We start from the raw sequence: 115,343 nt of genomic DNA, 5'->3' as shown, positions 1-115,343 counted from the left end.
GGTACCAATGTGGAAATGAACGGAAAGTTGGTCACACAGCATTGCATCAACTCCACATCGAAGACCTTCCGCAATGAAACATGGGTACGCGCAGAAATACTGGTGCTGGGCGATTCGGTGATCAAACATATTGCTAACGGCGATACGGTGCTGGTATATCAGAAACCCCAGGTTGGGGGCGGCAGCGTAACACATTTTGACCCGGCTGCAAAAAAAGATGGCCAGCTGTTGAATTCCGGTTATATATCCCTTCAAAGCGAAGGACACCCGGTAGAATTCAGGAAAGTAGAGATCATCGATCTGAGCCCCTACTATAAAAAAAGATCCGGAGCGGCTAAGAAATAGGTCAGGTTAAATACGCATACGCCGGCAGGCAAATATCCGCATGATGCGCCACCTCTTTATACTTTTATTGTTCCTCATGACGTTGGCCTCCTGCAGCAGGAAGGTTACAGAAACCGGGAAAGCCTCTTATTATGCCGATGTTTTTAAAGGCCGGAAAACCGCGAGTGGTGCAGTTTTCCGTCAAAATAAAAAGACCGCAGCGCACCGGAGCCTGCCCTTTGGTACAAAAGTGAGGGTGCGCAATCTGAAAAACGGCCGGAAAGTGACCGTAAGGATCAATGACCGCGGACCATTTGTGCAGGGACGTATCATTGATCTCAGCAAAAAGCCGGCAAGAAAGATCGGGATGCTCAACGATGGAGTTGTACCGGTAAAAATAACCTACAAAAAAAAGTAGCCGCCGGGCTTATAACTCCGGCGGCATGGGTTTAGAGGATCCGGACAGGCGCATTACCCGGAGCCCGGACGCACAAATACGTACATCTATTTGATAATCAATTATTTGTTTTCAAGAGAGGGATTCGAATGCAGCTTTCGCATATAAAAATAATGCTTATCCCGGGACCTGCTGCATAAAAGTTTTGCGCGGCCATCGGGAAAAAACCACCTTATAAACTTTTCCCGTAGCTATATTTATTTCAGCAATACCATCTCCCATCCAGATAAAAAAACATTTACTCTTTCTTTTTTGCCTAAATTTTGTTTGATTTTTTTTTCTTGACTAAATTTTTAAAATAAGTTTATCTATTTTCGGGAGGATAACGAAAACAGACTGATCATGAAATCAAAAACGATTGCAGAGCGTGAACAACCTCTGCTGCTTTCGGAAAGCAGGAAGAAATATCTTTTTAAGGTACGGCTGCTTCAGTATTTATACGAGGTGAATGCCGCTTCGGTGGGAGAGATCTGTAAAGCGCTTGCCATCAGCACACCTACCACGCTTAAATTACTGGGGGAACTGAACAGGGAGAACTGGATCGAAAAAAGAGGATTTGGAAAGTCGATGGGCGGCAGAAAGCCCGACCTTTTTGGTCTCAGACCCGGGTCGCTGTACACACTCTGCATTGACATTGAACTGTTCAGCATAAAGATGGTGATCATGGACAATGCCCATATTGAAAGCACGCCCATTGTTACCACGGCACATACCTTGTCCAAAGACCGCCAGGAAATAGACCAGGTACACCAGATGGCGGTTGCGCTGCTGGAGCAATCGGGTATTGACAAAAGCCGCCTCATCGGCGTAAGCATCGGAATGCCGGGGCTGGTAGACTCCTTTAAAGGCGAGAACTACAGCTACCTTACCAGCGATGCGCCGGGAAAAACCCTGCAGCGCTCTTTTGAAGAAAAATTCAACCTCCCTGTGGTACTGCAGAACGATGTAAAAGGAACGGCATTGGCCGAGCTGCGGCACGGACAGGCCTTGGGAAAGAAGAATGCGCTCGTATTGCTGATGGACTGGGGCGTAGGACTGGGCATTATTATGGACGGAAGGGTGCGGCAGGGCGCTTCGGGCTTCTCCGGGGAGATGGGTCATATCCCTTTTATTGATAACGGCGATCTCTGTTACTGCGGCAAGCATGGCTGCCTGGAAACGGTTGCATCGGGCCTTGCCCTGGCCAAAATGGCCAAAGAAGGCATCCTCTCCGGCAAGAACTCCATACTGGCGGAACTATCGGAAAAAGAGATCGATAATATAGAGGCGGAAGTGGTCATAAAGGCCGCCAACCGGGGCGACCAGTATGCGATCAAATTGCTGTCCAATATCGGCACGAATATGGGCAAGGGTATTTCCACCCTCATCCAGCTGTTTAACCCGGAGCTGATCGTGCTTGGTGGCAAGATCGCAGAAGCCAGGCAGTACATCACTTTACCCATGCAACAAGCCATCAACACTTATTGCATGACACAGATCCGTGAAAAGGCCTCGATCGTGTCTTCGGAACTGGGAAAGAACGGGCGCCTGCTGGGATATGCTACCGCCTCTTTTGATCACTACTTTGATTCTTTGCTGAAGGAGCTGGAAGGATAATCTCAAGAGCCTGTTTTATAGTTAAAATGATCTGTACCGATCCCACAGCCGGGGCAGGCTGATGCCCATATAAAATTCCGGAATCCATGCCCGGGAAGTGGTGCGCCGTTATTCCAGTACCGGCCGTAACCAGCGCCGCAGGTCATCCTCCGGCATTTCTTTCCGCTGTACATAATCCAGGAATTGGTCTTCCTGAATTTTGCCCACGCCGAAATATTTACTTTCCGGGTGGCTGAAATACCAGCCGCAAACGGAAGAAGCCGGATACATCGCCAGCGCTTCCGTCAGGTGAATGCCTGTTTGCGCTTCCCCGCCCAGCAGCTGGAACAACTTATACTTTTCAGTATGATCCGGGCAGGCCGGGTAACCGGGCGCCGGGCGAATACCCTGGTATTTTTCCTGGATCAGTTCTTCGTTGGAAAGGGTTTCCTCTTTTACGTACCCCCACAATTCCTTCCGCACCTTTTCATGCAGCAACTCTGCAAAGGCTTCCGCAAACCGGTCCGACAGCGCCTGCAGGTTGATCTTATTGTAGTCGTCATTCTGGGCGATGAACCGTTCCAGGTGTGGCTCAATGCCATGAATGGTTACGGAAAAAGCACCCATAAAATCGCCCCCCTGTCCCCCGGAGGGGGTACTTAGATTGTTATCTGCCGCTATTTCGCTGCTGCGCGGGGATGGGCATATAAAATCCGCCAGGCTCAGATTGGGCTGGCCGGCGGCTTTTTTTATCTGCTGCCGCAGGAACTGCAGGGGTATGGTTTCCGTTTCACTCTTATGCACCAGCACCGTATCACCGGCGGTCTTATGCACCGGCCAGAACCCGGCGGTTCCCTGTGCGGTCAGCCACTTTTCTGCAATGATCTGGTCCAGCATTTTATTGGCATCATGATACAGTTTTGTGGCCTCCTTTCCAATTACAGGATCTTCCAGGATCTGCGGGAATTTACCGTGCAGCTCCCAGGAGATAAAGAACGGCTGCCAATCGATATACTTACGGATTTCGGACAGATCATAGTTCTCAAATGTGCGCACACCTGTAAAAGAAGGCTGCACCGGTTCAAACCCCGTCCAGTCAATGGCGGCCTTATTTTGCTGCGCGTTTTCAAATGACAGGAACTCCTTCACCTTTTTCTTGCTGGCAAAATCCGCTGCCAGCTTGGTATATTCCGCCTTAATGTTTTCCAGGAACTGCGGCTTCTGCTCCGGGTTTAACAGGGAGCCCGCCACGGTCACACTGCGGGAGGCGTCCAGCACATGCACGACCCCTTTATCAAACTGTGGTGCGATCTTTACAGCGGTATGCATGCGCGATGTAGTAGCACCGCCGATCAGCAGCGGCTGTGGCATATTCCGGCGCTGCATTTCATGCGCCACGTTCACCATTTCATCGAGGGAAGGCGTTATCAGGCCGCTGAGGCCAATGATATCTGCCTTTTCTTTCTCCGCGGTGTCCAGTATTTTATCCGTGGGCACCATTACGCCCAGATCAATGATCTTATACCCGTTGCAGGCCAGCACCACCCCTACGATATTCTTGCCGATATCATGCACGTCTCCTTTTACGGTGGCCAGCAAAATGGTGGGGGCTGCCTCCTCGTCAATGTCCGGGTTCGCCAGCTTTTCTTCTTCAATGAACGGCGTCAGCCAGGCCACGCTTTTCTTCATCACCCGGGCACTTTTTACCACCTGGGGCAGGAACATTTTGCCCGCCCCAAACAGGTCTCCCACCACATCCATGCCGGCCATCAGCGGACCTTCGATCACCTCCAGCGGGCGTGGGTATTTTAAACGCGCTTCCTCTGTATCGCCATCGATATAATCCGTGATACCATTTACCAGTGCGTGTTTCAGCCGTTCTTCCACTGAAGTGCTCCGCCAGGCCAGGTCTTTTTTCTCTGTTTTTCCGGATGCTTTTACGGTTTCTGCAAAAGCCAGCAGCTTTTCGGTAGCTTCATTATTTTCATTGTTCCGGTTGAGGATCACATCTTCACACAACTGGCGCAATTGTGGCTCGATCTCGTCGTACACCGCCAGCTGTCCGGCATTCACAATGCCCATATTCATCCCCGCCTTTATGGCATAGTACAGGAATACCGCGTGCATGGCTTCGCGTACCGGCTCATTTCCCCTGAAGGAGAAGGAAAGGTTGCTTACGCCACCGCTGATGCTTACGGCCGGCATCCGCTGCTTGATCTCTTTTACCGCCTCAATAAAATCCACACCATAGTTATTGTGCTCCTCCAGCCCCGTAGCGATCGCAAAAATATTGGGATCGAAGATAATGTCCTGGGGAAGGATCCCCACTTTTTCCGTAAGGATCTTATAGGCGCGGTGACAGATCTCTACCTTCCGCTCTTGGGTATCGGCCTGTCCCTGCTCATCAAAGGCCATTACCACCACAGCAGCACCAAAACTCTTACAAATGACCGCCTGTTCTATAAACTTCTCTTCTCCTTCCTTCATGGAAATCGAGTTCACGATACACTTCCCCTGCACACATTTAAGCCCGGCCCGGATGATCTCAAATTTCGAAGAATCGATCATTACCGGCACTTTTGCAATATCCGGTTCGCTTTGCACCAGGTTGATAAAAGTGGTCATTGCCTGCACACCGTCCAGCAGGGCATCATCCATATTGATGTCGATGACCTGTGCCCCGTTCTCTACCTGTTGCCGCGCCACACTCAGCGCTTCCTCATATTTATTGTCCCGTATCAGGCGTGCAAACTTCTTGGAGCCGGTAACATTGGTGCGCTCTCCAACATTTATAAAGTTAGATTCCGGCCGTACCACCAACGGTTCCAGTCCTGAAAGACTTAAATAAGCATGGATCTTTGTAATTTCTGACATGAACATTCATTTGGACCACAAAGGCTCAAGGCTCAAAGTGGTGCTAAGATTTTATAATATCATTTGTCCGTTCTGCACGAGCCTTTAGCTGTATTCCACTACCGGCAGCGCTCTTGGAGTCACTCCGTTCACCGCTTTGGCTATTGCCGCTATATGCTCCGGTGTGGTACCGCAGCATCCGCCTACAATGTTTACATAGCCCTCCTTTGCCCAATCTTCAAGGAACCCCGCTGTTTGTTCGGGCAGCTCATCATACTCACCCATTGCGTTGGGCAGGCCGGCATTGGGGTAGGCAGACACATAGCAACCGGCTAAATGCGCCAGTTCACTCACATGAGGCCGCATCTCCTTTGCGCCCAGGGCACAGTTCAGTCCAACACTCAGCGGGCTGGCATGCGCTACCGAAATGTAAAAGGCTTCCAGGGTTTGCCCGCTCAGGGTCCTGCCCGAGGCGTCGGTGATGGTACCGCTGATCATAACGGGTGCACCGTCGCTCCCGTTCCCGAACCGTTCTCCCTTTTCGGGGTAATCGCGGAAGAATTGCTTTGCAGCAAAGATGGCGGCCTTGGCATTGAGCGTATCAAAAATGGTCTCGATCAGTAACACATCCACCCCACCATCTACCAGTCCGCGGATCTGCTCAATATAGGCATTTACCACGTCATCGAAGGTTACCGCACGGTAACCGGGATTATTGACATCCGGGGACAGGGAAAGCGTTTTATTCAGCGGGCCGATGGCGCCGGCAATGAATTTTGGACCCGTTCCGGGGTTTTCCGCAACGAAGGCTTCAATAGCCTCGCGGGCGCATTTTACCGACGCCACGTTCAGCTCATAGGCCAGGGATTGCATGTCATAATCGGCCTGCGCGATGGAAGTAGAGCTGAAGGTATTGGTTTCGATGATATCCGATCCGGCAGCCAGGTATTCTTTATGGATCCCTTTGATGATGTCCGGGCGTGTAATGCTCAGCAGGTCGTTATTGCCCTTTACATCGGTATGCCAGTCTTTAAACCGTTCCCCGCGATAATCCGCTTCCGTTAATTTGTGTCGCTGGATCATGGTGCCCATAGCGCCGTCCAATACCAGTATCCGCTGTTGTAACAGTTTCTTTATTTTGCTCATGGTACAAAATTTTAACGCGTGTAATTAAAAATTACCGGGATCTGTAACTAAAAATAAACGTGGGAAATCTTTGGTGGGAATTCTAACGTTTATTAGTTCAGATTTTTAAACAGGCTGAACAATAAACAAATCCGCCTGCGGGTGCAAAGGTAGGTATTTTCGGGATATGAGATCTGAGAATCGAGAATTGAGATACTGAGCGGGACTTTAGGTCTTCAGCTGTCATCCCCGGTTCCGGAGCGAACCTTAAACCTGAAACTTCAAACCCTCCCGGCTACCGGCTCATGTATTTTTCTACCGGTAACCGGTTCTGTAAGCTGCGGCCAAGCGTTAATTCATCCGCGTACTCCAGCTCGCCGCCAAATGCAATTCCCCGCGCAATGGTGGTGATCCGTACCGGTTTGCCCTGCAGCTTCTTTTGGATATAGTAAATCGTGGTATCGCCCTGGATGGTAGGGTTGAGCGCAAAAATGAGCTCTTCGGTCCTTTCGTGCTCCACCCGGTGCAGCAGGGAGCCGATGTTCAGCTGATCGGGGCCCACCCCATCCAACGGGGAAATAACCCCGCCCAATACATGATAGGTACCATTATACTGCTGGGTGGTTTCAATCGCAATCACATCCCGGATCGTTTCTACAACACAAATGGTATGCTGCTGCCGGTGTGAGTTGGAGCAAACGGCACAAAAATCGCCATCAGCCACGTTGAAGCACCGTTTGCAAAAACAGATCTCTTTTCGCATGCGGTCGATGGTTTCACTGAACCGGCTGACCACCCCCGGCTCCTGGCGTAACAAATGCAATACCAGCCGCAGTGCCGTTTTTTTGCCAATGCCCGGGAGCTTTGCAAACTCATTTACCGCTGATTCCAATAAACCGGAAGAAAACTGCATCCTGCAAAGATAAAAAAAGAGCGGCTGTATCAAAAGTTTTACAGCATGCGATCACTTTGCGGCTGTAGATAAGGCATCTGTTTTTTGATGCCGGCCGCTCCGTGGCAAACGGAAGGGCAATAAGGGCCGGGATACCGCCGCTGTTCACCGGACCCCGGGAGCAGAAACACGAACAACCGTTAGCAAGAGTTGGTTAGCGGGATAAAAATTTACAGATATTAACAATCACAAAGCACCAGGGAAAGTTTCATTTTCCGCAAAAGCAATTATGTTTGCAATTCATATGCAAGTAAAGAGTCTCGCTGGTTTGTTTTTTGCTGCTGCAGCCGTCATCCTGCTTATTTATTCCGGTGGCGGGTGTGCCAATGTTATTGCCCCCAGTGGTGGTCCCAGGGATTCCCTGCCGCCCCAGATCGTGCGGGCAGATCCCCCGAATGAAACCAAACACTTTGACCGGCAAAAGATCACCTTTTATTTTAATGAGTACGTGGATCTGAACGATGTGTATCAAAACCTGGTCGTATCCCCGCTTCCAAAAAATATACCGCAGGTGGACCGCAAATTAAAAACGGTTACGGTACGGTTAAAGGACAGTCTTAAAGAAAACACCACCTACGTGCTCAATTTTACCAACGTGATCAAAGACATCACCGAGGGCAATAAAGCCAAGGATATGCTTTACGTGGTAAGCACCGGGGACTATTTTGATTCGCTTCAGCTAAGCGGCAATGTAAAAATGGCCCAGACCGTAAAGCCGGACTCTACATTAACCGTAATGTTGCACTCCAACCTGGAAGACAGTGCCGTTTTTAAGCAGAACCCGGATTATATTGCCAAACTGGATAGTTCCGGCAACTTTTTGTTTCGTTACCTGAGGCCCGGTACCTACCGGCTTTATGCATTAAAAAGCGAGGGTGGCATGTATATGTACACCAGTAAGCAGCAGGTCTTTGCATTTGCAGATTCCGCTATTGTTGTAGGCACCGTTCCGCCGCCGCCCGTCCGGCTATATGCATATGCCGAGGAAGAAGCCGAGAAGCAGGCCGGCGCCGGCACTGAGACAGAGCCGGATAAAAAAGAGAAGCGCCTGAAGTTTCAGACCAATCTGCAGGCACAGCAACAGGACCTGCTGGCACCGCTGCAGTTTGTTTTTCCTTCCGCTTTAAAGGATTTTGCTCCTGAAAAAATGGTACTGACCACTGACAGCACTTATACCCCCGTTACAGGGTATAAATTTACGCTTGACAGCACCCGGAGAATCCTTACGATGAATATCCAGTGGAAGGAAGGCACTCCTTATAACCTGATCCTGTCAAAGGATTTCGCTTCAGACAGCCTGGACCGCGGGTTACTGAAGCCCGACACGCTGAAGTTCATTACCAGATCGCGTAAAGATTACGGGCAGGCGCGGATCACGTTCAATAACCTTGACACATCCGTTCACCCGGTATTGCTCGTTTCCCAGGGCAGCACACTGAAAAACGCATTTCCACTGTACACGCTGAATGGCAATATCCTGGAAATTGATCTTTATACACCCGGGGATTATGATTTGCAGGTGCTGTTTGACAAGAACCGGAATGGAAAATGGGATCCCGGTTCGTTTGATAAACATATTCAGCCGGAGATCATCGTACCGCTCGACCGGAAGCTTAATTTTAAGGCAAACTGGCTGCTGGAACCCGAGATCAACCTGAAGCCGCCGCCGAAATAGTTTCTTGTTCCATGTCTGAAGTTTGAGGTTCCCGGTCAGGTCCGGCTGATACCAGATACCGGTCCCCGGCATTTTCCATGGATCAGCTATTCCCTGTCAACGGAAAAGATCTTCATTCTCAAATTTCCACATTCTCAAATTCCCAAATCTTCAAATTATTAACTATCCCGGCATCCGGGAGATGTATTTTTCGATCTCTTTGATCTGGCTTACGATCTGCGGTGTGGTGGGTTTGCAGGCCTTTGCTTTCCGGAAAAAGTCTTTTGCCGCCCGGAACTCTCTTTTATTCATCATGATGCTGCACATCTGAAGATAAGCCGCCGCCTCGTTTTCCTTATCGGGCAATCCTTTGCGAAGGGCCTGGCGGATATAGCTTTCGCCCTGCCTGGTATTGCCTTTCTGCATGGCCAGCATGCCCATTTGCAACAGGCTGGCCCCTTCGGCTTCTTTCATAGGCATTCCCAGATCCAGGCCTTTCTTCATCATGGTTTCGGCACTGTCAAAGTCCTGTTTGCTCATCGCAATATTCCCTTTCAGCGTGTAATAAACGGAGCGGATGGGCTTATAAAGCAGGTTGGGGAACCGGATCGAGTTCAATACTTTTTCAGCACCGTCCAGGTCGCCGTTCTCCATGTAGTCCTGGATCAGACGGAGCGGGCCAAAGAAAAAATGGCTGAACAATAAAACGACACCAACCAGGTACAGCGGAAAGGCAGGCCAGAAGCTGCCGGCATAATTTACATATACGCCTGCAAGAATTAAGAGGATACTGATCGGTAACCGGTACTTTATCAAAAAATTATACGCTTTCATGCTGATTTGATTTTGTTTCTCCGCCGGGAGGTGCTGCCCGTTCCGGTACAGCTCCCCATTGGGGCTGCAAAGATAAGGTTTGCGCTCCACCGCAAAAAGGCCGTGCACAGGTATTTAATAACGCCGTATTTTTGCAGCATGATAATGAGTGACGACCTGCAGGCGCGTTGGTGGAACCTGGAAGCAAAGCTGGTGGAACGGTTCGGGAAAAAACCCGATATGGAAACCCTGTTGTTCTTAATTGGCATCCAGGAATTTGGACAGATCAAACCAAAGTTTTCAAAAGAACAGAAACAGGAGCTGATGCACGTTGCGGTTTGCAGCCTGCTGACCCCCAGCGGCTATTATTCCTTTGAAGGAAAGGATAAGGACGGCTGGCCTCATTTTAAGCAGCTAAAGCAAATGCCGGTCATGAACCCGATTGAGCAGGAAAACTTCTTAAAAGATCACGTATTGCTTTATTTTGAAGAAAACGGCTTCTGATCAGTAAAAGTTCCGTACCCTTTTTGGGGTCACCGTTTTCTGATCGTATAAACATACCGGCCGGAGCTTCTTAGCCTCTTTTCAGTCAATGCGACCCGGTAGATTTCGGAACCCCATACATTTGACAATCGCGCGTCATCCAGCTTTACCGTATCGATCGCAGCGGTGAGCAAATCACTATCGTACAGCAATTGCGAGCGGCTGTTGCCCTGGCTGATGGTTATTTTTCCGGGTGCCGTTTCTGTTACGGCTCCGTAGCACAGGAAATAAATACGGTTCCTGGTTTGCGCGTGTTCTGTCTGGAAATGGTCCCGGATCTCCAATGCGTCTTTTTTCAACCGGTATGAGCGCTCCCATATTTTGACACCGGCTGCTGCGGGGTATGCCTTACTGATGTCCAGCGAAAATGTTTTTGCTGCTGGATCAAACCGTGCATCCCGGGCTTTATACTTTGCGCCAAAGGCCTGCTGAACGCCGTTGATCTCCGGAACATTGTGATAAGCGCTTTGCATGGTCCAGATGGAATAACGATCGGGACCAAATGTTTTCCGGGTATAAGTACCCACTCCTGCATCGATCAGCACCGGGGTATTCTCAAAATAAAGGCTGAACGTACCTACGTCATTATGGTTGTGGCTTTCATTGTTATGCCCGCCCTTTGCGGCAAAGAACATCCCGCCATCCCGCATATAACAAACTTCTGTTTGCGGGTACCAGGTAAATGCCGGGGCGTTGTGTGCCGGGGTGTTTTTTGCCAGATCGCCGTCGAAACGCAGCGTCTGGAACAACCGGTACGCATCCCTTCCTTCAGAGGGTGCCTGGTTTTCTTTCCGGTCCTGCCGGAGCAAGGCCGCCAGCTGCATCATTTCTATACTTTTCACCGCCCTGCCATAACGGTAGATCAGGGGTGCATCCGGATGCAGCTTCGCCGATGCATCGGCAAAATTCACCACCCATCCGTTGCCCACATAAGCACGGGAAATATACTCCCCCATATTTTTGATGATCGGCTCTCCGAACAGGGAGATCTTTCCCCCGGTAATATCATACAGCAATTGCAGATAGTCATACAATTTTCCTGCGGCATGCCCCCAGTACGAAGGTCCCTCTTCGCAGGCACCATCCTCATTGGTATAGTTAATGAACTGGTCTACGGACATCATGGTACGGTAAACGGCACGGGCCAGTTTTTCGGGATCGTCTTCTATCAGGGCAAATGTCTGCAGCACATTGGAATTGCACCAGGGATTCCAGTTATTCACCAGGTCGCCGGGTTTATACCGGAAGGCCATCCACCAGAGGTGATCTGTATTCATATAGGGATCCAGGATGCGGTCTTCGAGCTCCTTCTTTAGCCGGAGCTCAAGCAACGGGTTGATCTTTTTCAGCTCGCTGTGAAAATAATAATAGATCCAGGCAAACAGCGAGCCGATATCCCCGGCCATCAGATCAATGATCTGCTCCCGGTGATCCGGAAAAAGTATCTTGCTCGATTGCAGGCTCAGGTGGGCCGACAAGGCCCAGGAGGTCATTTCACAGGAGGCGAAAACCCCGTTGGCCAGCTGATCAAGATACCGGCCCTTTCCCTCGGCCAGCTCGGCTACAAACAGGTTCACGATGGCTGTGATGTTCTCATTGAAGGGTTTTTCCATTACCACCCGCGAGCCGCTCCTCGAATACTCCAGGTAGTCGGTAGCCTTAACGACCTTCCATTGATAGGTAAGGGCGGCATTCCCCCGCTCTATAAAAGCATGCTTATAAGAGCCCGTCATCCGGTTCCACCCGGCCCGGTCTTTATACGCCGGGTAAGGGATCCACTGTTCCCGGGGCAGCAACGCTGTCCTTATCTGCTGAACATTGGCCTGCTTTTGCAGCAGATCTCTTTTTACATAAGCAAAGCAGAGGGATGGCATCAGCATCGCAAGGAACAGGAAGCCTGATATCTTCCTGGGCAATGCCTGTATCAACTTTTTCATATTCCTGTTTTAAAGAATGCAGCAATCATCATTCTGACGAAAGGTAATAAAAAAGCGGACCCATCGGGATCCGCTCATAAAAAAATTAAAACAGGCTACAGACCGCCAAAGCTCAGGCCCACGGTGTACGGTTTTATTTCTGGTCCCACACCATCTTTCAGCAATTTGGTGAACTGGTAGGAGCCAAACAGTGTAAAATGCCCCACACCTATCCGGGCGGTACCTGATATCCTGGTTGTATTAAAATAGCGTTTGCTGGATTCTTTCAGTATATAGTCTCCGCCGGACTGGGTCACCCGTGTTCTTGTAGAGGCTTTGATCATGGTGCCGAACTTAAAACCCAGGGCCACTTTAAAGCTTTTATCGCTGTGTTCGGGATCCGAAACAAAACGCAATTCTACGGGAGCTTCCAGGTAAGCCGTTGACAGCTTTGTTTTCTTAGCATTAAAGCGGGTGGTGTCATTAAACGGGAGCCGTGCGGATGTGGCCTTTACATTTACAAAATTAAGGTCCTTATCCAGCGACATATGATCCGAGCCAATACCCAGCCCAATAGCAGCACTCAACTTTTGATTGCTTTTAAACGGGAAGTCAAGCATAAAATAAGCATTGATGCTCCGGGGCAAGTTCCCGGTTTTAATGCTATCCGGCAGGCTTGTCCAGTTGGTATAACCCAACTGAAGCAAAAAATGGTCATTTGCCCGCTTGCTAAGATCATACTTTTTCTTCTGGGGTTTAGGAGGATTCGCAGCCAGTGCCGCTGCAGCCGCTGTTGTATCAACCTGTGCGTACAGCGCCCCGCCCAATAAAAAGCTGGCAGCCAGGAATAGAACTATTTTCTTCATAAATATTTTAAGTTGCGCAAATATAGCTTGTCTTTGGGTTAAAATTAGGTTAATAACCCTATGATCTTTGAAAACTTTTCTCTTTGAAAAGGAGATTTTCTGCTTGTGGAATGATTATTTTGTTTAATTTCGCCCTCCCTTTAGCGGGAACCGGTCCGTCCGGCTTGATCTTATTGCGTTCCGTTCTTTTGAAATATTATTGCTGTTAACAGCATTGGTCCTATAGCTCAGCCGGTTAGAGCATCTGACTCATAATCAGAGGGTCCCTGGTTCGAGCCCAGGTGGGACCACCTAAAAATCAAGCAGTTACAAACATGTAGCTGCTTTTTTGTTTTTCTTTTGCCCTACATTTCCGCTGCTGGTATAATGTGCTGATTACGATATAAAAACAGGACACCAGGGGGTAAGAACCAAAAGCAACGTAATAAGTCGCAACGCTTTTAAAAAAATTGATGTCCCGTTAATGCGATACACCCGAAAAATTCTTTTTTGAAGATCTTATATTCGGGATCTGTTTGCCGGCTATTATAAATACAATAACCCGGAGCTGTGCTTCAACCAGAAGATTTCAATAATCACGACTTGCCCTGTCCCGGCCGCATGTATTGAGCGAACGGTTTAACAGGCGCTAATAAAATGAAAAAGAATTTCCCTTTACGGCTCTGTCTACACGTGTTTATGGCAACCAAACGGAGCTTTCAAGACAGGTATCTTAACCGGCAATAAAACAAGCACAGGCCCCCCCCATTTCGCAGGTTATTATCCTGTTCTTATACAACCTTATCATGCGTGGAGAAACGCACCGGAGATCTGCTGCACCAGGTTCCTGTAGCGGGCATCCAGGCCATCGATCGCCTCTTTGGTACTATAATCTACCTCGCTGTTCCCGGAGATCCGGGTATATACCGATATATTCATACCTTTTTTCCACAGGTAATATTTGGCAGCCTTCGGATAATCCTTATGCATCACCTCCATTTCATCAATAAAGAATTGCTGCACCAGCCGCACTTCATCATTTAAGCGGCTGTTGTTATAATTCCTACACAACCATACCACCAGTTCCGGAAAGTAATTTCCCTGGATGCAGGAAAGGCCGGCCGATCCGGAGCTCAGCGATGCAACCGCGTGCACCATGTATGCATCATACAATCCAAATGCAGGGAACCCGGCGCATCTCCGGTTCTTTTCTTTTACCTGCACTATATCCAAACTGGTATCTTTATGATAAATGACCCTGCCGGTGCTTACCAGCTTTCCCAGTAAGACGGGCGATAAGACCCTCTTGTAGGGCACCGGGCATTCATAAAAACCAAGCGGAATATTCCCTGTTAATGAAAGCAGCCGGTCTATATTGTCTTCCAGTACCTGCCCGGGCATCGTTTGCTCCGCCAGCAGGTTGGCCAATACGATCACGGCCCGTACACCGGTGTCATATACTCTTTTTATAAAATCTGCCTGCGCTTCTATGGTACGCCCAAAGTTACCGGCAGCAACCACGGGCACCCGTCCTCCGGCCGTATTCAATACCTGCTCAATCACCTTTAGCTTTTCAGCATCCGACAGGTCAAACATCTCGCTCGAAAGACAATTGGCAAACAACCCGCCTGCACCCGCTCTCAGATAATGCTCCGTAAGATAAGCCAGTCTGTCAAAATCAACGGCACCGTTTTCCTTAAACGGTGTCAGCATAACCGGCACAAATTCTTTCTTTTTTGTTGTCATCAGACATTTATTTTATTATGATTATCTATCGCGCAAATACATATCCCCGTACATTGAATGGCGCACAGAAAAACCAGCACTCGCTCCGTATGACCAGGTGCTCTTTGTTTTCACCGCCATGACTACAGGGGAAAAGATCTTCCGGTGCTCTAAAGCCATCCGGCAAGATCTTTAGATCAATCCTTCATAAATGCGCTATAAAATCATACTACAAACCTATTACATATGGCTCCTGTCAGGTTGTAGGATATTTCCAAATTAGTATAGAATTTTGCCTATCCACGCAGCGAAGCATTCGCGTGCAGATATCCTGCAAAGGGCTATTGCATAGTGACCGGCGAACCGGTGGGTGTTTTCCAATGGCTACAGGGTATTTAAAAGAGGCGTGGCCCCGGGAGGCCTGCCCGGACGCTTTATTTCTGGTTGATCACTGTTTCAATCAGCAGGTACTCACTCTCATCCGTGCACCGGATGGTCACTGTACCGGTATCCCATACTCCGAGTGCATCCCGCTGCGGAACTTCCACCCCGTTTACCTCAACCGATCCTGAGATCACAAATACAAAAAGACATTTATTCTCCGGGTTAAAAGAATAAGTGGTTGTGTGCGCCTTTTCAAAATATCCCAGGCTCAGCCGGGCATTCTGGTTGATCCAGCAATGGGCCTGCCCTTCTTCGTGCGATACGATGGTCACCAGCCTGTTCTTCCGTGCATCTTTCGGAAAACTGCGATATTGATACCGGGGCGTAATGTTCTGTTGCTTGGGATAGATCCAGATCTGTAAAAAATTCACCTCCTCCTCCCCGATATTGTATTCCTCATGCCGCAAACCGCTACCGGCGCTCATGATCTGTACCCCGCCTTCTTCAAATTCGGTATCATAGCCCAGGGTGTCTTTATGATTCATCCTTCCTTTCAGCAATATGGAAATGATCTCCATATTTACATGCGGGTGAATGCCAAAGCCCTTGCCCGGCGCCAGGTAATCATCATTAAATGTGAACAAAGTGCCAAACGCGCTTTTGACCGGATTGTAATAGTTACTGAAGCTGAAAACAAAATTACTTTTCAGCCAGCCGGCATCCTTGACGCCCCTTTCAGCCGCTTTAAAATGTTGTACCTCCATATTTTTTATTTTTAGATTTCACTTCGACACTACAGATGGGCCGGTTAAATAACGTCATAAAAAACCTGCGAATCAGCGGCCATTATCTTTGTTGTTCAGGGTTCCGGCGTGTAAACGGCGACCCGCCACAGTACTGCAAAATAACAACACCGGCTTGTATTACCACTTAACCTACTTCAAGTGGCTCCCTGTTTCTATGGGGTACCTTTGTGTATCAATAAAAAAAATCACGATCATGGAAAATAAAGTTTTAGGATTGCATCACATCACTGCCATAGCGGACAATGCCAAACGCAACCATGCGTTTTATACAAACCTCCTTGGATTAAGGCTGGTAAAGAAGACCGTAAATTTCGATGACCCCGGCACCTATCATTTTTATTATGGAAATGAAAGCGGTACACCGGGCACCATCCTCACCTTCTTTCCCTGGGAAGGAATCGGCAGGGGCACCGCAGGCGCCGGGATGGCCACCCATATCGGGTATACCGTACCGGAGGGAAGTTTTGATTTCTGGAAGCATCGCTTTGATGAAAACAAGATCGCGTATGAAGAAGCCGCAATATTCGGAGAACAGCAACTGGCATTCAACGACCCGGACGGGCTGCAGCTTTCCCTGATCATTCCCGCCGCAGCGGACCACCGTGTGCCCTGGACCACCGAATCTGTTTCTGCAGACGTGGCCGCCAGGGGGTTTCATAACACTACCCTTACCCTGCACCAGGCGGCCCCCACTGCAAAAGTGCTGACCGGCCTGCTGGGCTACCGGCAAACAGTGCAGGAGGGTAACCGGTACCGGTTTGTAAATGAGAACATCGACACCGCCAATTATATCGATATCATTGAAGATCCCAAAGCGGGCCACGGGCGCAATGCCGCCGGCACCAATCATCATATTGCTTTTAGAGTGAAGGATGATACAGTACAGATGGAACTAAGGGAAAAAATTGCAACAGCCGGCTTGAACATTACTCCAAAGATCGACCGGGATTATTTCTATTCGCTTTATTTCCGGGAACCGGGGGGCGTATTGTTCGAGATCGCTACCGACAACCCGGGCTTTACCCGCGACGAGCCCCTGGATCAGCTGGGCACGACCTTAAAACTTCCCAAACAATATGAACCGGCCCGGAATAAAATTGAAGCCGTGCTCCCTGAATTATAAAACGGTCCGGAACCCCGCGGATAAGGCGGATGTCGGCTTAACATTTAGTTTTCATGCGTTCAACCCGTGCATCCGTGGCTTATTCAGCACCGCATCTATTGCCATTTATTCTTATCATCAACAAAAAAAAGACAAACACATGCATACACTCCATATTACAACCGGCGGAACGGAATTAGGCAAAGCCTCCCGGGCGCTGGTGATGCTACACGGCAGGGGCGGCAGTGCCGGCGATATCCTGTCGCTGGCCGGCCACCTCAATGTACCAGATGCCGCATTACTGGCCCCCCAGGCCACCAATCATACCTGGTATCCTTATTCCTTTATGGCCCCCGTAAAGGAGAATGAGCCCTGGCTCTCCTCTGCCATCGACATCGTGAAACAAACGGCAACTGTGGCACAGAACGCGGGTATTGCTGCTGAAAACATTTACTTCCTCGGCTTTTCGCAGGGCGCCTGCCTCACGCTCGAGTACATTGCCAGGTACGCCCAACGTTATGGCGGTGCTGTAGCCTTTACCGGCGGATTGATCGGCGATCAGCTGGATGCCGGTAACTATAAAGGTGATTTTAAACAGACCCCGGTCTTCATCGGTACCAGTGACCCGGATCTTCATGTACCCGTGGAACGGGTGCACGCTACCGCTCAGCTATTAAATCAGATGAACGCCGCTGTTACCGAAAAAGTATATCCCAATATGGGACATACCATCAGTGCGGACGAAATCACCCTGGCCAACCGGCTTGTTTTTGACCGTCCGCCGGCAACAGGCCGCTAATGGCAACGCAGCAGATCATTTTTCCAGGTCGAGGCAAACCGGGTAATGATCGGAATAATGATCCGTGAATCCGTCCGTGATCACCCGGGCATTCCCTACTTTTTTCAGGAGCGCATTGCTTACAAAAATAAAATCGATCCGGGAGGGTATATCCGGCCCTGTTTTCGGCTCAAAGGCTTTTGGATGTACGGTTTTATGAAAAGCAGCATTCTTCAGTTTCAACACATCCGAAAAACCATTGTCCAGTACCCGTTGAATGACTGAATAATCCAATCGATCCTTGTTCAGTTTTAGGATGGGTGCATATTTTTGTTCATAGCGCCGGTAGGCCTCCGCCAGCCTCCCATCCTGGTACGCCAGCGAATCCTGCGGCGAAACTGTATTAAAATCGCCCATCAGCACCCATTTGCCCGGCATTTTTAAATGGTTCACCTCGGCCAGTAACAGGGCTATCTCCTGCTGCCGCTTTCGATAATCAAAGGGCGTTAAGTGTACTACCACGGTCTGATAGCCTGCAACTTCAGAAACAATAAAGCCCCGGTCCATATTATCATAAACGCGCCGCACATTGATAATGGGATACTTCGAGGTAATCGCAACGGGGTATTTCTCTCCCTCGATCAACAGCACCGCATAAGGATGCCCGTATGCGGCGGCCATCGATTCCAGCCCCGCCTGTGTAAAGCCGGTCACTTCCTGGAGTGCCAGCACATCCGGTTTCATTTTCCGCACCCAGTCTGTGAAAACCGGTTTCCCGTTCGCACTGTCCCGCTTCATTCCCTGAAGCAGGTTATAGGTAATGAACCGCATGGTATTTTGCGCCCCGCAAATGGCAGACGATACCAATGCACATAACAACAGGCATATCCGGATCCGCTTCATACGCTTAAATTTTCAATCTTTATAAAAGGGTCATCCGGAGCCCGGTCCAGGACCCCGGAAATGACCGCTCCATAACCGGCTGTCAGCAATACCCTACTGCGGAAGGGCCGCACCCATCACCGTTGTGCTTGTCCGCGATTTATGGTTCTGATCCTTCAGATAATAATTTTCATCCAGCGAGAGGTTGGCTCCTGCCACCTGTAACTGGAGGGTCGTCATGCCAAAGGTGGTTGCAGGGCTACCTGCTTTTACCGGCAGGGTTTTGCCATACCCCGTACCATATTTTGCAAAAGGCAGGAACATGGTAGCCGGATCGAAGGACTGGCCCGGCTCTACCGCTTTTTCATAATTATAGACGCTTGCCCCCACAATACTGGACTGCAAACTGATATTGGCTCCCCCAATCTCGTTGGCATGCCCGGTATTGCCCGAAATAACCGAATTATAGATATTTACGGTATTCGCTGTAGGACTGTTATTATTAAAGATGCCGGATCCACCGTTGGTGGCCGTATTGTCCACACCACCTTCATTGTTGCTAATGGTGGTATTAATAATATCTACTGTGGAGCCTCCGTAAACAGCAATTCCCGCTCCAAACCCGGTACCCACGTTCTTATTGCCATAGATCGTGCTGTTCACGATTTTATACTGAGAGCGTTCGCGGGAGTAAATGCCCGCACCCACACGTGCAAAACCCGGAGCGCCAACCTGGTTACCGGCGATCGTTACATTATACAGGTAATTATACGATACAACTCCCACATTAAGACTATACAAACCGCCGCCCACGCCATTTGCAATGTTCCCGGTGATCTCGGAATCGAAAAGATACAGTTTGGAACCGTCGTTCCAGATGCCGCCGCCGTTTGAATTGGCTTTATTATCGGAAATACTGGAATTCCGGATCGTTACCTCCGATTGGGAAAGCATGTAAATGCCGGCAATATGCTGATCGGAAGTATTGTCTGCAATGCGACAGTTCTCAAGCAGCAATTTTGATTTAATCACCACCAGGCCACCGCCATAGTTCCGGGCCAGGTTGGCTCCGTTTACCGGAACTGCACCCGACGAGCCGGCATGTCCTTTCGTAATGGTGATCCCTTTCATGGATACCTGATGCTCGCCTTCCGGGATGGCGCTTACTACCACCACATGGTATTTTTGATCAGCGCCGCTTAGAAGTACAGGGTTCGCAGCGGGATCCGCAACGCTTCCCTCCGTTGCATTGGCAGGATAGCCCCCGACCAAATGAATGTTCTGCGCTATTTCAAACGTATTGTCTGAAGCATTGCCGGTATTTCCGCCGGCAATTGTTCTGGACGGGATATAGGATCCTTCGGCAATATGAATAAAATCGCCATTGGCAGCATTTGTCAACGCCGCATCCAGGGTAGTGGCATTTGCCCACGAAAGCCCGTCTTTATTTTCGTCACCCGAGGTCTTTACATAAAAATGCCGGGTATGATCCGGAGCAGGTTCGCCTCCCTGTTGTATGATCGTCATCTTCACCGTTTCATCAGCCGTAATATAACCGGTGATCTCAGCGGTACGGGCCGCTGTGGTACGATTGCGCGCGATGGCTACTTTAAAAGTACCCGTTTCACTCCCGTTCGCTTTTACAAAACTGATCCAGTCGGCATCTGTTTTCACACGCCAGGGCAAATTGGCGGTCACCGGCACTTCGATCGTATCCATATCGCTGGGCACGGTGATGGATGCCTGTGGAAACGAGATCTCAGGGGTGCCCGGCGCAAAGCTTTCCGGATCGGCCTTGTAACATGCGGTTGTAAAAAGCTGAAGAAAGAGCAGCAAAAAGGCGATCTTTCCTAGCTGAATGCTATTGATATTCATTGCAAATATTTTATTATTGAGTTTTTGAGATGATCAGTAAACCATTGGCAACAGCGCGTTCCTGTCCTCCGTTATCCGTTGGCCAGTTACGGAGTACAAAACGTCCTTCGGTAAAAGCAGGCGTGTTCCGCACAAAAAAAGTGCTGGAGCCGCCTCCATCATTATTCACCGCGTTGTAAGCCCCCAGGGCTTTCATAAACTTTCCCTGCGTTTCATAATTCATGCCGTTCGAATAATAAAAATTCCGGCCGTCCGCCACCATCAGGTAAACCGTATTGCCATCTTCGGAAACACCAATACAGGTACGCGGCTCAATGGTCACATCTGTTTGGGGAACCAATATGCCGTCCTTAACCAAAGGTGCCCGGGCGCCGATCGCTTCTTCCAGGTCATCTTTAACAGATTCGTACACCGCCTTATCACCGGCCACAGCCTTCCCGTTCTTCAGAACGCCAAAGAACGTGGTATAGATATCAGGGAAAAGGGTCCGGATGGGCACTCCTTCCTTGTATAAAATACCCCGCGGTGTTCCGCTTACACCATCAAAAAAATCACCGTTGACCCCTCCCCAAACCTTATGACCTTCCTGGTCTTCATAAGTGGCCTGAATGGTCATTGGCTGCCTCCCAAATGCGGGGGCATTGTTGGGAGTAGAAGCTTCTATCGATATGCCTGGTCCGGTCAGATCGATCTCGAAAACGAACAGCTTCATCGACAGCCCTGCTGTGGTTAAATAACGGACCTCGGTTGCCTGCAACCCATCCACCACTTTATAGGCCGTATCTGAAAATACTTTCGCGATCATGCCCGTTCCTTCTATCAGCCGTTTTGTTGTTTCGGTTTTTGCAACAGCAGTAAATGTTTCGTAAGGCTTCAGTACCTCCTGCTCCTTACTGCATGCCATAAAACAAAGCAATGCGCTCAACGGAAACAACAGGTACCGGTATCTAAAATATGTTTTTTTCATCTTTAAACGATTTTCTTGTTTGGAGGCTGTTTCATCGCAAACCGGAAAGGGTTCCACACTGCAGCAGGACCGCCTGGCAGGCTATTTCTTTATCCGGAATAAACATTAAACACAGCCATAATATGAGAATAAAGCGTTCCGCCCCATGCTATCAATAGCCGGGATTCGGCTCCAGGTTCGTATTGTATTGCAGTTCCCGCCCGGGTATCGGCAATAACGCCTGATGTTGCCGGATCCCTAATTTTTGAATGGCCTTATTGGTCCGTACCAGGTCATAGAACCGGAAGTTCTCCCCCATCAGTTCAAGGCGCCGTTCTTCCAGGATCAGCTCTGTATATTGATCATCAGTTGCCGCGCTCACCGGCAATAGCCCGCGGTAACTGCGCAGTTGGTTCAGTCGGGCCAACCCATTAACCCTTCCCTGGGCTTCAGCGCTGATGAGGTACATTTCTGCGATCCGCGAAATGATCACCGGATCCTTACCCGTTTGCCCGCTGGGATACTTGTTCACACAATCGGTACCGGCAATATTGATGAGGGAAATAGCCTTCCGCTTGTCGGTACCGGTATAGGCATTCACCAGTTGCTGTGAAACGCGGTAACTTCCCTGGCCTTTGTTGGGATGGGCATAGGTATAGAACAGGTCGGAAATATTGTTGCTCGATTCCTCAGAAAGGTTTTCAAAAGCAAAAATGACCTCGGTATTGGCCTGCTTCCTGAAGATCTTTTCAAAAGCATCCAACTGGTACCTGCCGGAAGTGATCAGGTCTTCTGCCAACGCTGCGGCCCCGGTCATTTTTCCCTGGCTTAAAAACACCCGCGCTTTCAGCGCTGTGGCTGCATCGGCGGAAACATAGTAGTAACTGACGGATGTGCTTAATAACGCGGATGCGGCATTCAGCTCTTCCTCGATAAACTTCCACACGTCGGCTACCGGATCCCGGAATGGCTTTTCCAGTGTGTTCTCTTTCAAAACAGGTACGCGCCCCCACCGGGTCACCAGGTTATAATAGATCAGGGCTCTGAAATAATGGGCCTCGCCCAATGTTCTGTTACGGGTTTCCGAAGCTTCCATTCCCTCGCAAATACTGATCACATTGTTCACCTGGAACAAGGCACCGTAGTAACCATTCCAGCCGCCTGCGATCATAGAGTTCAGCGGCGAAAGAATATTATTGATCAGGTCAATGGGCGCATTCGATGCCGTATGGATATCTCCACCCAGCAGGTCGAACAAAATAAACGAATACACGCCCGGGTCGTTCTGCATATCATTATACATTCCTACCCGCAGTGCCGGCAGGTCCTTTGAAGTAACGGCCTGGGGCGCCATGGCCGAGGACGGATACAAATCAAGTCTCTTGCCACAGGAGGCTGCCATCAGCAGGAAGCCGGATAAGGCGATCAAATATCTTAATTTCATGTTTATCGGATTTAAAGATTAATGTTTACACCCAGGCTGTAGGTCCTCGGCTGGGGATTGTTGAACCAATCGGTACCAAAAAAGCGCGGATCAAGATCTTTGCTTACTTCGGGATCCCACCCGGAATACCGGGTCCACAGGAACAGGTTATCTACCTGCGCATAAACCCGGATCCCCTTTACATTAAAGCGTTTTATTTTAAACGATGGCACCTGGTAGCCCAGGGTAGCTGCCCGGATACGGATAAAAGAGCCATCTTCTAAAAACCGTGTGGAATTCCGTGTATTGAAGATCTCGCCGGCAATGGCCCGCGGATAGACGTTGGTACTGCCGGGCCCGGTCCATTGGTTTACAATATACTCTTCAAGCTGAGCCGTACGGTAGCCGATGCGGGCCAGCGCCGATGGCTTCGACTGATTGTACACATTATTACCATACATGAACGTGGTCAGCACATCCAGCTGGAGCCCTTTGTAGCTGAACGTATTGTTCCATCCTCCTGAAAATTTAGGGTTGGATGATCCCACTACCACCCGGTCGTTATCATTGATGATATGGTTTCCGTCTACATCCTTCCATTTGACATCCCCGGCCCGCGCACCCAGGTCAAATTGCTCCTGGGGCACTTCGCCGTCGTACTGGTAGATGCCTTCCATCTGGAACAGGTAGAACGATCCGATATCCCAGCCCACCTGTAACGCCCGGTTGTCGCCGATGGAAATGGGTAAATTGCCATTATCGATCAGTGATAAAATTTTATTGCGGTTACGGGCAATATTAAAGTTGGTGTTCCACTTTACCCGGCCCAGGTTAAAGTCGGAGGAAACAGAAAGTTCCAGTCCCCGGTTGTCCATAGAGCCGATATTGGTGATGATGCTTGTCATGCCGGTGGTAGCGTGGATGGGCATGCTGTACAACAGATCCGTGGTCTTTTTGTAATAGGCATCAAACGATACATCCAGTTTATGATTGAACAAGCTCAGGTCAAAACCCACATCATACTGATCTGCTTTCTCCCAGGTCAGGTCTTCGTTCCCAAAGGAGGATACGGAAATACCGCTTTCGTTACCATAGTTCTGACCGCCGGACATCAATGCCTGGTAAGCATAGCTGCCGATCCCTTCCTGATTTCCTGTTTTCCCGTAACTCGCCCGCAGTTTAAGATCCAGTCCCGCATCCTTTAAGAAAGGTTCTTTTGCAACATTCCAGCCGAAGGAAACAGAAGGAAACAGCCCCCAGCGGTTCCTGGGATGAAACTTGGAGGAACCGTCCATACGTACGGTTGCCGTCATCATGTATTTATCATCCAGGGCCACCGTTCCCCGGCCGAAATAAGATTCCAGCGCATATTCACTTACAGCACCGCCCGCCCCAAAGATCTCCGAGGCAACCGACACCGTTACCAGCGAGGGGGTCGGAAATCCGCGGGCATCCACGCTCGTATTGCGCAGGTGTTGACTTTGAAACGAATGGCCGGCCATCCCATTTATCTCCAGCCGGTTAAATGTTTGCTGGTAATTCAGCGTATTCTCCACCAGGGAATTTTGTATTAACCGGTTATAATCTATTAAGCGTCCCACACCGGTCCCATAAGGATGGTTGGCATTAAAATAGGTGTAATCGTAGGTGTAATTGATATCGGCGCTAAAGGATGATTTAAAGGACAGGTACTCATTAAAAAAGATATTGCCATAAAACGTACCCAGGTATCGGAGATTATCCACGTAGGCCACCTGCTCATTCAGGATCTGAACCGGATTGTGGTACACCAACTCATCCGTACCGCCAATATAATAATCCCCGTTCGGCTTAAAAGGCCGGTCGAACGGCCGCTGGCCGATGGTACGGCCGATAACCGTGGTTCCTGCATTGGCGCCGGGGATCTGGTTATTGCGGATATAGGTACCCATATTATTGGCGCCCAGCTCCAGCCAGTTGTTGAATTTATGCGTCAGCTTGGTGTTGATATTGTACTTCCGGATGGAATTATTTTTAAACACGCCCTCCTGGTCGGTGGCGCCAAATCCAACATAGTATTTGGTCTGCTCTGTTCCGCCGGAAAAAGACGTATTCAGGTTCTTAAAATAGCCCTTTTGTAATACCAGTCCCAGCCAGTCGGTATCCGGCATATCCCCAAACGGGTTACTGATCGGCATTTTATAGTTGGCATCACCTACAGAAAGACCATACTGCTTATTATAATTTTCCTGTCCCTGGTTGAACTGAAGCACATACAGGTCAGAACCGGCGATCTTCACTTTTTTCCGGTTCGCAAATTCGGAAAAGCCCGTGGATAGATCCATGCGTATATTGTTCACTCCTTTTTTGCCCGATTTCGTGGTGATCAGGATCACGCCATTGCTGGCCCTGGATCCATAGATGGCAGCGGAAGCCGCATCTTTCAATACTTCGATCGACTCTATATCCGCATGGTTCAATGCAGCAAGCGGGCTGTAGGTTTCCCCGAAGTCATATAACGACATATTAGCGGTATTGATCGGTACGCCATCCACCACATACAGGGGGTTGTTGCCCGCACTGATGGATGAAAAACCGCGCACGGATATCTTTTCACCTGAGGCCAGGTTCCCGGATCCCACAGAAACGTTTACCCCCGCCACACGGCCTTCCAGCAACCGGGTAGGGCTGGCTACCTGGCGCACATCTTCATCTTTTACCTTAAATCTTCCGATAGCGCTGGTGACCAGTTCCCTCCGCTGTGTCCCGTACCCCACGACCACGATCTCGTTCATGGAAGACTGGACCGTCTTCAGCGTAATGGCCAGGTCAGCGCCGGCAGCGGCCGTAATTTCTCTCGTTTCGTAGCCGGTATAGCTGATAATTAAGGTAACCCGCTGCGTTTCCGGTGTAACGGAAAAGCGCCCGCCGGCATCTGTTGCGGTTCCGGCTCCGGAGTTTTTTATGCTTACCGAGGCACCGGCCAGCGGCTGCCCTCCCTCATCGCGTACAACACCTTTTACGGGGTCGATCATCACCTGGACATCTTCAGTAGCAGGCGGGGGCTCCATGGTTTCCTTTTTCCTGTTGATGATGATGGTCTGCTCCCGCAGCATATATTCAAACGGCTGTCCCTTAAAGAGCTCCGCAAGGGCCTTCTGAAGCGAAACGCCCTTCAGCTCCACATCCACCGGCCTTGCTTCCCGAAGCTCATTGTAACGGTAAAAGAGGTTGTACCCCGTTTGCTGTGCGATGGATTTCAGCACTTTTTCTATACGGACATGCTTTCCGGTATAGTGCACCTGCTGGGAATACCCGCTGGCGCTCAGCTGAAGCATACCGAGCAACATAAAAAAGACCGTGAATCTCATTAGAAAAAAAATTTTTGACAGGTATTCAATACGGGCAGGCGCATTCCCGCAAAGGATTAATTTCATATTTTTGAAATGTTTAAATAAAAGATTATTGATTCACCGATTGATAATTCTTATAATTTGAACGGCCCTGTTTCAGGGTTTTGGCGGGAGTGTTGGTAGCACTCCCGTTTTTCCGTTCCGGGGTTTGATACGTTTAAGCGCGCATATACTTTTAGTTTTAATGGTTTTAAAAATGAGCGTCAATTATTCAACAATAAGCGTTCTGCCTTCCAGGCGGAACTTTACTTTTCCGTAGCGGAGGATGTCCAGCACTTTATGAATGTCCTCACTCCTTTTTATCTTTCCTACAAACTCGTCTTTGGGCACGGCGCCGGTATATTTTATATCGATATCATACCAGCGTGCCAGCTGGCGCATCAGTGTTGGAATATCTGCACGGTCAAACTGGAAAAAGCCTTCTTTCCAGGCCATTACCGATTCCAGGTCCGCCGGGCGGATGACAATGGATCCCGGCCCTTTCAGCACAGACTGGAAACCGGGCTTTAACAAACCCGTGCTTTGTCCGGCACGGACCTGTACGCTTCCTTCCAGCAAGGTGGTTCTTACAGCCGCTTCATCCCGGTAAGCATTTACATTAAACTTTGTGCCCAGCACTTCTACCTCCTGGCCGTTGCTCAGCACCCGGAAGGGTCTGGTCTTATCGTGTTTTACTTCAAAATAAGCCTCTCCGGTAATGGTCACCCTGCGCTCATTTTTCGCAAACCGGGTCGGAAAAGCAATACTGGAAGCGTTGTTCAGCCAAACCAGCGACCCATCCGGCAATATTACCTGGTAAATTCCTCCCTTGGGCGTTTCAATCTTGTTGATGTCCTGTGGTATTTCGGCGGCAGCCGTTCCGTTTACATCAAAGACCACCAACCCGTCCTTTTCCTTACGGACGGAAAAAGAAGTACCCTGTTCTAAAGTACCGTCGGGAACACGATTCAGGATGATCCTTTTACCATCCCCCAGGGTAAGTACCGCATTGTTTCCCCCCGGGACCACGGGTGCCGTTTTCACTATAGCCGGAGATGCTTCCTGCGCCGGACGCGCATAGTACCGGAACAGCCCAATACCCAGCGCCAGGATCACAACGGCCGCCGCAACCCGGTATAAATAATGATACGGACGCCGCTTCAACGATACCACCGATGGTTTCTCCTCTTTCTTCCGGATAACTGTTTCCATCGATTCAAAGAGGTATGCATCCAGCTTTCCTTCATCCAGCAGGTGAAAAAATACTTCCAGCTCTTCTTCCCCCAACTTTTTTTCCAGGTACCGGTCAACCAGCTCTTTATAGAATTCTGACTTCATTTATAACACTTCCTTCTTATAAGACAACAAACCGGAGGCCGGGGGTAGCTGATCTCCGGATTTTTTTTTCTGCGATATCTGACCGCTGTACTCCCCGCAGATCTTCGCTGATATTTTGGGTGGGCTTCCGGCGGACATTCACGCCTCGTTCCATCCGCGTAAATCAGCGGGCTGTGCTTCCCGCAGATTCTCGCTGAGCTTTTAGATAGGACTCCGGCGGGCATGCAATCCTCATTGTATCCGCGTAAATCAGCGGACTGTACTCCCCGCAGCTCTTCGCTGATATTTTGGACGAGTCCTTGCCCACCATGCGCATGCCATAGATCATCTAATGGAAAAAAACCGCCATAAGCAAGCTGAGCGATATGCCCAGCTCGGCCTCAACCGTCCGCTTCAGCTGTTTCATTGAAAATACCATATGGTTCTTTACGGCATTTTTTGATATGCCCATCAGGGAGGCCACTTCTTCATAGGTCCTTTTCTGTTCCCGGCACAGGCGGAAGATCTCCCGGCTACGTACCGGCAGGTTCTCTATGGCCCTGTGCAGTTGTTCCTGATATTCACGGCTCTGTATGTTTTCTTCGGTTGTATTGCAGCCCTGGTAATACGCCGTTACGATCGCTCCCATGATCGCAGCCGACCGGGCGGCTTTTTTCAACGCGTTCAGCGTATGATTTTTTGCCGCGGTATAAAGATAGGATCTGAAAGACCGTATCTCCCTGAGCTGCTCCCGGTGCTCCCAGATCCGGATAAACACTTCCTGGGCCAGGTCCTCAGCCATGGCCTCCGAATGCACATACCGTTTTACGAAAAAGCACAGCTCTTTAAAATATGTTTCAAAAACTGCTAAAAAAGCTTTTTCGTCTCCACCCGCGATCCGCTCCACCAGCTCCAGCTCATGAATCACCTCTTTTTTCATATTTCAAGGCAAATTTAGACGCGTAATATTACTAAAATATTAAAACGCGGGAACAGTGCAAAATACATTCTGTGCCGGCCGGCGGAGGGGCACATAAATTTTCCGGTAAAACAGTCGCCGTCGCGCGATTTGTTTTACGATGCATGGATATTCCTGTTTAAAGTCCGCCCGGCGGGCTGCCTGCTCTAACATGCAGGTTGCCTTTACGCATTGGTCCATCCGCCCCCGGCAGGAGCCGGTTCGTAAGTCCGTTTTTAATGCTATATTTATAGGAGAACTATTTTAGTATAAACTATTTTTTCATACGATGAAAAGTATGCTAAACCTTCTCCTGCTTCTGTCCGTTCTCTGTACACCGGGGTGGGCGCAGCCAGCACCGGATTTCAGAGAACTTTTAGACAGCGCGCTGGTACGGGATGCCGATCTGAAAATGCAGCTGACCAAAAACAAGCTTACCGAACTGGATCAGCTTCAACTCAAAGATGCATTGCTGCCCACCCTGGAAGCAAGCGGTATGGCGGGATATATGAATGCGACGGCACACCTTGTTTCTCCTGAGATCAACCTGCAGCCCTTTTTAAACATCCCGGAGGGCAAGTACAATAATAACCTGAACATTTCCGGCTTTTCGGGTCTTGCTAAGGCCGACGCCAAAATGCTCCTGTACTCCGGCGGAAAAATAAATTATTTGGGCAAGGCCCTGGAGGAAAAAAAACGGTCGGAGGCTGCTTTGCTTGAAAAATCGCAGGATGAGGTCATCGCCGTCCTTGCCCGGGCGTACGACCAGCTGGCCCTGGTGCACCAGTCAAAAAAAGTGCTGGATGAAAGTAAAAAAAGACTGGAAGCTAATAAAAAGACAGCAGACAAGGCCCTGGGATATGGCCTGATCACGCCCTATGATCATAAAAAGATCGAACTGGCCGAGGCCACACTGGATGCAAAAGTAGCCGAGTACCAGGGCAGGAAGGAATTACTGCTGACACAGCTTGAAGTATTGACCGGCATTGCAAAAGAACGGCTGCGGCTGATAGAACCGGTACTGGCACCCATCGTTCCTGCTCCGCCACAGAAAACGATTGCTGACCGTGCAGAGATCCGCGCGCTGGATCATGGCATTCAGGCCAGCGATTTTAAGATCAGGGCAGAAAAAACCTGGTGGATCCCCAAAGTACAGCTAATGGCCTCCGCCTACTATCTGGGGCTCTATGGCAGCAGGCTCAAATCCTCCGACAACATCATTCCAGCAGTCCCTGGCATTGACTATCCGGGAAAAAAGCTGGACTGGCGCAGGACCAATCTGAATATTTTTCCATTGCTGCGGGCAGGGGTAGGATTTAAATGGGAAGTATTTGACGGCCGGGAGGGAAAACATGCCGCACAGCGGGCGGTTGTAGACCGCGAGATCCTCCAGAATCAAAAATACGATGCGCTGCGGAAGCTTACGTTGAACAAGGCCAACAACCAGTCTGGTTATGACATTGCCAATGCCCAGATCGCCTTGAAGGAAAAGCAGAAAGAGCTGGCTCAACAGGCATTGGTTCAGGCAGAAAAAGAGTTCCGGTATGGAATGGCAAAATCCACACAGCTCATTGAAGCCGAAAACGACCTGGAAATGGCCGAGCTGGAGTACCAGAATGCACTTTTTAATCAACGCAGGGCAGCGATAGAGCTTATGCGGTCGACCCAGGAGCTGGAGGTAACAAAACTGTATTAAAAACGATTAGCAGTCAGCTCTCGGCTAACGGCTGACAACTGATAGCTGAAGGCCGAGAGCTGGCAATAATAAAGGAGCAATAAACCTAAGATAAAAAATGAGCGTCAATCATTACCTGATCTGGATCGGCCTGTTGATACTGGCCGGCTGCGGCAATAAAAAGAACAGGCCCGCCGGTTTTGAAGGAAAGACCAAAAAGGATGCGATCTCTTTTGCCCCCAAGGTTACCGGCAGGATCCTGAAAATCTATGTAACCGAAGGGCAAACCGTAAAAAAAGGAGATACCCTGGCATTGCTGGATGTGCCGGAAGTTTCTGCAAAAATTGCGCAGGCCCGGGGTGCAGTAAACGCCGCCGCAGCGCAGGAGCAAATGGCCCGGAAAGGAGCCACCGCCGATCAGTTGAAGCAACTGCAGGCCAAATACAGGGGGCTGAAAGAGCAATATGCATTTGCTCAAAAATCATTTGACAGGGCCACCCATATGTACAACGACAGCTTGATGTCGCCCCAGGCCTATGACGAAGCCTATGCCAAATTACAGGGTGCCCGGGCGCAATATGATGCGGTTGTTGCAGAAATGGATGACGTAAAAAAAGGCACGCGCCTGGAGAAGGTGGAAATGGCGGCGGGACAGGCATCGCAGGCAAAAGGCGTCCTGCAGGAAGCCAACGTGGCCTATTCCGAACGCTATGTGATCGCCACCAATGATATGGAAATAGAAACCATCAGCCTCAATACCGGCGAGCTGGCTACCGCAGGCTTCGCGCTGTTTAACGGGTACATACCGGGCAGTACCTGGTTCCGGTTCACGGTTCCGGAAAGCAAAATAGCCGGATACAAAAAAGGCCAGCAGGTAAATATACAGGTGGCATACAACAAGGAAGCGCTGAACGGATCCATCCTGTACATCAAACAGCTTACCCGCTATGCCGATATTACCACGGCCTACCCCGATTACCAGCTGCAGGATGCCGTTTATGAAATAAAAGTAACCCCTGCGGAACCGGAGAAGGCCGGAAATATACTGGTCAACGCAAATGTGCTCCTGAAATAACTTTTTATGAAAGAATTCCTGCGCCTGCTGAAACGCGAGTTTACATTGTTTGTCGGCAATTCCACATTGCGAACGGTATTTTTCCTGGCGCCTGTTTTCTATGCTACCCTGCTGGGGCTCGTTTATAAAAGCGGGAAAGTGGAAAACACACCTGTTATCGTCATCGACAGGGACAATACGCCGCTATCCAACCAGCTGGTGGAAATGCTGGGCGACAATAAGAGCATCAAAGTGCTCCGTTTTTTGCAGGAGCCCGGCAATATAAAGGATGCGGTGATCCGGCACGATGCGGCGGCGGTGGTGATGATCCCCGCAAGGTTTGAGGCCGCCATGCTTCAGAAAAAATACCCGGAACTCAACGTGTACATCAACACCGGGAACATGATGACCGCCAATTTTGCCTCCAAAGCACTGCAATTGACCATCGGTACTTTTTCCGCCGGGGCCGCCATTAAAGGGCTGCAGAAGATGGGCATGAACCCTTCCCGGGCCGCTACGCAATACGAGCCCTTTAAGACCAACTACATCACGCTCTTTAATACCACAAGCAATTACCTGATCTTTATGTGGCCAGCCATGCTGGCCGTGGTACTACAGCAGGTCATTTTACTGGCCATGGCCGTAAGCTTTGCCGCCGAATTTCAGCGCGGATCCTTTATAAGGGAATATACCGCCATGCGACGCTGGGCCTTTCCTGTAATGCTGATCAAGGTCATTCCCATCTGGTGCTTTTCCATTCTCATCGTATGCGTTTATTACCTGATGCACATGCTCTTCCACGTACCACTGCCGGAAGGCATTTTAAACTTCATATTGCTCTCTGCGGTCTTTGTAGGCTCCGCTTCCTTTTTGGGTGTATTCATCAGCATCCTCATCCCCGATGCGTTAAAAGCCACGCAGATACTGATGGTGCTGGCATCCCCGGCATTCATCATCAGCGGGTTTACCTGGCCGATGAGCGCCATGCCCGGCTTTGTTCAGTTTATGGCCAACATCATTCCGCTGACCCCATTCCTGCAGGCGTTCAAGATCCTGCTGATCCAGAAAGGCTCCGCGCCGCTCATTGCACCTTATATGAACCACCTGGCGCTTTTACTGCTGGTATATGCCTTTTTAGGATGGGTAGCGCTAAAGATCAAGCTCTGGCTATTGTTTAAAGAGCCAAAGAAAAGAGCCAGGGTCACGGATACTGCCTGATGGATGTACCATCCGCCGTTCCGGCCGGAAAAAGAGGCATGCCGAGCCGATTGCCCGAGAGACATGGGTGGGTTTGGCAGGAACTGGTCGCATATATCCGATTACTATCCCGAAGGGATCATCAATTTCGGAATACAGGACGCCTGGAAAAAAGTGTCTGTGAGCCTGGAAGTTTGCCGGGTAACAGGCTTGCCATTGAAGGAAGAATACCGGATGGCTGGTATCCAATAGGCAGGGTCCATGTTCGGTAGATCCGCCGGATCGGAAATCCCCCTTCGCTACGCCGTTATTGTTAAAAACGTTGTACTTGAATGGTCGGATTACAATTTGTGAAAATTTTTTTTGTAAAAAGCATTTTCATTTACAACTTTTTCATTCACAAAAGAGCGAAATGCCGTCCACCCGGGATAAATACAGATAGAATGCAAAACGACAGCGTCTATTTCACCTGAATCGACTGAAGGAAATCCTTCGACATCGAAAGTCCCATTGAAGGCATGATCAGTGCACTCATGATCATACCGATCACTACATAAACCGCGATCATGACCAACAGGGACACAATGAAATAAGAGAGGTGTTTATCTTCCGGTGTCTTTTTCATTTTAGGCAACCCCAGGTAGAGCAGGTACAGGCCGTAGAGACTGAAAAGCGCGCCAACAAAGGCAAGCGAAGGTAATACATTCAGCAAACCGCCTACCCAGGCAGGCGTATAAGCATAGGCCACTAATTGCACGGACCGGCCCATATTTTTTTCGGAACCAAAACTCGGTGCCAGCACATCAATTACAAAAGCACTGATAAATACACCTGCTATACCCATGATCAATGTATTTGCAGCCTGGTAAATCCCCCAGTTAATGCCTCTCATTCTGAAGAAGCCGGCATCCATCCCGATAAATGCATAACCGATAAACGCCGCTATGGCAGCAAACCCTGCCAGGGGTAATACATAGCCGGTGACCACCTTTGCATTATCGGGTTGCTCTCCGTCAATAATATCCCACTCCGTTTTGGGAGAAAGGATCATGTTTTTTGCGCGGTTGATGACATTCATAATCAGACTGTTTTTTAGTTTTTGAAATGGAAGGCTAAAGATAGGCCTCCGTCATCAACAGGTTCATCGCCAAATCTGGCGATAAGGACCCGCCTCCCGGAACGATCCCCACGCCACTTAACATAGGTTAAGTATAAATTTTTTATACGGTTGTAACTTTATGGTATAAGGAGTAAAGAATATGAAAACAGAAATTTTAAGCATCCGCATCAATGAGCCTGCAAGGCGCATACTGGCAGCACAAAAAAACAGCAACCTGGTTGAGGTATCTACTGCTGAAGCGGCCGTTGAAAAGTTCCAGCTCATTGATTTTGATGTGGTTGTTGCACCGGAAAATTACCTGGCCCCGCATGAGGAAGCAATGCTGAAAAAATTGCTTTCACTGAATGATCACGACAGCATGTGGATCACGTATCAAAACGGCCGTGAAGCAGGGCTGGAAAAAGAAATCACCGGTTTTTTGACGGAGCTGGAAACAGCGCCCAGGCATTCTTTTTCGATAGCCGACGATGGCTTAAAGCCCCGGGGCCTTCAGATTGAAATCTTATAAAAACAGGAAAGGAGTATAAAAGATGAAAAAAACAATAGAAAAAATAACCCCCCGGCCCGCACAGCCCCATATGGTGGGCGATGGGTTCCGGGTCTATGGCTTCATCCCTGCTGCCGTTGACCGGCGCAGTATGAGCCCGTTCCTGGTGCTGGACTTTAACCCGGAATATGATTTTGGTCCCTCGGAAATTCCGCTGGGCGTAGGCGCTCACCCGCACAAAGGTTTTGAAACCGTAACCATCGCCTACAAAGGCCGTGTACAGCATGCAGACAGCAGCGGCGGAGGTGGCATTATCGGCGAGGGGGATGTGCAATGGATGACGGCCGGTTCCGGCATCCTGCATAAAGAGTTCCATGAAGAAAACTTTTCAAAGACCGGCGGATCTTTTGAAATGGTGCAGCTTTGGGTAAACCTGCCTGCAAAGGATAAAAACGTAGCACCACACTACCAGGCCATCACCAAAGACAGCATGGGCCTGTATGAGATACCGGGCAGCGGAGGTGTTGTAAACGTCATTGCCGGAAACTTTAACGGTGTAAACGGCCCGGCAGCCACCTATAGCCCCGTGCATTTATCCAACATCCGGCTGAAAGCAGGCGCGGAAGTAACTACCAGTCTCCCGGCTGGCTACAATACGGCCTTGCTGGTCATAAAGGGCGCTGTGGAGGTGAACGGGGAAAATGCCGGCGAACACAGTTTTGTGCATTTTAAGAACGAAGGTTCGGATATCCTTATTAAAGCAGCAAGTGATGCCGTGGTATTGCTTTTGAGCGGGGAGCCCATCAATGAGCCCATCGCCGCTTACGGCCCCTTTGTAATGAACACACAGGCAGAAATTTACGAGGCTATGGAGGCGTTCCAGGCCGGTAAGTTCGGAACCCTGGATTAATTTTAAAACCGGTGTGGTTTCGCAGAACATCGACGCGAAACTGCACCGGTTTTCATTTATATTTATAAAAACATTCAACATGTCAAATATTGGAATGATTATCGAAGAGCGGGCAGCCGATATCGGTAATTTTCTTGTAGGACGTCTGTTGCCTTTCCGGCAGAAGCGGATGGTAGGCCCTTTTATCTTTATTGATCATATGGGACCGGCCAACCTGAAGGATTACCAGAACCTCGATGTGCCGCCCCATCCCCATATCGGGCTTTCCACGCTCACCTATCTTTTTGAAGGTGCCATCATGCACCGCGACAGTATCGGGTCGGAGGTCGAGATCACGCCCGGTGCGGTGAACTGGATGACCGCAGGCAGAGGGGTAGTGCATTCGGAGCGAACACCGGAGCATCTGCGCACCACGGATAAAAAATTACACGGACTGCAGATCTGGGTAGCGCTGCCCCGGGAGCTGGAGCAGACGGATCCTTCTTTTACGCATGTGGAAGCAGACGCCATACCGCAATGGCAGCAGGAAGGCGCCGAAATAAAACTGATCTCCGGCACTGCCTTTGGAAAGATCTCTCCCGTGCCCGTGCACAGCCCGCAATATTTTATAAAGATTGTAACACCCAAAGGACAGAAGCTGAACATTGGTAAAGACCTCTATGGAGAAAGCGGTCTTTATATTCTTGAAGGCAGTGTGATCAGCGAAGGGAATACGTATGGCCCCAAACAAATACTTATCGCAAAAGACAGTACCCTTTGTTCCTTTGAAACCACGGACCATACCACGGTCTTTATTTTCGGGGGTGAGCCCTTTCCGGAGGAGCGGTTTATTTACTGGAATTTTGTAAGCTCGGATAAAGCCGTGATCGAAGCGGCAAAACAGGATTGGCAGGAACAGCGCTTTCCTCCCGTACCCGGCGAAACGGAATTTGTACCGCTGCCGGAGCAAACCCATAATATCAAACTTAAATAACCACCATGAAACCAGAATATACAGCGATCCCGCTTGTAAAAAATGATGCGGAAAAACAATATCAGCTCACCATTGACTGCCATACCTCTTTCATCCGATTTAATGAAACCCCACGCCATATTACCCTGGTGCATACCGAGGTACCATCAGAGCTGGAAGGCAAAGGAGCCGGTACCGCTATAGTTGAAAAAACACTGGAGGCGATTGAACAAAGTGGTAAAACCCTAATACCCCTCTGTCCTTTTGTATTTGCCTATATCAAACGGCATCCAGACTGGAAGCGTATTGTGGATCCGGGGTTCAGGGGGTTCGGGGAGTAAGCCATTAACCAGTAGCTTTCAGAACCAAATCTCAAAAAACAAGATCCAAAAAACCGGATTCCAGAGTGTGATATCAAGTCAACTGACAGCTCCCGGCTGAAAACCTGGTCCGGTTTATACCCGCATCAACGGTTCAAATGAATAAAGGGCTGATTTGCGCCCCGGCCCCCTGCTGCAAATAAGGCAAGCCCTCTTCGAGTAGTTTTTTAATACCCTTTGACGACGACTTTTCGGGTATTCCTGCTGTCCGGTACAGGTTGGGCAATCTGAATTTGGGGTAGGTAAAAATATAGTCCAATACCTGCATACTCCATTTTACCATCCCGCAATTTTTCAGGGCCAATCGGAATATAGGAGATCTGTCTTTCCGAGGGTCTGTAAGAAAATACTGAAAACGCTCATGTACACTCAGCGCTGAACCGACAGTTTCTACGATGGCATCTTAAACTTTCCCATCCCGGGCATCATCCGTCCGAATGCGCCCATTTTATTCATGTTCTTCATCATATCGCGCATCTGCTCAAACTGCTTCATAAAAGCGTTCACTTCGGCAATATCTTTACCGCTGCCGAGGGCAATGCGTTTGCGGCGGCTGCCATTGATCAGGTCGGGGTTGCTGCGCTCATCCAGGGTCATGGAGTCGATCATGGCTTCGATTCCTTTAAAACTTTCATCGCTGATGTCCAGGTCCTTGATCTTTGCGCCCACACCGGGGATCATCCCCAGCAGGTCTTTCATATTCCCCATTTTCTTGATCTGCTCCAGCTGCATCTTAAAATCGGCGAAGTCAAATTTATTTTTCCGGATCTTGCTTTCCAGCTTTTTGGCCTGTTCTTCATCAAACTGCTGCTGGGCGCGCTCCACCAGGGTGGTAATATCGCCCATCCCCAGGATCCGCTGCGCCATCCGTTCGGGATAAAATACATCCAGCGCATCCATTTTTTCACCGTTGCTCACAAACTTGATCGGCTTGTTTACGGTGTACTTGATCGACAGGGCCGCACCACCGCGGGTATCGCCATCCAGCTTGGTCAATACCACGCCACTGAAGTCCAGCCGCTCGTTAAAGGCCTTTGCCGTATTCACCGCATCCTGTCCCGTCATGCTGTCTACCACAAAAAGGATCTCCTGCGGGGCAACGGCATTTTTTATATTGGATACCTCGGTCATCATGGCCTCATCAATGGCCAGGCGACCGGCAGTATCAATAATGAGGACATTTTTGTTTTTCGATTTTGAGGCGGCAACAGCATTTTTTGCAATATCCACTGCATCCTTATTCTCCGGCTCAATATATACTTCCACGCCGATCTGCTCTCCCAGCACCCGCAGCTGTTCCATAGCCGCCGGCCGGTAAATATCGGCAGCAACCAGCATGGGCGACAATCCCTTTTTTGACTTAAGATAATTTGCCAGCTTGCCGCTAAAGGTGGTTTTACCGCTCCCCTGCAATCCGGCGATCAGGATCACGGCCGGGTTGCTCCTGGCATTGAACCCCGCTTCCTCCCCTCCCATAAGCTCGGTAAGCTCATCCTTCACGATCTTTATCATCAGTTGTCCGGGGCTGATGGCGTTCAGTACTTTCTCACCGGTTGCCTTATCCCGGATCTTATCGGTAAATTCCTTTGCGATCTTATAGTTCACATCCGCATCCACCAGTGCACGCCGGATCTCTTTTACCGTAGCCGCAACGTTCAATTCCGTAATACGCGCCTGGCCTTTGAGGTTCTTAAAGGCCGATTCTAATTTATCCTGTAGACTATTAAACATATTTTACTAAAACTGAGTAACTGAAAAAATGCCCGCAAATATACTATTTTAAAAAGCAGCAGCCGTTAAAAACCGGCAAAATGAAGGTACGGCCGCTTTTTGACCCAAAAACCAGGGTTTCTCCCGGCAAAAGGCGGATCCGGCGGCGCCAATCCAAAAAAAATTTTGAAAGTATGATAATTTTTATATTATTGTAGCTAATTGAGTCAATAAACACAGCCGAGAGATGAGTAAACAGCTATATACCCTGGAGTATCCCGTACGTTGTTCTCCAACAATTTTATATGAATTTTTAGCCACATCCAACGGTCTGGGAGAATGGTTTGCGGAAAATGTGGATGAGCGGAACGGGCGCTTCTATTTTGGCTGGAACGGATCTTATGAGGAGGCAGAGGTCGTTGATCAGGAGGAAGAACGGTTTATCCGGTTTCACTGGGCCGGCGCCCCCAAGAACGAGTACTTTGAATTCCGCATTGATAAATCAGAGATCACCAATCAAACCATTTTAGTCATCACCGATTTTGCAGAAAAAAGGGAGCTTAAAGATCAGAGCCAGCTTTGGGATTACCAGGTAAAAGAATTGTTTCACCGGTTGGGAAACTGACCCTCCCTTTTCAAACACCCGCCAGTACCATCATCAGATCGCGGAAGGACCTTCTCCAGAATTGCGGAGCATTTTCCAGTTCTTCCATTGGGGCAACGCGGGCCAGTTTTATAAATGCGCTGTTGTGCAGCCGCTCCAGCCATTCCCCTTTCTCCAGTGTATGCAAAGGAACATAATTGCTGCTGCCTGCATCATGCTCCCATTCGCTTCCGCTATAACTCAGGAAATAACCTCCTGTTTTCAACGCTTCAAATCGTTCCCCCAGTTTTACGGAAAACCGGTCTTTTCCCCCGCCGGACAAATGCAGTGTAGTGCTCACCTGCCTCCCCCACCAGAACAGGCTCCGGACCGCAGCAGTTTGTTCCCTGGCAAAGTTGCGCGGATAATCCAGGATCAGGTACGGCAACCCGTTGTAGTATTCTCCTTTGGAGATCTTTCCATTGTTCTCCAGCAAGCCGGCCGGCAACAGGGAGGCGTTCTCTTTAACAAAATCAAGCTGCCACCGGTAAAGCAATTCCAATGCAGTTTTTACTTTATCCAAAACCGCATTCTTTGTTAAAATGATTTCAGGAGCAGCAACAATGGCCCGCTCCTCTGGAGAAAGGCTTAATTTTGTTTCTTCCATTATGTATTACGTTATTTGCAAATTAAATGAATTGTGGTTGAAAAGGCAATAGACGGTGCACCCTACCGATGCTGAACTATTGACTGCAGGCTATAAACCATGAACCAGAAACCGGAAACAGTTGAAAAAGTTAGATAAACTGATCATTAAAGCTTTCGTTGGCCCATTTGTGGCCACTTTTTTCATTACGCTTTTTGTGCTGGTAATGCAGTTTTTCTGGCTTTGGATCGACGATTTTGTGGGCAAAGGACTGGATGCCTTCACCATCCTGCGGTTCATATGGTACCAGAGCGCGGTGTTGATCCCACTTGCATTGCCCCTGGCGGTGCTCCTGTCTTCCCTGATGACTTTCGGGAACCTGGGTGAAAGCTTCGAGCTGGTAGCGATCAAATCTTCGGGAATCTCCCTGCTGCGGTTCATGCGCCCGTTGGTAGGCGTAACCCTTTTCATCAGCCTTTGTGCCTTTCTCTTTGCCAATTATGTCATTCCCGTTGCACAGCTGAAATCGCGTACCATGCTGGCGGACATTGTACTGGCCAAACCGGCATTTGACATTAAAGAAGGTATTTTCTATGACAAACTGGACCGCTTTGCCATTAAAATAGGAAAAAAGGAAAAGGACGACAGCACGATCCGGGACCTTATTGTTTTTGAGAACAACTACAGCGCCCTGCAGGACAATTTTATTATTGCAAAAAACGGCGTCATGAAACCCTCGCCGGACAAACGGTTCCTGGACATTGTCTTCCGGGACGGGTGGCGCTACCAGGAGCGGGGCAGCCGCACGGATTCGGCTACAGAATATATCCGCCTCGGATTTAAGGAATATAAAATGCAGCTGGACATCAGTGCATTTAACTTTAAAGCCTCCAGCGACAGCAATAACCGGAATAACGAACGGGTATTGAGCATGCGGCAACTGGACAAAGCGCTGGACTCCATGACCAAATACACCAACATGGAGGTGGAACGCTATCAGACCAGCCTGGTGAACAATTTCAGCCTCCTTCTTTACCGCGATAGTGTGACCAAGGGCATTTCTATCCCCGATTCAGTGTTGAACTTTAAGAAAAACAGAGATGCTTTTTTAGGGCTGGATTCGGTTACCGGAAAAGCAAAAGCCACCCTCCTGCCCCCAAAAGCCGATTCGGTATCCGGGAAAAAAGAAAAAACAAAAGCCCCGGCCTCGAAGCGCCGGAAAACAAAAAGCCGGAAAACAAAGAAATACCAGCGGCTGCATTTTGCCATCGACACCCTCAAAGCAAAGACGGACACTTCTAAAAAAGCGGCAATTGTAAAACCAGACTCGTTGAAAAAAATGGCCGGTGACAGCGGAACAATTAAAAAGGATTCCACAAAAAAAGATACAGCAAAAAAACACATCGTAAAACCGCAGAAAAAGGACGCCAATGTCTTCACGGCCTTTTTGCCGGACAGTGCGCTGAGCAGTGTAACCGATCGTGCGCTCAGCTCCATCACGGTTGTGAAAGACAATGCAGGCATGAACCTGAACAGCATCCAGGAGCAACAGAAAAATATCCGCCGCTATAAGATCGAATGGCACAAAAAGATTGTGCTGGCCCTGGCCTGCTTCCTGATGTTCATGATCGGCGCCCCGCTGGGTTCCATCATCCGGAAAGGTGGTTTGGGTACGCCCATGATCTTCGCCATAGCCTTCTTCCTGGTCTTTTATTTTTCATCCAATACCGGGGAAAAAATGGCCAAAGAAGGAAGTCTGACCCCTCTTACAGGAATGTGGCTGTCCACGCTGATACTGGCTCCTATCGGCGCCTTCCTGACCTACAAGGCCATGCACGATTCGAATCTATTCAATAAGGAATTCTATCACCGTTTAAAACGCAGGGTACAGTTATATATTCAGGCAAGAAGAAAACGCAACAACGCAGACCGGAAAACCGTATAATCCAAACAATATGGCTACGAAGGACTCCCGACAGAACCTGAGGATCCAGAAATGGGTGGCAGTGGTATCCCTGCTGCTGCTGATCGTGAAATTTATTGCGTACTTCTCCACACGTTCGGTAGCCGTACTCACGGATGCACTCGAAAGCATTGCAAACGTGGCTGCGGGGTTCATCGGGCTGTATAGCCTTTACCTGGCCGCGCAGCCCCGGGATGAAAATCATCCTTATGGCCACGGCAAGGCCGAATTTTTATCCGCCGCCGTAGAAGGCACGCTCATTGGGATCGCAGGTCTGGTGGTGCTCTACAAGGCCATTGATCAGCTGATCCATCCCCTGGAACTGGATCAGCTGGACCTCGGCATCATCCTGGTTGCAGTTACGGCCATCGTCAATTATGCGCTGGGCAGCATCTGCATCTCCATAGGGAAAAAAAATCATTCCATCGCCCTGGAAGTAAGCGGGCGGCATCTTCAAACCGACACGTATTCAACCATTGCGGTGATCATCGGCCTGGGCCTCGTTTTTTTTACAAAGATCCACTGGCTCGACTCTGTTGTGGCCATCCTGCTGACCTGTTTGCTCCTGCGCACATCCTACAGCATCCTGCGCCGCTCCATTGCCGGCATCATGGACGAGGCAGACCGGCAACTGCTGCAGGAAATGATCAGCTATATCAACGAAAACCGGCCGGAGAACTGGGTCGACCTGCACAATTTCCGGGTGATCAAATACGGAAGTGTACTGCATATCGACTGCCATCTGACAGTGCCCTGGTACCTGAATGTTGCCGAAGCCCACAAGGAGGTGGATCAGCTGGCAGCCCTGATCCGGGATCAATACGGGCCCTCCGTCGAATTTTTTGTGCACTCGGACGGATGCAGGCCCTTCCAATGCCCGCTCTGCTCCAAAACGGACTGCCCGGTACGCAAACATCCATTTGAAAAAACAATACCCTGGACCCTGGAGAACGTACTTCAAAACCAGCGCCACCGGCTGAAGGCCGAAGGACAGATGCCCCGCTGAAATGCTCCCCGAAAAAGCCCTGTCAACTTTTTCAACCTGGTAGCTTTTCACCCAATTGTTCCTTAACTTTATGACCGAACATTTGTTATTGAATATATGCTCACAAAAAAATCACAATATGCCTTTAAAGCGCTTGGTTACCTGGTTGGTAAGCAACAGGAAGGGCCGGTGCTTATTTCCGAGATCTCAAAAAAGAAACGGATTCCTTTAAAATTCCTGGAAAACATCCTGCTGGAGCTCCGGAAAGCCGGCATCCTGGAAAGCAAAAAAGGAAAAGGAGGTGGTTACTTTTTCAAAAAGAATCCGGCCGATGTGCAAATGGCTACCGTCATACGGCTCATCGACGGTCCCATTTCCATGTTGCCCTGCGTGAGCCTGTATTTCTATGAACGCTGCAAAAACTGCGATGAAAAACATTGTGGTCTGCATGATGTAATGAAAAGAGTACGGGATGCGACTCTGGAGGTACTGGAAAGCCGGACTCTGGCAGATCTAAAAGATTAAGCCTGTTTTCCGTGATGCAGAATACAAGGCGGGAATATTATGATCTGCCCCGTGCTCAAATCTCTCTCTTCAGCCTTTTCAGTTGGATGACCTGCTGTATATTGCGGCCGGCGCCTCCCTATAACAGCGGTCAGGGCATCGGCGGAATGATCCCTGCTCCGGCTTCGCCCGGCGCTGCGCTTTGAAGGTCAACAATGCCACAGCTGCCACCTGGTTGATTGTATTTAAATATGAACCGATCGGCGCTGATACCCTCTTGCTGCACCAGGTAGCTGATCACCGCGTTAACCCTTCTCCAGCTTAAAAGCCGGCTTTCCTGTGTATCGCCGCAATAGCCACCGGTTACGCGTACTTTGCATGCCGGGGAATTTCTTAAGGTATTTCCGACAGCGGCCAGGATCGCTTCATTGTCACTTGAGATCTGCGTAGAAGAACCCTTGAAACTGACGCTGGGGAGGACCAGGTTGCAAACAGGGTTGGGAGCGGCTATGTTGATCGGATCGCCCCAGCCTGCCGTTGTCCTGGGCCCGTATAATTCCAATGTGGTGGTGTTCAGGTAAAAATCGCCGACAGTTCCCTGTGAGTTAACAGGAGCCTGCGGCCCGTTCAGGATGGTATTGCCGTTGGCGCCGTTGTTGCCCGCCGGTCCTTTCAGGCCTACCGGATCACCCCAGTTGCCGTTTGTTTTGGGGCCGTACAAAAGCGCCTGCACCTGATCAAGGTAATAATCGCCTTCCCTGCCGGTGGCAGCGTCCGGCATACCGGATCCGTGGATGATCCTACTGCCAGGCTCACCTTGCGGACCGGTAGCACCTACCAGGCTTACGGGGTTTCCCCAGTCCCTTCCCCTCTTGGGACCGTACATATCTTTTGCTTCGGTGTCAAAATAAAAATCGCCGGCCTTGCCCAGCGTCACCTCCGGAACGCCCGTACCGCTATAGATCCGGGCTCCCGGCTCTCCTACAGGACCGGCCGCACCGGTATCGCCTTTTTTGCAGGCAGTAATCAACACAGCAAGTGCTGCAATGGCTAAAGCAACTTTTAAGACAGGGTTCATCGTATTTGAATTTTATAGTTTTCATTTAAAAAACACCGGTAAATTGGGCAGCGCCACTAATTTAACCTGCTTGCTTACTACTTCTTTATTACCATTATACGCTTTGATGCTGATAACAATTTCACTCATGGTAAGCGTGGTACCCGCATCGCCGCTTTTGGGTTGATAAGGGTCGATGGAAGGGACAGACCAGCGGCCATCATCGCCTATATTCATATCCCAGCTACCCAGTTGCTTATTTTTAATGTTGACGGTTTCTTTTTCTTCGTACACTTTTATGCCCACTGCCCGGGCCGATTTTTTATACACTTCTTTTTTGCCGGAGTAGTAGGCTTCTACTTTTATGCGCGATTTTGGCGCAGCGCTGCCCCTTATAGTAAAAGCTTCGTATCCGGTGCTGCCACCAAGCGGGCTGGCCGTGCTTTGGGTCATGTCGCCGGTAATGGTTTGTACTTTAAAATCGCTGCGCACTCTATCATCAGTTAATAATGTAGCGGTAGCCACCGCGATCACTTTCAGCTTTTTATCTTTCAGCTTTATTTCACAGTTCACGGGCTTTTTGCTCACCAGTCCGTCCTTGCTTTGACCCGCAAAAACGTGTACCCGTCTTTGTATGGCACCCTCCCTGAATTTTACGGTAACACTTTCCGCTAAACACCAGGATCCATTATTGCCCACAGTGGCGGTATAGTTTTGCACATCGTAAGGGCTTTGCCTGCCGGCCACTACCAGCACGGGCTTGCTGCTGCCACCTTTGGAGATGGGGGTAATATGAATTTCGACTTTCGCGCCGGGTACACCGTAGCCAGCGATGCGCAAAGGTTTGGAAAGATCATTGTTTTTGGTGGGGCTGCTCATTTTAAAATTCTCATTGAGCGCTTTTTGCAGCTCGCCGGTAGTAAGTAGGACTCCCGCTTTTGCTTTAAATCTTACGGTCTCTGTTTGCGCAAGAGCTGTATGTACCCCTGTAAAAAGCAGCACTAGGGGTATAAAATATTTGGTTTTCATGTTTACGATTTTTGTTTTTTAATCAGTGCAACCTTTTACTGTAGCCTTCAACACAAAGAGCGTGGGGTCCATACCACCCGTTTTGCCCAATGGTTTTAATATCAGTTCAGCGATTGATAATTCTTTTACCAGAAATACTGATTCCTGTTGTGACTCAATAAGAGTGAGGGTTTTAGCCCGCACATCGCATTTCCATTTGCCTTTTTCTTTTGTAAAAAAATTCACTTCGGCCTCGCCATTGGATTTTAGCCAGATGTAGGGGCCGGCCTCGCCGGGTTTCAACTTTACATCCTGTAGTTTATCATTTTCATTTTTGAGTGTTCTATTTTAAATGCCGGCACAAACATATACCCCCGAAAAGGCCACGACAAGCAGCAATAGACGAACAACGGTTTCAATAGATGAACGCGCCTGATTTCGATGACGTGTGCAGTCCGGAAGATTGTTCCCCTTGCCGGTTTAACGGGCTTTTTGTCGCCAACGTTTTTTATACAAGCGGCAATGTTGGCAATGACAACTGTGTTTTTATTCGGACAGGTAGCTATCTTACTGAAAACGCCGTAGGTCCGGGTAAATGATGATACCGTTATATTCAATAATACTAAAGCTGTTACAAGCAATTCCATCTTCATTTTTAGAGAATTCATATTACAATTCTCCTTCGCCTACAGGCTCCTGCTGCGTAGAAATTGAAATATAATTGAGCACATTACTATCATCAATGGTAATATGAATGTATACAGGGTTTTCGTTGCGCAGCAAATCTAAGATATGGGACATGCTGTTCCATTTAAGATTCAGTGTAAGCCGGTTGTCTGTATATTGATTCGGTATGGGTATGGCATTGTCCGCCCTAAAATGGATAGTTCCGAGGTTTTCATTATCATCTGCATAAACGGTAATATCAGCCATTTGATCATGCAATATGTAAAGAGAGCAGTAATAACTTGCAATTTTTTTTGAAATATGTGTCATCGTATTTTATTTTTATCAGAATTAATTAGCTTTTCATTTTTCAATGCGGTTATTCCGCCGGCACCAGTTGCCACCGGTATCCATCTGCATCCTCATTGGGACCAAACCAGGGTTCATCATCGCCGGTGCTTACCCCTTTGGAGTACAGGGCATCACCGCCCATTTTTATGCTTTTGATGACAAAATTTTCTTCATCGGCATCAATGCTAAAGCTGCTGCTGGCGTCTTTATCACTCAGAATGGCTTCGTGATTATCCGGTACAAAATAAGGGCGCAGGTAAAAGCCGGAGGTGGCGTTCTGGATGGTATAGCTCACAATCATGCTTCCGTTCTTTCCTTTGGCGGTATATTTTTTTATCTTCCATTTTTGCATGCCGCCTCTATTAAATTTTTTGAGGCGGATGTTGCTATTGATGCCACCGTCAACGGGTGCAAGCGCTTTTCCAGTGGCTACGTTCACAACAAAGTAAGTGCCTTCTTCCGGACCTGATTGGGCCCGGGAATAAACCGATAATAGCAGCAGCACAAATAGGCCTGCCATGTGTTTTAATTGCTTCATTTTGTTTATTTTTTAGTTGTATCTATAAGTGGCCGCCCCTACAATATTCTTGTCTTCCAGCAGCATTTTAATGGTTGTATCTCCTTTCCACGCAGGTACAAAAACGCCCGTCAGATTGTCATTTTCGTTATGGAATCCCACATCAGCGGTTTTGGGTTAGCAGTTTGTACCGTTTTCACCAACCACATTGTAATACTTCCGTCTGTCCTGCGAAAAATAGTACTGCGCCAAATAGTTGTAAGACTCACCCATTTTCCTGAATGCTTTGCTACCCCATACCGGTATGTCACTGATCTTAAATATTTCGACATGCTGTGTCTGTACGGTATTAACGCCTTTATAAGTAGTCCTTTTCAAAGAAAGGTTGCCCAGGTCGTCTTTTGAAAAACTAAAGTCAAACACATCTGCCCCATTGCCATTTACATCAAATGAGAAGCTGTTGCCGGCGATTGTTACAACAGCTAACCTGCCAAAGCCAGGTCCGTTCCAGGTAGCCATTATATTATCGTAGTCCGGCGGAAAATAGACCAGCCAGAGTTTCACCCGGTCGTCCTCCCTGATCTCTAAAACCATATAGTAGGCCGGTGGCGATTACTTCTTTTTCTTTTGCTGCGCTTTTCTCCTTCCCGCAACTGCTGATCACAGGAAGAGCAATGATACCAAAGCAATACATGGATAATTTGAACCGTCGCATTTTATCAGATTTCAACGTTTAAATAATAACATCCATTAAATACTTTAATTTATATACACATCTATTTTTGGGGATCCACCGTTACCTGCCCGCTTTTCCACCAGCAGCGTTTTTTTCCCATTTCCTTTCCAGGACGGAACGGTAACTCCCAGGTAAGATCCATAACCGGTATCGCTCTTCCAGCCCACGCCGCCGCCCACAGTGTAGTAGGGGTACCCTTCTTCCGGAACGATGCCCGCAATACCATCAATAAATTTTGTGCTGTTAAAACCAATATGATAAAGCACACCACTCACTTGTTCCCATTTGCGCGAAAATGTTCTGCCGGCTACGGGAAAAGCTTCGCTGTTTTTGTACATCTCGGCATGGCTTGCGCTGCCCGAAAAAGATTTGAGCGCAATGTTTCCTTCATTTGTTTTTTCAAATAAAAGATCAAAAACTTGCCCATCGCTGCCTATTTTTAAATGATTATCTTCAATAATCACTTCGTACCCGCGCCTGAGGCCCGCACCATCCTGTGTTATCATCAGCTTGCCATCCGTTTTTCCAAAATAGAACAGGGACATCCGGGGGTTCCAACCACTGTTTTCGGTAACCAGATAATAGCCTGCCAGGTCAGTGGCAGTCAGGTTTTTTTCCTCCTCCCCTGCGGGAATGTTATCGTTGCTTTTCCTGCAGGAAAAGAGACTTAAGGCCAGTATACCGCCGAAGACCGCTGGTAGTAAACGGCTCCTGTTAACTATGGAATAAAAAATTTTCATATAATTGATCTTTTTAATTTTTACAAGGTTTTTTTGCTGTTTTTTGTATGGAGTGGGCATCGGTAATGGCCATTGCCTTCCCGTCTGTGTGTAGGCCGGTATACAAGCCATCCGGCGCCATACTAAGGGTGTTGTTACTGCCGGGATTGTTATAAAAACCCCACCACCACACGAGGTAGCCAAAACCGTGCTGCTGGCAGAGGTCCATTAGCAGCCGGTAGTTTATGGTATAATCTACGCCATTCTGTACATCGGCCCGGGCCAGCTCGCCGATGGTGACGGGCAGGTTGGCATTCTTAAGGGCGTTCATATAGCCGGTTATCTGTGCATCGCTATAGTTGCTCCACCGGCCGTTTGTTGGCCAGTAGGTGTGCACACTGAAAACCAGGTTGTGCCGGGGATCGTGATCCATCAGCGCCCTGCCTTTGTTTACGATAAACTGGGGGTCTTTGCCCCAGTTGTAACTGTCTATCATGAGCGGGCAGGTATAGCCGGCATTACGCAACGTGATAACCGCTTTTGTATATGCGTTGTAAAGGGCATCGTGGCCGCCGGTGCCATTGTCGGGCTCATTGGCTATGTTTACAATAATCGATCGCTGGTATTGCATCAGTACATTTTTAATATCAGCGCTGATCCACCAGCCAGCTGCTTTATCTATGTCGGCTAAGGGATTGGCGCTGCCCGTATAGTCGTGCAGCTCCAGCACGGGAATCATATTATTGCTGATACATATTTTTATCAGCGATTCGATTTCAGCTCCCGTTAATGCAATATTGTTAGATGTTCCGTTGTTCCACCTGGTGTACCGGCTGGTAAACACCAGTCGCACGGCATTGGCACCGGTTTGAGCTATTTCTGTAAGCTCTTTTTTTCCAAGATCCAAAGCGTACACAGAGCCCATATTTACTCCGCGCAGCACCAGCCTGTTACCACAGCCATCAGCTAAGTAATTGCCGTTTATAACCTGCAGGCCACCATCATTGGAGATGTCATTATTCCTTTTGCAGGCGGCAAAGAACAACGTCATTATTGCCAATGACCAGATACTGCATATTGGAAATAAGTGTTTCATTTTCTTATTTTTTATTGTGCGCTCTCAACCGGGCCATTGTAGCTGCCCTGCACCAGGCCCATTCCGCTTGTGAATTCAAAATTTATCTTATAATTGTTACCGTCTTTTGCAATGGTTATTTTTCTTCCAATGCTATTTACCGTGTAGCTTTCATCACCATCATTATAGTAAAGAATGGCGCTGCGAAAGGCAATACTGTTAGGAGCGTTTGTAAAGGACCCTTCGGGTATCGCGGAAAAATTGGATCCGGCAGTTTCCAGGTATAATTCTACTCCGTCATTTGCGTTGCTGCTGTTATAAAGGAGCAATCGCATTTCTTTGCCCGCAGCTATCCAGGCTGCTCTTGCTATTTTCTCTGTTTTCGGATTGCCCCCGCTTTGATAGGTATAATTATTGCCGGAGCCATTTTGGCCTGTATTTTCTTTTTTGCAGCACACCAGTAAAAAAAGCGCTGCAATTGCCATCAAAAAATGGTGTTTACAATTTGTTTTCATGATATTTTGTTTTTTAATTATGTATTCGTGTTTTAAATGGACGGGGCTATTAATTTCCATCCTGCGTCCTGTCCGGCAAAACTGCTCTTCATGCCGCCCAATATTTTACAGGCAATGTCGAGCCGGGACACGTACAGATCAGGGTCTCTTTTGCATACACTTTATAGGTGATGCCACTACCTTTCTGCATATTGTGCTCTATATTTCCCGGAAGCAGGGCGTTATCCTCCCTTTGTTTTTTCCCGCAGGAGAAAACAGCAATAATCAGCATCAGCAAAGCCAGTATAATGCAAAGGATGGGTAAAAATTGTTTCTTCATTGTTCATCGTTTACACTTCAAAGCTAAACGCGGCATTCCCCCTTTACAAGCGGGATTAGACAAACAGCAGTTTGAATCGACGAACAACAACCGGTTGGAAAAGCCACAGACGCACAGGCCTGGAAACATGCCGATCTCTGACGACTCACCCACCTTTCATCACGAAGGGGCACCAGAGCGTAATCATATTTCCTCGTGCGCCTTTGCGCCTGGCCTGTCCCAACAGTATAAGGAACCATACAAGGGACTGCAGATTGTTTTTGTGCTCCGATGAAGATGGCCGGCCGTTTGCCCTATCACTAAAATATGCGATAAGAAATACATCTTTTTGGCTGCATCTTTGAGTCGTGTTATATAGCCGGACCCGATGGAAAACCCGGTAGATTTATTTAAATTTGAGAAAATATGAGCGAGGCCCACACATACCACTGTATCATCGTGGATGATGATGAAATAGACCGGCTCACCACCCTGTCTTTTGTAAAGAAGTATCCCTTTCTTTCTGTGACGGGTGTTTATGACAATGCTACGGCTGCGCTTGCCGAAATTGAACAGACCCGGCCCCGGATCTTGTTGCTGGATATTGATATGGAAGGCACCAATGGCCTGGAGCTGCGCGGGCAGCTGTTGCAAATAGAAGCCTGTATATTTATAACCTCCTACCCCGATTATGCCCTGGAAAGTTTTGAACTGGCGGCCCTTGATTTTTTAGTAAAACCATTAAAAGCCGACCGTTTTGCGGCCTCCATGAAACGGCTGGAGGACTACTTGCTGCTACGGAAAAAATCAGCATTGCTGGACCACAGCCTCAACGGCGATACCATTTTTATAAAGGACGGGCACGAACAGATAAAGATCAAAGCAGCCGATATCTTATACCTGGAAGCCCTGAAAGATTATACCGGCATCATCACCCGGCAAAAAAAGTATTGTGTACTGGCGTCGCTCGGCAATCTTTTAAAAGATCCATCATTTGGCAGTTTCATAAGAGTGCACCGGAGTTATGCCGTGCAAAAGCATTTTATTGATAGGATAAACGCGCAGGAGGTTTTAATAGGCACTATCAAAATTCCCATAGGAAGAAGTTATAAAGAAGCGTTACAACAATTAACCTGATCATCGAATTATGGAATACCGTGCGCTATCCGTTCCGCCACATCTGCAACCATACGTTTACAGCGCTGTATGGATCCATCGCAATGCGAATGCTCCTTTCCGGTTTAATATGCTTCCCCGGTTTAACCCCGCTTTTATTTTTTCATTAAAGCATACAGAAGATATATCCAATCACTATGCCGGTAATGAGATCGTATTTAAACCCTGCAATATCTATTTTGGTGGTGGCGGCATTGTTCCCAGCCGGTTTACCATTCCTGCTAAAATGGATATTATACTTATACTGCTGTATCCGCAGGCCACAGGCGCTTTCTGGCAGGAAGATGCGTTACATTTCTTTGACCGGCCGGACAGGATTACCAATGCCGGACAGCAATTACGCATTCTGAATGATAAAGTAAGTGATGCCCGTTCAATCGATCAAAAGTGGCACCATATACAGCAATTCCTTTCAATAAGATTACAGAAAAGAAAACCTCATAATTTTTCGTATGTGCAACGGGCCATGCAGATGATTCAACAAACTTCCGGGCTGATCGACATTAAAACACTCGCGCTCCAGGCTTATACCAGCCAGCGGAACCTGTTGGATCGCTTCCGGCAGTATACTGGTACCACCCCTAAACAAATAGCATCCATCACCCGTTTTAATAAAGTAGCCAAGTCCTATATTATAAACCCGGACATAAATGCGCTTTATAAAAACGCCGTAAAACACCGGTATCACGATCCATCACACTTATATAAAGATTTTAACCGGTACCTCCTGCAATCGCCGCTGCATTTTCTTGCGCAGGACAATGAAATTAATATCGTGGTGTAACGCCATTCATTAACCGGTTGTAAAAAACGGAGAATTTTTCAACCCCGATGCGTTCATCTGAAGAGCGGTTTAATTTTGAGTCGGATACGCAGAAGTTGTTTAAATTTTTTCAATATGTTGCTCTGATGAGGCTCAAAATTGTATGGCTCGTTTTTTACCAGCAAATTGCCCCTTGGGCCAGCCCTGTAAGGGCGTTACGCCGGTAACATGGATCAACGAAACAGCATACAGCCCCTTCGGGGCGGCTTGTGGGCTATAATGCCGAATAGCTGAAACAACGCCGCGTTTCATTCCACAAAAAATCCAATAAAATAAAAACGATCAATAAAACCGGTATGCTTATTTCAAATGTCATCCCCGCCCGCCATGGGCCGGGTCAGCGCTTCATCCTCAATTTGGCAAAAATCATCCGGTGCAGAGCTTCTTTGCATCCGGCTCCCGGTAGAAGTACCTGTTTCACCATTGGGTTTGAATGGGGCCTCAAATCCGGATTATCTGCAAAAAATCGAATATTTTCTCATTTGCATATCCGAAACCTGGCTCCTGAACATAAATTTGGATATCAAAACCGCGCTGATTTAACTATAAGCAACCCATGCGAATTCTGAAAATTTTATTACTGGTTTGTACGTTTCTGAATGGGAACGCACAAAGAAGCAGCCTGGAGGCGATCGACTCGATGCTGTTAAAATTGCCCGGAGCCCCATACGACACCAACAAGGTGCGGCTGTTATATAGAATCAGCAAAGCGTACCAGGACCAGGACATTGAAAAATCAACACAATTTGCAAAACAAAGTATGGCGGCAGCCAAAGCCCTGGGCTGGAAAAAAGGAATGGCTGCCAACGATATTTTATCCGGCGAACTGCTGTTAGGCGCCAACAAATACGATTCAGCCATATTGCACTTTAAAGCAGCTTACGCAACAAATACAGAGATTAACAATATCAACGGCATCCTTAGCGCTTTACAAAGTATCGGGAACGTTTATTATGGTCAAAACAATCCCAACCAGGCATTACCCTACTATTTGAACGCCCTGGAAATGGCAGAAAAACATAAAAACAACGACCAGATTTGCAGGATAAATCAAAATATTGCCGCGGTTTACCTAGACCAGGAGAATAGCGCAAAAATGCTGCAATATTCGCAAAGATCTTATGCAGCGGCAATCAAAAGCGGCATACCAGAAAATACAATTACATCGCTTGAGTCCATAGGATTGGCCTATTTGCTGGGGAAAGACAGCACTTTGGCCGGAGACTATTTTACAAGAGCCCTGGCGCTAAATGAGCGCACTGACGATGTTTACCGGAAGGCCAACTTATATCATTACCTAGCGCTAGCAAAAAAATCGGTTTCAGAAAGAATCCGGTACCTGTTACAGGCAAAAGAATTATTTGACACATATAACCCGGAACATGCGATGGCCCTCAGCAATTTAAAGCATATGGGAACCGCCTACCGGGATTCCTCCATGAAAATAACAGACCCGGCCAGGAAAAGAAAGCTATTACTGCAGGCAGAAGCCTATTACGAAAAAGTGATCGCTGAAAGTAAAGCTATGGGCCATATCGACACTTATAATGACGCAGAGTCCGGCTTAGCCACGGTTAGGGCGGCCAAAGGGGAATATCGATCCGCCTATGAATTGTTATACAATTACGTTCAGACTTATGACTCCCTCTACTCACAGGAAACCAAAAACAAGATTGCAACGCTGGAAAACGCCCGGGAAATAGATGCGCGGGAAAAGCAACTGCAGATCAACAAGCTGGCGCTCAGCAATGCACGGCGCACCCGGGGTGCCTTAATCGCCGGATCCGCATTGCTGTTCATTATCGGGGGACTATTGTTTTACCAGAACCAGACCCGGCGCAAAACCAACACTACCCTGCTCACGTTGAACAATGAGCTGGACGAGGCCAATAAGATAAAAACAAAGTTCTTCGGCATCCTCAGTCATGACCTGAGAAGCCCGATTGCAAATCTTATTAATTATTTACACCTGCAAAAAGAGAATCCCGGGCTGCTGGACGAGCAAAAAAAACAATACTATCAAAAAAACCTGGCCACCTCCGCGGAAAACCTGCTGGACACCATGGAAACCATGCTGCTTTGGAGCAAAAGCCAGATGGAGCGCTTTGCACCCGAAAAGAAGATCATTCCTGTGGACCAGCTGTTTGAATACCTCCAAAAACAAATACCGGCCGGCAGCCAGGTTTCGCTGAGCTTTCAAAATACCGGACAACTGTTCGTAAGCACCGATGAAGACTATTTAAAGACCATCATGTACAATCTTACTGCTAACGCCTTCAAAGCGCTGCGCTCCACCCCCGACGGTCAGATCCGCTGGGAAGCCCGGCAAAACGGCAACCAGGTCCTCCTGACCATTACCGATAATGGCCCCGGTATTCGGCAGGAACAGATCAATGCGCTTTACAATGAAAATGCAGTGGTGGGCACAAAACACGGCCTGGGCCTGCACCTGATCCGGGACCTGGCAAAAGCCATCCAATGCAACATTTCATTTCATCCGGCTGCAAACGGAGGAGCCTGTTTTACAATTGCGGTCCGGCCATCATAATAATGTGAGAACATGAAAATTTGAACATTTGAAATGAAAATCCCGGATCATGCATAAGACCGGATCTAAAAACAGGAGTGGTTAGCGCTGCTCCGTTAACCGATTCCGGACCGCCGAAAGCCGGCTATGGATCCTGTTGCTCCATAGCTCATTCTCTTTTCACTATTTTTTTACACTTCCATTCCAAAAATTTATCGTACCTTGCAAACCTCCCTATTAGTCTACCTGATTAGTAGGTTTATTGAAAGCGTTATTTTGTCACTAAAAACTGTTTAAAATTATGTCATTAAGATTAGGAGACACTGCCCCGGATTTTACCGCGCAGTCTACTGAAGGAGAAATCAAATTTCATGAGTACCTGGGCGATTCCTGGGGTGTTCTGTTTTCTCACCCGGCCGATTATACCCCTGTTTGCACTACCGAACTGGGAAAAACGGCGCTGCTGAAAGGCGAATTTGACAAGCGTGGTGTAAAAGCATTAGCCGTAAGCGTTGATCCGCTGGACTCCCACCTGGGCTGGAAGAACGACATCAATGAAACCAACAATTGCACGGTAGAGTTTCCCATCCTGGCCGATCCGGAAAGGAACATTGCCACATTGTATGACATGATCCACCCGAATGCTTCTGAAAAAGCGACTGTGCGCTCGCTTTTCGTCATCGGACCGGATAAGAAAATAAAGCTGACCATCACGTATCCTGCTTCTACCGGACGGAATTTCCAGGAAGTACTGCGGGTGATCGATTCTTTACAGCTGACCGCTAACCACAGTGTAGCCACTCCGGCCGACTGGAAACAGGGCGAAGACGTGATCGTATCGCCTGCGATCAGCACAGCGGATGCCATTCAGAAATTCCCCAAGGGAGTAAAAGAGGTAAAACCTTACCTGCGCTATACTCCCCAGCCGAATATCTAATTTTTAGCTTAATGTTTATGGTTTATAGCTGGATTTGACTATAAACCATAAACATTAAATCACAAAAAATAAACGTGTTTACAGAAGAGCAGATACAGGAAATCGAAAATGCCCCGTTGGCGGAGGCATTAAAACTGGCAACGGCAGCGTTTCCGGCAGAAACCGTTTTTTCCACCTCTCTGGGCCAGGAAGACCAGGTGTTGACAGAAGTTATCGCTGCTCATAAGCTACCGGTAAGGATCTTTACGCTGGACACGGGGCGGTTGTTTTACGAGCACTACGATCTGCTGGAAAAAACCAATGCCCGTTATAAAATAAATATCGACGTCTATTTTCCGGAAGCGCCGGATGTGGAGGCCTATGTAAAAGCAAAAGGGGTCAACGGCTTTTATGAGTCGGTGGAGAACCGGAAGGAATGCTGTTTCATCCGGAAGGTGAAGCCCCTGAACCGGGCGCTGAAGGGCGCAAAAGTATGGATCACCGGTTTGCGCAGCGAGCAATCAGAAAACCGGAAGGACATGAAAATGATCGAATGGGATGAAGACCGGGGACTTTACAAATTTAACCCGCTCATCCACTGGACCTATGATGAAATGCTGCGTTATATTGAGCAAAAGAACATTCCTTACAACCCGCTCCACGACAAGGGATTTGTCAGCATCGGCTGTGCTCCCTGTACCCGGGCCATTGAGCCGGGCGAAGATCCCAGGGCCGGCAGATGGTGGTGGGAAGCATCCCACAAGGAGTGCGGGCTTCATGTTCATCAATAAACCGGGCCTGACCCGGTAAACGCCGACCCGAAAAAACCATTTTGATTGTTAAAAAAATCCGTACAGGCGGATCAGTATAAAAAGAACGTATGGGTGAGTACACATTAGATTACCTCGAACAGCTTGAGGCTGAAAGTATTTACATTTTCAGAGAAGTAGCTGCACAATTTGAAAAACCGGCACTGCTCTTCAGTGGCGGTAAAGATTCCATTACCCTGGTACAGCTGGCCAAAAAGGCATTTGCCCCGGGGAAGATCCCTTTTCCGCTGGTACATATTGACACCGGGCACAATTTTCCGGAGGCACTGGCCTACCGCGATGCGCTGGCAAAAGAGGTAGGCGCCGAGCTGATCGTGCGCAAGGTAGAAGATACCATTAAACAAAAGCACCTCACCGAGCCAAAGGGCAAATTTGCCAGCCGCAACTGGCTGCAGATCCATACCCTGCTCGACACCATTGAAGAATTTAAATTCGACGCCTGCATCGGAGGCGCCCGGCGGGACGAAGAAAAAGCAAGGGCAAAAGAACGTATCTTTTCTGTAAGAGATGAATTTGGGCAATGGGAGCCCAAGCTGCAGCGGCCCGAATTATGGAATATTTACAATGGGCGCGTTCACAAAGGGGAGAACGTACGGGTATTCCCTATCAGCAACTGGACGGAACTGGACGTATGGAGCTATATTAAAAAAGAAGGAGTTCGCCTTCCCTCCATTTATTTCGCCCACGACCGTGAAGTGATTGAGCATCAGGGGCAACTGATCGCGGTTTCCGATTACATCACCATCGACGAAACCGATGTGATCTCCACAAAGAAAGTACGCTACCGAACGGTGGGCGATATGACCTGCACCGCAGCAGTAGAGTCCAATGCAGCGACCCTTGATGAAGTGGTCAATGAGATCATGGCCACGCGGATCTCCGAAAGAGGCGAAACCCGTATCGATGACCGGGTTACAGAAGCCGCCATGGAAGACCGGAAGAAGGGCGGGTACTTTTAGAGCAGTTAACAGGTTGACAGGGTTATAAGTTAACAAGGAAAAAATTCCACATGGCTTATCAAAGTTTTGAAGATCTGGAGGCCTGGAAACGGGCCAGGGCATTGAAGAAAGAAGTTTCAGATCTTGTTAAGCATTTTCCGGAAGAAGAAAAATATCGGTTAGCCGATCAACTGAAGCGGAGTACAAGATCAATAGGCACACAAATATCGGAAGGACACGGCAGACAAACTTACCCGGACAGAATCCGGTTTTGTATAATAGCGAGGGGCTCTTTAAGTGAAACACTAAATCATCTGATCGATTCATTTGATGAAGGGTTTATTACGGAGGACCAATTGCAAATGTTTAGAAATAAAATCACAGAAGTTGAAAAGGTATTAAACGGTTACATTACCTGGCTCCAAAAAAAGTCGAAGGAACAATAACCCTGGTTAACTTTTCAACTTATAAACTTTTTAACTGAAAATGGATATATTACGTTTCATAACTGCCGGTAGTGTAGACGATGGTAAAAGCACATTGATCGGAAGACTTTTGTACGATAGCAAAAGCATTTTGGTAGATCAGCTGGAAGCACTGGAAAAACAATCAAAAAATAAAAATGCCGATGGCATTGACCTGGCGTTGCTGACCGACGGGCTGCGGGCCGAAAGAGAGCAGGGCATAACCATCGACGTGGCATACCGCTACTTCTCTACAACAAAAAGAAAATTCATTATCGCCGATGCACCGGGGCATGTGCAATATACCCGCAACATGATCACCGGAGCCTCCAACTCCAGCCTGATCATCATCCTCATCGATGCCCGGGCCGGGGTGATTGAACAGACCCGCCGGCATTCCATCATTGCATCGCTGCTGAAAATGCCGCACGTGGTGGTAGCGATCAACAAGATGGACCTGGCCGGTTTCTCTGAGCAGCGGTTCAACGAAATAAAGGCGGACTATGAAAAAGTAGCAGCGCAGTTGAACATCAAAAACGTGACCTATGTTCCGATCTCTGCGCTCCTGGGCGATAACATCGTAGAACGCTCGGCCAATATGCCCTGGTACACGGGCCAGCCGCTGCTGGAGTTCCTGGAATCAGTTGAAGTGGCTTCCGATATCAATCATAAAGATCCGCGTTTCCAGGTGCAATACGTTATACGCCCGCAAACCGCCGAGCTGCACGACTACCGCGGCTATGCAGGGCAGATCATCAGCGGCGTTTATAAGAAAGGCGACAAAATAAAGATCCTTCCGGCAGCGATTGAGTCGACCATCACAAAAATTGAGGTGGGTGGCAAAGAGGTACAGGAAGCTTTTGCTCCGCAGGCCGCAGTGCTGCATATAGCAGACGATATCGACATCAGCCGGGGTGATACCTTCGCCCGTATTGATAACCTGCCTAAAGTTGCCAGCGAAATTGAAGTGGTGCTTTGCTGGCTGGACAATAAACCCCTGATCCAGGGCAACAAATATTTTCTTCAGCACAAAGGGCGGCTGGTCAAAACCATTGTACGGGAAGTAGCCTACAAGCTCGATGTGAATACCCTGGAGCGCATCCCGGCCGAAGATGGCGTTAAGCTCAACGAAGTGGTACATGCCACCATTAAAACCGCAGCACCGCTGGTATATGATGATTTTACAGCGCTGAGCGATTACGGAAATGCCATTCTGGTGGACGAGACCAGCAACAGCACAGTAGCCGCAGTTTTACTGAATTAACAATCCTGCCGTGTGCAGCGGCACAACAGGATCATTTTGTAACCAATAAGTCTACTTTTTAAGTAGATTATCAAATTTAAAGGATGCTCTTACAACACGCATCATCCCTGATAAAACAACCCGGTACCGGCGCAGGCAAGGTGATCCTTGCAGGTTCAGGCCCGGGCGATCCGGACCTGATCACCGTAAAAGCAGCCGATGCTTTGCGCAAAGCCGACGTGGTACTGGCAGACCGCCTGGTAAGCGACGTGATCCTGCACCGCTACGTGGCGCCGGCAGCCGAAATCATATATGTAGGAAAAGAATGCAGCAAGAAACGGTCTGTTCCTCAGGGCACTATTAACGAGCTGCTGGTACACTACGCCCTGCAGGGAAAGTTAGTTGTACGGCTGAAGGGTGGCGACGCCTCCATATTTTCCAATATCCTGGACGAGCTGCAAACCCTTACCCAGCACGCCATCTCTTACGAGATCATACCGGGGGTGACCGCGGCGCTGGGAGCAGCGGCCTATTCGGGAATGCCGCTGACTGCAAGAGGATATGCCACAGCGGTGCGCTTCCTTACTTACTATAAATCAGATGTGGTAACCGAAGCTTACTGGAAGGAGCTGGCAGCCACCGACGATACATTGGTATTTTATATGTCGTCCGGTACGCTGGACCAGGTAGTGCAAAAATTAACCACCTACCAGATCGCAAAGGAAAAACAGCTGGCCGTTATCGAGCAGGCCACTACCTGCTTTCAGCAGGTGCATACCTGCAGCCTCTACGACTATGCCACAACATTAAAAGGAGCAGCCCTTGCATCGCCCAGCCTGGTGATCATCGGAAAAATAGTGGCGCTTCACGAACAATTCAAGTGGCTGGAAAACAGCCAGAGCCGGCAGTTATACTTTAAGCCGGTAACCGAAGAAATGATCAATGTTCATCAACAAAATAGATTAAAACATGCTATCTGACGCAAAACTGGGAGCCATTAAAAGCCTTACCCCCCTCCTGTCGAGGGACGAGTTGCTTTGGGCCAGCGGTTATTTTGCCGGTCTCGCACAGGGAATTGCCGGCGGACAGGAACCCGTGGCCGCTGCTCCTGCCGCTGTAAAAAAAATATCCCTGGTCTACGGAACCGAAACCGGCAACGCCAAGAAGCTGGCTACACAATTGGCCGGCATTGCCAAGAAGAAAGGAATTATGGTAAAACTTACCGGCCTGGACCAGTACCGTTTTACAGACCTTCCCAAAGAAGAATATTTTTTCGTGGTGATCAGTACCCAGGGTGAGGGCGAACCGCCGATACTTGCCAAAAAATTCTATGATTATATTCATGAGAACCAACTCAACCTCGGTAAACTCAAATTTGGAGTGCTGGCGCTGGGCGACAGTTCCTACCCAGAATTTTGCAAAACAGGCGAGGACGTGGATGCCCGCCTGGAAGTTTTGGGCGCGCACCGGGTATTACCTCTGAAGAAATGTGATGTGGAATATGAAGAAGATGCGTTGCACTGGCTGGACAATGTAGCAGCCGCCCTGCAGTCAACCGTAAGCCAGGCGGCAGTTCCGCTTGCTACAGAGCCCAAATCCTCCGGAAAAAAATATTACATGGGCAAGGTGATCACCAACATCAACCTGAACGACCGGGGCTCCAACAAGCAGACCTTTCATATTGAGATCACAACAGACGAAACCATCGACTACCAACCGGGCGATGCCCTGGGGATCGTGCCTTCCAACAAACAGGACATGATCAATAAGATCATCGGCATCACCGGGATCGACCCTGAAAAAGAGATCCAGACCGAAAAGGTAAAAGCACCCGTGCGCGACCTGCTGAGCCAGCATGTAAACATCTGCTACCTCCTGAAATCGACCGTTAAGAAGTTTGCAGAGCTTACCGAGCAGCAGATCCCGGAAACACGGATGAGCCTTTACGACCTGCTGCGCATTTACCCGGTAAAAGACGCTGCCCAGTTTGAGGAGGTGATCAAAATATTGACCGCACAGTCGCCCCGGCTCTATTCCATTTCCTCCTCACCCAATGCACATGGAGAAAACGAGATACACATCACGGTTTCAAAGAACCAGTTTACTGTAGAAGACGAAGAACGTTACGGCGTCTGCAGTGAGTTCCTCTCCGACCTTGATGAAGGTCACGAGATCGAATTCTTTATCCAAAAGGCCAAGCATTTCAGGCTTCCTGAAGACGACAAGGATGTGATCATGATCGGGCCGGGTACCGGCGTAGCACCGTTCCGCTCGTTTCTCGCAGAACGGGATGCCACCGGAGCCGGCGGCAGGAACTGGCTATTCTTTGGTGAGCAGCATTTTGTTACCGATTTCCTTTACCAGACAGAAATTCAAAATCACCTGGAAACCGGTGTGCTGAATAACCTGGACCTCGCATTCTCCCGCGACACAGACCAGAAAGTATATGTACAGCACCGTATCAGGGAAAAAGGCGAGGAACTGCTCAACTGGCTGAACAGCGGCGCGCACCTTTATATTTGCGGAGCAAGGGATCCCATGTGTAAGGACGTGGAAGATACTTTTGTAGAACTGCTCAAAGCAAAAGGAAAAACAGAAGAAGATGCCCGGAATTACCTCGTTCAGCTCGAAGAGGAAGGGCGGTATTCAAAGGATGTATATTAATCAACAGCAAATGGATCATGGTTCATAACCAGACCAGAAACTTCAAACATGAAACTTGAAACGACAATATGAGCGAGAAGAATAATTTATCAGGAACTGAGAAGATAAAAATGGCCAGCCAGGGCCTCCGGGGCACATTAAAGGAAAGTCTTTTGGATGCGCACACCGGCGCCATCAGGGAAAGCGACCAGGCATTGGTAAAATTCCATGGCATGTACCTGCAGGATGACCGGGACCGCCGTGAGGAACGAAGCCGTAAAAAACTGGAGCCGCTTTATGCATTTATGATCCGCCTGCGGTTACCCGGAGGCTTTATGACCCCGGAGCAGTGGATCGGGCTGCACCATATTGCCGGAAACTATTCCACCGGTACCATAAAAATCACCACCAGGCAAACCATACAGCTGCATGGTATTTTAAAATCGCATACCAAACCCACCATCAGTGCATTCAATACCATGCACCTGGATTCGATTGCAGCCTGCGGTGATGTAAACCGGAATGTAACCTGTGCATCGCATCCGAAAGAGTCGCCGCTGCACGAAGAGATCTATCAATTTGCCCGGGAGATCAGTGTGCACAATCTTCCAAAAACACGCGGTTACTATGAAGTATGGATGGACGCCGAAAAACTGGTAGAAACCACCGAAGAAGATCCCCTGTACCAGGACCGGTATCTGCCCCGTAAATTCAAGGTCGGCATCGCCATTCCTCCCAATAATGACGTGGACGTTTTCATCAACGACCTGGGGCTGATTGCTATTATTGAAGACGGGGTGCTGAAGGGATACAATTTTGCAGCAGGGGGCGGACTGGGTTCCACGCACGGTAATGCGGCTACCTATGCGCGCCTGGGAAGCATGCTGGGTTATGTACCCAAAGAACAGGCATTAAAAGCTATGTATGAAGTGATAACCGCACAACGTGATTTTGGCAACCGCAGCGATCGCAAACAGGCACGGTTGAAATATACCATTGACAAGATGGGTGTAGACAATTACCGGGCGGAAGTGGAAAAGCGCTGTGGATTTTCGTTTGAACCTGCCCGGCCTTATGAGTTTACCAGCCGGAAGGATGCCTATGGATGGTCGCAGAACCACGAGGGAAAATGGTATTATGCCCTCTTTATAGAAAATGGCCGCGTGGTGGATGAGAGCAATTACCCCCTGAAAACGGGCTTGCTGAAGGTAGCCGAAACAGGGAAGGCCAATTTCCGGTTCACCTGCAATCAAAACCTCATCTTAAGCGATATTGAAGACGGAGACAAAGCCGCGATTGAGCAGATCCTGCAAGAGCACCAGATCATCAACAGCACTGAAACCTCCAGCCCGATGCGGAAAAATTCCATGGCCTGCGTTGCCCTGAACACCTGTGGCCTGGCTATGGCAGAGGCACAGCGTTACCTGCCTACCCTCATCACCAAAATAGAGCCGCTGCTGCAAAAGCATCAGCTGCAGGACGAGGATATTGTGGTACGTATGACCGGCTGTCCGAACGGCTGCGGACGTTCTCCAAATGCAGAGATCGGCTTTGTAGGCACGTCGCTGGGAAAATACAACCTGCATATTGGCGGCGACCGGCTGGGTGCCCGCCTGAACACAAAATATAAAGACAGCCTGGATGAGTCCCGGATCCTGGAAACGCTGGACGAGCTTTTTGGCGTTTATGTGCAGGAGCGGAAGAGCGGTGAGACCTTTGGAGACTTTTCACAACGCAAATGGATCGATGGAGAATAGGCCGGTCAATCAGGTTTTAAAAACCTAACAGGTCAGGTCTGTTTACCCAAAAACAGAAAATCATGAACGAAAAAGATTTTTTAAGTCTTTTACAAAGACACAATAAAAAACATGCAGGCAATATTCCAGATAAGGCCCTGAGTCATCAGTTCGTTGATGATCTTTTTGGATTTCTCTTCGTTCCCCAAACCGGCGTCAATCAAAAAGAAAGCGATCTCGAAAAAGGCTGGTATTCTTTGAAAAGCCACTTGACCACGCTGATCTACGACGTGGTCAGCGATGGTGCAAAAGCGCAAAATCTTGCCGACCGGTTCTTCAACGGGTTGCCCGATGTTTATGATACACTCCAGAAAGATGCTTCCTTTTTCCTGGTCAATGACCCGGCAGCTTTAAATAAAGAAGAAGTGCTGCATGCCTACCCCGGTTTTTATGCCATTGCTGTGTACCGTATCTCCAATGAGCTGTGGAAACTGGGCATCCGGGCGCTGCCGCGCATTTTTACGGAATATGCGCACAGCAAGACCGGCATTGACATTCATCCGGGCGCCACGATCGGTCCTTCCTTTTTCATTGATCACGGAACCGGTGTGGTCATCGGGGAAACAGCCGTCATCGGCGAAAAAGTAAAGATCTATCAGGGGGTAACCATTGGCGCCTTAAACTCGGCCCGGGTAAAAAAAGATAAAAAAAGGCACCCGACCGTAGAAGACAATGTGATCCTCTATTCCGGCGCTACGATCCTCGGAGGCGATACCATAATCGGCAAAGACAGCGTCATCGGGGGCAACGCCTGGATCACCTTCAGCGTGCCTCCTTCTTCACTGGTCTATCATAAAAGCGAGGTAGTGGAAAAAGAACATTTTTCCCACAAAAACTCTGTAAACGCGATCCTGAAAAAATAATACCTGCATGACGGAACAGCAACCCGCCAATTTAAACGGAACACAGGAAGCATCCAACACCCTATTCCCGGTTTTCTTAAAACTGGAAGAGTTGCGGCTGCTGATCATCGGGGGCGGTCATGTGGCGCTGGAAAAACTGGGCGCCGTACTGGCCAATTCACCCGCTACCCATATACAGCTGGTGGCCGGGGAAATCCTTCCGGAGATAAAACTGCTTGCAACGGAACATGCCTGCCTGCAGCTAAACGAAAGGCCCTACACCATCGAAGATATCCGGCAAGCCAGCCTGGTAATTGCCGCAGTCAATGATCTGGACACCGCAATGCAGATCAGGGAAGACGCTGCACGGGAGGAAAAACTGGTGAACATAGCGGACAAGCCCGCTCTTTGCGATTTCTACCTGGGCTCGGTCGTAAAAAAAGGGCATCTGAAAATAGCCATTTCCACCAATGGCAAATCGCCCACCATAGCCAAACGCTTGCGGGAAACCTTTTCCGCCGCCATTCCCGATGAGATGGATGCCCTGCTGGACAATATGCAACAGATCAGAGACCAGCTTTCGGGCAACCTGGATCATAAGGTCAAAGTGCTCAACCACATTACCAGGGACCTTGCAGTAAACGGCGTGGATGCGAATGCCCCGTTCAATGTGGATAATCCGCCGGAAAACGAAGTGGTAGACAGCTCGGCGCTGCTTGCCAACGCCACCAGGCGTGGTACGCCCTACCTGATTGGCATCGGTTTATTCCTGTTACTCGGCCTGGCCATTTACACCATCTATATTTTTGGGGTCAGCGATACCATCCTGCATTTTTTGAATAAAGACAATCACCTGTTCTACTGGATGCTGCTCGTAGGCTTTTTGGCAGAGATCGTTGCAGGCTCTATGGGGATGGGTTATGGGGTTATTTGTACCACCATTCTCCTGATGCTGAATGTAGCGCCGCCCATCGTGAGTGCCAGCATTCACTCTGCAGAGTCCTTTACCACTGCCGCAGGCAGCATCAGCCATTTCAAACTGGGAAACGTCAATAGGAAGCTTGTAAAAGCATTGGCCATACCGGCAGTGATCGGTGCTGTGATCGGAGCCTTATCCTTATCCTATCTGGGCGAAAGGGATGCAAAGCTGATGAAGCCGTTTATAGCGGCTTACACCATGTACCTGGGCATCCGGATCCTCATGAACACTTTTAATCGCAAGAAAAAGCAGCAAGCACCTGTCAGAAAAAAACAGAAAAAAACGAACGTGACCGCCCTGGGCCTTGCGGGAGGCTTTATCGACTCTTTTGGCGGCGGCGGCTGGGGGCCCCTGGTAACAGGCACCTTTATAAAAAATGGCAGAACCCCCCGTTATGTGATCGGCAGCTCCACCGTTGCAAAATTCATTCTTACCATTACCAGTGCCATCACCTTTGTATTTACCCTGGGCGTTCAGCACTGGAACATCGTAGCCGGCCTGCTGATCGGCGGTATTGTCACCGCTCCGTTCTCCGCTATACTGACGGCAAAGCTTCCAACAAAGAAAATGTTTGCTGTTGTAGGTGTACTGGTCATCACCATGAGCCTGATCACCATTTACCGGGCTGTATTTCTATAGGCAGTGCGGCCGCTCTCGTCTTGCAGCTGGTTTTGTCATGGACCAGGTCAGGTCCAAAAAAGTCCGCAGCAGCCACCGTTCACACAACCCCGGTTCATCGCTGGCCAGCCCCTGTGTTTCGGCACCCGTCGTTCCATTGACATCCCCGGCGCAAAAAGTTAATCAGTAACAATGTGCACAGGTCGGCGATGCATGAGCCTTGCTACAGACCTGCGCAAGAGGGGTTTAAAGGAGGTTTACGGGGCTGTAAACCGGGATGCGGCAGAAATTGCCCTGGAAAAATTATCCGAAAAATGGGGGCATAAGTATTGCCATGCCATTAAGTCCTGGCGCAACAACTGGGACTATCTTACCAGTTATTTTGATTTTCTGCTGGAAATCCGAAAAATCATTTATACCACCAACCTGATCGAAAACCTGAACCGGGGCATCTGAAGGTTCAGTTCCCCGATGATCAGGCCGCCTTAAAGGCTGTCTATATGGCTATTACTAATATCGAAAAAAAAGGAGCATGCGCATTCAAAATTGGGGATTCATACTCCATCAGTTCTTAACTATCTTTGACAATAGATGCCGGCTATAAATTCAGTCGCTTAATCTGTTTACACAATTTATTTTATACTCTCAATTATAAAGAAATCCGCCCGATTTATTTTTGCCTGTTTTTGATTTGATACTATTATACCTCGCTGCTTCAGAAGGCCAATTAATTCATCAGCATACTTTCTTATATCGCTTGCAGTTGTTTTCTTGATGGAATGAGTAAGAGCAAAGTTCACAGAGCTATTACTATTTGTATAGACCTCATTGGGCCTGCCCCCTTCGTTTGGATATTTCAAGGTAATTGTGTTCATATCCATTTGCTTAAATTCTGAAGGCAGCAGCATTTCAACTTTCTGTGATAGAACTTTTCTCGCTACAAGTTGTTGTGCAAACAAAGACTTAAAACCTAAAAAAGAAAACGCTACTATAACTAAAATTCTTTGGTTATACATCTGTTATTTCCTCCCAATTTTCTCTCACAACACCATACTGCATATAAGCCGCTTCATAAGCATCTTCAAGAGTTTTGTGCCACGTATCATATGCAGCATGATCGTCCATATAATAGTAAAGAAAAAAACCGCTTGTATCATTCTCATCAGATTCTATGATAAGCCATTTTACTCCATCTTCACCTATTGCCGGAACTACTGATTTTAGTTTCATATTTTTTAGTCTACAATTGGGATGTGATAATTTTTTGTCGGTACATTTAGATTTCCTGGATCAACGGTTTCAATATGAACATGAGGAGCATTACCCGACATTCCTTTACCGGCTAAATCACTTGCTGTCATTCTAAATTGCTTTAATCCATCGGCACTCCTAAATACTCCTTGTCAATTTCTTTGTATCCTTTACCCAATATTCTTTCAGCAAGTTTTAATGCCTGACTTGCTTTTCTTGTTTTTGCTGTTAGGTTTATATTTTTGACCACAAGCTTTGTGCCTGTAGCCACCCATCCGGCAATAGGTATCATTGCAGCAGTACTTAATGCAGCATTGGTTTTATCTCCCCTTGCTAAATAAATTAAGGCGTTTGCCCCGTCTGCTATTTCGCCAACTACGGGAATCAATCCTACCAAATCTATCCCTGTTTGAACAACATCCAGCACCCCACTCCAAAAGCCAGGACCCTTCTTTTTTGGGGTGTTGGTAGTAACTACAACCTCATCCAGTACCTTTTCCTTAGCTAATTCGCTGCCCTTATCTGGTTCATCTAAATTTGGTATTGCCGGCGTTACTGGTTTTATTGTATCAGACATTAACCCAAGAGGGTCATTGAAAAATAAAGGGTTGTTGTTAGCAAAAGTGTAAGGGCTCCAACTTTCTGACATTTCAGCAATAGGGTCTATTTGGTGAAACCGTCCTATTTGTGGGTCATAGCTTCTATACTCTGTTGCATAAAGTTCAATGCCGCTGCCGTCACTAAATTCTTTACTCTCTAATTCCGTCCCATCGTTAAACTTATATCTATTAGCTAAAGCCCCTAAAGCCTGCATGGATATACCTTTCATTGTCAAGCCGAACGGATAATAATGTGTTTCCTCCAGCAGGGCCTTATTCTCATTGATCATCGAACGCACATTGCCCAAATGATCCTTCAGAAAATAATCCGCTGTAAAAACGCTGCCATTCGGACGAAACCTTCCTTCTTCCATCGCCACATGCTGCAGCACATCGTTTTCAAAGATCATTCCACCGAGGTAGGTGGTTATTTTCTGGGCACTGCCTTCATTTACCGTTTTGCTCAGCTTGTTGCCGGCTGCATCATAAAGATACGTAATTGTTCCTTTACCCGTTACACTGATCGTTTGCGGCAGATTGAGGATATTATAGCTGATGCTACTTATATTCCTGTTCTCATCTTTGGTAAGATTACCGTTTACATCATAAGCATAATCATCCCCGCTGTTGGTGCCGTCGTTAAAATCCCCCAGCTGGTAACTCCGGGTATCGCCTGCCGCATCCGTTACTTTAGCCAGCTTGTTGCTGCCGGGCAGATAGCTGTAGGTCAGCTGATCCACGAGCATGGTGCTACCGCCTGCCAACCCCTGCTGGGTCATCGCCTTGATATTGCCATTGTAATCATAGGCGCTCTCCGGATTTAATGGGTTACCATCACCCATCCGGCTGTTAAAGGTTCCCGTAGCCATATAATTGCTCCCGCTATAGTGCTTAAAACCCGCATTCATCAGCCGGTTGGCAGGATCATAACTGAAATCATACCGGCGGATATCCCCGGTTCCTCCTGATCCCCGGCCCCGCCAGCTCATACCGGCTATATTGCCCTTATAAAAAGCCGTGGCATAATTGTTGACAGCCCCGTTGCTTTCTGACGTCTTGTTATTATTGGTTTTGTCATATGCCAGATCAAAACCAAAGACGTTGGAAGTAACGGAAGTACTGCTGTTTACATAACCCCGGTTCATCCCCAGCAGCCAGCCCCGCACATTGTATTCATAGGCCTGCGTTTCCGCGCCGGCCGTGCCATTGGCATCCGTGGCACCCAACGTCTTATTTACCAGTTGGCCCAGTTCATCATACTTATTTACAGCAATGATCTTATCACCACTGCTTAAGCCTGTATTGCTATTCACATTTTTGGTGGTCTTCACCAGCCGCCCCAGGACATCGTAATTGTTTTTGGTGACCGTCGTTACCATAATGGCGGTACTCCCGGCCTTGTTTTCCTGGCTCACTACCGTCAGCGGCTGGCCGCTCCAGCTGTATTGCGTCGTCATAAGATCCGCTCCGGTTGTATGGTTTTTTGTCTTTACCTGTATGGGACGAGCTTTGCTGTCATAAATGGTAAGTGTGTAGGTATAATTGGGCGTTCCCAGGATATTTACTTTAGTCCCGGTTACCAGCCCCCTGGTGCGACTGTCCTTCTGGTTAGCCTGGGCGTAGGGAAATTGCGTATCCGACGCTAACAGCAAATAACTGTCGGTTCCTGTATGGTAGTTGCTATCCAGCCCGCTGGCCGTTTCAACCGCTAACCAGCCGTAACTATCATAAAAGGTCTGGGTGAGCACCGTAGCATTGGTCAGCATTCCCGTCTCCGGGTATTGTACCGCCTCGTTGGTATCGCCCGTTTTAGCCACAGCGGCAGCCCAGTGCGTAACGGGGTCGTTGCTTGCCAGGTTCACCAGCCCCGTTAACACCGGCCGATTCAGGTTGTCGTATTGGGTATAGTTCCAGTTGCCCTCGCTGCGTAAATTGCCGTCCTGCGTCAGTACCAGCCGGTCCCGTATATCATACACCAGCACCACAGCAGCAGCTCCGGGCACTTTTTGCAACACAACTTTATAGGGGTTACGGGTATTATTATTTGCTCTTACCAAAAACAATTTTTAAATTCGATCGCCGGTAAAATTGACTTTTGAAAAATGCAGGCTCCTGTCTCATCCTACAGACGCCCTTAACCAATTGCCTTTAGGATCTCTTTTTTACCTGCACAACCGTGATGAAATGAAACACACAAAGCCATTTATTTAAAATTTATGAATTAAACCGATCTTTACCATGACTGCAACCAACTCTTACCTGATCATCGATGATCAGGAAATTACCAGGACCCGGTTACACCAAATGATCCGGCGAAACTCCGGAAAGGAAAATATCAAAATCATGGAGGCTGAAAATCTAAGTGCAGCAAAAGCGCTAATCTTCGACTGCCCGCCCGACCTGATTCTTCTTGGCTCCCAGTTAACAGAATCTGCAGGAGATCATTTACTGGCCTGGTTATCGCAATCGGCCCTTGATATTCCGGTGATCATCCTCTTTCATTATTCTGAAATCGCATTTGTTGAGAAAATGATGGCAGCAAAAGCAAAAGGATGCGTTCTGAAAGACATTACCGCTGCGGAATTAATTACAGCAATACGGGAAGTAACAAATGGAAAAGTCCATTTTTCAATAAGGCTTAAGCATATCATTAACGCAGAGATCCCGCAGGAAACATCAAAATGGCTTCATCTGACCAAACGCGAACTGGAGACCGTTCAACTGATCGTCAAAAGAAGAAGCTCCAGGGAAATATCAGACCAGCTTTTTCTTAGTAAACGAACCATTGATACGCATCGCCGCAATATTCTGAAAAAATTCAATGTTCATACTGCTGCCGCACTCATCAAAGCGCTTAGTACAAATACACAATATTAAAAAAGCAAATAGACCTCAACAGCCAACAGCATTTCTCCGGGCAGCCTTCACTTTCTGGCATCAAAGACAATATACGCATGGTAAACACCAAAACGGTACCCACTGACCGTTCATCAAATTTACGAAAATAAATTATCCTACTATTTTGATAGACTATTTAAAACCCCTATCTTCGCTTCCAACTCAGGTATGAACACAACAATCATTCAAATGCCCGGCAACGGGACGAACCCTGCTGTGCAAAACGGCTCCGCCGTCTTATACCCCGGTTGCTTTTTTTTAACTTTTTAGTCTACTAAAACAATAGACAATAAAGCATGAGCGATCAACAAACCATACCCGGCCGGCATCCCGCAACCGCTACCCGTCATCTGTTTCCCGTGTTCCTGAAAACAGAGCGGCTACACCTCCTGATCATCGGCGGCGGAACAACAGCATGGGATCAGTTGCAGGAGCTATGGCAGAACGGTCTGCAACCGGAGATAACGGTGGTCAGTGAAGACAGCATTCCGGAAATAAAACATCTTGCCGGCACAAATGCCATAAAGCTGCTGGAACGCACTTATAACAACGATGATCTTCTAAATACAGACCTCGTTATTATCACTGTAAACGATCCGGAAATTGCCGGCCTCATCAGCGGGGATATCCGTCATGCCGGAAAACTGGCATCTATTGCCGGACAACCGGAACAAAGTGACTTCTATTTTGGCCTTCCAACAACCGATATAACAGCCGGGCAACCGGATGCTTTTCTTCCGGCATTGCCGCCTGATGAAACCATCGGCCGGCAACATGGCTGGCGGCCGTTAACCGGCAACAGTACCCGGATCATCCCCGCTGCAGCCAATTCTAAAAAGAATGGAAAAGAATTGTCCTATAAACGGATCGCCACACGTGCCCTGCTCGTCTTTGCAGTAATGCTGATCGGGCATTTTTTGTTCTCATACCTCCCTTATACTGCCATTGAAACCGGCCTCGGGCAACTCTACCAGGCCTTTGACCAGTCGTTCCTGATCATGCTCCTGGCAGGATTTGTGGCACAGCTTGTAGATGGGGCGCTGGGCATGGGATATGGCGTTACCAGCGCCACCATCCTGTTGTCGGCCGGTGTAAGTCCTGCGGCCATCAGCGGCAGCATCCACACTGCAGAAATGTTTGCCAGCGGGGCCTCCGGTTACAGCCACTACCGTTTTGGGAACGTCAACAAAAAACTTTTCAGGACCCTGCTGATCCCCGGCGTTGCCGGTGCTATACTGGGGGCGGTGCTGCTGGTTTACCTGGGCGAAAAATACGGTTCCTGGATCCGCCCTTTACTGGCCTGCTATACCCTCTTCCTCGGGATAAAGATCCTGTCCAACGCTTTTCGCGACCGGATCCGAAAGAAAAAATACAAACACTATAAAGCGCTCGCAGGCGCGGGAGGTTTCTTTGATTCGTTTGGCGGCGGCGGATGGGGGCCCATTGTTACCACTACCTTAATAACCAAGGGGCGCAGCCCGAAATACGTGATCGGCTCTGTAAGCCTCACCGAGTTTTTTGTAACGCTTTCCAGTGCCTTTACCTTTTTTATCCTGCTGGGCGTAAGTCACTGGCAAACCATCCTGGGCCTCATCATCGGCGGATTGATCGCTGCGCCTGTCGCCGCAAAACTGACAGGCAAACTGCCCCGCAAGACTGCGTTCATCCTCCTTGGGGTACTGGTGATCATATGGAGCCTTAAAATACTCGCCGGCCTGTTCCGGTAAACGCGGGGAATAACTTTCAAAAAATCCGCACAAACAGGATACTTAAAAACAGTTGTATGCACAGGTCTTTATTCTTTTCCATTATGCGTTCCGCGACACGCTGCATCCCGGCAGCAGGCTTCCGATGTTGCCGCTGATCCGAACCATAAGACATTCCCTTTTTTTAATCTTTTTCTCTACAAAATTAGTAGACTAATAAATTCTATTGTATAATGCGCTTTCAAATTACTCCATTCAAACTCATGCTTACAGGAAGCTTTATTTTTTCTTCCTTTTCCCTGAACGCCCAGTTAGCAGGCCGGGTGATCAATGAACAAAACGAAGGGATCCCCCACGCCAGCGTCCGGGTAAGGGGTAAAGATAACGGCACCACAGCAGACTCGGCAGGTGTTTTCACCTTAACGGATATACCTAAAATACCCTTTACCATTACAGTGTCCTCGGTAAACTATGATCCGAAAAATATCGTCGTACGGCATACCCGGGACTCGCTCATTGTAAAACTGGTACAAACCTATCACCTGGACACCATCGTTGTTACATCGCGCAGAAGAAATGAGCTGCTTCAGGAAGTTCCCATTGCCATTTCGGTGATCGGCGGAAAAAAGATGGCCGAAGCAGGCGCCTTCAATGTAAACCGGATCAAGGAAATGATCCCTTCCCTGCAATTGTACACCTCCAACCCCCGGAACACCGGCGTGAACATAAGAGGAATCGGCTCCCCCTTCGGGCTCACCAACGACGGGCTGGACCCCGGCGTGGGCTACTATATCGACGGAGTCTATTATGCCCGGCCGGCGGCCGCTGTGCTGGATTTTATTGATGTAGAGCGTATCGAAGTGCTGCGCGGTCCGCAGGGAACATTGTTCGGGAAAAACACCACGGCCGGCGCCATCAACATCATCTCCAGAAAGCCGGACTTCCGTCCGGGAGGAACATTGGAAACCAGCTTTGGAAATTTCGGATACATCCAGGCAAAGGCTTCCATCACCGGCCCCATTACCCGGCGCCTGGCCGGAAGACTGTCCTTCTCAGGTACCCAGCGCAACGGGCTGGTCTATAACGAACGCATCCAGCAGCACGTGAATGATATCAATAACCTGGGTCTGCGGGGGCAACTGCTTTATCATGTGTCCGACAATACATCCATCTTCTTCAGCGGCGATCTGTCCTCACAAAAGCCGGTAGGGTATGCCCAGGTGATCGCGGGTGTTGTAAAAACAGAACGCCCCGCTTACCGGCAGTTTGATGCCATTATCGCCGACCTCAAGTACCAGCTGCCCTCCGCCAATGCTTTTGACCGGGTGATCGATCATGACACGCCCTGGAAATCGAACAATGAGCTGGGCGGTGCATCATTGAACATCGACAGCAAAATCGGACCGGGAACCCTGACATCCACCACTGCCTGGCGTTACTGGAAATGGGACCCTTCCAACGACCGCGATTTTACCGGACTGCAGGCGCTTTCCAAATCGCAGAACCCCTCCAGGCATAAAAATTTTTCCCAGGAGCTCCGGTATGCCGGAACCATCAATAACCGGCTGAGCGGCGTCGTAGGCCTGTTCTTTATTGACCAGGACGTTTCCACCCACGGAACCGAAGAATCCGGTAAGGATCAGTGGCGCTTCTCACAAAACACCACCAGCGACCTATGGAAAACACCGGGGCTCCTGGACGGATACGGGATCAGGACCGAGTCTTCGATCCAATCCCTAAGCGCGGCCGCGTTTGCCAATGTGGACTGGGAGTTTATGGACCATTTCCATTTTCTGCCGGGCATCCGGTTGAACTATGATGAGAAAAAAGCCGTTTACGATCGAAAAACATACGGCGGACTGCAAACAGATGATGCGTCCCTGATCGCCCTGAAGAACGCAGTATATGGCAGTCAGTTTTATGAATCCAGCGCAGCAGAGCGGAATTTTACCTACCAGCTTACCCTGGCATACAAACCCTCCAAACGTCTCAACACCTTTGCCACCTACTCCACCAGCTTCAAACCGGTAGGCGTGAACATCGCGGGCATCCCCACGGTTGAGGGAAAGCCTGCAACCAGCCTGGCGGTGATCCGGCCGGAATATACGCGGCACGCGGAGCTGGGAGTGAAAGCAAACCCGACCAACGACATCACACTCAACCTCACCCTTCACAACTCAGATATTAAAGACTACCAGACAAATGTTCAAAGCGCGGAGCTGGGTGTGAACCGCGGATACATTGCCAATGCAGACAAGGTGAACGTAAAAGGAGTGGAGTTTGACGGAAGCATCCGCGTGAACCAGCATTTCGGCTTCAGCGGATCCCTGGCTTATACCGATGGCCAGTACGTAAAATTTACCAATGCCCCCCTTCCGCTGGAAGAAACCGGTCATACCGAGAATGGCGTTCAGGTGGCATTCAAGGATATCTCCAACAGCCCGCTGCCCGGCATTTCCAAATGGGCCGGCTCCCTGGGTGGTGAATACAGCGCACCCGCTGCTCCTTTTGGAAAACCGGGACAGTTCTTCGTGGCCCTCGATGGCTTTTACCGCTCCTCATTTTCTTCCAGCCCTTCACCATCGAGGTACCTGAATATCGATGGATACACATTAGCAAACGGGCGGATCGGCTACCGGGTGCAAAAGGGATTAACGGCTTATTTATGGGCCCGCAATATTTTTGATAAGAACTACTACGAGCAGTTGCTGGCAGCGGGCGGGAATGCCGGTCACTACGCCGCCGTAATGGGCGACCAACGGACCTATGGCATTACGCTGAGCTTCACGTTCAACGGCAGGAACTGATCGCATATCCCCTGCAAAAAGACGCATTCATACAGAGCAATCAAAAATGCCCTGCTGTTTTCACAGCGGGGTTTTTGTTGCTAAAAAATTTATACCGGTCGGTTAAACTTCGCAATGATGGATCCGTCTAAGACAAAATAATAACTTTTACCTCCAAGAGGTGTATTTTTGACAATTATCGCTTTTGACACAATTGACAATGAAAAAACTAATGTTTGTTTGCGGGGCTTTATGGCTTTGTCTGAACGCCAGTGCCCAGGCAAAAACATTGTACGTCGATCCCAGTAAAACAGTTGGGGCGCCGGCCTCAAGGATCTTTGATGAGATCCGGTTCATTCCGCTGGAGACCACAAAAAAGAGCCTGTTTGGGGCTATCCGGCAGCTCGTCGTTACCGATTCGCTGTTCATCGTTCTCGACGGGGATACCGATGCACTTTATTTTTTTAATAAAAGAGGTAAATTCCTGCAGAAATACCGGATCAAACGGTACCGGATCCGCGACATCCAGCTGGACCGTACCAAAAACGCTTTGCTCATCTTCAGCCTTAATAAGAACTACAATATCCCATCGGTGAAAGTACAGGAATACCTGGAGCCCGAATCACAAACGGATATTTCAAAGTACGCAAAAGCCACCTGGTTTTACCTGGACAATGTGAAAGCCGCCAGGACCGAAGACCTGAAAAACTTCCGGTATGCCTTTACCAATCCCGTCCGTTTTGATAAAAATAAATTTGCGGCCAGCTTTATAAAGGCGAAAAGAACCAGCAGGGACACCCTCGATTATCAATTAAAGATCATCGATAATGCGAACGTTCTGCAAAACTATTTTCCCTATAATAAGAAGACGGAGTCCGTCTATTATTTTTCAGGTGCATCCCAGTGCAGCATCATGCCCACGCAGAACGACTCGGTATTGCTGGTTACCCGTCCTTTTCAGTACGAGATCTATACCCTCACTCCTTCAGCTATCACCGAAAGCTACAAGCTGATCCTGCCAATGGAGAACGCGGTGCCTGCTTCCTTTTTTAACACCGGCTTCTCCAGTCGCGGCGAAATGGACATGTACAAAATGGAGCATGCCAAATATGCTGAAAAGATCCAGAATGTGATCCGGTTCAAGAATCTGATGTTCTTTGATCTGAACCTGTTCAGGGGATATAACCGGTATCTATTCGATAATAAAACCAACCTGATCTACGACTACAACAAGATATCTTCCGACAGCAGCAGCTATTTTTTGCCGGTTTCCGGTGTCATAAAAAGCTTTGATGAAGAACATATTTATCTTTCTATCTCCGCAAAAAGCATGTTTAATGCAAAAAAATCGTCTGAATACAGAGATCCTCAATATGATGAGGTATTGACGCGATTTTTCGAAACCCGGAAAGAAACAGATAATCCCGTATTGATCCAGTTAAAACCAAAAGAAGACTTAGTGACAAAATGAAGCAACGTTTCCTGATCCTTTTGCTGCTCCTGCCCATTTTGTCATTTGCCCAGACCAATGGCAGTATCAAAGGGCTCGTTTCCGACTCGGTGCACGACTATGGTCTGCAGGCAGCAACCGTAACGGTTTATAAAAAAGCCGATTCTGTCCTGGTCAATTACCAGGTAACCAATAACCAGGGCGAGTTTAACATTGGCGAACTTCCTTTTCGCACACCGCTCCTGCTTTCCATTACCTATTCCGGTTACAATGATTTTTCCAAAGAGATCTACCTGGACTCTTTAAAAAAGGACTTCGACCTCAAAAAGATCCTGCTTTCAAGAGATACTTCCCGCCAGATGGAGGAAGTGATCGTAAAATCCGTGGTCCCGGTGCGCATGAACGGCGATACGCTGGAGATCAATCCGGACGCCTTTAAGCTGGACTCCTCTGCCGTGGTAGAGGACATGCTGCTGCGCGTGCCGGGTGTTACCATGTGGAGCGACGGTACCATTACGGTAAACGGCAAAAAGATCAGCAATGTATTTGTGGATGGCAAACCTTTTTTTGGCGGCAACCCCGAGATCGCCACCCAGAACCTGCCCAAAACAGCCATCGAAAAAATACAGGTATACCAGGAAAAAGACTACAGCAAAGAGGAGATCACCAATACGGAAATGGACTCTACCTTTACCATGAACATCAAAATGAAGCCTGAAAAAAGAAAAGGCTATTTTGGTAAAATAGGTGCCGGCCTGGGTACGGATCACCGGTATGAAGGCGACCTTACCATGCAGGCATATAACAAAAAAACAAAGGTTGCCATTGCCGGGAACATCAACAATACGAATAAGTCCATTCAAAATGTAAAGGAAGCCATCGAGAACAATACCTTCCGTTCCTATAACCGCCGGAATTTTGGTGCGCCAAATGCCAATGCCAACGGGCTCAACACCGTCCATTACTTTGGTGCCTACTTTCACCACAATTTTGATGAAAGTACCAACTCCCGTTTCGACAATTCCATCAACGGTGAATACAATTTAAGAGACTCCCGGAACAACCAGACCACCAACAGTACTTCCGTTCAGAACCTTACCGATTACTCATTAACCAATATCAGCAACCGGCTCAATACCAGCAGTTCGCTGAACCAGTCGGTAGATGCCGGTTATCAGAACCGGAAAAGAGCGACCTCCTTTGCGTTAAACACTTCCTATAACTGGGCCAACGGCAATTCAACAGCGGAAGGAAATACGACGGCATTCCGGAATGATACCCTGCTGGCCAGCCGGCGCAGCAATGTGACCGCAGCCTCCTCCCATTCCGATAATTTTAATTTCAACGGATATTTCAACAACAATGATTATGATGAAGGCATCAACAAAAAAAGCTTTTCTACCAACTATGCCGTAAGTTACCGGAACAGTGAAAGCAACAGCGATCAGGTCAGCCGGTTCGAATCATTGCTGGACAGTATCTATACGGAGAATACAGACCGGAAATACCACAATGAGAACTCAAATTTTACCACCAATATCGGGTTGAACTATAACGGGCTGCGCTCTCTTTTATTCGGGAACTACAATTTCTGGAACATCAATATCGGCCTGCGCAACAATTTCCGGTACAATAAATCGGATCTGAATGCCAATGTACTGGAGCTGGATACCCTTACAAGCACATACAAGATTAACGAAGCGCTTACCAATATCAATTCGGTGATCAATGTTGAAAACCGTCCGGGTATCAGTCTCTTCAAGACGATCACAAAGGTTCTTTCCGACCGGTATTACAAAAGCATTTCTATACGCACCAACCTGCAGAACCAGTTTCTTTACCAAAGAAACACTTCTACCCTGAGTTACCGGAACCTGGAGCGGTCCTTTCATTTCTTTACACCATCTTCATCGGTTTACTACAACTACAACCGGTACAATAAATACAACTTCAATATCGGCCTTTCCCACAACAGCTCCGCCACCGCGCCGACCATTGACCAGCTGTACCCGATCGTTGATAACATCAACCGGTACAACATCGTGGTGGGGAACCCAGATCTGAAATCGCCGCTGAGCAACAACTTTAGTTTCAACACGAGCTTCAACAGCCAGCGGTTCAATGAAAAGAACACCTATACTGCCAGTCTGAACCTGGGATACAGCACGTTTAAAAACGGTATTTCCGACAGCAGCATCTATGGCAATAACGGTGCGCGTACCTCGTACCTCATCAATATCGACAACCGGCGTTCCTTCACCGGAGGCATCAATACCAGTGCGTCCTTCCGTATGAACAACCGGAACATGCTGCAGGTAAGGTACAGCGCCAGCATCAACGGGTCCCGCTCGCCACAGTACATCAAGACGCCCCAGGATGCAGCGGCGGTGCTGATCGCTTCCAAAAACCGGAACCAGAATCACTCCCTGAGTCTTTTTTACAGTCTGACGGAGGTCTTTAATGTTTCTTTGGGAGAAACGATCTCTTCCAGTGGCAGTGAACAGATCGGCACCTCCAAAACTCCCCTGAAGGCAAAGACCTACGGAACAAGGGTTAATTTCAATTTGATGGTACCCAAAAACTTTCAGCTAAGCAGCAATATCAATTACCTGAACAACGTGTCCGCAAACAACGCGTCCATAAAAGCAACGATCTGGAATGCCTATGCCACCTGGCGCTTTATGAAAATGAAGCAGGCCGAGATCAAGCTATCAATATTTGACATCCTCCGGGAGAACCAGAACATTGATAACTTTGCAAACAACAACACCACAGGTACTACCATCACCAATGGGATCCAGCAGTTCTATATGGTTTCCCTCTCTTACTTCCCAAGAAGATTTGGTGGCCGTTCCGGAAGATCGGGCCGCTCGGGATCAAGGCGCTCCGAAGCAGGAGAGCAACGCCAGCAACGCCCGCAGCAACAGTTCCGGCAACAAAACAACACACAAAGAAGATCCGGAAGAAATTAACGACCATTACCGTATTTGGCGATCAGGACCCGGACAGGTATGCGCATTCCCAAAGGCAGGAAGCGCACGCCGGCCGCCGACACCTGATAACTTATAGGATTCTGTTAACATTCTGCTCTTTAATTTTATTGGATAACTGAATCATATGAGAAGTCAACTGTGTTGTCGCCGGAACATTCCGGGTATGTTTTCCCAAACCGGCATCCGGATAGGTTCCGTTCAAAAACGTTGCCGGGATATCAAAGCAGAACGGAGCGGACAACGGACCGAAGCGTTCCTGCGGGATCCCGAGCCGCAATCTTTCTTACGGCATTCATGAAAGAACCGCCTGCATTCAAGTGGTGCAAACGATTGCGCCAAACTTCTGAACAAATTAACCGTTGACTGTTTAAATTTGAAAACCTAAATTAAAACGTTTGAAACACTGTTTATTGCCATTCTTACTAATTTGCCTATGCCACCCGGCCAACGCACAGCCCGGCAAAATATATCTGAATCCCAAATCGCCGGCTACTGAAAACCAATCCCGCTTTGTGGACAGTGTCCGGTTTGTAGTACTGGAACCCCAGGAAGGGGTCACCATCGGGCAATGGGATAACCTGGAAATAACCCGGTCCTATTTTCTGGTAAATCAATACTCAAATAAATGCGTATTTCTTTACAACAAACAGGGTGGTTTCGTAAAAAAGATCAGCTATAAAAAGCTGGGCGACGATTTTTATCCGGGATATGATAAAAAAACGGAAACGCTTCGTTTCTATGGTGCCAATAAGAATTATACGCTTACCCCCAAGGATGAAATCAAAATTGAGCTGGATTTTAACAACCCCCGGAACCAGAAATACTACAAAAAATACACGGTTGACCTGACTGACCCGGATCTTGAAATAAAAAAAAGCACGCCTACCGAATATGATGTCAACAACATCATTTACCTGAACAACGACTATTATTACCGTTCAAAAGCAGTGGCCAGTAAGCTGTATAAGGACAGTGCCGGCTATGAGCTGAAAATATATAAGAACAACAAACTGGTAAAACAATACTTTCCCTACAACCAGATCAACGAGCCCAAGTACCTGTATGACCAGGGCTATATCGCAGCACGTGCGTCACAGGATCCGGAGACGATGTTTATTACAAGACCCTATTGCGATACCATTTATAAAATAACCGGGGATAGCTTATACCCGGCTTTTCAGATCGTAATGCCATTGGAAAATGCATTACCTGCCAGCTTTTTTACCAACCCGTTTAAAAACAAGGCCGAATGGGACAATTTCCGTCAGAACAATAACTGGATGTACCGCCAGGTATACCAATTTGAAGAAACACCCGCATACTTCTATTTTTCTGTAGGGTTCCTGTATAATTATGGAATATACATCTATGACAAAAAAAGACAAATAGCCTATCAGAACTCAAAAATAAAGGCCGACAGCACTACCTTTCATATAAACGTTCTATCGGGCAACAACATCGTTCGCAAAGACGGGTTCTTTTATAGACTCCTGACCCCGGATGCGATCCGCGAATCCTTTAAACCGGTTGCCGGGAAACCGGCTCCTGAGGCCATCGAAGCAATTGCCAATAAAAAATCAAATGCAGCGGTAATTGCTGTCTTCACAATGAAAAACTAACGCATGAGATCCATCCTTTTCGCCGTTTTCCTGCTGCTTGCCAGTACTGTTACCTATGGCCAAACCGGCAAGCTGACCGGGCTGGTCACCGATTCTGTAAGCAATACACCATTAGAATCCGCCACGGTAACCATTTTCCGGAAAGACTCCGGCATGGTAACCTACAAGCTTACTGATAAAAACGGAAACTATGTATTAGAGAACTTACCCACTGCAGACTCATTGCTGCTCGACATCAGTTACGTCGGATACCGGAGCCACCGGCAAACATTACGCATCACGCGCTCAAAGACCGATACAGCAAACGCAGCCCTGTCCATCGGCTTTGATGAAAAAGACAATGTCACCGTCACGGCTGTGATACCGGTAAAAATGAACGGCGATACCCTGGAAATAAACCCCGCGGCATTTAAGATGAAACCGGACGCGGTTGCAGAAGAGCTGCTCACTCAGGTACCCGGCGTGGTGGTCTGGTCCGATGGTTCCATTACCGTAAACGGGCGGCTTGTAAAGAACCTGCTGGTTGATGGAAAACAGTTTATGGGTTCCTCCGATCCCAAAATCGCTACCCAAAACCTGCCAAAGACCGCCATTGATAAAATTCAGCTGTACCAGGAATACGACCGGTCCAAGATCGGGCAGCAGCAGAAAACAGCACAGGACTCGGTCCTCACCATGAATATCAAATTAAAAGAGGAGAGCAAAAAAGGTTACTTTGGCAAAATAACGGCGGGCTACGGCACAGACGACCGTTATGAAGGAAATCTTTCCTACCAGATATATGATAAGAAAAGGAGCCTGGGTATCGGAGGAGGGATCAATAACATCAACAAAAATATCGGCAACCTGCAGGAGCTTTTTCAGAACAACACCTACAGGACCTACAATCCCAACCTGGATTACGTCGGGCAATTTGGCTCCAATGGGTTAAACCGCAACCATTCGATCGGCGCCGTATATACACAGGATTTTAACAAGGTCAGCAATTCAAGACAAAACAACCGTATCACTCTCAACTACAACAAATCAGGAACAGAAGCCTTTATTACTAATTTAAATTTACAAAACCGTACCGCCCTGGATAACCCCCAGTTTATAAAAGACGAAGGCATCCAAAACAGCACGGGGAACAAACATGTGTTTGGGGTAGACTATGCAAAAACAAGCAGCTACAATGATAACCTCCAGATCAACGGCAACGTGGAGCTGAACCAGGATCAACGCAATTCCAAACAATTTACAGAAGTAAAAGATAGCCTGGGGCAGCTGCAGAGTACCAACGATGTCCATTCGGTTTCCTCGCGAAGATCCGACGCGGAGTCCCTGAGTTTCCGCTATGGCAAATCCGATTGGCAGGATCCGATCCGGAACATCAATATTTCCCTGAGCGGCAGCAACAACAGCTCCGCATCTGAAAGGGATGTTACCAGCGTTTTCCACTCGTTCACAGAGGCCGGTAAAGATACCAGCTACAACCGCCACTACAAAGACGATAACAGCAGGATGAATATAACCGGAACGATTGATTACGGCGGTTTTAAACGGCTATTGCTCGGCCGGTACAATCTTTTTGGCATTGACCTGAAGCTATCCCAGTGGTTCAGCTATAATAAGGAAACCAACCAATCCCATGTTTCAGATTTTGACAGTACGATACAACAGCTTGTCATGAACAACCGGCTGACCAATTCCAATACCAAAGAGCTATTGGAATATTCCCCTTTCCTTTCGGCAACCAAAAGCTTTTTTAAATGGAGCGACCAGTTATCCCGGTCGATCAACTTCCATGCAATTATTTTTGATGACCTGAAAGCAGAAAAAAACAGCTCTTCCATAGCAGAAAGGAATCTCAACCGGTCGTTCCAGTTCCTGAGATATGAAGGCAGTGTTAATTACAGCTATTCAAAACGCAGAAAGTACCGGCTTTATACCAACCTGAACTATAAGAAGAATTTTGAATTTGCCTCCATCGACCAGCTCTATACGATCACCGACGACATCAATGCCTATACCATCAGATACGGAAACCCCTATCTCAAAAACAGGATCAATCACATGCTCTCGCTCTATGGCAATTTCAGCACCGAAAATGAAAAATCGCTCTATTCCGTCAACGGGTCGCTCAATGGCAATTACCGGAAGACCCTGGATCCGATAACCGATAGTATCATTAACGACAATTCCGGGAAACGGTTCTATTATTACACGAACGCAGATAAAAGCTTTAATACCAACCTCAACTATAATTTTAATATCGCCCGGAAGCTGGGAAAAAGCAATCTGCAGCTGATGTATAACGGATCGCAGAACTATTCGGTTTTGCCCAACTATATTGACGGGCTGTATACAAACAGCCGTAACAATTCCATAAACAATAATTTTACCCTGCAATTTTCACTGCGTTCGTTGCTCGTATTGAATATGGGAGAATCTTTTCAAAACTACCGGTCAAAGCAAACTGCCAGTGGCCTTTCTTCCTTTAAAAATACCAGTACTACCACAAGATTGGGTGCCACGCTCAACTTTCCGGCCTCTTTCACATTCAGCAGTACATTTAATATAACCAACAGCACGGGTGTGGATAAGAAGATGCTTTTGTGGAATGCTTTTGCCACTTACCGCTTTATGAAGCAACAGGCCGAGGTGAAGCTTTCGGCAATGGATATTTTAAAACAATATCAAAACATCAGCAACAGTGCCAACTTTGATGGTACCACTACGCGCATCACCAACGGACTGCAACAGTATTTCCTGCTTACGTTCTCGTATTACCCCCGTAAGTTTGGCAAGACCACATTAAAACAAAAGGCAACCGAGCGGGTCTGGTAAGTAGGATGCACATTTTTATTCTTCAGGAAGCGTGTGAAGACATGCACCACAACTGGTGTATCCGTTGGCATCCCTGCCCGGTGAACAGCCCTTTGAAAACAAACCGGCCTCCTCGAATCAGAAAACCGGGATGACAGGCAGGTTAGTTCCTGAAAAGTTGACGCAACTTTGTATTAAATGGAAAACAGTATCTATATTTGATCCGTTTATTTATATCAGACAATGGCCTGCTTATTCAGAACGGCGTTCCTTTTCTCTTTGATCATCTTTTCTATCCCGGTTTCCGCACAAACCCGGCACCAGGTTGTTATTATCTCTGAAAACGATGGGTACATTTCTGTAAATAACGACGGCTATTATACCAACGGGTTAAAGGTTTCTTACCAATGGAGGCGTACTCCTGCGAATGAAAAACGCCGGGAAAAAGTAAATACATTCCAAGTCGGCCAGCTTATTTACACAGCACAGTTTGCAGGTGAGGCAAGGCTCGACCGGCCCATCACCGGTTATCTTTATGGCGATTTTCACCAGTCGCTGTTTAATAAAAAGCAAGACCTGCTGAAATGGGGCGTCGGCTTCGGCATGATCGGTCCTCCGGCCCTGGGTAAGGAAATGCAGGAGCGCGTGCACCAGGTCATGCAGATCTATAAGCCCAAGAACTGGGATAAACAGCTGCGTGCCGATTGGGGGCTCATTGCGGACGCCTCCTGGTCGCCCCAGCTTAAAAAAGACCGGAATGCCGCGCTGCTGGATGTGAAGCCCCTGCTTTCTGTAACAGCAGGAAATTTTTTTACCCATGCTACCCTTGGCTCGGCCTTCCTGCTGGGCCGGTCCAACCTCAACAATGCCACAGCATTCTGGGACAATCACAAAGGCAGCACCCGGGCCAACCGGGAATATTTTATTTACGTTTTTCCGGCCGTATCATTTAAGGCCTATGATGCCACAGTACAGGGAGGCATGTTCAAAGAAGGACAAGAAGCAATTGAAGGCCGGCTGAATCCCGTTTTTTTTCATACCCGGATGGGTGCTATGTATGCCGGCAATAAACTTTCCTTTGGAGCAGCCGCCATTTATGAAAGTAAGCAATCGTTCACCCAGGCTTCTTCACAATGGTATGGCAGTCTGCAGGTAGGATTTATGTGGTAAATTCTAAATATCAAATTCCGGAGCCTGGGTTTATTCCTGTTTTGCCAGTTTTTCTGAGTTTTCGGCAAATTGCAACTGATCGATAAATTCCTGGATCTCCCCGTTCATAAAAGCATCCAGGTTATAAGACGTAAGGTTAATGCGATGATCCGTAACCCGGCCCTGGGGATAGTTATAGGTGCGGATCTTTGCACTCCGGTCGCCGGAGCTTACCAGGCTCTTCCGGTGGCGGGAAATTTCTTCCTCCTGCTTGCGCACCTGCTCTTCATATAATTTGGTACGCAGCATCTGCATGGCTTTTTCGCGGTTACCCAGCTGGGTACGTTCCGTCTGGCAGATCACCACGGTACCCGTGGGAATATGGGTCAGCATCACTTTTGTTTCCACTTTGTTCACATTCTGTCCGCCGGCGCCGCCACTTCGTGCCGTTTCCATTTTTACCTCGCTCTCCTTCAGTTCAAAGTCGATCTCTTCTGCTTCCGGCATCACGGCAACCGTCGCTGCAGAGGTATGTACCCGCCCCTGCGTCTCCGTATCCGGCACCCGCTGCACCCGGTGCACCCCGCTTTCAAACTTCATCGTGCCATATACATCATCTCCCGTAACCTCCAGCTGTACCTCTTTGTACCCGCCCACAGTTCCTTCACTTTCACTGAGCACCGCTGTTTTAAACCCATGCCGCTCACAGTATTTTATATACATCCGCAGCAGGTCGCCGGCAAAAAGACTGGCCTCATCCCCGCCGGTACCGGCGCGTATTTCCATGATCACATCCTTCCCATCCTGCGGGTCCTTGGGGATCAGCAGCTGGCGGATATGTGCTTCCATCTGTTCCTTACGTTCTTCCAGGCCGGTGACCTCCTCTTTTGCCAACTCCCGCAGTTCCTCATCATCGCCATTCAATGCCTCCTTATTAAACTCCAGATCATCCAGCAGGTTCTTATATGCACCATAAGCCGTAACGATCTTTTCCAGACTCCGGTATTCTTTACTGGTTGCCGCAAACTTCTTATTGTTTCCCACAATCTCCGGGTTTGTAAGTGCGATACCCAGTTGGTCATATTTTGCCTTTATGGCTTCCAGTTTATCTAACATCAAAAAAAATATTTTGGATCAACAGGGCGCAAAGGTAACCAATTTGAAAATTTAGGAATGTGGAAATGTGAAAATCGGACGCCAGGCATGCAATCCGGCCCCAACGCTGAGTTTTAAACGTGAAACGCTATACCGCAAACGGATATTGGGATTTGATATTTGAAGTTTGTTATTTCCCCCCTATAAAATTGGGACGGGTATTATCTTTGAAGCATGTATAAAAAGATAAAACCGGAACAGCTATTTGACGGTTACCGCATGTTTGAGGAAAAAGTACTGATTTTGGCTGATGACGGAACCATTGGGGACGTTGTGGATGCGGCAGACGCCGGAGAGGATCTAAGACCAGTCAGCGGTATCCTGAGCCCCGGGTTCATCAATTGCCACTGCCACCTGGAGCTGAGTCATATGAAAGGGATCATCGGGGAGCACACAGGTCTCTTAAAATTTGTAAACCAGATCGTTAGTAAACGATACGCCAACCCTGAAACCATTCCTCCCGCCATTAAGCAGGCAGAAGCGGAAATGATAAAAAATGGCATTGTGGCCGTTGGGGATATTTGCAATACCACCGATACCCTTTTTCAGAAGAACAAAGGGCATCTTTATTACCACAATTTTGTAGAAGTGATCGGCTTTGAGCCGGCATTGGCCCAGCAGCACTTTGATGCCTATAAAGCCGTTTATGACGATTATTGCCGCTCTTTTGATGCCCGGCAGGTATCGCTGACACCCCATGCCCCCTACTCGGTAGCTACACCCCTGTGGCAATTGCTGGACGCATTTACAGGCAGCCGGCTGCTGAGCATCCACAACCAGGAAACGCCGGAAGAAGACGAATGGTTTTTCAACGGCACCGGGGGGCTCAAAGCATTGTATGAGCGCCTCGGGTTAAACGAGGCTCCGGTGCCCGCCGGCGGCAAAGCCAGTATACAGACCTATGGCGCGTACCTGACACAGCAGCAACAGCTGCTTCTCATCCACAACGTATTTACCACGACCGAAGATATCCGGTATGTACACGGCCGTTTTCCGGATGCTTTTTGGTGTCTTTGTCCCAACGCCAATCACTATATCAGCAACCGGTTGCCTAACATACCCATGATGCGGGAGGAGCAGGCACAACTGGTGCTGGGTACGGACAGCCTGGCATCTAACTACGGATTGAGCATCTGGGAAGAGATCCGGCGGATCCAAAAACACTACCCGGAGATACCGGTTGCAGAAATGCTTTCCTGGGCAACGATCAATGGGGCAAAAGCGTTGCAGATCAGCGACCGCTACGGCAGCTTTGAAAAAGGGAAAAAGCCCGGAGTGATCCAGATCGTCCGCAACACGGTCAACCGGCTCTATTGATACCCCAAACAAAGGCAAGTTTTCTACCGTATATTCCCGATCGAATTCTTTGCCGTTTCATGCCTGGTTTTAAGACGGATGACCCGCACGGTAACGGTCTTCCGGCCCAGTAAAACGGTTGCATATCCTTCGGCAGTTACCGGATTTGTCAGCCTTGAAGACAGGTCCGTTTCATAAATGCCGTCGCCATCCAGATCGGCCATTGCCGCCCATTCGCTGCGGTTGCTGCGTACCGTATTATTGTTTTGGGTGCGAATCCCGTTTTGCTGCAGATCGTTTGCTGCATATGAGCGCTGCGTATGATTACTCCGGGATGCATTTTGATTGAATGCTTTGGTTTGCTGTCCCCATGCGGTAGCCATAAAAAGCAATGCGGCTGCCAGGCTTGCTGTTTTTTTGATATTCTGTGCCATGACTTTTTTTTTACTGGTAAAAGAATTTACCTTCAGATCAGCACATGCGTTCTTTTGTTACCCCTGCCGAAGAAGCATAAATTTCCCGCCGGAATTTGGCAGGAGGGCACCCATCTCCCACTAAATGCACCTGTGGTGTTGTTCATCCCTTTTAACTCAAAATTGCCCGGAGCACAGGGAGGGTACGCAGCCGGCCAAAATCCGGCAGGTGGAGTGAATAATAGATTTCCAGCAGATCCAGCACCTCATTCCTTCTTTGGGAGGAGCTCCGGATATTCGCCAGCTCGATGGGAAGCCGGGCCTGCAACAATTCCATGATCAGCAATGTGGCTTCCCTGCCGGCGTAGGAATGGTGATCCGGTGGTGTTTCTTTAAACTCCCCGCTCTGGAGGTCCAGCAAAAGCCCGGTAGACTGCCTCAGTTTTGCAGGAGGCATTCCCGGGGAAAAGCCCAGGATACTACACAGATGAACCGCAAAAAAAGCGGGGAAATTAGCCGTTACAGCGGTATCCGCCGTATCCAGGGCACGCAGGCTGTCTTCCACGAAGCCAAAAAGATCTTCATTGGATTCCGGTTGCCGGAGGGTTTTGTGCAGCAGCTCGATCATAAAAAGCGCCACCCCATTTTTGATCACATCGCTGAAAAGATGCTGGTAAATGCAGGAAAATTTAAATTCCCGTACCCGGTTCAGGGTTCTTAATTCATTGTGATACACCACCATATCCAAAAGAGCGGCCGGTTGAAAAAAAACCGCCTTGTTGCCGCTTCTTTTGCCTCCGGAACGGACACCGCTTACCAGGTAGGACTGCAGACCAAGCTTATCGGTATAAACGGTCACGATGACGCTGGTTTCGCCGTATTTTGACGTTTTGAGAACGATCCCCTTCGTTTTATGTAGGATATCTGCCACTTTCCCCCTCTGTTGATCACGGTGCAAGGTAGGTTTTTTGCAAATAACGGCCATTTACCGTTCAATGGTTAGTTTTGCAACACATGAGATATGATCAACAGCGCGTTATCTTTTTAAAACCTGTCCACACCCGGTCCCTGTTTGATAAATGGCATCCTGTGAACGCCCTGTTTTTTGTTTCTTTGCAACTCAATTTTTTAAAGTATATCTAAATTTATGTGGAAGCAATCCGGCCGTTTTATTCTTCAATACCGATTTGTTTTATTGATCCTGCTGGCAGTCCTTACTGCGCTTTCCGGGTTATGGGCCAGCAAGGTAGGATTGAGCTACGAGTTTTCAAAGGCGATCCCGACCAATCATCCGGTGAATATTGCTTACCAGGAGTTCAAGAAAAAATATGGTGAGGACGGGAACCTGCTGGTAGTCGGCATTCAGACGGAACAGTTGTTTTCCGAAAAAATATTCAATCCCTATCTCCGGCTTCAGGCCGGCTTAAAAAAAATCCCCGGGGTTGAAGACGTGATCAGTGTGCCCACAGCGGTCAACCTGGTAAAAGATGCCGCCACCGAAAAACTGACCGTAAAAAAAATATTTCCCGAAGGCCCGTTGAACCAGGCACAGATCGATACCAGCGCTGCTGTTTTCAGACGCCTGCCCTTTTACCAGGGGTTGTTATACAATCCGGAAACCCACGCCTACCTGATGGGACTGCGGATGAACAAACAGGTGATCAACTCCGCCAAACGGGATGCGGCCATTGCTGCCGTAAAAGAGCAAACGGCGGCATTTTCAAAAGCCACCGGCACCGGGATCCGGCTGAGCGGGCTTCCTTATATCCGCACTGTGCTGGCAGCGCGCATCGCGCACGAGATGCGGTATTTCCTGATAGCTTCCATTGTATTGTCGGCCATCATCCTCCTGCTGTTCTTCCGTTCTTTCAGCGCCATGTTGCTTTCCTTATCGGTGGTCATTATCGGCGTGCTGTTCAGCATGGGCACCATGCATTTAATGGGCTACAGCATTACCCTTTTAACGGCGCTGATCCCTCCGCTGATCGTTGTGATCGGTATTCCCAACTGTATTTATTTCCTCAACAAATTTCATACAAGCTGGAATGAGCTTACAGACGGGCTTACGGCAGCGGAAATAAAGGCCGGTCAAACGGAACTGAAAAAAAAGGCGATCGAGAACATGGTAAGCAAAATGGGAGTGGTAACCCTGTTCTGCAACCTGGCTGCGGCCGTGGGCTTTGCCGTATTTGCGCTTACAAAAAGTGAGATCTTGCAGGAGTTTGGCGTAGTGGCCGGCATCAATATCATGCTGCTTTTCTTTATTTCGCTGCTGCTCATTCCCGCAGTGCTGAGCCTGCTTCCGGCGCCAAAATCCAAACACACCCGCTACCTGTTTAACCCCAGGCTCAACCGCTGGCTGGGCCGCCTGGAGCGCTGGTCGATCAATCACCGGAAGCTGGTTTACACCGTAACATTTCTTGTGATCGGCATTACGGCGATCGGTATTTTCAGACTACAGAGCAACGCCCATATGGTAGATGATGTACCGCAAAACGATAAAATATATACCGATCTGAAGTTTTTTGAAAAGAACTTCAAAGGTGTGATGCCCCTGGAGATCATCGTGGACACAAAGAAAAAATTTGGGGTTACCCGGAATTTCAATAACCTGGTCCGGATCGACTCCCTGGTGCAATACCTGGCGTCGAAACCCGAAATTGCCCGCCCCCTGAGCATTACGGAAGGATTGAAGTTTGCCAAACAGGCCTTCTATGAAGGAGATCCGAACAATTATTCCATGCCTTCAGAATTTGACCTTCCGGGCCTTTCCCAATATCTCAATATGGGCCGGGACGCGGGAGGAGCATCCGCTTCTTCGTTTTCAAAGCTGCTCTCCGGGTTTATGGACAGTTCCCGGCAGGAAGCGCGCATCAGTGTGAACATGGCCGATGTAGGGTCGCACCGCCTTCCGGAGCTGATGAGCGATATCCAAAAACGCATCAGCCGGCTGTTCCCACAGAAGGATTACAACGTAAAGCTCACCGGTACTTCCATTACCTTTTTGGAAGGCGGGCGGTTCATCATCAACGGGTTAAAGGAAAGCATTTTCTGGGCATTTCTGTTAATTGCGCTTTGCATGCTGTACCTGTTCCGTTCTTTCCGCATCTTGCTCTGCTCGCTGATCCCCAATATCATCCCGCTGGTGATCACCGCCGGGGTAATGGGCTGGGCCGGGGTTCCGCTAAAACCCAGCACGGTATTGATCTTTAGCGTAGCATTGGGAATCGCCATTGACATTACCATCCGCTTTCTTGTAAACTATAAGCAGGAGCTTCCCCGCTTCCGGAATGAAGTAACCACTACCGTGGTGCAAACCATTCACAGCACCGGCATCAGCATCCTGTACACTTCCATGGTGCTCATTGCCGGGTTCATCATTTTTTGTTTCAGCAATTTCGGTGGTACCCAGGCCTTAGGATGGCTGACTTCCCTTACCCTGATCACAGCCACGTTTACCAACCTGATCCTGCTCCCCGCATTGCTGATCAGTTTTTCAAAGAGAAAGACAGCAGCAACAGATAAGACTGCCAAGGCCGAGCCATCTGTTTAACAGGCCGGCCCGGATGCCAACAGGCAACCGGCCAAAAAATTTTTTTGGCCGCCACGGCGGCAAGTCTCACAATAGGGGGTATCCATTTTATTAAAATGGGGTTCGTTTAAATGGTTTGCAGCCGTGCCATCAACTCCGGCTTATGGCTCCGCCATGAGATTGTATCAAAAGTCGCTTTATAGCGTGTTGTCATTCTGAGTTTTCAATTTGCGTTGCAGAATCAATGAAGCAATGACAAATCTGCTTTGGGTCATTCTGAAGATGTCATCCCGGACTTGTTCCGGGATCTATTCTTGCTTCAGGATCTGCCTAAATCATACATAGATGCCGAAACAATCCCGATAGCATCGCATATGCGTCAAGTTAAAAGGAGGTCTATTGCCTTGCAATGTAGCAGGAATATGCCTTTGGCGCCAAAAAGATCTGCTTTTTGACAGCAAAAGGCGCAGCGCGCCGCAAATCATTGTAACAGGAACGCTCAGGAACCTGCTGTTAGCCGCAACGTTTTGGAAGACGGTTTCTATTGCCGGTGCGCTGCACCTCCCCATTCATTCCTGTGTTCGTTGCTAATAAGCGCAACGCTTTAAAAAAGAAAAAAGCCGTCCCTTTACGAGACGGCTTCCTTTATGAATTATTTGCTTGTTTATTTCTTCACCGGCGTTTTTGCACCACCTGCTGCGGGGGCAGGGGCAGCGCCCGGAGCATTTGCCGGTTTGATACCCAGTTTTTCAGCAATGGCCATTGTCAGGTCATCACTGGGCGGTATCAACAGGAAAGCATCCGGCTGCAATACATATGTGTATCCTTTTTCTTTTGCAACCGCGTTCAGAGCATCCTGCGCTTTCTTCACCAGGGGACCAAAAAGTTCGCTTTGCTTAACCTGGTTTCTCCGGCCGGCATATTCCTGCCAACCTTGCAGGGTCCGCTGCAATGTAGATACGTCTTTTTCCAATGTGGCTTTAACAGAAGGAGAAGTTGTCTTTTTCATTGCGCTGTCCTTCTCTACAAACTCTTTATAGAGCTGCTCATACTCGCTGCCAATGGAGTCCTGATAAAACTGCTGCAATTGCTGTTGTTTTCCCTGGAACTCAGGTAAGTTAGCAATAATGGCATCTAAATTTGCAGTACCGATCTTTTGCGCGGAAACAACAGGGCCGGAAGCGATGATCACACCCAATGTGAGGGCAAGAATTTTTATACGTTTCATTTAATTTTTTTTGCGTGTCCGCTCCCCTCTGGCGGGCCCGGACGGGTTTTTAAGTTTATTATTATTCTATGAATGAATTGTTTCAGAAGTGTGACGGATTGCTTATTTTACCGAAAGTAATTTCAATACTTCATCACTTTTGTCCAATTTCGGGTCGGCAAATATAATGGATTTCCCCTCACTTTTATCCAAAACCAGGTCATATCCCTTTTCGATCACCAGCTTTTGAACCGCCCGGTTCACCTTCTCCTGCAGGGGGCTCATCAGTTCCTGCCGTTTCTTGAACAGATCTCCTTCAAAACCAAAGCGTTTTTTCTGGAGGTCTCTTAATTCGCGCTCTTTCTGGAACAGATCGTCTTCTTTTTTCCTGCGGGCGTCTGCGCTTAACATCGTCTGTTGGGAATCATATTCGTCATAAGCTTTATCCAGTGCCTCCTGCTTCAGGTCGATCTCTCTTTGCCAGGTGGAGGCGGTATTGTTGATGGATGCCTGTACCTGTTTGTACTCGGGCATCTTGTCGAATATATACCGGGTATCAATAATGATGTATTTCTGAGCCAGCGCAGCAGATGCCGAAAAAAGAAGCCCAAGAGCCAACACAACTAATTGTTTCATATACAAATCGGTTTTACTATTCTTATAGATGCAAAATGTTGCAAAAAGGTTTACTCCGGTTCAAACCCAAGCATAAAGGTGAACTTGCCGGCATTCTTCAGCCCCTGGCCCGGTACGAGACGGTCGATACCGATACCGTAGTCAAACCCGAGCAATCCGAACATGGGCAGGTAAAAACGCATCCCCAATCCCACACTGCGCCGCAGCTTAAAGGGATTGTAGTCTTTATAATCGTGCCAACCATTTGCAGCCTCAAAAAAGGCCAGTCCATAAATAGTGCTTCCCGGGTTGGTAACCAGCGGGTAACGCAGTTCTGCCTGGTATTTGTTAAAAATAATGAACATATTGCGGGTATCGCCCCCGCTTCCGTTATCCGGGTTCACTGTAGGATCGGAGCTTGTATAGATCGGGTAACCCCGTTGGGCAATGATGTCAAAACCGGTTAAGGAATAGGTATTGCTCATTCCGGCATCCCCCAGCTGGAACCGCTCAAAGGGCGAGTAGTTCAGATCTTTGTTGTACTTGCCCATAAATCCGTATTTAGCAGCCAGCTTCAGCACAAACTGCCGGTTCTTGTCTTCACCCTTCGGACGGCCGAGTGGCACATACCATTGTGCACCAAAACGCCATTTGTGGTACTCTACGTTCTTATACTGGTTGCCCTCATCCACAACAGAAGATTTAAACGCCGAGTAAGGCGGTGTAGCCTGCACACTGGCGGTCAGCTCGCTTCCGCTTCTCGGGAATATAGGATCTGATACGGAGGACCGGCTTAAGCTTAGCTTAAAGCTCAGGTTATTGGAAACCCCGTCATCAAAAGGAAGCCCGTACTGATAGCCCATTTTCTTCACCTTATACCGTGTATAGGCAACGGTATAACCGATGGTAAAATAGTCATCCGGCCATTTCAGCACTTTACCCAGTCCCACGCTGATGCCGTTAACTGTAAGGGACGTATCTTTTGAGAACCGGTATCCACCGCTCCTGTAAGGATCGTAGAAGGAGGCGTTGTACTTGGTATTGTTGTAACCCAGCGTTAACGAGGTCCTTTTCTTTCCGCCCAGCCAGGGTTCGGTAAAGGAGAAGTTATAGGACCGGTATACCCGGCCGTTTGATTGAACCCGCAGGCTCAGCTTTTGACCATCGCCCACCGGCAACGGATCCCAGGCTTCTTTTTTCCAGATGTTCTTAATGGAGAAATTATTAAAGGTAACTCCCAGCGTTCCGGTAAGACCGATACCGCCGCCCCATCCGGCAGAAAGCTCCAGCTGGTCGGAGGACTTCTCTTTCAGCTTCCAGTTGATGTCTACCGTACCATCTGCCTGGTTCGGCACCGGCTGCGGATTAATGGATTCCTGTTCAAAATAATTGAGTGTATTCAGTTCCCTAATGGAGCGCATCAGGTCCGTACGGCTGAAGAGTTCTCCCGGTACCGTCCGGAGCTCCCGGCGGATCACATGATCTTTTGTGCGCTCATTTCCCATGATCACCACATTCTTGATCCGGGCGATCGGCCCTTCCATGATCCGGATCTCATGATCAATGGTATCATTGTAAATCCGTGTTTCAACCGGGGTTACATTAAAAAACAGGTATCCATCATCATTATAAAGGGTGGTGATATCATATACATCCTGGCTGGGCTCCAGTCCCAGTTTCTTGTTCAGTATCGAAGCATCATACACATCCCCTTTATGGATCCCCAGTATGCTGTTTAGAACGGTGTCAGAAAATTTGGAGTTCCCCTTCCAGGTTACGTCTCCAAAATAATACTTATGCCCCTCGTTCACTTTCAGATCCACATACATACGGTTATTCCGGATCACCTGTGTATCGGCCATGATCTGGGCATCGCGGTAACCCTTTGAGTTAAAGTATTTGATGACCTTCTCTTTATCTTCTGCGTATTTTTTGTTATTGAACTTTGAGGAGCTGAAGAATTTAAACCGGAAATAGGGGTCCAGCACCTTCAGTGTTTTGCTTCCGGTAAGAAAGCCCCATTCGTCCATATACTCATTAAAGCTGTATACCTGTCGGGGGCCGTAAGGGCTTACGTATTTAGAGGAGTAGAGCGACATCCGGGTCATTTCCTTGGTACCCTTCATTTGTTTTTTCAGCTTCAGGGCATCCATGCTCTTATTGCCAAAAAAGTTCACCTCGTCGATCTTAACCTTTTTGCCCTTATTGATCTTGATGGTAAGAAAGGTTGAATTGGGGTAAACGGGGTCTTTTGACTCATCCAGGTTGGTAACCACATCATAGTACCCCTTATCCTCAAAATAGGTTTTTACTACCTGGTGAATGTTCTGCCGGATGCCTTCCGAAAGAATCCGTTGTTTCACCAGTCCTATTTTCTTGGTCAACTCCTCGATTTCCGTCTTTTTAACCCCCTCAAATTTAAAATTTCCGAGGCGGGGCCGTTCCGCAACTGCTATTTCCACACTTACTTTTTCATTATCTACGTGGGTAACATACACTTTCACATCGGCAAAAAGCTGCTGTTCCCATAGCTTATGAATGGCACGCGAGAAAATATCAGAGCCCGGGTAGGTAAATTTCTGCCCTTTCTGGATGCCGGAAACAGACAATACGATGGAAGAGTCGAGATTAGCGGCCCCCTTTATCGTTATATCCGCGATCACATATTCCCGGTACGTGCTCGATTGCAGGAACTCCTGCAGCCGGGGATCAACAGAGGTCACCGGGGTGGTGTCTACCTGGGCATAGGCATGATGTACCGCAAAAGAGAATATGGATAAAATACAAACTTTGTATATAAAAAAACGCATATAAGGGTTAATGTATTACGGTAATCAATTTTATTTTGCAAAGCAGGAGCCCTTAATTTCCTTCATCTGCTACCACCCGCCGCTGCCGTTCCGCCGGGAAAGGCAGGCAGATAACAGTCCGGTCCCTAACCACTTCATTCCCATTGCGGCGGCAAATTAACGGTAAAATTTGGAAACTGTATGTTAAAAAGCGTCAGTATTTGCCGTACCGGAACGTTTTTAGCAAACAAACAGGAAGATATTATGTTAATTGCGCCGATGTTTTCCCGAATCTTCTCTCCCGGTTCTGATAGTCGATAATGGCCTCATAAAGATTGTTTTTCCGGAAGTCGGGCCAGCGAACATCGGTAAAATAGAGCTCCGCATACGCCAGCTGATACAGCAAAAAGTTGCTGATCCGGTATTCGCCACTGGTGCGGATCATGAGCTCGGGGTCCGGGAACCCACTGGTACAAAGGTATTTTTGAACCGTTTCCTGGCTGATCGCCTCCACTTCCAGCCTTCCGTCCTGTACTTCACGGGCAATTTTTTTTACCGCATTCAGCAATTCCCAGCGCCCGCTGTAGCTAAGCGCCATGATCAGGTTAAGACCGGTATTCGCAGCGGTCATCTCCAGGGCCTCATTGAGCTCTGCCCGGGCATAATCCGGCAGCATGCTCATATCGCCGATCACGTGCAGGCGTATCTTATTCCGGTGCAGTACTTCCGCCTCCTTGCGAATGGTAGAGACCAGCAATTCCATTAGCCCCACCACTTCATCCTCCGGCCGGTCCCAGTTCTCCGTGCTAAAGGCGTACAAAGTAAGATACCCGATCCCCAGCTCTGCGGCTCCCTCCACAATATCCCGTACACTCTCTACCCCGTGATAATGGCCAAAAAGGCGATCCTGGCCCTGTTCCTGCGCCCAGCGTCCATTGCCATCCATAATAATGGCAATATGTCCTGGCAGGCGATCCTTGTCAATTTTTTGTAACAGTTCTGACATACCGGGTGCAAAGTAAATTTAAAATGTAGAATAATAGATCAATGTAGAAGTTAAAAGCGAAAGCTTTTTTATTCCCCGGCAACGGGTACCCCGGAAATTCAGAGCAAAAACGCGACTTCGCTTCTACATTTTACATTTTATCCCTGCTCGTCAGGCGGGCTTTACATCTTATATAAGGTTATTCGCAGCCAGGTATTCGGCGATCTGAACTGCATTGGTGGCTGCACCCTTACGTAAATTATCGCTTACCACCCACAAATTCAGGGTATTGGGCTGCGATTCGTCCCTGCGGATCCGGCCAACAAAAACCTCATCTTTCTCATGGGCATCCTTGGGCATGGGATAATGCTGGTTTGCCAGGTCATCGGCTACCACAATGCCGGGGGCTGTTTCCAGCAAATGCCGTACTTCCGCCAGGTCAAAATCGTCTTCAAACTCGATGTTTACGGCTTCGCTGTGCCCACCCATTACCGGAATGCGCACAGTTGTGGCCGTTACCCGGATGGAATCATCCTGCATGATCTTTTTGGTCTCATTCACCATTTTCATTTCCTCTTTCGTGTAACCATTATCCAGGAATACATCGATCTGAGGGATCACATTCAGGTCGATGGGGTATTTATACGCCATTTCATACCCTTCTTCAGTGCCGGCTACTTCCTTTTGCCGTTCTCCTTTGAGCTGGCTCACCGCCTTTACACCGGTTCCCGTAACGCTTTGATAGGTAGAAACCACAATGCGTTGTGCATGATACGCTTTATGCAGGGGGGCCAGTGCCACTACCATCTGTATGGTAGAACAATTGGGGTTTGCAATGATCTTGTCGTTGCTGGTCAGCACATCTGCATTGATCTCCGGCACTACCAACGGCACTTTTGGATCCATGCGCCAGGCAGAAGAGTTGTCGATCACCGTAATACCGGCCGCCGCAAATTTCGGAGCCCATTCCGTAGAGGTTCCGCCACCCGCCGAAAACAGGGCCACATTGGGTTTTGCAGCAATCGCCTCCTCCATGCCCACTACTTTATATTTGGTGCCCTTAAACTCCACTTCCTTACCCACGCTCTTCGCAGAAGCAACGGGGATCAGTTCCGAAACAGGAAAATTTCTTTCGGCCAGGACCTGTAACATTTTGGTGCCTACCAGACCAGTGGCGCCAACTACGGCTACTCTCATTGTTGTTTTTACTTGTTTATCGTTAAAAAAAACCTTCCGCTTTTACGGAAGGCCTGTTAAAAATTTATGCTGACACACAAAACTACAAACCCTCCGTCCGGGACTGCTTCTTGGTAGTTTTTGTATGTTTCATTATCATCATCGGGATGGCAAAGGTATAAGGGAAATATATAATTGGCAAAAATAATTTCAAATACGCCCCTGGGAGCGGTACTACCGCGCTTTTATTGGGATCGTGGTCTTTTTCCCAAAAAAAGGGGCTTTATTGGTCAATAGCCACATAATGGTAAATGTTGGGATAATATCGGTACCCGGTAGGGCCTCTTCTATAAAATTAAAGATTCCGCCAAACATCCCCCTGGCCCCTCCAAAGGTTTTGGCAAGTATGATGGCGGAAACAGGTGCCCAGATCACATCTGCGAACTCACCTACGCCCGGTATGGTAAAAGATAGGCACCCGATGATGTCCATCAGGATACAAAACAGCAGGGTCGGAGATTTTTTTGTAGCGGTCATCTTTTTATTTTTTTATAATAGATAACAAAGAGCGTACAAAAAGTTGTATCCGGCCCTGCCGTTCACCGATTTTTTGAGGCGGTTTACCTTCCGGACCTGTTAGGTCTTAAGACCTAATCCAACCCGGTTTCAAAACTGGTAAGCTCTCTAAATAATTGAATACGATCGTTTAATTCCGCGGGGGTCAGTTCCTTTAGCCGGGTGTTGCCAAATTTTTCCACGCAGAAGCTTGCCATTGCAGATCCGGCGATGATGGCCCTTTTCATATTATTAAAGCTGATATCGCCGGTTTTTGCCAGGTGACCGACAAAACCGCCGGCAAAGGTATCGCCCGCACCGGTGGGGTCAAAAACATCTTCGAGCGGAAAAGCCGGTGCAAAAAACACCTTATCCTCATAAAACAGTAATGCCCCGTTCTCTCCTTTTTTGATGATCAGGTACCTGGGGCCCATTTCCCGGATCTTTTTGGCTGCTTTCACCAGGGAATACTGATGGGTCAGTTCACGGGCTTCTGAATCATTCACCATTAATAGGTCTACGCGTTTTAATGCCGTTTCCAGGTCCGGCATTGCTGTTTCCATCCAAAAGTTCATGGTGTCCAGAACGATCAGTTTCGGTTTTTGTTTTAGCTGATCAATAACGCTTATCTGCAATTTCGGCATCAGGTTACCCAGCATCAAAAACTCCGCGCCCTGGTAGCTGTCCGGAACCTGTGGGTCAAAATCTTCCAGCACGTTCAGGTCGGTCACCAGTGTGTCGCGGGTATTCATGTCCTCATGATACAGCCCTTTCCAGAAAAAGGATTTTTTATTCGCCACTTTTTCCACCCCATCCAGCTGTACGCCTCTTGCCGCCAGGGAAGCCAGCTCTTCCTCCGGAAAATCATATCCGATGATCGAGATCTGCTGAACAGGTTTTACGAAGTAACTGGCCGCATAAGCCGCATAAGTGGCCGAGCCGCCTACAATCTTATTTGCTTTTCCAAAAGGGGTTTCAATGGCATCAAAGGCCATGGTGCCTACAGTAATAACGGACATGAATGTTGTTTTTGTTAAAAAATACGGCGGCAAAGGTACTACTTATTCGCCTGAAGTTTAACGTTTCCGGCACCGGGGATCTTCAACATACTATGGAAATGCCGCTATGAGAACCACGGAGAACGCAAGAATGCCGGGCATCCGTCTGAGGGCGGACCCTACTTTTACAACCCACAAGCTCCCCCTTTTCCCTGCCTGTCCGATGGGTTATCCGGACAAAGCTGAGAAAATATTATGCCCTCCTGTACCGGTTTTGAGGGTTTTACATCCCCGAACGTATTTATAAAATTACTTGCCTATATTTTGGATAAAAAGCATAGTTTTGAAACATGGCCACCACAACACGTAAACGATCCTCAAAAAAGGAAGAAATTCTGAAAACAGCTGCGCGTATGTTCCGGGAAAAAGGATATGCCGGTACTTCCATGCGTGATCTTGCCGAAAAAATAGGTATTGAAGCCGCCAGCCTTTACAATCATATCCACTCTAAAAGCGAAATTTTAGAGGAGATCATTTTTTCGATCGCCCGTGACTGCAGAGAGCAACTGGAAAATATGGATCCGGCAGGCACTTCCCTGCAGAAAATTGAATCATTGATCCGTTTTCATACCAAAATGATGATCGATCATTTTGAATCCTATTCCGTAATGGTAAGCGAGTGGATGCATTTGGACGAAGAAAAACTGGGGGAGTTTGTAAGCGAGCGCCGCCGCTACGTAAAGAAAATCGAATCAATCGTGCAGCAGGGTGTCGAAAATAAGGAATTTAAGCCTGTGCTTCCATATGTGGTTGTGCTGAACATCCTGTCTTCTGTTCGCGGGCTGGAGTTCTGGCAAAAAAGCGCCAAAACGCACAGCGCAGAGATCATGGAAGAAAATATGGTACAGCACCTGATCGGAGGATTGAAGCTCTGACAGGAACCGCAATTTATCTTTCCAGCCAGCCCTCTGTAGGGCGATTCACAAGTCTGCTGATCGTCCCAATAACACAATGAGTTATCCATGAACCTGCGGTAATTATATTTCAGCGGGTAGTTGTATCTATACAATCTCCCCCGGATCTCAGAAGCTGTCTTGGTTATTTATTATCCAATCCGCAATCAGGTTCCAGGCAGCAATAGAAATCGCAACCGGCTTCTCTTTTTTCATATGATGTACGAAAGGCATCCGGTTTATCTTTTCAGTTGTCTTTTGACAACCATGATTGAGGTCTGATGGTAGTATCAACATGTGCCCGGTTATCGTACCGCAGTGAGGTAACGCCATGCTTACCCAATGTTTCTGCAAGGCTTTTAAACAGGCCGCCATAATCTCTTGCAACCGGTGAAGGAGGCGCTGCCAGTATGACAACTGGCCCTTTTGGAGAAAATTGTTTGGGCATCACCAGTGTTCCGCTCAACCGTACTTTTCCGGTATGCGACTGAAACGAAAACTCCTGCTCACAAAACAGCGTATCTTCTGTTCTGCCGGCCTTTAGCAAGCACAAACATCAGGGCAGCTAACAGGGCATAGAATGGCTTCATACAATGCCTAGTTGCCCGCTCATCTTAAAAAAAGCAACTTCGGTATTTTTTAAAACAGCGTTGATTATTATGGTATGGTTGTCAGGCTGTCTGTAGTCGATCCCGACGGTTAACTCCGGCGTTTTCTGCGGATCTACCATGGATAAAAATTTGCATTGCGCAGCTTCAGCCAGGAAAAGCTTTTTACCGGTTGCCTCTTCGGTAAGCTCCTTTACGATCTGAATCATACATACGCCCGGCAATACCGGTTGCCCCGGAAAATGGCCCTCAAAGATCTTATGCCCGGCATTGAGCCCGATGGCGGCCGCTACGGATCCGGCATTGTCTTCAAAGGAAATCACCGTATACAGGTCATTCTTCAGCATGGTCGTATATTCTTTTTAAATCGATCGTAAAATTAAAGTTAATATGCCGGATATTTATGGTTTCCGGTACCCCGTCCCTGAGCGGACCGCGCATAACTTCCACCACCTTTTTGCGGGTGCTGCCCCGCTCCATCCGGATCAGCCTGGAGCAGCGGGCATCTGTAATATAATAATAAACATCGCTGCCCGTATTGTATGCATAATAGTATGTGTCATCTTTCCGGAAAACAACAGCTGCCGCAGGAGTGTCCACCGGGTTCATCAGCAGCAGTTCAAAATCCTTACGCAGGGTCTTTCGTACCGCCTCTTTATCCATTTTGGAAATGATGGTATGCACCACAAAACCACTGCCGGAAGAAAATTCAAAATCAAAAAATGTAAACCCCGCCTCATTGGTAAATACAATACGGAATGAGCTGTCCGGCATGCGTTTCATAAGCAGCATCCCGCTTAAATGCCTGCCGGCTACATCTACCGAGGCCTGGTACAATGCCCGTTCTATCCGGGGTTTGAATTTTTGAATACAGGCAGCATCGCCTTCCGTTGGCTGTAATTTTTTATACACAGCAGGCGCACAGCTGCTTAAGAGCAACAGGACGCTAACGAATCGTAAAAAGCGCATCGGTAAGAGGGGTATTTAATTGCTGACCGGAATAACTGATGGTGGTATGATCGCCCCTGTTATCCACCATCTGTACCTGGCTCACCAGGAAATTTGATTTTTGCAGGACCACGTTTACCGATTTAAAAAGCGCCTTCATTTCTTTGGTCACCGGCGTCATATCCACCAGGTAGCTGTTCCCATTTTCCAGCAGCTTTACAGAAAAGTTGGGATTATCAAAAACCGTTCCCCTGGCACAATCCATCATCAGCTGGTTGGCCTGCTGGAACATTTTGCTGGAACCGGCAGACATCCGGCTGGTCTTCTGCCCATCCTTAATGCTTACTTTACTACCGTTGATGATCATCAGGTACTGGTAAGGACTGGTATATTCCATGCGTACCCGGTTATTTCTTTTAAAGTAAAACCTGCCCTTTGAAGTTACTTTCTCCGAAAGCATGCTCAGGCTTTTTACCTGTGTAAAATCGCTGGAGAGGCTGTTTATTTTCTGTGCTGCCGCAGCAAACCGGGCTTTGACAGCCGGTACATTGCTTACCGGTTTATATTGTCCAAAACCGGTATGAGCAAGGCCTGCAAACAGGATGATCAAAAATAGCTTATGCATAGGGGTGCAAATTTATCAATTTATCCAGGGGTACGATCTCATATCCCTGTGCTTTAACATATTCTAAAAAATCCGGAAGTATGTGTACGGTCGGGTGGCTGGTATCGTGGAACAAAAAAACAGCTCCCGGCTTCAGTCCGTTCTTCACCTTTTGCAACAGCCTTGCTTCATCCCTGATCACCGTATCCAACGAGCGGACATTCCAGCCGATGGCCGTATATCCCATAGCCTCCACCGCCTTCCGTACGCTGGGATTGGTAACTCCATAAGGAGGACGGAACCACTTCATCTGTCTTCCGGTTATATGATGCACCAGGGCCTGCATTTGTTGCAACTCGGCGATCATTCTTTTAGGTCCGTGCATGTCAAACCAGAAATCGTGGTAGTAAGAGTGACTGCCCACGATATGCCCGTCTGCCAGGATCTGCTTCAGCAGCGCCTCATGCTCTGCCGCCCGGTAGCCGATGCAAAAAAATGTGGCCGGTACCTGCCGTTCCTTCAGGATGGCCAGTACCTCCGGTGTATATTTCTCGATAGGACCGTCATCAAAACTGATCGCCACTTGTTTTTTTCCGGTGTTCCCGTTGCAGATCACTTTCATATAGAAACCGGAGCCGATATAAAAACTGCCATAAAAAAGCAGGAGGGTATATACCGCTACCAGGATAAAATATCCATACCAGGGCCATCCCTGCTGCAGCTGAAGATATACCAACAAGGCAAGCAGGAACAGGAAACCGATCGTGGTATTTCTGAAATTTAACATGCCGACAATAAATAAAGCGACGGGTACTGCTGCTTATAATTATTGTAGATCAATATCCTTTTAGGAGCCGGTCCCTCTACTCCCGGAACCTGGCCTGTACCCAGTATGTGGGCTGCCATCCAAAGTGCAAAGGCCGACGCCGTAGGATATTCTCCACAGAACTGCTTATAGGTTACGGATGGGATCCCTTTAAATACCGATTGTTGAAGGGCCTCATACTGTCCGCCATAGCGGGCATCACCGTTATTGCCGGTGATCAACAGGTCGATGGAGCCGGCCGCAACCCGGTTCCGCTTCAAAAAATCTTCAATTAGAGTTGCCACCGGAACAGTGGGTTTGTACCAGTTTTGCACGGCGTCCAGTTTTGCCAGGCTGCCTTCCTCCCGGTTGCCGTTCAACAGGAAAAAAGCAGCACCTTCGCCGGCCATGGTACCTTTCGTGCCACCTCCGATCAGCGTTTCCGTACTGCCTTCTTTTTTATAAAGATCAAACCGGCTCAGGATGGCATGGCTTTTTTCGATGATCTCATCCACACCACCCACCAACACGGTTTGGGCCGCTTCCTCGCCGATCAATCCCATTGCATCCATTAAAGCTGCTTCAAAAGAAGAGCCGCGATGCACATAGGTATTATTATAATGATGGCATTTCAGCATCAGCGCGATCTGCGCCCCTACGGTATTGTGGGTAGACTGGATAAATGCGGTGGGCGATAACAGCTCTTCCTTAAACTCCACCATACGGGTAAGGAACTGATCCGTATCCGCCAGGCAGCCATAAGCCGTACCCGTGGTAATGGCGTCCGGCATGGTCACTTTCGCCTGTTGCAGGCATTCCATCGCCGCCGCAGCCCCCATTTTGATGATCCGGCTCATCCGGCGGATCAGCTTTGGGTCAATATATTTTGAATAATCCGGTTCTTTACAGGTCAGCCGGTCGCCCCGGTATTGTGCAGGGTTTTCCAGCAGCTCATTAAATGAGCCCTGCGGGGATACGGCATATGCGGATTGAATGTACAAGCGATTAAATATTACAAATGATTAAAAGCAGCTCTTGAAAACACCAGCGAACTACAATTACCTCCAAACCCGAAAGAGTTGGACAACACATGATCGATCTTCCTTTTCTCCAGCACGGTGGTTACCGAAAAAGGCAGGTCCTTCATGGGTGTTTGCAACCGTAACCCGGGAAATACCAATCCTTCCCGGATCGCCAGCGCCGCATATACTGCCTCAATGGCACCGCTGGCACCCAATGTATGCCCCGTGTAGGACTTGGTAGAGCTCATGGGCGGGTAATTTCCTTCAAACAAAGTAGCAATGGCCGTTCCTTCGGCAATATCGTTATTCTGGGTTCCGGTCCCATGAAGATTAATGTAGCTGATATCTTCCGGAGACAAACCGCTTTTTTTAAGAGCGCCTTTCATTGCCAGCAGCGAGCCGGTTCCTGAAGGGGAAGAAGCTGTTTGATGATAGGCGTCATTGGCATTGCACCATCCGCTGAGTGCACAGAACGGCTTTTTGTTCAATGTGGCAGCAACGGCTTCAGACACCAGCACCACATAACCTGCACCCTCGCCCAGGTTAAGGCCCCGGCGGTTTTCATCAAAGGGCTGGCAATATTCCTGGTCCAGTATCATCAGGGTATTGAATCCATTTAGTGTAAACCGCGTCAGCGCATCCGTGCCACCGGCCACCACTACATCCAGCAGTCCCTGCCGGATCATGCGCGCGCCCAGGAAAATGCTGTTGGCAGAAGAAGAGCAGGCTGTGCTGATGGTGGTAACAAAGTCTTTTATGCCCAGCGCATCTGCAACCACTTCGGTAACGGCGCCACATTCATGATGCGCCACCATTTTCAGATCACCACTGGCCGCGTCCTGTAAAAATCCGGGAAAAAAATCTTCTGTTTTGTCCATGCCGCCCACGGAATTGGCGGAGATAAAACCCCTACGCCAGGCCGGAAGCTCAATGCCTGCGTCCGCTATCGCTTCTTTAGCGGCAACGGCGCTTAACAGGGCCGTACGGCTGATCTCCGCCGGCAATCCCGCAAGTTCCGCCAGCGCATCATTGGATACTTTGACCTCTGCTACCGGCAGCGTATCTTTATGAACCGACTGTAACCGCTGCATGGCCTGCATTCCGGCCCGGCCCGAAACAAGCGCTTCCAGATTTTCTGCAACATTATTCCCGATCGCCGAAATAACACCCAGACCACCTATATAAACGGTTTGTTCTTTAGACATGTTGAATATTAGAAGCTATTAATGAAAAGTTGATGGTGGGAAGTTTAGGATTTATTGACCATTGACTTCTGATTATTGACCATTCGCTATTCACCATTGACTACGCCGAATGCTCCAGGATATAATCCGCCATGGTATCTATTGAACGGAACACATCCTGCCCTTCCTCGGCACTTCTTAATTTAATATTATACTCCTGCTGCAGCAATACGATCAGCTCCAGGGCGTCGATTGAGTCAAGGCCCAGTCCGTCTACAAACAACGGGTCATGATCGCCGATATCTTCAGGTCTTTTATTTTCTAATTTTAACTGCTTAATGATCTGCTCCTTTAAGCGGTGTATCAGTTCTTGCTTATTTTCCATAATTCTTATTATAAATGCTACACAGGTTTTCTACGGTAAAGGCGGTGCCTGTTTGGGCAGGTGCCGGTTCTACGAGGAACAGACAGGCATCCAGTTGTTCTTCCAACACATCGATCCATCCGCAAATACAAACCTTCAACAGATTGCGTTGCATCAGATCTGTTACGTACCAGTGTATCCAGTCCGCATCAAAGGCATCGGACACAAAAAACGCGTTCTCCCCTTTGAACCGGTACCGGATACTGATCTCCCCGATGACGATATTGGGCAGGGTATATACGAACAGTGCCGGGCTCGGGTATGCTTTTGAGGCTTCAAGATACTGCACATCGGCCTCAATACTGGCATTCCGGTTACTCAGCACCATGCCCGCTGTCTCCGGCCTGCAGGCTTCAAAACCGGCGTGGTCCCTTAACAGCACATCCACCGCAACCGTGCCCGTTTTGCTGAGCAGATCCATTTTATAAAAGCGGGGATAGTCCATTTCAAGCTCCTCGTAAGCCGCTTTTATAAAAGTACCGCCTTCTTCAGAACTCCTGTAAATGACCGCCTCATCTTTTACAATGACCCCGTCCCGTACAATCACCGCCGCTGTTATATGCATACTGGCCTGGTTCAAACCCCTACTGCTCCTTATCTTTAAATCCGTTGTTAATGTATTCGATACTGTCCCTCAGCCGGATGGTCTTGGCCAGCTTATGCAATGCGGTGTCGTGCTCCTTTACATACGGGTTATCCGTATCCCATACGTATCCGGCAAGTACAGAGCAGATCATTTTCTTAATGTCCGGATTCTGGTCCTTTGCAAAGAAAATGGTGTGCAGCGTGGTATCGTACCAGCCCATTACATAACTCCTGAAAGTATTCACTCCCTGCATCATCACCTCGGTATAGTCTTTATCCCAATCTACCGGTTCGCCTTTTAAATGCCGTACCACCAGCTTACCGGCGATCTGGCTGGAAACCGTGGCAAGGGTCACCCCGGAAGAAAACACCGGATCCAGGAACTCCGTTACATTTCCGGTCAGCACGAAGCCCTTTCCATAAAATTTCTCGGTTGTGCTGGACCAGGACTGCAGGATTCTGGGCTCCCATAAAAATTCCACCCCCTTCATCCGTTCGGCAATATAGGGCTCATCCGCAATTGCGGCCCGCAGCTGTTCTTCCGGCGTACCGGTATATTTTTCAAAGAAAGCCGGATCGCCTACAAACCCAACCGAGGTAACACCGGTAGCAAACGGGATCACCCATACCCAAATATCCGGTTTGTGCACGATCACCGTAATACGGTCCGGCTCATCATCCATCTGGCGGTTTACATCATTGATGTGTACAAACAGCGCCTTGCGCGGAGATAGGTTGGAAGGCTTGTCCAGCCCAAATAAACGCGGAATGACCCGCCCGTAACCACTTCCATCAATGATGAACTTTGCTTCGATCTGCTTTTCATTGCCCTTCGCATCCGTTACAGTGGTAACCGATGATCCGTCTTCCCGGAACTCGATCGCGGTAACGGTTGCTTCATATTCAATAGATACCCCCTGCGCTTCCAGGCCGTCTGCCAGGGCCTTATCAAAATCTGCCCGGGTCACCTGGTAAGCATGGTTCCAGCCGTCTGTAAACTGGTCGGAGAAGGAGTAATCGCAGATCACCCCATCCTGTACAAATTTGGCACCGGTCTTCCGCTGGAAGCCGACTTTTAATACGCTATCCAGCAATCCTGCTTCTTCCAATGCTTCCATGCAGCGGGGCAGCAGGCTTTCCCCGATGACAAAACGCGGAAATTTCATCTTTTCTACTACTGTTACTTTATATCCCGCTTTATTTACAATGGCCCCGGCTACAGTTCCCGCCGGCCCTGCGCCAATCACTAATACATCTGTTTGTTCCCTTTGCATAACTTAATTTCTGATTTACAAATGTGATCCGCCGTTTTTTCTTTTCTGAACAACCAAAGTTAATTCTTCTTTTTACATTTCAATAATGTGTGACTGAGCCCGATGCCATCGATCTGTTCCACAATTTCAAAGCCTGCTTTTTCCACACATTTTTTAAATACCCTCGAGTCATACATCTGGCTGTTGCCATTGGCAATGGCTGTAAAATAAATCGATAACTGCTGAATACAGAAGGCCGAGGTCTCGAACCGCTGGTTATCCCAGAATGCTTCCAGTATATAAATACTGCCATCAGCATTCAGTGCAGCCCCGCACCGTTTCATAATGGACACTATTTCATCTTCAGAAAAACAGTCGAGGAACTGGCTCATCCAAACCGCATCATATCCCTGGGGAAAGACCACAGATTCGTCCAGTACATTGGCCGGATAGAAATCAACCCGGTCCGTCAGCCCCAGTTCATCAATATTCTTTTTTGCCATGGCTGCCTGCCCGGGCAGGTCCACAATGGTGATCTTCACCGCTTCATCAAACCGGGTGGAAGCCAGGGCCCATTTACCGGTGTTGCCTCCTATTTCCAGCAGCTTTTTAATATGATTCTCCGGTTTATAAATATGCTTTAATACCGGCGGAAATGCGATGTCGGAGAAAAAATGATCGTACTCAAACCAGCTCTTCTGCTGTTGCGGCGTCAGTTGCGACAGCCCTTCATATACCGTGGACCAGTTGCCCAGCTCCGGCAGCCCGGCCGGCTTGCCGGTTTCAACCGCTTCCTGCAAATGATACATGGCCTTATAGCAGATGTCCTGTACAAAATTCATGTTCACATTGGTCAGCGGATCATGCAGGATAAAATAACCCGTTTTGGTCAATGCAAACTTTTCATCATCCGTATATTTTACCAGGTGCATGCCCAGTGCGGCCTCCAGCAATACACGCACCGCATATTCAGAAAGACCTACTTTTTCACAAATATCCTGTAATGCGATCCCACCGCCGCGGGCATCTTCCACCACTTTTAAGATCTGCTTATCCCTTAAAACACGCGCAACCTGGAATACAATGGGACCATGAGCGATGATCTGTGCCATGTGTTTCCCTTCCATAGCCGAATAGTGTTCTCCTTTGTAGAAATCTATCATTATTTAAGTTTAAAATTTTTAATGCTCAGGCATTCCGCTCCCCTGCTCTTTCTTCAGGAGCGGCGCCCTTAACGGTTGATCAATCCGGATAAGAACCGGTCCTCGATAAAAGGGTCTTTTAAGCAACCGCTTCAGATCGCCTTTGACCCTTCCCCAGAAAACCTCCATATTTCAAGATCTTCAAATCTTCCGACAGTACCCGGGGCCTTATACTTTTAGGCCTTTAAACTTTACGAACCACGATCGCTGCATTACACCCGCCAAAGCCCGACGCGGTCTTTAAAAAGGCCCGGACCGGCTTTTCTGTCAATGCACTGCAAATATTGATGGGTTTTACCGTTCCGGATGTCTCAAACCCCTTTGTGGGGATGATCGTATTGTTCCGGGCGGATTCGATACTGATGACGGTTTCCAGCAGCCCGGCGGCGCCCAAAGTATGGCCATAATAGCCTTTGAGGCTGTTTACCGGAACATCCTGCAATCCCGCCAGGTTAATGGCCCGGCTCTCCATATCATCGTTGTACATAGTGGCCGTTCCATGCGCGGAAATAAAATCAACTGTATCCGTACCCACCCCCGCCTCTTTCATTGCACGGTCGATGGCGATAAATAATTCCTCGCCGGTGCGGGACGGGCCGGAGATATGATTGGCATCATTACTTACACCGCCACCACTTATGATGATCCCCTCCGGTTCCGGCCGGGTAGAAAGCACGATGGTTGCCGCCGCCTCTCCAAGATTGATCCCGCTCCTGTTGGCATCAAATGGTTTGCACAGTGTATCGCTCACCGCATGAAATGATTGAAACCCCGACAGGATAAACCGGGTGATCAGATCGGCACCAGCTACGACAACGGTCTTGTACTTACCGGCTTCCAGCAGTCTTTTTGCCGTAATAATGGCCAGGGTACCCGAGATACAGGCATGCGAAACAATCATCGGCCGGTGAACGAACCCAAAATGCGCTGCAAGCTTCTCTGCGGAAACGGTTAGCCCGATCTCCTTTTTCAGCTCTTTTGTAACCGGCTGCTGCTCCAGCCGGCCAATATTGCCCTTGGTGGAGGATAGTATCAATAGCGTATCCGGATCTGTAGTATCAATTCCAGCCTGTTTTACCGCATCGGTAACAGAAGCTTTCAATACATATTCAAAAGGAGTAAATGAAGTGGTATCTGTAGCAAAAAACGCCGGAGGCAGCAAGGCCGCACAAAAAGGCACTTCGCTTCTGGAGGCATCCTGGTGTACGGCTACTGCCGTGCGGCCGGCACACAGCGCGTCAAAGTTTTCTTTCACAGTGTTGCCCAGGGGGGAAACAATATTCTGAGATAAAACGAATACCTTCTTCATTCCCGTTACTTCACAAATTTTTGCTTCCACGCCTCAAAAAAAGGAGGATTGTTCAATAAAAGGGTTTGGGTATCCTTATCCAGGAAAACCTGGGTGGTACTTCCCGTAGCCACAAGGGATCTGTCCGATGCCTTGTAAAGATTGTAGCGGAAAATGATCTTGGCGGCCTCGCAGGGCATGTAAATCGTCTCCACCAGCACCGTTTCGCCAAACCTGAGTGATTTTTTATAGTTGCATTCGGTATGAACGATCGGCACTACCACATTTTCCTTAAAAAAATCAAGATACCCGATCCCGTATTTTTTTCCGAGGGCCTCACGGCCGTCTTCAAAATAGCGGATATAATGACCGTGCCAAACAATACCCAGCGGGTCTGCTTCGTTAAAACGGATCAAAACCTCGGTTGTATCTGTAAGCTCCTTCATTCTTTTTATTTCCACGTATATAATCCGGCAATTTTATTCTGCAACAAATATGCGCATTTCGCAGGATGCGATGACATCGCCATTTATAGCGATGGCCCCATCGACAATTGTTGCATTGAAAACCTGGTTTTTGATGGAAATGCTGGTTTCGAGTATTTCGCCTACCCGGGGGAGCCGGTTTATTTTTAATTGCTGAACAGCCCCGATAAAACCAACCGGTACCGGCTTTTGCTCCTGCAGACAGCTGTAACCGATCCGCGCTGCCGCAGTCTGGGCAATATTCTCTACCAATCCGGGTTCTTTCAAAAACCCGGCTTCCACTAAAATATTATCTTCTGTTACTGTAAAGCGTGTGGCGGCTCCTTCACTGTCGGAGCGCTCCAGCGTTTGTACCATCACAAAAGGCGGCCGTTGCGGAATATAAGGTAAAATATCCTTGGCTATGCTCATACTCTAATAAACAGTTGGCGTTTCACAAGGCCAACGCGCTAAAATTACAGAAACTTTGGTTTGCAACGGGAGTTTTTCTGCCCGCCCGGTATTTACATCGCCGTCCCTGGATACTTTTGTACCTCCCGGCTATAGGTTGCTTTCTGCTCCATCCGGCTGATCCCGCAGAAGAGCCGGATCGGCCAAAAAGGGATTGTATCAAAAGCCGTTGACGTTCTGAGCTTCCGCCCCGGGCGAGCGGTTGGACAGGTGTTTCAGAATCCATTGATCACTAACTGTACCTTTAGCTGCTGAACAATCCCGGGCAATTGGAGACAGGAAGACAATGCGGGCACCTTTTTTATTTTTTATCCTCATTCCAGAAGGGATAATAGTTATACCATTGTGCGGGGTATCGCCGGACCTTATCCGTCATTTCCTGCACAAAATCATTTAAAATGGCCGCCGGGGCGTCCTTTTCCGGATGATTCCGGTACACTTCGCCCTTCGTGGCAAAAAAATGATACTGCCTGCCGGACTCTTTTAAAGCAAAAACAAAAGAAACCGGTACCGGCAGTTTGGCGGCAATGGTAAACGGACCGGCGGGAAATTGTGCAGGCGCTCCCAGAAAATGAGCAACCAATGTCTTATTTCCATCCAGGAACCGGTCGGAATGCATGCAAACCAGTTCATTCTTGTTTAAGGCCTCCATAATTTCATAAATATGGCTGATATTATCCTTTATTACAATAATACGTGCATTGCGCTCACCCGTTACCCCATCGAGGTATTCTTTTATTTGCTGCTGTTCGCCATCATACATCACAATATTGATCTTTGTCTGCAACCGTTTTAACAAATGTCCTGCAATTTCCCAGTTGCCGATATGGGCGCTCAGCAGCAAGCCGCCGTTTCCTGCGGCTACCATTTCCCGGAGATGTTCCTCTCCTTCAAAGTTAAACGTGAACCTGTTCCGGATGCCGCTCATCATAACGATCCGGTCGATTAATGCCTGGCCGAACCAGTAATAATTCTGATAGCGGAGCCTGATGGCCTTCAGACCTGAAAACTGAAGACGCTGCTGCAGATAATATTTTATGGCCTGGTTGGCCCGGGTGCTGAATAAAAAGTAATAAAAGGCAACAAACCGCAGCAGGAAATAAGCGGGTGCCGTGCCTCCGGCTTTAAGAAGACCGATAAAAATGCTGTAGCCCAGTTTGTTTCCCTTGGAGCTTCCGTCCCAGTTTGCCATTTAAATTGATTGCATTAAAGTATCAAATATAGGAAGCCTGCCAGAATGCGTGGGGCCTTTACCAATTCTTGTGTGACGGGGAGGATTTGGCGGACATAGCAGTACGCGGATATAAACTCCGGGGCTGATTGTTCTGCACAGCAGTATATCGCACCAGTCCCGATTGTCCCTTATGCAATTCTCAAAAAAACTGCTGCCCCCTGCACAGGAGCACAAGCGAGCGTGGCAACAATGCTGCCCTTTGTACTGCAGCCGACACAATAAAATAAAAATCAGGAGTTATGCCACTTCCTTTTTCCGGATCTGTGCGTTTATATAATTATAGAAATCACTAAAGGTAACCAGCGGCAGAAAATCGCCGGGCTGTACTTTGAAATGAAAATTACTTTCCAGGGCTACTACCAGATCAATATAATCAAGACTGTCCAGGTCCAGCACCTCTTTGAGGTTGGCCTCCGGCTTTATCAGGTCAGCATCAGCCTCAAATTCATCTACCAGGAACGCGTTGGTTGTGCTTATTATTTTATCCATGCTTAGCATCAGCTCAAATTACCACTTTTTTACGATGAGGGTGGAGTTGGTTCCCCCAAACCCAAATGAATTGGACAAAAATACATCTATATTTTTATTCATTGTAGTTTTTACAATATTTAAAGCGGCCGTGTCTGCATCCGGATGCTCAAAATTAATATTGGGTGCTATAAATCCATGCTCCATCATAATGCTGGAATATACGATCTCACTCGCCCCGGCCATCCAGCATTCATGACCGGTCATTGACTTTGTGGAACTTACCGGCGTCCGACAATCCCTGAATACCTCTGCAATGGCCTTTGCTTCACTGGCATCCCCCGCCGGGGTGCTGGTGGCGTGCGCATTAATATAATCGATCGCTTCCGGCTCCAGGCCCGCGTCATTCAGTGCCATTTGCAGGGACTTGGCCGGCCCGGCCACCGTAGGGTTGGAGATGTGCTCCCCGTTTGAAGAAAACCCGTAGCCGATCACCTCTGCTAAGATCTTTGCCCCTCTTTTTTGGGCGGATTCCAGGCTCTCGAGGATCACTGTAGCAGCGCCGCCACTGGGGATGAGGCCATCGCGGTCTTTGTCGAACGGGCGGGAGGCTTTTTCCGGGGCCTCTTCTTTTACGGAAAATGCACCCAGGGCATCAAAAGTACCCATGGACAAGTGGTTGATCTCCTGGGCACCGCCGGCTACGATACAATCCTGCAACCCCATCTTTATAAGGATATAGGCCAGGCCGATGGCATGAGAACCACTGGCACAGGCAGCGCTTACGGTCAAATTGATCCCTTTTAGCTTAAAAATTGTGGCAAGGTTCATCGTAACCGTTGAATTCAGCGTTTGAAATACCGCCGCCGATCCTACCAGCATGGTATCTTTTTTTTCGCGGATCAGGTCTGTGGATTCGACCACTGCCTTTGCGGAACTGTCGTTTCCATAAAGAATGCCCGGCTCCAGCCGCGCCAGATCCTCTTCCGAAAGACCGGCCTCTTTAAACGCTTCAATGGTGGCCATATAGGCATACTCCCCCTCTTCCGGAAGCATAATGCGGGAGCGCCGGTCCAGCAGTCCTTTTAAGGAGGGCCGCTCTACAAAACCGGTCAAGGCCGACCGGTACCCGAATTCCTTGCGGACCGGATCAAATATGATCCCCGATCTTCCTTCATACAGGGATGCTTTTACCTCCGGAAGGTTTTTACCGATACAGGAATAAATTCCACGGCCTGTGATCACTACTCTGTTCATTGGTGCAAATTTAACGGGAAAACCCGTTCATATTTGTCACTAAAAAAGGCCACATCTTTATGGATGGGCCTGTAGAACATTTCTTATACGCCCGTAAGCTATTTTACCGTAAAGCCCGCTTCATGGCCGCCCCATAAAAGAGCCACCCTGCCTTTCTCACTAATAGTATAAGTGAGCGTCTCTGCAAACTTCGCCGGTTTGGTACTTTTAACCGTTACCCGCAGGGCATCATCCGCCTCATTGTATTCTGTACCCCACTGGTCCCATTTTTTGCTGAAAATAAAGGTCCAGTCCCCGTTGTTGGTCAGCACGTGCAAGCCATATTTACCTGCAGGCAAGGGTTTGCCGTCGATGCTGGCATCTTTACTCAGTTCAAACAGGGTGGTTTTGTTGGCCCCTGCGCGCCATACCGTTCCGTCCCTGGGCTCTACATCCTTCCCGATCGTACGCCCTTTTACGGAGGGTTGACTATAATTTATCGAAATGGTTACGCCAGACGCTGTGGTCTTTGATACAGAAGCCGGGGGGCTTGCCGGCTTTTTCTTTTCACCGTTTTGAGCAGATACACCGATCACAAAACAGAAGCCAGCCAAGAGAAACAATAATTTTTTCATATATTTCGTTTTTTTAAAAATGCGCAAAATGTTTGCCAATCACTTAATTGATCGATCATTTACTTCCGGTATACCGGACGCTGCAACGGTAACCCCACAACTTCACAGACGGCCCCATGACGTCCTATAAAGATAGCAAAAATAGCAACCATCACATAAAAAAAGCAACAGCAGGGAACACGGGTGCATTTCAGATTTTCGCACTGTTATTTTTGGGGAATGGGTTAAATTTAAGAATAAAACCCATAAAATATGACAAAACAGGAATACCTTGACGCGGCAGAAAAGCGTTATGATGAGCTCCAGCGTTTGAACCTACTTACGGATTTTTACGATTATGAAAGCGAGTTTGTAAGGATTTGGCAAGACCTGGGTCGGGAGGTGCTGGAAAAAAACATTAGTACTCCGGGTAACGATAAGCGTAAAAAAAAACCTCACAACACTGGGACACG

Annotated in this window: 105 protein-coding genes, 1 tRNA gene and 2 pseudogenes (1 of these 108 running past the window's edge); 46 read left to right on the top strand and 62 right to left on the bottom strand. The window is 48.4% G+C overall.

All coding sequences use genetic code 11. The features are described 5' to 3' along the window. The 3 genes from B160_RS0124950 to B160_RS0124935 form a co-directional block, all read left to right on the top strand. Positions 1 to 345 carry the 3' portion of a 3-keto-disaccharide hydrolase gene (locus B160_RS0124950; protein ID WP_018630692.1) on the top strand. It extends 465 nt beyond the left edge of the window, so 345 of the gene's 810 nt are visible here — the last part of the coding sequence; the start codon falls outside the window, past its left edge; its stop codon occupies positions 343 to 345. A gap of 40 nt (positions 346 to 385) precedes the next feature. Beyond that, the gene (locus B160_RS0124945) at positions 386 to 742 is read left to right on the top strand and encodes a septal ring lytic transglycosylase RlpA family protein (protein WP_157558222.1); all 357 of its coding nucleotides are present in this window, start codon (positions 386 to 388) and stop codon (positions 740 to 742) included. A 381-nt stretch (positions 743 to 1,123) separates the two neighbouring features. Further along, a complete protein-coding gene (locus tag B160_RS0124935) occupies positions 1,124 to 2,377 on the top strand; it encodes an ROK family transcriptional regulator (protein ID WP_018630689.1) in 1,254 nt (417 codons plus the stop codon). A 108-nt stretch (positions 2,378 to 2,485) separates the two neighbouring features. Here B160_RS0124935 and metH read toward each other — a convergent pair whose 3' ends face one another. The 3 genes from metH to recR all read right to left on the bottom strand — a co-directional run bounded on the left by metH (position 2,486) and on the right by recR (position 7,247). Beyond that, a complete protein-coding gene (gene metH, locus B160_RS0124930; RefSeq protein ID WP_018630688.1) occupies positions 2,486 to 5,230 on the bottom strand; it encodes a methionine synthase in 2,745 nt (914 codons plus the stop codon). A gap of 84 nt (positions 5,231 to 5,314) precedes the next feature. Further along, on the bottom strand, positions 5,315 to 6,355 hold the full coding sequence (locus B160_RS0124925; protein WP_018630687.1) for a homocysteine S-methyltransferase family protein: 1,041 nt from the start codon (positions 6,353 to 6,355) through the stop codon (positions 5,315 to 5,317). Between the two features lie 274 nt (positions 6,356 to 6,629). Continuing rightward, complete coding sequence (gene recR / locus B160_RS0124920) at positions 6,630 to 7,247, bottom strand: recombination mediator RecR (protein WP_026310011.1); 618 nt, start codon at positions 7,245 to 7,247, stop codon at positions 6,630 to 6,632. 283 nt (positions 7,248 to 7,530) lie between these two features. Here recR and B160_RS0124915 point away from each other — a divergent pair, with 283 nt between their 5' ends. Continuing rightward, a complete protein-coding gene (locus B160_RS0124915) occupies positions 7,531 to 8,961 on the top strand; it encodes an Ig-like domain-containing domain (protein WP_040680480.1) in 1,431 nt (476 codons plus the stop codon). 162 nt (positions 8,962 to 9,123) lie between these two features. On the opposite strand, the gene B160_RS0124910 is transcribed toward B160_RS0124915, so the two are convergent. Then, the gene (locus B160_RS0124910; RefSeq protein ID WP_018630682.1) at positions 9,124 to 9,774 is read right to left on the bottom strand and encodes a tetratricopeptide repeat protein; all 651 of its coding nucleotides are present in this window, start codon (positions 9,772 to 9,774) and stop codon (positions 9,124 to 9,126) included. A 138-nt stretch (positions 9,775 to 9,912) separates the two neighbouring features. Between B160_RS0124910 and B160_RS0124905 the strand changes: the two genes are divergently transcribed. Then, positions 9,913 to 10,257 carry a hypothetical protein gene (locus tag B160_RS0124905; protein ID WP_026310010.1) on the top strand — a complete coding sequence of 115 codons (345 nt, stop codon included), beginning with the start codon at positions 9,913 to 9,915 and terminating at the stop codon, positions 10,255 to 10,257. Positions 10,258 to 10,286: 29 nt separating this feature from the next. Here B160_RS0124905 and B160_RS0124900 read toward each other — a convergent pair whose 3' ends face one another. Then, a complete protein-coding gene (locus B160_RS0124900; protein ID WP_018630680.1) occupies positions 10,287 to 12,233 on the bottom strand; it encodes a heparinase II/III family protein in 1,947 nt (648 codons plus the stop codon). A 95-nt stretch (positions 12,234 to 12,328) separates the two neighbouring features. Next, positions 12,329 to 13,078: an outer membrane beta-barrel protein gene (locus tag B160_RS0124895; RefSeq protein WP_018630679.1), complete on the bottom strand. Its 750-nt coding sequence runs from the start codon at positions 13,076 to 13,078 to the stop codon at positions 12,329 to 12,331. A gap of 216 nt (positions 13,079 to 13,294) precedes the next feature. Here B160_RS0124895 and B160_RS0124890 point away from each other — a divergent pair. After that, positions 13,295 to 13,368 (top strand) — tRNA-Ile (locus B160_RS0124890). Positions 13,369 to 13,861: 493 nt separating this feature from the next. Here B160_RS0124890 and B160_RS0124885 read toward each other — a convergent pair. Together B160_RS0124885 and B160_RS0124880 are read right to left on the bottom strand one after the other, a co-directional pair. After that, on the bottom strand, positions 13,862 to 14,803 hold the full coding sequence (locus B160_RS0124885; RefSeq protein WP_018630678.1) for a dihydrodipicolinate synthase family protein: 942 nt from the start codon (positions 14,801 to 14,803) through the stop codon (positions 13,862 to 13,864). A 413-nt stretch (positions 14,804 to 15,216) separates the two neighbouring features. After that, positions 15,217 to 15,930, bottom strand: coding sequence for a pirin family protein (locus B160_RS0124880; protein WP_018630677.1), 714 nt, complete (start codon positions 15,928 to 15,930; stop codon positions 15,217 to 15,219). A gap of 235 nt (positions 15,931 to 16,165) precedes the next feature. Between B160_RS0124880 and B160_RS0124875 the strand changes: the two genes are divergently transcribed. Both B160_RS0124875 and B160_RS0124870 read left to right on the top strand, forming a co-directional pair. Next, positions 16,166 to 17,095 carry a ring-cleaving dioxygenase gene (locus B160_RS0124875; RefSeq protein ID WP_018630676.1) on the top strand — a complete coding sequence of 310 codons (930 nt, stop codon included), beginning with the start codon at positions 16,166 to 16,168 and terminating at the stop codon, positions 17,093 to 17,095. Positions 17,096 to 17,234: 139 nt separating this feature from the next. Next, positions 17,235 to 17,873, top strand: a complete 639-nt coding sequence (locus tag B160_RS0124870) for an alpha/beta hydrolase (RefSeq protein ID WP_026310009.1) — start codon at positions 17,235 to 17,237, stop codon at positions 17,871 to 17,873. 15 nt (positions 17,874 to 17,888) lie between these two features. Here the strand turns inward: B160_RS0124870 and B160_RS0124865 are convergent, their stop codons facing one another. From B160_RS0124865 to B160_RS0124820, 7 genes are all read right to left on the bottom strand, one after another. Continuing rightward, on the bottom strand, positions 17,889 to 18,755 hold the full coding sequence (locus B160_RS0124865; RefSeq protein WP_018630674.1) for an endonuclease/exonuclease/phosphatase family protein: 867 nt from the start codon (positions 18,753 to 18,755) through the stop codon (positions 17,889 to 17,891). Positions 18,756 to 18,848: 93 nt separating this feature from the next. Beyond that, on the bottom strand, positions 18,849 to 20,609 hold the full coding sequence (locus B160_RS0124855; protein WP_018630672.1) for a right-handed parallel beta-helix repeat-containing protein: 1,761 nt from the start codon (positions 20,607 to 20,609) through the stop codon (positions 18,849 to 18,851). A gap of 13 nt (positions 20,610 to 20,622) precedes the next feature. After that, the gene (locus tag B160_RS0124850) at positions 20,623 to 21,576 is read right to left on the bottom strand and encodes a phosphodiester glycosidase family protein (protein ID WP_018630671.1); all 954 of its coding nucleotides are present in this window, start codon (positions 21,574 to 21,576) and stop codon (positions 20,623 to 20,625) included. A gap of 151 nt (positions 21,577 to 21,727) precedes the next feature. After that, positions 21,728 to 22,999 (bottom strand): RagB/SusD family nutrient uptake outer membrane protein, encoded by a 1,272-nt coding sequence (locus B160_RS0124840; protein ID WP_018630669.1) that lies wholly within the window; start codon positions 22,997 to 22,999, stop codon positions 21,728 to 21,730. An 11-nt stretch (positions 23,000 to 23,010) separates the two neighbouring features. Continuing rightward, positions 23,011 to 26,328: a TonB-dependent receptor gene (locus tag B160_RS0124835; RefSeq protein WP_211218110.1), complete on the bottom strand. Its 3,318-nt coding sequence runs from the start codon at positions 26,326 to 26,328 to the stop codon at positions 23,011 to 23,013. Positions 26,329 to 26,577: 249 nt separating this feature from the next. Next, positions 26,578 to 27,687, bottom strand: a complete 1,110-nt coding sequence (locus B160_RS0124830; protein ID WP_018630667.1) for a FecR family protein — start codon at positions 27,685 to 27,687, stop codon at positions 26,578 to 26,580. Positions 27,688 to 28,015: 328 nt separating this feature from the next. Next, entirely contained in the window at positions 28,016 to 28,606 is a 591-nt protein-coding gene (locus B160_RS0124820) for an RNA polymerase sigma factor (protein WP_018630665.1), read from the bottom strand. 307 nt (positions 28,607 to 28,913) lie between these two features. Between B160_RS0124820 and B160_RS0124810 the strand changes: the two genes are divergently transcribed. The 4 genes from B160_RS0124810 (at position 28,914) to B160_RS31855 (ending at position 32,802) form a co-directional block, all read left to right on the top strand. Beyond that, entirely contained in the window at positions 28,914 to 30,320 is a 1,407-nt protein-coding gene (locus tag B160_RS0124810) for a TolC family protein (RefSeq protein WP_018630663.1), read from the top strand. A 97-nt stretch (positions 30,321 to 30,417) separates the two neighbouring features. Then, a complete protein-coding gene (locus tag B160_RS0124805) occupies positions 30,418 to 31,374 on the top strand; it encodes an HlyD family secretion protein (RefSeq protein ID WP_018630662.1) in 957 nt (318 codons plus the stop codon). Positions 31,375 to 31,380: 6 nt separating this feature from the next. Further along, the gene (locus tag B160_RS0124800) at positions 31,381 to 32,571 is read left to right on the top strand and encodes an ABC transporter permease (RefSeq protein WP_018630661.1); all 1,191 of its coding nucleotides are present in this window, start codon (positions 31,381 to 31,383) and stop codon (positions 32,569 to 32,571) included. Positions 32,572 to 32,574: 3 nt separating this feature from the next. Then, positions 32,575 to 32,802 (top strand): hypothetical protein, encoded by a 228-nt coding sequence (locus B160_RS31855; protein ID WP_018630660.1) that lies wholly within the window; start codon positions 32,575 to 32,577, stop codon positions 32,800 to 32,802. 208 nt (positions 32,803 to 33,010) lie between these two features. Here the strand turns inward: B160_RS31855 and B160_RS0124785 are convergent, their stop codons facing one another. Beyond that, complete coding sequence (locus tag B160_RS0124785) at positions 33,011 to 33,628, bottom strand: Yip1 family protein (RefSeq protein ID WP_018630658.1); 618 nt, start codon at positions 33,626 to 33,628, stop codon at positions 33,011 to 33,013. Positions 33,629 to 33,809: 181 nt separating this feature from the next. Between B160_RS0124785 and B160_RS0124780 the strand changes: the two genes are divergently transcribed. The 4 genes from B160_RS0124780 to B160_RS0124765 all read left to right on the top strand — a co-directional run bounded on the left by B160_RS0124780 (position 33,810) and on the right by B160_RS0124765 (position 36,360). Then, a complete protein-coding gene (locus tag B160_RS0124780) occupies positions 33,810 to 34,178 on the top strand; it encodes a hypothetical protein (protein ID WP_018630657.1) in 369 nt (122 codons plus the stop codon). Between the two features lie 22 nt (positions 34,179 to 34,200). Continuing rightward, positions 34,201 to 35,067, top strand: coding sequence for a pirin family protein (locus B160_RS0124775; RefSeq protein WP_018630656.1), 867 nt, complete (start codon positions 34,201 to 34,203; stop codon positions 35,065 to 35,067). A gap of 79 nt (positions 35,068 to 35,146) precedes the next feature. Next, a complete protein-coding gene (locus tag B160_RS0124770; protein ID WP_026310008.1) occupies positions 35,147 to 36,040 on the top strand; it encodes a pirin family protein in 894 nt (297 codons plus the stop codon). 5 nt (positions 36,041 to 36,045) lie between these two features. After that, on the top strand, positions 36,046 to 36,360 hold the full coding sequence (locus B160_RS0124765) for a GNAT family N-acetyltransferase (protein WP_018630654.1): 315 nt from the start codon (positions 36,046 to 36,048) through the stop codon (positions 36,358 to 36,360). 133 nt (positions 36,361 to 36,493) lie between these two features. On the opposite strand, the gene B160_RS0124760 is transcribed toward B160_RS0124765, so the two are convergent. Continuing rightward, positions 36,494 to 36,682 carry a hypothetical protein gene (locus B160_RS0124760; protein ID WP_018630653.1) on the bottom strand — a complete coding sequence of 63 codons (189 nt, stop codon included), beginning with the start codon at positions 36,680 to 36,682 and terminating at the stop codon, positions 36,494 to 36,496. A 107-nt stretch (positions 36,683 to 36,789) separates the two neighbouring features. Next, positions 36,790 to 38,130 (bottom strand): signal recognition particle protein, encoded by a 1,341-nt coding sequence (ffh, locus tag B160_RS0124755; RefSeq protein ID WP_018630652.1) that lies wholly within the window; start codon positions 38,128 to 38,130, stop codon positions 36,790 to 36,792. 226 nt (positions 38,131 to 38,356) lie between these two features. Between ffh and B160_RS0124745 the strand changes: the two genes are divergently transcribed. Further along, positions 38,357 to 38,734 carry an START-like domain-containing protein gene (locus tag B160_RS0124745; protein ID WP_018630650.1) on the top strand — a complete coding sequence of 126 codons (378 nt, stop codon included), beginning with the start codon at positions 38,357 to 38,359 and terminating at the stop codon, positions 38,732 to 38,734. 10 nt (positions 38,735 to 38,744) lie between these two features. Here the strand turns inward: B160_RS0124745 and B160_RS0124740 are convergent, their stop codons facing one another. Beyond that, positions 38,745 to 39,359 (bottom strand): hypothetical protein, encoded by a 615-nt coding sequence (locus B160_RS0124740; protein WP_018630649.1) that lies wholly within the window; start codon positions 39,357 to 39,359, stop codon positions 38,745 to 38,747. A 121-nt stretch (positions 39,360 to 39,480) separates the two neighbouring features. Between B160_RS0124740 and B160_RS0124735 the strand changes: the two genes are divergently transcribed. The 3 genes from B160_RS0124735 (at position 39,481) to B160_RS0124725 (ending at position 42,811) form a co-directional block, all read left to right on the top strand. Beyond that, complete coding sequence (locus tag B160_RS0124735) at positions 39,481 to 41,283, top strand: LptF/LptG family permease (protein WP_018630648.1); 1,803 nt, start codon at positions 39,481 to 39,483, stop codon at positions 41,281 to 41,283. Positions 41,284 to 41,293: 10 nt separating this feature from the next. Further along, a complete protein-coding gene (locus B160_RS0124730) occupies positions 41,294 to 42,307 on the top strand; it encodes a cation diffusion facilitator family transporter (protein WP_018630647.1) in 1,014 nt (337 codons plus the stop codon). A gap of 96 nt (positions 42,308 to 42,403) precedes the next feature. Further along, positions 42,404 to 42,811 (top strand): RrF2 family transcriptional regulator, encoded by a 408-nt coding sequence (locus B160_RS0124725; protein ID WP_018630646.1) that lies wholly within the window; start codon positions 42,404 to 42,406, stop codon positions 42,809 to 42,811. Positions 42,812 to 42,941: 130 nt separating this feature from the next. Here B160_RS0124725 and B160_RS30905 read toward each other — a convergent pair whose 3' ends face one another. The 11 genes from B160_RS30905 to B160_RS0124665 form a co-directional block, all read right to left on the bottom strand. Further along, positions 42,942 to 43,868: an OmpA family protein gene (locus tag B160_RS30905; protein WP_018630645.1), complete on the bottom strand. Its 927-nt coding sequence runs from the start codon at positions 43,866 to 43,868 to the stop codon at positions 42,942 to 42,944. A gap of 21 nt (positions 43,869 to 43,889) precedes the next feature. Continuing rightward, the gene (locus tag B160_RS0124715; protein ID WP_018630644.1) at positions 43,890 to 44,876 is read right to left on the bottom strand and encodes a hypothetical protein; all 987 of its coding nucleotides are present in this window, start codon (positions 44,874 to 44,876) and stop codon (positions 43,890 to 43,892) included. A gap of 18 nt (positions 44,877 to 44,894) precedes the next feature. After that, positions 44,895 to 45,158, bottom strand: a complete 264-nt coding sequence (locus B160_RS0124710; RefSeq protein WP_018630643.1) for a hypothetical protein — start codon at positions 45,156 to 45,158, stop codon at positions 44,895 to 44,897. A 366-nt stretch (positions 45,159 to 45,524) separates the two neighbouring features. Further along, a complete protein-coding gene (locus B160_RS0124700) occupies positions 45,525 to 45,851 on the bottom strand; it encodes a hypothetical protein (RefSeq protein WP_018630641.1) in 327 nt (108 codons plus the stop codon). 49 nt (positions 45,852 to 45,900) lie between these two features. After that, a complete protein-coding gene (locus B160_RS0124695; RefSeq protein WP_018630640.1) occupies positions 45,901 to 46,410 on the bottom strand; it encodes an RICIN domain-containing protein in 510 nt (169 codons plus the stop codon). A gap of 12 nt (positions 46,411 to 46,422) precedes the next feature. Continuing rightward, complete coding sequence (locus tag B160_RS32440; protein WP_018630639.1) at positions 46,423 to 46,551, bottom strand: hypothetical protein; 129 nt, start codon at positions 46,549 to 46,551, stop codon at positions 46,423 to 46,425. Between the two features lie 15 nt (positions 46,552 to 46,566). After that, positions 46,567 to 46,983, bottom strand: a complete 417-nt coding sequence (locus B160_RS0124685; RefSeq protein WP_018630638.1) for a hypothetical protein — start codon at positions 46,981 to 46,983, stop codon at positions 46,567 to 46,569. 165 nt (positions 46,984 to 47,148) lie between these two features. Beyond that, positions 47,149 to 47,865, bottom strand: a complete 717-nt coding sequence (locus tag B160_RS0124680) for a hypothetical protein (protein ID WP_018630637.1) — start codon at positions 47,863 to 47,865, stop codon at positions 47,149 to 47,151. Positions 47,866 to 47,878: 13 nt separating this feature from the next. After that, positions 47,879 to 48,940, bottom strand: a complete 1,062-nt coding sequence (locus B160_RS0124675) for a cellulase family glycosylhydrolase (RefSeq protein ID WP_071597073.1) — start codon at positions 48,938 to 48,940, stop codon at positions 47,879 to 47,881. Positions 48,941 to 48,951: 11 nt separating this feature from the next. Beyond that, positions 48,952 to 49,434, bottom strand: coding sequence for a hypothetical protein (locus B160_RS0124670; RefSeq protein ID WP_018630635.1), 483 nt, complete (start codon positions 49,432 to 49,434; stop codon positions 48,952 to 48,954). 88 nt (positions 49,435 to 49,522) lie between these two features. After that, positions 49,523 to 49,753 (bottom strand): hypothetical protein, encoded by a 231-nt coding sequence (locus B160_RS0124665; protein ID WP_018630634.1) that lies wholly within the window; start codon positions 49,751 to 49,753, stop codon positions 49,523 to 49,525. A 405-nt stretch (positions 49,754 to 50,158) separates the two neighbouring features. On the opposite strand from B160_RS0124665, the gene B160_RS0124660 reads away from it, so the two are divergent. The 14 genes and pseudogenes from B160_RS0124660 to B160_RS32625 all read left to right on the top strand — a co-directional run. After that, positions 50,159 to 50,869, top strand: coding sequence for a LytR/AlgR family response regulator transcription factor (locus B160_RS0124660; protein ID WP_018630633.1), 711 nt, complete (start codon positions 50,159 to 50,161; stop codon positions 50,867 to 50,869). A gap of 10 nt (positions 50,870 to 50,879) precedes the next feature. Beyond that, a complete protein-coding gene (locus B160_RS0124655) occupies positions 50,880 to 51,692 on the top strand; it encodes a helix-turn-helix transcriptional regulator (protein WP_018630632.1) in 813 nt (270 codons plus the stop codon). A 595-nt stretch (positions 51,693 to 52,287) separates the two neighbouring features. Further along, on the top strand, positions 52,288 to 54,279 hold the full coding sequence (locus B160_RS0124640) for a tetratricopeptide repeat-containing sensor histidine kinase (RefSeq protein WP_018630629.1): 1,992 nt from the start codon (positions 52,288 to 52,290) through the stop codon (positions 54,277 to 54,279). A 280-nt stretch (positions 54,280 to 54,559) separates the two neighbouring features. Continuing rightward, complete coding sequence (locus B160_RS0124635) at positions 54,560 to 55,195, top strand: peroxiredoxin (RefSeq protein ID WP_018630628.1); 636 nt, start codon at positions 54,560 to 54,562, stop codon at positions 55,193 to 55,195. 74 nt (positions 55,196 to 55,269) lie between these two features. Continuing rightward, on the top strand, positions 55,270 to 55,965 hold the full coding sequence (locus B160_RS0124630) for a phosphoadenylyl-sulfate reductase (RefSeq protein WP_018630627.1): 696 nt from the start codon (positions 55,270 to 55,272) through the stop codon (positions 55,963 to 55,965). Positions 55,966 to 56,054: 89 nt separating this feature from the next. After that, complete coding sequence (gene cysD / locus B160_RS0124625; protein WP_018630626.1) at positions 56,055 to 56,963, top strand: sulfate adenylyltransferase subunit CysD; 909 nt, start codon at positions 56,055 to 56,057, stop codon at positions 56,961 to 56,963. Positions 56,964 to 57,013: 50 nt separating this feature from the next. After that, positions 57,014 to 57,388, top strand: coding sequence for a four helix bundle protein (locus tag B160_RS0124620; RefSeq protein WP_018630625.1), 375 nt, complete (start codon positions 57,014 to 57,016; stop codon positions 57,386 to 57,388). Positions 57,389 to 57,428: 40 nt separating this feature from the next. Continuing rightward, on the top strand, positions 57,429 to 58,670 hold the full coding sequence (locus B160_RS0124615; RefSeq protein WP_018630624.1) for a sulfate adenylyltransferase subunit 1: 1,242 nt from the start codon (positions 57,429 to 57,431) through the stop codon (positions 58,668 to 58,670). Between the two features lie 83 nt (positions 58,671 to 58,753). Beyond that, a complete protein-coding gene (cobA, locus tag B160_RS0124610; protein WP_018630623.1) occupies positions 58,754 to 59,629 on the top strand; it encodes a uroporphyrinogen-III C-methyltransferase in 876 nt (291 codons plus the stop codon). Continuing rightward, positions 59,619 to 61,313, top strand: coding sequence for a diflavin oxidoreductase (locus B160_RS0124605; protein WP_018630622.1), 1,695 nt, complete (start codon positions 59,619 to 59,621; stop codon positions 61,311 to 61,313). Before cobA ends, B160_RS0124605 begins: the two co-directional genes overlap by 11 nt. Positions 61,314 to 61,381: 68 nt before the next feature. Continuing rightward, positions 61,382 to 63,049 (top strand): assimilatory sulfite reductase (NADPH) hemoprotein subunit, encoded by a 1,668-nt coding sequence (cysI, locus tag B160_RS0124600; RefSeq protein WP_018630621.1) that lies wholly within the window; start codon positions 61,382 to 61,384, stop codon positions 63,047 to 63,049. Positions 63,050 to 63,111: 62 nt separating this feature from the next. Next, a complete protein-coding gene (locus tag B160_RS0124595; RefSeq protein ID WP_018630620.1) occupies positions 63,112 to 63,951 on the top strand; it encodes a serine O-acetyltransferase in 840 nt (279 codons plus the stop codon). Between the two features lie 7 nt (positions 63,952 to 63,958). Continuing rightward, entirely contained in the window at positions 63,959 to 65,548 is a 1,590-nt protein-coding gene (locus tag B160_RS0124590) for a TSUP family transporter (protein ID WP_018630619.1), read from the top strand. A gap of 225 nt (positions 65,549 to 65,773) precedes the next feature. Beyond that, positions 65,774 to 66,131 (top strand): annotated as a pseudogene (locus B160_RS32625) (transposase); the annotation flags it as partial. Positions 66,132 to 66,159: 28 nt separating this feature from the next. On the opposite strand, the gene B160_RS0124580 reads toward B160_RS32625, so the two are convergent. The 4 genes from B160_RS0124580 to B160_RS0124570 are packed head-to-tail and all read right to left on the bottom strand — an operon-like array spanning position 66,160 to position 69,434. Then, the gene (locus tag B160_RS0124580; RefSeq protein WP_018630617.1) at positions 66,160 to 66,543 is read right to left on the bottom strand and encodes a hypothetical protein; all 384 of its coding nucleotides are present in this window, start codon (positions 66,541 to 66,543) and stop codon (positions 66,160 to 66,162) included. Then, on the bottom strand, positions 66,536 to 66,757 hold the full coding sequence (locus B160_RS0124575) for a hypothetical protein (protein WP_018630616.1): 222 nt from the start codon (positions 66,755 to 66,757) through the stop codon (positions 66,536 to 66,538). The genes B160_RS0124580 and B160_RS0124575 overlap by 8 nt, the downstream gene beginning before the upstream one ends. 5 nt (positions 66,758 to 66,762) lie before the next feature. After that, on the bottom strand, positions 66,763 to 66,888 hold the full coding sequence (locus B160_RS32435) for a hypothetical protein (protein WP_281163385.1): 126 nt from the start codon (positions 66,886 to 66,888) through the stop codon (positions 66,763 to 66,765). Positions 66,889 to 66,899: 11 nt separating this feature from the next. Next, the gene (locus B160_RS0124570) at positions 66,900 to 69,434 is read right to left on the bottom strand and encodes an RHS repeat-associated core domain-containing protein (protein ID WP_157558221.1); all 2,535 of its coding nucleotides are present in this window, start codon (positions 69,432 to 69,434) and stop codon (positions 66,900 to 66,902) included. A gap of 181 nt (positions 69,435 to 69,615) precedes the next feature. On the opposite strand from B160_RS0124570, the gene B160_RS0124565 reads away from it, so the two are divergent. The 8 genes from B160_RS0124565 to B160_RS0124520 all read left to right on the top strand — a co-directional run bounded on the left by B160_RS0124565 (position 69,616) and on the right by B160_RS0124520 (position 84,807). Further along, positions 69,616 to 70,254 (top strand): response regulator transcription factor, encoded by a 639-nt coding sequence (locus tag B160_RS0124565; protein ID WP_018630614.1) that lies wholly within the window; start codon positions 69,616 to 69,618, stop codon positions 70,252 to 70,254. Between the two features lie 317 nt (positions 70,255 to 70,571). Further along, a complete protein-coding gene (locus B160_RS31245) occupies positions 70,572 to 72,002 on the top strand; it encodes a TSUP family transporter (protein WP_018630613.1) in 1,431 nt (476 codons plus the stop codon). Between the two features lie 212 nt (positions 72,003 to 72,214). Further along, the gene (locus B160_RS0124550) at positions 72,215 to 74,788 is read left to right on the top strand and encodes a TonB-dependent receptor (RefSeq protein WP_040680453.1); all 2,574 of its coding nucleotides are present in this window, start codon (positions 72,215 to 72,217) and stop codon (positions 74,786 to 74,788) included. A gap of 199 nt (positions 74,789 to 74,987) precedes the next feature. Beyond that, positions 74,988 to 76,238, top strand: coding sequence for a 6-bladed beta-propeller (locus B160_RS0124545; protein WP_157558220.1), 1,251 nt, complete (start codon positions 74,988 to 74,990; stop codon positions 76,236 to 76,238). Continuing rightward, on the top strand, positions 76,235 to 79,189 hold the full coding sequence (locus B160_RS0124540) for an outer membrane beta-barrel protein (protein WP_018630609.1): 2,955 nt from the start codon (positions 76,235 to 76,237) through the stop codon (positions 79,187 to 79,189). Before B160_RS0124545 ends, B160_RS0124540 begins: the two co-directional genes overlap by 4 nt. A 431-nt stretch (positions 79,190 to 79,620) precedes the next feature. Next, positions 79,621 to 80,829 (top strand): 6-bladed beta-propeller, encoded by a 1,209-nt coding sequence (locus B160_RS0124530; protein WP_018630607.1) that lies wholly within the window; start codon positions 79,621 to 79,623, stop codon positions 80,827 to 80,829. 3 nt (positions 80,830 to 80,832) lie between these two features. Continuing rightward, positions 80,833 to 83,658 carry a TonB-dependent receptor gene (locus tag B160_RS0124525; RefSeq protein ID WP_018630606.1) on the top strand — a complete coding sequence of 942 codons (2,826 nt, stop codon included), beginning with the start codon at positions 80,833 to 80,835 and terminating at the stop codon, positions 83,656 to 83,658. 222 nt (positions 83,659 to 83,880) lie between these two features. Then, entirely contained in the window at positions 83,881 to 84,807 is a 927-nt protein-coding gene (locus B160_RS0124520) for a lipid A-modifier LpxR family protein (RefSeq protein WP_018630605.1), read from the top strand. 30 nt (positions 84,808 to 84,837) lie between these two features. Here B160_RS0124520 and prfA read toward each other — a convergent pair whose 3' ends face one another. Beyond that, entirely contained in the window at positions 84,838 to 85,902 is a 1,065-nt protein-coding gene (gene prfA / locus B160_RS0124515) for a peptide chain release factor 1 (RefSeq protein ID WP_018630604.1), read from the bottom strand. A 213-nt stretch (positions 85,903 to 86,115) separates the two neighbouring features. Here prfA and B160_RS0124510 point away from each other — a divergent pair, with 213 nt between their 5' ends. After that, a complete protein-coding gene (locus B160_RS0124510) occupies positions 86,116 to 87,258 on the top strand; it encodes an amidohydrolase family protein (protein ID WP_018630603.1) in 1,143 nt (380 codons plus the stop codon). 23 nt (positions 87,259 to 87,281) lie between these two features. Here the strand turns inward: B160_RS0124510 and B160_RS0124505 are convergent, their stop codons facing one another. Further along, the gene (locus B160_RS0124505) at positions 87,282 to 87,671 is read right to left on the bottom strand and encodes a hypothetical protein (protein ID WP_018630602.1); all 390 of its coding nucleotides are present in this window, start codon (positions 87,669 to 87,671) and stop codon (positions 87,282 to 87,284) included. Between the two features lie 151 nt (positions 87,672 to 87,822). After that, positions 87,823 to 88,581 (bottom strand): DNA repair protein RecO, encoded by a 759-nt coding sequence (gene recO, locus B160_RS0124500; protein WP_026310002.1) that lies wholly within the window; start codon positions 88,579 to 88,581, stop codon positions 87,823 to 87,825. A 216-nt stretch (positions 88,582 to 88,797) separates the two neighbouring features. On the opposite strand from recO, the gene B160_RS0124490 reads away from it, so the two are divergent. After that, positions 88,798 to 91,203, top strand: a complete 2,406-nt coding sequence (locus tag B160_RS0124490) for an efflux RND transporter permease subunit (protein ID WP_018630599.1) — start codon at positions 88,798 to 88,800, stop codon at positions 91,201 to 91,203. Between the two features lie 643 nt (positions 91,204 to 91,846). Here B160_RS0124490 and B160_RS0124485 read toward each other — a convergent pair. The 7 genes from B160_RS0124485 to B160_RS0124445 all read right to left on the bottom strand — a co-directional run bounded on the left by B160_RS0124485 (position 91,847) and on the right by B160_RS0124445 (position 99,528). Next, a complete protein-coding gene (locus tag B160_RS0124485) occupies positions 91,847 to 92,410 on the bottom strand; it encodes an OmpH/Skp family outer membrane protein (protein ID WP_018630598.1) in 564 nt (187 codons plus the stop codon). Positions 92,411 to 92,512: 102 nt separating this feature from the next. Beyond that, positions 92,513 to 93,025: an OmpH/Skp family outer membrane protein gene (locus B160_RS0124480; protein WP_018630597.1), complete on the bottom strand. Its 513-nt coding sequence runs from the start codon at positions 93,023 to 93,025 to the stop codon at positions 92,513 to 92,515. Positions 93,026 to 93,075: 50 nt separating this feature from the next. Beyond that, positions 93,076 to 95,814, bottom strand: coding sequence for a BamA/OMP85 family outer membrane protein (locus tag B160_RS30080; RefSeq protein WP_018630596.1), 2,739 nt, complete (start codon positions 95,812 to 95,814; stop codon positions 93,076 to 93,078). Positions 95,815 to 96,055: 241 nt separating this feature from the next. Continuing rightward, positions 96,056 to 96,799 (bottom strand): undecaprenyl pyrophosphate synthase, encoded by a 744-nt coding sequence (locus B160_RS0124465; protein ID WP_018630594.1) that lies wholly within the window; start codon positions 96,797 to 96,799, stop codon positions 96,056 to 96,058. 168 nt (positions 96,800 to 96,967) lie between these two features. Beyond that, positions 96,968 to 97,975 (bottom strand): aspartate-semialdehyde dehydrogenase, encoded by a 1,008-nt coding sequence (locus tag B160_RS0124460; protein ID WP_018630593.1) that lies wholly within the window; start codon positions 97,973 to 97,975, stop codon positions 96,968 to 96,970. Positions 97,976 to 98,188: 213 nt separating this feature from the next. Continuing rightward, positions 98,189 to 98,491: a hypothetical protein gene (locus B160_RS0124450; RefSeq protein ID WP_018630591.1), complete on the bottom strand. Its 303-nt coding sequence runs from the start codon at positions 98,489 to 98,491 to the stop codon at positions 98,189 to 98,191. Between the two features lie 113 nt (positions 98,492 to 98,604). Next, positions 98,605 to 99,528 (bottom strand): PfkB family carbohydrate kinase, encoded by a 924-nt coding sequence (locus B160_RS0124445; RefSeq protein ID WP_018630590.1) that lies wholly within the window; start codon positions 99,526 to 99,528, stop codon positions 98,605 to 98,607. A gap of 329 nt (positions 99,529 to 99,857) precedes the next feature. On the opposite strand from B160_RS0124445, the gene B160_RS0124435 reads away from it, so the two are divergent. Next, positions 99,858 to 100,442: a TetR/AcrR family transcriptional regulator gene (locus B160_RS0124435; protein WP_018630588.1), complete on the top strand. Its 585-nt coding sequence runs from the start codon at positions 99,858 to 99,860 to the stop codon at positions 100,440 to 100,442. Positions 100,443 to 100,707: 265 nt separating this feature from the next. On the opposite strand, the gene B160_RS0124425 is transcribed toward B160_RS0124435, so the two are convergent. The 18 genes from B160_RS0124425 to B160_RS0124335 all read right to left on the bottom strand — a co-directional run bounded on the left by B160_RS0124425 (position 100,708) and on the right by B160_RS0124335 (position 114,891). Then, positions 100,708 to 101,013 carry an alpha/beta fold hydrolase gene (locus B160_RS0124425; RefSeq protein ID WP_026310000.1) on the bottom strand — a complete coding sequence of 102 codons (306 nt, stop codon included), beginning with the start codon at positions 101,011 to 101,013 and terminating at the stop codon, positions 100,708 to 100,710. 33 nt (positions 101,014 to 101,046) lie between these two features. After that, positions 101,047 to 101,415 (bottom strand): ApeI family dehydratase, encoded by a 369-nt coding sequence (locus B160_RS0124420; RefSeq protein WP_018630585.1) that lies wholly within the window; start codon positions 101,413 to 101,415, stop codon positions 101,047 to 101,049. Continuing rightward, complete coding sequence (lolB2, locus tag B160_RS0124415) at positions 101,402 to 102,037, bottom strand: flexirubin biosynthesis protein LolB2 (RefSeq protein WP_018630584.1); 636 nt, start codon at positions 102,035 to 102,037, stop codon at positions 101,402 to 101,404. Before lolB2 ends, B160_RS0124420 begins: the two co-directional genes overlap by 14 nt. Next, positions 102,015 to 102,641, bottom strand: coding sequence for a flexirubin biosynthesis/transport protein LolA2 (gene lolA2, locus B160_RS0124410; protein ID WP_018630583.1), 627 nt, complete (start codon positions 102,639 to 102,641; stop codon positions 102,015 to 102,017). Before lolA2 ends, lolB2 begins: the two co-directional genes overlap by 23 nt. Next, positions 102,634 to 103,407, bottom strand: coding sequence for a polysaccharide deacetylase family protein (locus B160_RS0124405; RefSeq protein ID WP_018630582.1), 774 nt, complete (start codon positions 103,405 to 103,407; stop codon positions 102,634 to 102,636). The genes lolA2 and B160_RS0124405 overlap by 8 nt, the downstream gene beginning before the upstream one ends. After that, positions 103,401 to 104,426 (bottom strand): beta-ketoacyl synthase chain length factor, encoded by a 1,026-nt coding sequence (locus B160_RS0124400; RefSeq protein WP_018630581.1) that lies wholly within the window; start codon positions 104,424 to 104,426, stop codon positions 103,401 to 103,403. Before B160_RS0124400 ends, B160_RS0124405 begins: the two co-directional genes overlap by 7 nt. Positions 104,427 to 104,437: 11 nt before the next feature. After that, positions 104,438 to 105,652: a beta-ketoacyl-[acyl-carrier-protein] synthase family protein gene (locus B160_RS0124395; protein ID WP_018630580.1), complete on the bottom strand. Its 1,215-nt coding sequence runs from the start codon at positions 105,650 to 105,652 to the stop codon at positions 104,438 to 104,440. A 100-nt stretch (positions 105,653 to 105,752) separates the two neighbouring features. Continuing rightward, the gene (locus tag B160_RS0124390) at positions 105,753 to 106,016 is read right to left on the bottom strand and encodes a phosphopantetheine-binding protein (protein WP_018630579.1); all 264 of its coding nucleotides are present in this window, start codon (positions 106,014 to 106,016) and stop codon (positions 105,753 to 105,755) included. Next, complete coding sequence (locus tag B160_RS0124385) at positions 106,006 to 106,620, bottom strand: hypothetical protein (RefSeq protein WP_018630578.1); 615 nt, start codon at positions 106,618 to 106,620, stop codon at positions 106,006 to 106,008. The genes B160_RS0124390 and B160_RS0124385 overlap by 11 nt, the downstream gene beginning before the upstream one ends. Positions 106,621 to 106,639: 19 nt before the next feature. Next, positions 106,640 to 107,914 (bottom strand): NAD(P)/FAD-dependent oxidoreductase, encoded by a 1,275-nt coding sequence (locus B160_RS0124380; protein ID WP_018630577.1) that lies wholly within the window; start codon positions 107,912 to 107,914, stop codon positions 106,640 to 106,642. A 59-nt stretch (positions 107,915 to 107,973) separates the two neighbouring features. Continuing rightward, on the bottom strand, positions 107,974 to 109,056 hold the full coding sequence (locus B160_RS0124375; protein ID WP_018630576.1) for an SAM-dependent methyltransferase: 1,083 nt from the start codon (positions 109,054 to 109,056) through the stop codon (positions 107,974 to 107,976). A gap of 223 nt (positions 109,057 to 109,279) precedes the next feature. After that, the gene (locus B160_RS0124365; protein ID WP_018630574.1) at positions 109,280 to 110,404 is read right to left on the bottom strand and encodes a beta-ketoacyl-[acyl-carrier-protein] synthase family protein; all 1,125 of its coding nucleotides are present in this window, start codon (positions 110,402 to 110,404) and stop codon (positions 109,280 to 109,282) included. Between the two features lie 5 nt (positions 110,405 to 110,409). Further along, positions 110,410 to 110,829 carry an acyl-CoA thioesterase gene (locus B160_RS0124360; RefSeq protein WP_018630573.1) on the bottom strand — a complete coding sequence of 140 codons (420 nt, stop codon included), beginning with the start codon at positions 110,827 to 110,829 and terminating at the stop codon, positions 110,410 to 110,412. 33 nt (positions 110,830 to 110,862) lie between these two features. Next, on the bottom strand, positions 110,863 to 111,279 hold the full coding sequence (locus B160_RS0124355; RefSeq protein ID WP_018630572.1) for a hotdog family protein: 417 nt from the start codon (positions 111,277 to 111,279) through the stop codon (positions 110,863 to 110,865). A gap of 340 nt (positions 111,280 to 111,619) precedes the next feature. Next, the gene (locus tag B160_RS0124350; protein ID WP_018630571.1) at positions 111,620 to 112,510 is read right to left on the bottom strand and encodes a lysophospholipid acyltransferase family protein; all 891 of its coding nucleotides are present in this window, start codon (positions 112,508 to 112,510) and stop codon (positions 111,620 to 111,622) included. 279 nt (positions 112,511 to 112,789) lie between these two features. Continuing rightward, on the bottom strand, positions 112,790 to 113,041 hold the full coding sequence (locus tag B160_RS0124345) for a phosphopantetheine-binding protein (protein ID WP_018630570.1): 252 nt from the start codon (positions 113,039 to 113,041) through the stop codon (positions 112,790 to 112,792). Between the two features lie 18 nt (positions 113,042 to 113,059). Further along, positions 113,060 to 114,277 (bottom strand): beta-ketoacyl-[acyl-carrier-protein] synthase family protein, encoded by a 1,218-nt coding sequence (locus B160_RS0124340; RefSeq protein WP_018630569.1) that lies wholly within the window; start codon positions 114,275 to 114,277, stop codon positions 113,060 to 113,062. A gap of 98 nt (positions 114,278 to 114,375) precedes the next feature. Then, positions 114,376 to 114,891 carry a DUF2911 domain-containing protein gene (locus B160_RS0124335; RefSeq protein ID WP_026309995.1) on the bottom strand — a complete coding sequence of 172 codons (516 nt, stop codon included), beginning with the start codon at positions 114,889 to 114,891 and terminating at the stop codon, positions 114,376 to 114,378. Between the two features lie 252 nt (positions 114,892 to 115,143). On the opposite strand from B160_RS0124335, the pseudogene B160_RS0124330 reads away from it, so the two are divergent. After that, positions 115,144 to 115,343: pseudogene (locus tag B160_RS0124330) on the top strand (hypothetical protein); the annotation flags it as partial.

The organism is Niabella aurantiaca DSM 17617 (assembly GCF_000374125.1).
Lineage (GTDB): Bacteria > Bacteroidota > Bacteroidia > Chitinophagales > Chitinophagaceae > Niabella > Niabella aurantiaca.
The sequence above is the reverse complement of the archived record's forward strand: the minus strand, read 5'-3'. Positions and strand labels throughout refer to the sequence as shown.

Coding starts and splice junctions, on each gene's coding strand:
- B160_RS0124505 (WP_018630602.1), bottom strand. CDS start 87,671: ATGGCACAGAATATCAAAAAAACAGCAAGCCTGGCAGCCGCATTGCTT.
- B160_RS0124770 (WP_026310008.1), top strand. CDS start 35,147: ATGTCAAATATTGGAATGATTATCGAAGAGCGGGCAGCCGATATCGGT.
- B160_RS0124725 (WP_018630646.1), top strand. CDS start 42,404: ATGCTCACAAAAAAATCACAATATGCCTTTAAAGCGCTTGGTTACCTG.
- B160_RS0124375 (WP_018630576.1), bottom strand. CDS start 109,056: ATGATAGATTTCTACAAAGGAGAACACTATTCGGCTATGGAAGGGAAA.
- B160_RS0124900 (WP_018630680.1), bottom strand. CDS start 12,233: ATGAAAAAGTTGATACAGGCATTGCCCAGGAAGATATCAGGCTTCCTG.
- B160_RS0124760 (WP_018630653.1), bottom strand. CDS start 36,682: ATGGTAAAATGGAGTATGCAGGTATTGGACTATATTTTTACCTACCCC.
- B160_RS0124355 (WP_018630572.1), bottom strand. CDS start 111,279: ATGAGCATAGCCAAGGATATTTTACCTTATATTCCGCAACGGCCGCCT.
- B160_RS0124830 (WP_018630667.1), bottom strand. CDS start 27,687: ATGAAGTCAGAATTCTATAAAGAGCTGGTTGACCGGTACCTGGAAAAA.
- B160_RS0124820 (WP_018630665.1), bottom strand. CDS start 28,606: ATGAAAAAAGAGGTGATTCATGAGCTGGAGCTGGTGGAGCGGATCGCG.
- B160_RS0124885 (WP_018630678.1), bottom strand. CDS start 14,803: ATGACAACAAAAAAGAAAGAATTTGTGCCGGTTATGCTGACACCGTTT.
- B160_RS0124480 (WP_018630597.1), bottom strand. CDS start 93,025: ATGAAACAATTAGTTGTGTTGGCTCTTGGGCTTCTTTTTTCGGCATCT.
- B160_RS0124380 (WP_018630577.1), bottom strand. CDS start 107,914: ATGCAAAGGGAACAAACAGATGTATTAGTGATTGGCGCAGGGCCGGCG.
- B160_RS0124865 (WP_018630674.1), bottom strand. CDS start 18,755: ATGAAGCGGATCCGGATATGCCTGTTGTTATGTGCATTGGTATCGTCT.
- B160_RS0124580 (WP_018630617.1), bottom strand. CDS start 66,543: ATGTATAACCAAAGAATTTTAGTTATAGTAGCGTTTTCTTTTTTAGGT.
- B160_RS0124700 (WP_018630641.1), bottom strand. CDS start 45,851: ATGACACATATTTCAAAAAAAATTGCAAGTTATTACTGCTCTCTTTAC.
- B160_RS0124785 (WP_018630658.1), bottom strand. CDS start 33,628: ATGAATGTCATCAACCGCGCAAAAAACATGATCCTTTCTCCCAAAACG.
- B160_RS0124590 (WP_018630619.1), top strand. CDS start 63,959: ATGACGGAACAGCAACCCGCCAATTTAAACGGAACACAGGAAGCATCC.
- B160_RS0124875 (WP_018630676.1), top strand. CDS start 16,166: ATGGAAAATAAAGTTTTAGGATTGCATCACATCACTGCCATAGCGGAC.
- cobA (WP_018630623.1), top strand. CDS start 58,754: ATGCTCTTACAACACGCATCATCCCTGATAAAACAACCCGGTACCGGC.
- B160_RS0124775 (WP_018630656.1), top strand. CDS start 34,201: ATGAAAAAAACAATAGAAAAAATAACCCCCCGGCCCGCACAGCCCCAT.
- B160_RS0124880 (WP_018630677.1), bottom strand. CDS start 15,930: ATGGAGGTACAACATTTTAAAGCGGCTGAAAGGGGCGTCAAGGATGCC.
- B160_RS0124575 (WP_018630616.1), bottom strand. CDS start 66,757: ATGAAACTAAAATCAGTAGTTCCGGCAATAGGTGAAGATGGAGTAAAA.
- B160_RS0124365 (WP_018630574.1), bottom strand. CDS start 110,404: ATGAAGAAGGTATTCGTTTTATCTCAGAATATTGTTTCCCCCCTGGGC.
- B160_RS0124855 (WP_018630672.1), bottom strand. CDS start 20,609: ATGAATATCAATAGCATTCAGCTAGGAAAGATCGCCTTTTTGCTGCTC.
- B160_RS0124655 (WP_018630632.1), top strand. CDS start 50,880: ATGGAATACCGTGCGCTATCCGTTCCGCCACATCTGCAACCATACGTT.
- B160_RS0124730 (WP_018630647.1), top strand. CDS start 41,294: ATGGCTACGAAGGACTCCCGACAGAACCTGAGGATCCAGAAATGGGTG.
- B160_RS0124635 (WP_018630628.1), top strand. CDS start 54,560: ATGTCATTAAGATTAGGAGACACTGCCCCGGATTTTACCGCGCAGTCT.
- B160_RS0124565 (WP_018630614.1), top strand. CDS start 69,616: ATGACTGCAACCAACTCTTACCTGATCATCGATGATCAGGAAATTACC.
- B160_RS0124905 (WP_026310010.1), top strand. CDS start 9,913: ATGATAATGAGTGACGACCTGCAGGCGCGTTGGTGGAACCTGGAAGCA.
- B160_RS0124445 (WP_018630590.1), bottom strand. CDS start 99,528: ATGTCCGTTATTACTGTAGGCACCATGGCCTTTGATGCCATTGAAACC.
- B160_RS0124605 (WP_018630622.1), top strand. CDS start 59,619: ATGCTATCTGACGCAAAACTGGGAGCCATTAAAAGCCTTACCCCCCTC.
- B160_RS0124460 (WP_018630593.1), bottom strand. CDS start 97,975: ATGAGAGTAGCCGTAGTTGGCGCCACTGGTCTGGTAGGCACCAAAATG.
- B160_RS32435 (WP_281163385.1), bottom strand. CDS start 66,888: ATGACAGCAAGTGATTTAGCCGGTAAAGGAATGTCGGGTAATGCTCCT.
- B160_RS0124745 (WP_018630650.1), top strand. CDS start 38,357: ATGAGTAAACAGCTATATACCCTGGAGTATCCCGTACGTTGTTCTCCA.
- B160_RS0124385 (WP_018630578.1), bottom strand. CDS start 106,620: ATGCATATAACAGCGGCGGTGATTGTACGGGACGGGGTCATTGTAAAA.
- B160_RS0124350 (WP_018630571.1), bottom strand. CDS start 112,510: ATGGCAAACTGGGACGGAAGCTCCAAGGGAAACAAACTGGGCTACAGC.
- B160_RS0124490 (WP_018630599.1), top strand. CDS start 88,798: ATGTGGAAGCAATCCGGCCGTTTTATTCTTCAATACCGATTTGTTTTA.
- B160_RS0124620 (WP_018630625.1), top strand. CDS start 57,014: ATGGCTTATCAAAGTTTTGAAGATCTGGAGGCCTGGAAACGGGCCAGG.
- B160_RS0124420 (WP_018630585.1), bottom strand. CDS start 101,415: ATGCTGAAGAATGACCTGTATACGGTGATTTCCTTTGAAGACAATGCC.
- B160_RS0124660 (WP_018630633.1), top strand. CDS start 50,159: ATGAGCGAGGCCCACACATACCACTGTATCATCGTGGATGATGATGAA.
- lolB2 (WP_018630584.1), bottom strand. CDS start 102,037: ATGCGCTTTTTACGATTCGTTAGCGTCCTGTTGCTCTTAAGCAGCTGT.
- B160_RS0124675 (WP_071597073.1), bottom strand. CDS start 48,940: ATGAAACACTTATTTCCAATATGCAGTATCTGGTCATTGGCAATAATG.
- B160_RS0124915 (WP_040680480.1), top strand. CDS start 7,531: ATGCAAGTAAAGAGTCTCGCTGGTTTGTTTTTTGCTGCTGCAGCCGTC.
- cysI (WP_018630621.1), top strand. CDS start 61,382: ATGAGCGAGAAGAATAATTTATCAGGAACTGAGAAGATAAAAATGGCC.
- recR (WP_026310011.1), bottom strand. CDS start 7,247: ATGCAGTTTTCTTCCGGTTTATTGGAATCAGCGGTAAATGAGTTTGCA.
- B160_RS0124405 (WP_018630582.1), bottom strand. CDS start 103,407: ATGTTAAATTTCAGAAATACCACGATCGGTTTCCTGTTCCTGCTTGCC.
- B160_RS0124805 (WP_018630662.1), top strand. CDS start 30,418: ATGAGCGTCAATCATTACCTGATCTGGATCGGCCTGTTGATACTGGCC.
- B160_RS0124345 (WP_018630570.1), bottom strand. CDS start 113,041: ATGGATAAAATAATAAGCACAACCAACGCGTTCCTGGTAGATGAATTT.
- B160_RS0124765 (WP_018630654.1), top strand. CDS start 36,046: ATGAAACCAGAATATACAGCGATCCCGCTTGTAAAAAATGATGCGGAA.
- lolA2 (WP_018630583.1), bottom strand. CDS start 102,641: ATGCATAAGCTATTTTTGATCATCCTGTTTGCAGGCCTTGCTCATACC.
- B160_RS0124835 (WP_211218110.1), bottom strand. CDS start 26,328: ATGAGATTCACGGTCTTTTTTATGTTGCTCGGTATGCTTCAGCTGAGC.
- metH (WP_018630688.1), bottom strand. CDS start 5,230: ATGTCAGAAATTACAAAGATCCATGCTTATTTAAGTCTTTCAGGACTG.
- B160_RS0124685 (WP_018630638.1), bottom strand. CDS start 46,983: ATGGTTTTAGAGATCAGGGAGGACGACCGGGTGAAACTCTGGCTGGTC.
- B160_RS0124465 (WP_018630594.1), bottom strand. CDS start 96,799: ATGTCAGAACTGTTACAAAAAATTGACAAGGATCGCCTGCCAGGACAT.
- B160_RS0124870 (WP_026310009.1), top strand. CDS start 17,235: ATGCATACACTCCATATTACAACCGGCGGAACGGAATTAGGCAAAGCC.
- B160_RS0124665 (WP_018630634.1), bottom strand. CDS start 49,753: ATGAAGAAACAATTTTTACCCATCCTTTGCATTATACTGGCTTTGCTG.
- ffh (WP_018630652.1), bottom strand. CDS start 38,130: ATGTTTAATAGTCTACAGGATAAATTAGAATCGGCCTTTAAGAACCTC.
- B160_RS0124595 (WP_018630620.1), top strand. CDS start 63,112: ATGAACGAAAAAGATTTTTTAAGTCTTTTACAAAGACACAATAAAAAA.
- B160_RS0124335 (WP_026309995.1), bottom strand. CDS start 114,891: ATGAAAAAATTATTGTTTCTCTTGGCTGGCTTCTGTTTTGTGATCGGT.
- B160_RS0124640 (WP_018630629.1), top strand. CDS start 52,288: ATGCGAATTCTGAAAATTTTATTACTGGTTTGTACGTTTCTGAATGGG.
- B160_RS0124450 (WP_018630591.1), bottom strand. CDS start 98,491: ATGACCGCTACAAAAAAATCTCCGACCCTGCTGTTTTGTATCCTGATG.
- B160_RS0124615 (WP_018630624.1), top strand. CDS start 57,429: ATGGATATATTACGTTTCATAACTGCCGGTAGTGTAGACGATGGTAAA.
- B160_RS0124895 (WP_018630679.1), bottom strand. CDS start 13,078: ATGAAGAAAATAGTTCTATTCCTGGCTGCCAGCTTTTTATTGGGCGGG.
- B160_RS0124395 (WP_018630580.1), bottom strand. CDS start 105,652: ATGTCTAAAGAACAAACCGTTTATATAGGTGGTCTGGGTGTTATTTCG.
- B160_RS0124680 (WP_018630637.1), bottom strand. CDS start 47,865: ATGAAAATTTTTTATTCCATAGTTAACAGGAGCCGTTTACTACCAGCG.
- B160_RS0124945 (WP_157558222.1), top strand. CDS start 386: ATGATGCGCCACCTCTTTATACTTTTATTGTTCCTCATGACGTTGGCC.
- B160_RS0124935 (WP_018630689.1), top strand. CDS start 1,124: ATGAAATCAAAAACGATTGCAGAGCGTGAACAACCTCTGCTGCTTTCG.
- B160_RS31855 (WP_018630660.1), top strand. CDS start 32,575: ATGTACCATCCGCCGTTCCGGCCGGAAAAAGAGGCATGCCGAGCCGAT.
- B160_RS0124910 (WP_018630682.1), bottom strand. CDS start 9,774: ATGAAAGCGTATAATTTTTTGATAAAGTACCGGTTACCGATCAGTATC.
- B160_RS0124780 (WP_018630657.1), top strand. CDS start 33,810: ATGAAAACAGAAATTTTAAGCATCCGCATCAATGAGCCTGCAAGGCGC.
- B160_RS0124435 (WP_018630588.1), top strand. CDS start 99,858: ATGGCCACCACAACACGTAAACGATCCTCAAAAAAGGAAGAAATTCTG.
- B160_RS0124800 (WP_018630661.1), top strand. CDS start 31,381: ATGAAAGAATTCCTGCGCCTGCTGAAACGCGAGTTTACATTGTTTGTC.
- B160_RS0124545 (WP_157558220.1), top strand. CDS start 74,988: ATGAAAAAACTAATGTTTGTTTGCGGGGCTTTATGGCTTTGTCTGAAC.
- B160_RS0124550 (WP_040680453.1), top strand. CDS start 72,215: ATGCGCTTTCAAATTACTCCATTCAAACTCATGCTTACAGGAAGCTTT.
- B160_RS0124670 (WP_018630635.1), bottom strand. CDS start 49,434: ATGAAAACAAATTGTAAACACCATTTTTTGATGGCAATTGCAGCGCTT.
- B160_RS0124695 (WP_018630640.1), bottom strand. CDS start 46,410: ATGAAGCAATTAAAACACATGGCAGGCCTATTTGTGCTGCTGCTATTA.
- B160_RS0124810 (WP_018630663.1), top strand. CDS start 28,914: ATGAAAAGTATGCTAAACCTTCTCCTGCTTCTGTCCGTTCTCTGTACA.
- B160_RS0124925 (WP_018630687.1), bottom strand. CDS start 6,355: ATGAGCAAAATAAAGAAACTGTTACAACAGCGGATACTGGTATTGGAC.
- B160_RS0124850 (WP_018630671.1), bottom strand. CDS start 21,576: ATGAAAAAAACATATTTTAGATACCGGTACCTGTTGTTTCCGTTGAGC.
- B160_RS31245 (WP_018630613.1), top strand. CDS start 70,572: ATGAGCGATCAACAAACCATACCCGGCCGGCATCCCGCAACCGCTACC.
- B160_RS0124360 (WP_018630573.1), bottom strand. CDS start 110,829: ATGAAGGAGCTTACAGATACAACCGAGGTTTTGATCCGTTTTAACGAA.
- B160_RS30905 (WP_018630645.1), bottom strand. CDS start 43,868: ATGAACCCTGTCTTAAAAGTTGCTTTAGCCATTGCAGCACTTGCTGTG.
- B160_RS0124540 (WP_018630609.1), top strand. CDS start 76,235: ATGAAGCAACGTTTCCTGATCCTTTTGCTGCTCCTGCCCATTTTGTCA.
- B160_RS0124525 (WP_018630606.1), top strand. CDS start 80,833: ATGAGATCCATCCTTTTCGCCGTTTTCCTGCTGCTTGCCAGTACTGTT.
- B160_RS0124740 (WP_018630649.1), bottom strand. CDS start 39,359: ATGGAAGAAACAAAATTAAGCCTTTCTCCAGAGGAGCGGGCCATTGTT.
- B160_RS0124840 (WP_018630669.1), bottom strand. CDS start 22,999: ATGAAATTAAGATATTTGATCGCCTTATCCGGCTTCCTGCTGATGGCA.
- cysD (WP_018630626.1), top strand. CDS start 56,055: ATGGGTGAGTACACATTAGATTACCTCGAACAGCTTGAGGCTGAAAGT.
- prfA (WP_018630604.1), bottom strand. CDS start 85,902: ATGTTAGATAAACTGGAAGCCATAAAGGCAAAATATGACCAACTGGGT.
- B160_RS30080 (WP_018630596.1), bottom strand. CDS start 95,814: ATGCGTTTTTTTATATACAAAGTTTGTATTTTATCCATATTCTCTTTT.
- B160_RS0124510 (WP_018630603.1), top strand. CDS start 86,116: ATGTATAAAAAGATAAAACCGGAACAGCTATTTGACGGTTACCGCATG.
- B160_RS0124390 (WP_018630579.1), bottom strand. CDS start 106,016: ATGGAAAATAAGCAAGAACTGATACACCGCTTAAAGGAGCAGATCATT.
- B160_RS0124715 (WP_018630644.1), bottom strand. CDS start 44,876: ATGAAAACCAAATATTTTATACCCCTAGTGCTGCTTTTTACAGGGGTA.
- B160_RS0124485 (WP_018630598.1), bottom strand. CDS start 92,410: ATGAAACGTATAAAAATTCTTGCCCTCACATTGGGTGTGATCATCGCT.
- B160_RS0124520 (WP_018630605.1), top strand. CDS start 83,881: ATGGCCTGCTTATTCAGAACGGCGTTCCTTTTCTCTTTGATCATCTTT.
- B160_RS0124340 (WP_018630569.1), bottom strand. CDS start 114,277: ATGAACAGAGTAGTGATCACAGGCCGTGGAATTTATTCCTGTATCGGT.